Below are 90,723 nucleotides of genomic sequence, written 5' to 3'. Positions count from 1 at the left end.
TTTTTGTAAGAATATTTCACTACCCGTTGACGAAAGTGTGCTTCTGATGTTATACTGTTCATAGAAAAACGTCCTCTTCTTGTATGTGTTTTTGTTGTTATTAACATCATACTATATTTGAGTTCGTTTTTCTACTTCTTTGTCATATATCATGTCACCTATCTATTGTATCATAACAATTTGTCAATTTTTAAAAATATGCTATTTATCATCATTCAAATATTACTAACTTGGCAATTACAATAATTACCGCTTAAAGAGGATAATAGACACTGGTATATGGGCTTTCTCTTTATGGAACAATTCTTATATGATAGCAATTCACTAATTAATGTGTTTTGCATCTTCCTTTTATACAAAAGTCACATTAAAAATGACATTTTGATGTAAGACTCTTGCAAAATGGCTGCAAATCATTTATAATATATTTTATGCAATTTATAACCCCCGAGGAAAGGAATTTTTCATTTTTTGTTTTAACTTAAAATGAAATTCAGGTATTTTGTGATGTCGCAAAGTAGTGTAAACCCCCAGATAAAACAGATCGCCGCACGCATTAAGGAAATGCGTGAAATTTTAAATATGACTTCGGTTTATGTCGCCGATAATCTCGGTATCTCCGAAGAACTTTATTTGGAATATGAAAATGCAGAAACAGATATTCCGATAGGAATTATATATAAAACGGCTTCTCTTATGCAGATTGATTCAACGCTGTTTCTAATCGGAGACGGCGCGAGAATGACAGATTATACAATTGTCAGAAAAGGACACGGGGTTAAAATCGAACGATATCCCGGTTATTCATTCTCGTCGCTTGCGATTAATTATATCGGCAGGCAGATGGATCCGATGATTGTAACCATTAAATCCGACGATATGCCGGCAAAGCTTGTCCGCCACGGCGGACAGGAATTCAATTATATAATTTCCGGAAAGATAGCCGTCACAATTAAGGACAAAGAGTTTTTTCTCGATGAAGGAGACAGTATTTACTTTGATCCCTCCGTGCTTCACGGTCAACGCGCAATGTCTGCCGAAGCTTCTTTTTTAACCGTTATTAACGAATAACCGAAAGGACACAGTTTTTAAGTAATGGAAAGCAAGGACTATCTATTAAAAAAATATTTACCCCGCATAGATTTTAATTCTTATGAAGATTTCAAGATGAATTACAGACTCGAAATACCGGAAAAATTCAACTTTGCATATGACGTCGTTGACGAGTGGGCCAGGGTGTTTCCCGATAAGCTCGCCCTTATTTGGGTCGACGATCACGACCGTGAAGAAAGGTTGACTTTTTCGGACATATCCAGATTGTCAAACAAAGCAGCAAACGTTTTTCTTTCAATGGGAATAAAAAGCGGAGACAAGGTAATGCTCATTTTAAAACAGCGCATAGAAGTCTGGATTTCTTTTATTGCGCTTCATAAAATCGGCGCCGTCGTGATTCCCGCCACCTTTCAGCTTACGCCCAAAGACATCGTATACAGATGCGAAAGCGCAGATATAAAAATGATAGTCTGCGTCGACGATGACGAAATAATATCACATGTAAAAACCTCGATTCCGAATTGCCATACTCTTGAAAACATATGTGTGGTCGGCGACAATATTCCGGACGGATTCATGGATTTCAGAAAAGAAATATCCGGTGCCTCCGAAACTCTTGAAAGAATAGAAACAAAAAATTCTGATCCCATGTTGATATATTTTTCAAGCGGTACTACCGGAATGCCAAAAATGATTCTGCATGATTTTGAGTATCCTCTCGGACATATTGTCACCGCTCATTACTGGCAGCATGTTGAGGACAGCGGACTTCATCTTACCGTCTGTGACTCCGGATGGGCAAAATTCGCATGGGGCAAAATCTATGGACAATGGATTTGCGGAGCCGTCATCGTCGCATATGACAATGATAAATTTAATGCGGAGCATTTGCTTAAAACAATTGACAAGCTTCGGCTCACTACCTTCTGCGCTCCCCCGACAATTTATCGTTTTCTTATAAAAGAAGACCTTTCTTCATGTGATTTTTCATCAATAAAGCATTGCTCTATCGCCGGAGAACCGCTCTCTCCCGAGGTATATTACAAGTTTCACGATCTCACTGGCCTTTATGTGACAGAAGGCTTCGGTCAAAGTGAGACGAGCGTTATAATTGCGAATTACGAATGGTTTCCTGTAAAACCCGGCTCAATGGGAAAACCGAGCCCGCTTTATGATATCGATATTCTCGATGAAGAAGGAAATCCCTGTGAAGACGGCATCGTCGGCTCTATCGTTGTCAAAAATGTCGATAAATACCATCCGACAGGACTTTTCCACGAATATTACCGCTCTCCTGACGCAATGGCTCATTCATTTAAAAACGGCGGATATAATACCGGCGATATGGCATGGCGCGATTCCGACGGATATCTTTGGTTTGAAGGAAGAAACGACGATATAATAAAATGCTCCGGATACCGTATTGGTCCGTTCGAAGTAGAAAGCGCTCTGGCTACGCATCCTGGTGTTCTTGAATGCGCGGTCACCGCCGCCCCTGATCCGATCAGAGGTCAGGTGGTCAAAGCAACAGTGGTTCTTACAAAAAATTATCTCCCGAGCGAGGAGCTGAAAAAAGAACTTCAGGAGCATGTTAAAAAGGTCACGGCTCCATATAAATATCCCCGTATAATCGAATTTGTCAAAGAGCTCCCGAAAACCACGAGCGCAAAAATTATGCGTGGTGAAATCAGAAAAGCAAATTACAGTGAAAATAAATAACTCATGAAGAGGACATTATGTTTACACCGAGAACAAGAATAAAAAGTCTTTATGCCGCTCCGGAAGAATTTTCCGGTAAAAATATAACCGTAGCGGGATGGATAAGAACCATACGGGCCAGCAATCAGTTCGGCTTTATCGAGCTCAACGACGGAAGCTGTTTTAAAAATCTTCAAATAGTATTCGAAACCGGTAAAGTGCAAAATTATGTCGATATTGCCAAGCAGAACATCGGCGCTTCTCTCGTTATTACAGGCGCAGTCGTCATAACTCCCGAAGCTAAGCAGCCGTTTGAGCTGAATGCTTCCGAAATAAAGATTGAAGGTATATCATCTCCCGAATATCCGCTTCAAAAAAAGCGTCACACACTCGAATTCATGCGTGAAATAGCTCATCTTCGTCCGAGAAGCAATCTATTCAACGCCGTTTTCAGAGTTCGCTCCGCGGCGGCTTTTGCAATCCATAAATTTTTCCAGGAAAACGGATTTGTTTACGTCAACACTCCGATAATTACCGCAAGTGACTGCGAAGGCGCGGGCGAAATGTTCAGAGTGACGACTTTGGATCTTAAAAACATACCGCTTGACGAAAAAGGTGGAGTGGATTATTCCAAAGATTTTTTCAAACGTTCGGCCAACCTCACAGTTTCCGGTCAGCTTAACGGAGAAACATACGCAATGGCCTATTCAAATATATATACCTTCGGTCCGACTTTCCGCGCTGAAAACTCCAATACTCAGCGTCACGCAGCGGAATTCTGGATGATGGAACCGGAAATGGCATTCGCAGATCTCGACGACAATATGAAAAACGCAGAGGAAATGATCAAATATGTTGTCAATTATGTTTTCGAAACTTGTTCTCAGGATATTGAATTTTTCAATTCTTTTGTTGATACAAGTCTTATCGAACGACTCAACAAGCTTAAAGACAGCGATTTCGGTCACATCACTTATACCGAAGCAATAAAGCTTCTAATTGAAAGCGGCAATAAATTTGATTATCCGGTTTCATGGGGAATCGATCTTCAAACTGAGCATGAACGTTATCTCACTGAAAAGATTTTCGGCCGTCCTGTTTTTGTCACTGATTATCCAAAGGACATAAAAGCTTTTTATATGCGTCAGAATCCGGACGGCAAGACTGTCGCCGCAATGGATATGCTCGTTCCCGGAATAGGAGAGCTTATCGGAGGCAGCCAGCGTGAAGAAAGGTATGACCTACTTACAGAACGCATGGACGAGCTTGGCATGAAAAAAGAAGATTACTGGTGGTATCTTGATCTGCGCAAATATGGCTCAGTCACCCATTCCGGTTATGGGCTCGGATTCGAACGCCTTGTGATGTATCTAACTGGAATTTCAAATATCCGCGATGTATGCGCATATCCGCGCACAGTCGGGAACGCAGAGTTTTAATTTACCACATTAATGTCTGTATTTAATAATATATGAGGAAAACATATGAGTTTAATTTATTCTTCAATGTCCCGCCAGGCTCTTGAATCGGTTATGTCTGAATCAAAAGCTGTATATGACGGTTATGTTTCACAAAAGCTTAAGCTTAACATGTCGCGCGGACGTCCGTGCGCGGAACAGCTTGACCTGACCCGCGACATGCTTTCAGTCATCGGTCCCGATTCTGATTTTGCCGCTTCTTCTCTTGATGTAAGAAATTATGGCGGTCTCACAGGAATAGACGAAATAAAAGATATTTTCGCGCCGATAATCGGAGCTGAAAAGGATGAAATCATCGCCGCCGGCAATTCCTCGCTTAATTTGATGTACGATCTCGTAGCTGACGGGATGCTTTACGGATATTCTGAAAGCACACCCTGGACCGCGCAAAGCAAAAGGATTAAATTTATTTGTCCAGCTCCCGGATATGACAGGCATTTTGCAATATGCGAAATGTTGGGCATAGAAATGCTGACTGTAAAAATGAATAGCGACGGTCCCGATATGGACGAGGTTTGCTCATTATGTGAAAACGACGAGTCCATTAAAGGTATTTGGTGTGTTCCGAAATATTCCAATCCTACCGGAGTCACCTTTTCCGACAATGTAGTCAGAAGATTTGCCGAAATGTCTCCGAAAGCAAAGGACTTTAGAATATTCTGGGATAATTCTTATGTTATACATGACCTTAACGCCGAAAGCGACCATCTATTGAATCTTTTTGACGAGCTCAAAGTACGCGGCAAGGAAGACGAATTATTTATGTTCACTTCTACGTCAAAAATAACATTCGCCGGAGCAGGAATCGCATTTGCCGCAATGTCCAAAGCAAATATAAAGCTGGTTTCTTCCCGCCTTTCCATAAGAACGATAGGATATGATAAAATAAATCAGCTTAGACACGTCAGATATTTTAAAAACACAAAAAACATATATGATCATATGCGTCTGCATGCCAATATTTTACGTCCCAAATTCAAGCTTGTTGACGATATACTTTCCGCCCGTCTAAGCGGTACCGGAATCGCGTCATGGACCAAACCGAACGGCGGATATTTCATAAGCCTTGATCTTATGCCCGGAACGGCAAAACGCACATGGTCGCTTGCAAAAGACGCGGGTGTGATATTGACCAATGTCGGCGCGACCTTCCCATACGGAAAAGATCCCGCGGACAGCAATATACGCATAGCCCCGACAAATGTTACTTTAAATGAGCTTGAAACAGCTCTTGAGGTTCTTTGCGTATGTTCAAAAATAGCGGCCTGTGAAAAGCTGCTCTCAAATAAATAAATAAATGAAAACGGTGTCATATGACCAGAACTGATATTTACGAAAGTCCATTTTCGACTCGTTATTCAAGCCCTGAAATGCTTCATATTTTTTCTCAGGACTTCAAATTCCGTACGTTCAGAAGGCTTTGGCTTGCCTTGGCTAAATCCGAAAAGGAGCTCGGCGTAAATATTACGAATGAGCAGATCGACGAGCTTTCCGCGCATCTGGATGATATAAATTATGACGTCGCTGAAAGACGCGAAAAAGAAGTCCGTCATGACGTCATGGCTCATATTTACGCATATGGAAAGCTCTGCCCTAAAGCAGAAAAAATAATCCATTATGGCGCGACAAGCTGTTATGTTGACGACAATACCGATATAATCGTTATGAAATCCGCTCTGACGTTGATAAGAAATAAGCTCATATCGGTTATTTACAATCTTTCGTTATTTGCTGACGAATACAAATCGCTTCCCTGTCTTGCGTACACGCATCTCCAGCCCGCACAGCTCACCACTGTCGGGAAAAGAGCGACATTATGGCTTAATGAGCTTTTATATGACTTAAAGGATGTCGAATACCGTATTAACGGCCTTACGCTTCTCGGGAACAAGGGTGCGACCGGCACACAGGCAAGCTTCATGGAAATTTTCAACGGAGACACAGAAAAAGTCAAACGCCTTGAGGAGCTTATCGCAAAAGAAATGGGATTTGACAAGGTGATCTCTGTTTCAGGACAAACATATTCAAGAAAGATCGACTTCTCTGTCCTTTCTGTTTTGTCGTCAATCGCGCAGAGCGCGCATAAATTCGCCTGCGACATGCGAATCCTTCAATCCTTCAAGGAAATGGAGGAGCCATTTGAAAAGAATCAGATCGGTTCATCCGCGATGCCATATAAGCGCAATCCTATGAGAAGCGAAAGAATATGTTCTCTCGCGCGTTATATAATATGCGACGTTCAAAACGCGGCGATTACCTCTTCACAGCAATGGTTCGAACGCACTCTTGACGATTCCGCAAACAAACGCATATCGGTTCCGGAGGCATTCCTTGCGGCGGATGCGATCCTTGATATCTATGAAAACATCACATCCGGCATTGTCGTATATAAAAAAGTCATAGCCCAGCGCGTCGCAAACGAACTCCCGTTTATGGCTGTTGAAAATATATTGATGCGCGCGGTAAAACATGGCGGTGACCGTCAGCAACTTCATGAACGTCTGCGTGAGCATTCAATGGCAGCGGGATATAAAGTTAAAGAAGAAGGTATACAAAACGATCTTATTGACCGTATTGCCGCCGATACCGCATTTGGTCTTGACAGATCTGAGCTTGATTCACTGCTGGATCCCACGCTTTATATCGGTCGCTCTGTCGAACAAGTTGAGGAGTTTATATCCTCAGACGTAAACCCGGCAATATCAAAATATCCTGAAATTCTCTCGGATATAAAATCCGGCGAAATAAAAACCGAACTCAAGGTTTGATATGTTAAAGCGTTTTATCCAACTAATTTATTTAATGTTGTCGGTTTTGCTGTGTTGCTCCGCTTTATCATGCGGACATCAGAGCACTTCGCTTATGCTTTCAGTCAAAGATGATCAATACGATTTTGACTCACTCAGGGCTTCACTCGAATCGAGATTGAACCGTCTTTATATCGACGACAGTCAGATCGACATATCGGAAGCAAGCGGCAGCGCCGTGGAAATAAGCATAAAAGGAAGAACGCTTACTCAGGACGAAATTAATATTCTTGTTTACTCCGACACGCTTTGTATAAAAAACAGCGACGGAGATATCGTAATGACATCCGAAGATTTTAAAGATTGTTCAATCGATTTTGACACAGAAAATTCCGGTGGAAAAAGCGAAAACGGCTGTTATGTCAAGCTCGTTTTTACAGAAAACGGATCTGAAAAATTTAAAGATCTTACCAGAGAAATATCCTCGGAAAAGGATGAGGAAAAGAAAATTCTTTCCGTATGGTGCGGCAAGGATCTTGTTTTAAATCCCATGGTGACTTCCACTATAATAACAAGTGAAATAATGGTGACCGGCGATTTTTCAATAACCGAATGCCGGCTGAAGGCCGCTGAAATTTTCTCCGCCATAAATCCTCTTCCGTTTTTGGTTGAGGTTAAGAATGAATAGATCCGGCCCGCCTGCCGTGAATCTATTATAATAATGAAAGGAAATTTTATAATGCTGTTAAATAAGTCAAAACTAATATTTACTTTTGTCTTAGTGGCAACACTCATATCTGTTTTTGTCTGCGGAATTCCGTATTTTAATCTTCCGGGTTTATTTGATAAAAATGCGATTAATAAAGGCCTTGACCTTTCCGGAGGTTCTCTTATTGTATATGAAGCCCAGACAGAAGGTTTAACTCTCTCCGCGGATGAACTGAACAACAACATGGAAGGCGTTGTTGTCATGATGCGCAACCGCCTTACAAATCTCGGCTATACCGAAGCCACAGTCACCCGTGTAGGCGAAAATAAAGTACAGATAGAAATACCGGAAATAACCGATCCGGAAAAAGCGGTTCAAAAGCTCGGCTCCACCGCAAAGCTTGAATTCCGCGATTATAAAGGAAACGTTATACTCGTCGGTTCCGATATATCGCGCGCTCAGGCCGGTGTTGATAAGGAAACAAATCAATATGCAGTGTTTTTTGAGCTTGCCGGAGACGCCGCAATAAAGAAATTTTCTGATGCGACCGATATAGTGAAAGATTATGCCAGCGGCAGTAATTATATCGGCATTTATCTTGACGAAGATGAAATTTCAAAGCCGACTGTCAGCGAAAAGCTCACAACAGGCACACTTCGTATAGACAACGCCAACTTTACCGCAGACGAAGTAAAATGGCTTGCGGGTGTAATATCCGCCGGTGCACTTCCCTTCGCGCTAAAGGATATACAGCTCGAATCCATCGGCCCGCAGCTTGGCGAAAACGCACTTGAATCCAGCCTTCTCGCGGCGGGAATCGGCCTTGTTCTGGTCATAATATTCATGATACTCGTTTATAGACTGCTTGGCGTCGTATCATCTCTCTCGCTTGTCATTTATACATGCATTGTCGGCATACTTATTGTCATGTTCCGCATTAACCTTTCACTTCCCGGCATTGCGGGTATCGTTCTTTCGATAGGTATGGCGGTCGACGCCAACGTCGTCATTTATGAACGTATCAATGAAGAAGTCGGCTTCGGGAAGAGTATGTCTGCGGCAATCAAAACAGGCTTTTCACGCGCATTTACCGCTATCCTGGACAGTAATATCACAACAATCATAGCTGCCGTCGTATTGTGGATTTTCGGATCCGGATTTATTAAGGGATTTGCCATAACGCTGTTTATAGGCGTTCTTGTCTCCTTCCTCACGGCGGTATCTATTACCCGTTTCATACTCAACGCCTTTGTTCATTCCAAATTGTCCGATACAAAGTATTATGTCGCTTAATCCGAAGGAGGTATATAAATGAAATTTGTTAGAAATATGAACTTAGACTTCTTTGGAAAAAGAAAATTATTCTTGCTTATCAGCACAGTTTTTATCCTGATAGGTATCGTATCCATGATCATTTCCGGTTTCAATCTGGATGCGGATTTCATCGGAGGCACATCATTTACCATTAATTTGTCCAGAAAGATAACGGACGGCGTCAAAGCCGATATTAAAGCAATAATTAAAGATACTGCAGGATTTGAGCCGTCTTCAATTCAACTTGCCGGACGCGACGGTAAAAGCGTTCTCATTAAAACTCTTGAGGTTGACTCTGCCAAACGTGAAAGCATCGTTGCAAAGCTGATTGATAAATTCGAGCTTGGCGAAGACTTTACCGATTATCAGGTATCAAATGTCGGAGCTTCAATGACAAAGGATATCACACGAAGTCTTTTCTTGGCTACGATAATTGCCATAGCGCTCATGCTCTTATATATATGGATCAGATTTGATTTATACACAGGCGCGTCTGCAATTATCTGCCTATTTCATGATGTATTCATCATGCTTACGTTATACTCCATTTTCCAAATTCCAGTCAACTCCAATCTTGTTGCCGCGATTCTTACCATTCTCGGATATTCGATTAATAATACAATTATAGTTTTTGACCGTATCCGTGAGAATAAGAAACTTAGCTCAACATTGGCTCCTGCCGAAAATGTAAATTTAAGCTCTAACAGAACATTCGCCAGAATGGTAAACACAACCGTAACCACTCTTCTTACCATTACGATGATTTACATCCTCGGAGTGACCTCAATTAAGAATTTTGCTCTTCCCCTTATAATCGGTCTGATCGCGGGATTCTATTCAAGCTCCTTCCTTGCGTCGCCTATATGGGCAATGATATACAAAGAAAAAAAGCTTAAATCAAAAACCATAAAGGCATAATAATTACAGCCTGCCTCATTCTTATTAAAACGGTGATACGCTTAATGACAAAAAACCCTGTATATGGAATATTTTTCATTAACAGTTATTGCTGCTTGTAATTCAAATGAGGCAGGCAAACCAATTATTCAGCGTCAGCTTGAAAGGAAGCTTAATGTCGATGTCGACCGATAATTCACGTACGGTAAAAACAATATCGCGTATTGTTTATATACTCGCATTTTTAGCATTTTTAATATTGGCATTTATATTTTCTAAATATGATCTGCAAATTTCATTAGCTGTATATAATCCGAATTCTGTTATATGGAATACATTTGAAATATTCGGAGAAACACCCGCAATTTTTATAGCTGTATTCTCTCTTAATGTGCTTCTGATCGACAAAATCTATCTTGTTAAATCAAACAGGAATAAAAAGATAAATCAAGCAAACACGAATTTACTTTCGATTAAAAGAAAAGTGTTAATCTTTATTTTTTGTGCTTTTTATATAATAATATCGATAGGCGCTTTTGTATATGTATTTGATACAATGCATAAATACGCATATGGGTATGGTATGAATAAAACCGTTACATTTTTACTTTCAATTTTACTTGAATCTGTTTTTTATTATACAACCAGTCTTTTTATGCGGCATAAATTCGGTTTACAGATCGGCAATAAGCATATCGGCGAGTTTACAGTCACTCCGTCATATAGTAAATTCATTGATAACTGCCGGATTGTCGCTTTAACCTGTGTGCTGACTCTGTTGGTGGTTTTTATAATGAAAATTTTTTGGGGACGGATCAGATTCCGTAATCTAATGAAAGATAATTCTGATTTTACCCCGTTTTATCTTCCCAACGGATTAATATCGGCGTTCCCTACCCTTTGGGATACCAATACTTCTTTCCCTTCCGGCCATGTTGCAAATGCGGCCTGCGTATATTCATTATATATTTTCTGTGATAAACCCAGAAACAGATTGTTTGTACGTATTTTACTTATTATCTGGATCCTCATAATTGCCATTAGCAGAGTATATAACGGAGCGCACTATGCTTCCGATGTCCTGTTCGGTTTAGCGATTACCCTTATGCTTTTCCATTTATCATCACATGTCATTAAAAAAAGATCCGGGCGTGTGAATACCCAAATAAAAATGTGACATTTACGATTAATATTTAAATATATTGTCGAATTTTGTCATATATATTAAATTTTTGTTTTCTCATTGACTTTTAAATCGAATTATGATAAACTTAGCACAAATATTGGAGGTAATTTATGTCAAAACTTAAAAAAACAAGAGGCAGTGTCAGAGGAATTGATGACCTCGGAAGAATAGTCATTCCCTGCGATATCAGAAGACGCCTCGGTATCAACATTCAGGATAAAGTTGAAATTTTTTCTGATAACAATCAGATAATTCTTCGCAAATATGCCGACAGCTGCATTTTCTGCGATTCTACGAAGAATCTGATGAATTATATGGGAAAAACAGTATGCTCCGCCTGTTATGAAAACATTAAAAACGGCGTAGTTGATTCCGAGGACGAATCAGACAGTGATTCAGAGGATTGACACCGTTATGTCTGCAAAAAAGAAGCTTCTCGTGCTTCTGCCTTTTGAAGACACTACCAAAGCCCGTCTAACCGACGGGCTTAAAAATTCTGTAGTGGAGTTTTCATCCGATGAATCCGTTTCTGTAGAGCAGGTAATAAATGCTGACGGAATAATCGGAAACCCGCCGGCGGAGTTTTGCGCGGCGTCAAAAAGGCTGAAATGGGTACAGGTCAGCTGGGCAGGAGTAGACCGATATACAAAATCAATTATTTTCCCACGAAATATTATCCTTACCAATGTCACCGGCGCTTTCGGTCATGCTATTTCCGAGCATATGGTCGGATGCGTATTTTCTCTTTATAAAAAGCTGAATCTTTACCGTGACAATCAAAATAAATCATTATGGCTTGACAGAGGAGAGGTTAAATCAATTGAAGGCTCTGCGGTATGCATACTCGGTTTGGGCGATATCGGCAAAGCCTTTGCAAAGCGCATGAAAGCTCTCGGATGTTATATTATAGGTATAAAACGACGCGCTTCAGAAAAGCCTGATTATGTTGACGAGCTATACCTATCTGAAATGCTCGACGAAGTGATTCCGAAGTGCGATATCGTTGCAATGGCTTTGCCTAACACGCCTGAAACAGAGTTTATAATGAACAGAGCAAGAATATTTTCAATGAAACCCGGCGCAGTACTGATAAATGTCGGAAGAGGCAACGCAATAGATACCGATGCCTTGTGTGACGCTCTCGAATCCGGCTTGCTTTACGGCGCCGCGCTTGATGTAACGTCACCCGAACCGCTTCCTTCTGACCATCGTTTATGGAAGCTTGAAAACGCGATAATAACACCGCATGTTTCCGGTTTCTATCATCTGAGACAAACATATGATAATATCGTTTCAATATGTATTGACAATGCTTTCAGATTCGATTCGGATTTACCGCTTAAAAACATTATAGACATGGAAACAGGTTATTGCCGATAATCCTCTTCATCCAGCATTTTCTTCAACGCATTCAAAAGCACATCTTTTATCGGCGCGTTTCCGCTTTCTTCTGTAAAATTACTTATTTCATCGCCGGAGCGAACTCTTAGCTCCGGCATCTTATTTGTTATAGGTACTCTGACAATAACTGAAGCTAATCCGTCTTCCGCAGTAAATTCAATTTCATGTCCATATTTTGCGCATACAGCATTCGCGATCATAAGGGGCAAAAAAGAAAAGCACGCCATGTTTAGTTTGTTTTTGCTTTGATTGTTATAATAAAGCGTTTTGAACATTCTGAACACTCCGTTTTTGTCTGTAAAAGAAAATTTTATTTTTTCATAACCAAAATCGGGGATAAAGCCGAGCTCAATTTCGTTTTCAATACTGTAAATCAAGCAATAATTAAATATATTAATCATTATATATAATAAATCTTTAAAATTAACCATTAGAATAATGCCCGGATCATTTTTAATTTTAAGATTAATTTTATATTGTTTTACAGTGCTTTCAGTAATTGACAAAAAACAATTCTTTACTTCAGATAAAAGACATGGAAAAACGATATCTGGATGAACCGTAATTATATCTCGGTAAAAAGCTTTTATAATTCTTTTACAATCAATAACTCTGTCAAGATTATCGCTTGATTTATTTATATATGCTCGAAGTAATGAAAAATCACATGTCCCTTTAATATTGGTATAATTTGTTAAAAACGCTTCCGCTTCTTCTTCGGCATACTCAGCAAACATTTTAAAATCTCTGTCATCAACGAACATATCAGACATGAAGGAGACAATACGACAGCCTTCACCAAGATATTTAAAATTTCTTGCGCAGCAAAACAAACTTATACCGTCGATATTATATAAACCAAAAAGATCCTTAGTTGGATCTAACTCATCTTTTTCTCTGAATCTTGATCCGATTCTTTGATTCGGTACAAGCTTTCTCGCCATTTGATTTTTATATATAATAAATTGATTCGAATCGGTTATAAGTATTCCCACGGGTAAATTTTCAAATCTTCTCTTCAGTTGCTTTTCAACATTTTCACCTATCGCGTTATATTTTCCCATAGTTGATTGTATCATATCGACATATTCTTTTTCCTTGTTTTAATTGACATTCATATATTTTAAAGCTATAATATATTATAGCAATTTTTCAAAAGAAATGGAATAGAAATGAGTAATATTTTAGACGCATTAATAATAGGAAACGGTCCCGCCGGCATTTCAGCAGCCGTATACCTGAAGAGAGCCGGTAAAAATGTGACAGTCATCGGAAAACATTCCGGTTCGCTTTTAAAATCAAAGCTTATTGAAAATTATTACGGATTCTATGGCTCCGGCGTCGAGCTTTTTGAATCCGGCATTAAGCTTGCGACTTCGCTCGGAATTGAAATCAGAACCGAAGAAGCAACAGACATAACACCAGGAGACGGTGTTTTTACCACGACAACAGATAAAAACGAATATATTTCTACCAATATCGTGTTTGCTGTCGGTGTTGAAAAGAAAAGCGTAAAAATACCCGGGCTGGCAGATCTTGAAGGAAAAGGTGTCAGCAGATGCGCGGTCTGCGACGGATTCTTCTTCCGCGAGAAACGCGTATGTGTACTTGGAAACGGCGAATTTGCGCTTCATGAAGCGCGTTATCTTTCAAATATTTGCAAAGAAGTCGTCATTCTTACCAATGGACAGGAATATGATACTTTTGATCTTTCGAATATATCAAACATTAAGACGGAAATAAAAAAGATCGCCCGCGTTTTGGAAAAAGACGACATGTTCAACGGTGTCGAATTTGTTGATGGGGCCACAGATGAATTTTCAGGTATGTTTATCGCTCTCGGCACAGCCGGCAGCGACGCTTTCGCGCGAAAGCTCGGACTTTATGCAGAAAACGGTATAATAACAGTTGATAAAAACATGCAGACAGACATTCCGGGATTTTATGCGGCCGGAGACTGTACCGGCGCTCCTTTTCAAGTGGCAAAGGCCGTATACCAAGGTATGACGGCAGCATATCACATCATAAACAAGGAATGACGGTAATTATCCCTAAATGATAATTTTATATTTTTTTCTTACTATTCTTTCCTCTGTCCTCACCGGTTTATTTTATAAATTCGGCAGTATGCGTCAGGGAAAGAATCCGTCTTCTCCCGCTCTCCTATGTACAATATATATGTCATTTTCATCGCTATATTTTCTTGTTGCCATAATTATATCAAATAACGGCTTTTCATCTTCTCTTTCCACAGTGCTTTGCGCTTTGGGCGGCGGAGCTTGCCTGGCAATAGCCGCGTATCTGTATCTGGTTTCCCTTACCTGCGGTCCGTATACAATTTCCGTTGTTTTATTAAATTTAAGCTCATTTGCGGTAATCTTTTACGCAATATTATTTTTAAATGAAACAATGACGGCATTGCAGGGATTTGCTCTTGTTCTTATGATTGCATGTGTCTGCGTTTTAACGATTTCAAGATCAAAAACCGGAGTATCAAAAAAAGCAAACATTCGCTGGATAATATTTATTACGCTGACATTTATTACTAACAGCTTTATAAATCTTTTCGTCCGAATGCAGGTTATATATAATCAGAATACCCAAAAAAATGAAATGATGTTTTTGTATTTTATGTTCGCCGCAATTACTTCATTTTTAATATTCGTCTTTACGGGAGGCTTTGGCAAGTTAAAATTCAAAATGTCCCCGGAGGAAGACATTACAGCATCAATAAATGCAGATAGTTACATTGAGACAAAGCGAGCGCCCATTTATTTCATGAGCATTCTGCCCGCCTCAATATTGCTTTCAATTTCGCTCGGCGTTAACCTCATAGCTTCATCTCAGCTCGTCGCATATTCATCTTCGGCAATACAATATCCGGTATGCAGCGGTTCTTCTATGATTCTATCGGCTCTTATCGGAAGATTCTTCTTTAAAGAGAAATTGAATTTGATTTCATACATCGCGATCGGCGTCGGAATAGGCGTCATCGTAATGCTGAGTTTATAAATTATAATCAAAGGTTGGTATTAAAATGAAAATCGGTGTCTGTAAAAAATGTATTTCAACTACCCTGCCCATCCATCTCACCGGATTCGGCAATCCTGACCGTAAATTCACCGGAATTCACGACGATATTTTTACTTCCGCCATCGCTTTTGAAAGCAATGGGACATTTGCAATCATCGTAACCGCTGATGTGCTTGGTTTTGATGCTGCCAAAGCAAAAAATTGCGCAAAGCTCATATCCGAAAAAACAAAAGTCCCGGCTGATTCAATTCTTTTTAACGCAAGCCACACTCACAGCGCGCCTCAAACCTCCGAAAACGTAAATCCCGGAATAGGCGCATATTTAAAGGAATACGCGGATTTCTTTTATGACTCCGCAGTAAAAGCTGCCGTAGGAGCGTTTGAGGACCTTGAACAGGGCGAATTATCATACACAACCGGCGAATGTTATGGAATAGGAATCAATCGCCGAAATATTGAAACTGGAACATATTATTTTGCCCCTTATGAAAAAGGCATACGAAATGACGAGGTAACGCTTTTAAAGGCCGTCTGCAAAGGTAAGCTCAAAGCTCTTTTCTTCCAGTATACTTGTCATCCGAGCACAACCGGTTTTGATGAAATATCCGGTGATTATCCTGCCGCGGCAAAAAGACATCTCGAATCCGCGTTCCCGGGAACGACTGCTCTGTTTTTACAGGGCTGCTGCGGAAACATTCGTGTAAGAACGATTAATGATGCAGGCAATGGCTTCCGCGGAGGTACATATGAGGATGTTGAACATTTCGGAAAGCTTCTCGCGAATAAGGTCATTGAGCTTGAATCAATGCCCGGCAACTCTGTTTCCGGAAAACTTATTTCAAAGAAAACAAATTTCAAGATTCAATACCAGTCGCTGCTTCCTAAAGACGAATATAAAAAGAAAGCCGATGAACAAACTCTCGAACTTTATAAAAACCCTTTGATGAAATACTATACCGAATATGAAACAATTTCTCCGGATGTCGGCTATTCCGTACAGAGAATCGATATCGGCGACTCTTTCACACTTTTTGGGCTTGAAGGCGAAGTGTGTGTCGAATATGATTATGCAATAAAAGCTATGCTTCCCGGCCGCCATACGATTGTGGCGGGCTATTCAAACGGTACTCCGGGTTATATCTGCACTGCCGATATGTATGACTACGGAGGCTATGAGCCATCAGGAAGCTGTTGTTGTTATTATGCCCGTGAAGGCTTCAAGCCTGAAACCGAGCAGCTAATTCTTTCAGAAATCAAGGAGAATCTTTTATGATTAATGTAACCGTCTGGCATGAATATGTTCATGAAAAGAATGATTCAGATACCGCAAAAATGTATCCAAAGGGTATTCACGGATGCATAGCCGATTTCCTTTCAAAAGATCCGGAGCTGAATGTCCGTACCTCAACACTTGATATGCCCAATCAGGGACTGCCGGACGAAGTACTTAATAATACCGATGTCCTCACATGGTGGGGTCACGCAGCTCACCAAGCGGTTGACGATGCTCTCGTTGAAAAAATCAAAAACAGAGTCCTTTGCGGTATGGGGCTGATTGTTCTTCATTCCGGGCATTATTCAAAGATATTCAAAGCTCTTATGGGCACGTCATGTTCTCTCCGCTGGAGAGACGCCACCAGAGAGCATATTTGGTGTGTGAATCCGTCTCATCCGATAGCAAAGGGCGTACCCGAGGATTTCAAACTTGAATCTGAGGAAATGTATGGCGAATTTTTTGATATTCCAAAGCCCGACGACATTGTATACTTAGGATGGTTCAACGGCGGTGAGGTTTTCAGAACCGGATGCGTCTTTAACAGAGGCCGCGGCAAAGTTTTTTATTTACAACCCGGTCATGAAACAAATGGTGCGTATCATAACGAAAATATACAAAAAATTATATCAAATGCCGTAAAATTCCTGTACAACGACGATATAATCCCTGAAATTGTCTGCCCGTGTACAGAACCGGTGGAATAAGCAATATTATTAAAACGGCATTTAAATAAGCCTTGTTTTATAAGAGAGAAAAGCCTATATACCAGAGTATTTCTTTCTTTAGGCGGTAATTATTTAAATGCCGAGTTAATAAAACGAGCTGCCGTTAATTTGTTGTTTAACGGCAGCTTTCCTTGTATACAAATAAATGATATTATAATAACACACGACATATGAAATTTCTTGACAAGCTTCTTTTCAAAGAAGCCGTTTTTCTCGTACTCAACATTTATCGATTGTCTATATTGCTTTCGATAAAATCCTTGAGGCGGGCAAGTTGAATTTCCGTGCTGTGAGGACCGGGCCCTCCTACTATATCACGTCTTGCAACGCAATTTTCAAGATTTATTGCTTCGAAAACATCCTTGTCAAATAAGTCTGAGAACATATTATATTCAGTCATTTCGAGATTCTCAAAACCTTTTTTCTTTCCGTTACAATAAGCAACCATGCTTCCGACTGTTTTATATGCGGTGCGGAATGGCATACCCTTTTTAGTAAGATAATCGGCAAGATCAGTCGCGTTAATAAATCCGCCTGACGCGGCGGCACGCATATTCTCCCGTTTAACCTTTAATGTAGGCAGCATACGAGCAAAGATATTAATGCACAGGATCGAATTGTCAATGGCATCGAAAAGCGCCTCTTTGTCTTCCTGCATATCTTTGTTGTACGCAAGCGGAAGAGACTTCATCATTACAAGCAATGCCGTAAGATCTCCGTATACGCGCCCCGTCTTTCCTCTGACAAGCTCAGGAATGTCAGGGTTTTTCTTTTGCGGCATAATTGATGATCCGGTGGAAAAAGCGTCGTCAAGCTCGACAAATGAAAACTCGCTAGAAGACCAAAGTATGATTTCCTCGGAAAGCCGTGAAAGGTGCATCATTACAACTGATAAATCGAACGCGAATTCAATAACAGAATCCCTGTCGCTCACTCCGTCGAGTGAATTATATGTTATATCCGCAAAATTCAATGATGTTGCCACAAAATGACGGTCGAGCGGATATGTTGTCGATGCAAGCGCACCGCTTCCGAGTGGCATTACATTGGCACGGTGATATGTGCAGGTAAGTCTGTCAATGTCGCGCATTATCATTTCCGCGTATGCGAGCATGTAATGCGAAAATGTAACAGGCTGGGCTCTCTGTAAATGAGTATAACCGGGCATCACGGTGTCCGTATTTTTTTCAGCCATACCGTACAATGCGCGGAGCAGTTCGAGAAGCGACGCTTTCACTTCTTTTAACATATTCTTGATATACATTTTTATGTCGAGAGCGACTTGATCATTTCGGCTTCGGGCGGTATGGAGGCGTTTACCATTTTCGCCGATACGCAGAGAAAGCTCTTCTTCAATAAACATATGAATATCCTCTGCGTCCGGTGAAATTTCAAGCTTTCCGGTTTCTATATCGGTAAGTATACCTTCAAGGCCGCTGACAATTTCGTCAGCAGCCTCTTTTGATATTATCTCCTGCTTACCGAGCATCCTTGCGTGAGCAATACTTCCGGTTATATCTTCTCTGTACATCCTGCTGTCAAACGCAATCGAGCTATTGAAAGCGTCAAGGGCGCTGTCGCTTTTTTTTGAAAAGCGTCCTTCCCACATTTTCATAATTTATTTTCCTTATTTTTTCTTATTGCGCAAATCTGCGCGCGCTTTTACCTGTATTGGCAGCCCGAACAAGTTGATAAATCCTGCGGAATCCTTTTGATCATAAACGTCGTCCTTTGAGAAGGTCGCTATTTCTTCATCATATAACGAATACGGAGATATGATGGAAGCAGGAATAACATTTCCTTTATAAAGCTTTATCAGCACTTCGCCGGTTACATTTTCCTGTGTTTTATCAACAAACGCACTGAGCGCTTCGCGAAGAGGAGTAAACCATTGACCGAAATAGACGAGATCCGCAAATTTCCCGGCAAGCATCTGTTTTGTGTGCATTGTATCTCTGTCAAGCGTAACGCTTTCAAGAAGCTCATGCGCGTCATAAAGGATAGTTCCGCCGGGAGTCTCGTATACTCCGCGGCTTTTCATGCCGACAAGTCTGTTTTCGACCAGGTCGAGAATACCTATTCCGTTTCTGCCGCCCAATTCGTTGAGCTTTTTGACTATTTCAACAGCTCCGAGCTTTTCACCGTCAATACTCACCGGATTGCCCTTTTCAAAACCTATTTTTACATATTCCGGTTTATCAGGAGCTTTTTCCGGCGAAACACCGAGTTCGAGAATCTTATCATAATTCGGTTCGTTGGCCGGGCTTTCAAGATCCATTCCTTCATGTGAAAGATGCCAGATGTTCATGTCCTTCGAATAGTTTGTTTCCCGTGTAATATTGAGCGGTATGTTTTTTGATATTGCATAATCTATTTCTTCATCTCTGGACTTGATGCTCCATTCGCGCCATGGAGCAATTATCTTCATTTCAGGCGCAAATGCTTTTATCGTCAACTCGAATCTTACCTGGTCGTTTCCTTTACCGGTGCATCCGTGAGCGATCGCGTCCGCGCCTTCCTTAAGAGCGATTTCAACAATGCGTTTCGCGATTATGGGACGCGCAAAGCTCGTGCCGAGGAGATATTTGTTTTCATATTTGGCGCCGGCTTTTACCGTCGGAAATATATAATCCTCGACGAATTCCTTTGTGAGATCCTCAATATAAATTTTTGAGGCGCCTGTTTTAATGGCTTTTTCACGTAAACCGGAAAGCTCCTTACCCTGTCCTACGTCGGCGGCGACCGCAATTACTTCGCATCCTTCGTAGTTTTCCTTAAGCCATGGAATAATTATTGAGGTGTCAAGTCCGCCCGAATAAGCCAGAACTATCTTTTTAATGTTATTCTTCATTGTTTTTACATTTTCCTTTCGATATTCTCTATATGGTGTTATTATAAATCCCATGTTACTGATTTCAATACTTGATCAATACTCTGTTACGCCTTCATATATGAGAACGGCGTTTCCTGTTAAAAGCACACGTTCGTCAGTATAATTTACGATCAGATCTCCGCCTCTTACCTTTACGGTAATGTCTTCGCCTTTTTTACATAGCCCGTTTTCAACAGCGGCAACAACCGCCGCGCATGCGCCTGTGCCGCATGCCCAGGTCTCTCCGTTGCCTCTCTCCCATACGCGCATTTTGATCGTCGATTCGTTTACAACACGCACGAATTCAGTATTTACTCGTTCCGGAAAAATCGGGTTTATTTCAAACATTTTTCCGACTCCTTCAACATCAAAGGAATCAACATGATTAACAAATACCACACAATGCGGATTTCCCACGGAAACGCATGTTATTCTGTATTCGGTTCCGCCGATAATCATGGGTCTGTCGATAATTTTGTCGCCGTCAAGTAAAACCGGAATTTGGGAAGGCAGAAGCGATGCTTGTCCCATATCTACACACGCGGAGCTGACAAGGTTGTTTATGGTATACAGCTTCATTTTCTTTATTCCGCCGGCTGTTTCTATTGTGACTTCCTCTTTGTCGGTATATCCGAAGTCGTGAAGATACTTGCCGACACATCGCAAACAGTTGCCTGCAGTCTTGCCTTCGCTGCCGTCCTTGTTGAATATTCTCATTTTCGCATCAGCTTTTTCGGATTTTTCTATTAATACAAGTCCGTCGCCGCCAATTCCGAAATGACGGTCCGCAAAGCTGAGCGCAAGCGATTCCGGACAGCTTATTGAGTTGTCGAAGTTTTCTATAAAGATGTAATCGTTTCCCGAGCCCGCCATTTTAACGAATTTAATCTTTTTCTTTTCTTTTCTGAGATGTGCAATATCGACAAGCTCAGTGTTATTCTGATTGAACCTGCTTGCGAGTATGTCCGCGAGAGCGTTTGCGGTGTCAAGCGATGTAAGGCAGCAAACGAATAATTGAAGCGCTCTGCGGTGAAGCCTGATAAAATCGTTTACGGCGTTGATTTCATTTGAACCGGTATAAATAATATAATCAATCTTTCCTGCCTCAAGAAGCTTCAATACATCGTCGCTTTCAGACAAGCGGGGAACGACTGTCACATCCGTACCGAGCTGTGAAATTACTGACGCGGTACCCTTTGTAGCATAGATATCAAGCCCAAGATCGATAAACTTTTTGGCCAGTCTCACAATCTCAAATCTGTCCTGTTTGTTGACTGTAATATAAACTCCTACATGTTTCTGCGCATTAGGAGCGGTAATTTTAAAGCCGGCGGAAACAAGCCCTTTGAACAATGCTTCTTCAAGTGTTTTACCGATGCCGAGAACTTCTCCGGTGGATTTCATTTCCGGTCCGAGAGTGGAATTGGCATCCAACAGCTTTTGAAAAGAAAATACAGGAACCTTCACCGCAACATAGGGCGGGATTTTATACAAACCAGTACCGTATCCCATTCCGGAAAGCGGCTCATCAAACATAACTCTGGTCGCAAGCTCAACCATCGGCACTCCCGTGACTTTACTGATATATGGAATCGTCCGCGACGCGCGCGGATTTACTTCTATAACATATAATTCGTTGCGGTAAATCAAGTATTGTATATTTACAAGACCTTTTGTGCCAAGCGAAAGAGCAAGCTTTTCGGAATTATCTATAATATTTTTTAAAAGCTTGTCATTGAGGTTATACGGAGGATAAACGGCAATGGAGTCTCCGCTATGCACACCGGCGCGTTCGATATGCTCCATTATGCCAGGTATCAATACGTCTTTTCCGTCGGAAATGACATCAACTTCGAGTTCTGTTCCCATCATGTATTTATCTACAAGTACGGGATTCTCGATTTTGGATTCGAGTATTATTGCCATATAGCGTTTTACGTCTTCTTCTGTATAGGCAATTACCATATTCTGTCCGCCGATAACATATGATGGACGCAGCAGCACGGGATATTCAAGCTCTTCGGAAGCCTTCAAAGCTTCTTCAAGCGTCAGAATCCCGTGACCTTTCGGACGTTTAATCCCGAATTTTTCCAAAAGCTCATCAAATCTCTCACGGTCTTCGGCAATATCGATTGATTCTGCGCTTGTGCCGAGGATTTTGATTCCGTTTTGATCGAGGAATTTTGTCAGCTTGATCGCCGTCTGTCCGCCGAAAGCCACGACAACACCGATCGGATTCTCGACCCTTATGACATTCATCACGTCTTCCGGTGTGAGCGATTCGAAATAAAGCCGGTCGGATATATCAAAGTCGGTTGAAACGGTTTCCGGGTTGTTGTTGATTATAACAACATCAAAACCCATTTTTTTCAATGTGTTGACACAATGAACTGATGAATAATCAAATTCAATTCCCTGGCCTATTCTGATCGGACCGGAGCCGAGAACAATAACCGTCTGTTTATCTTTGCTCCTGTTCTTTAAAAGCACACGTGACTCGCAATAATCGTCGTGAGTTGAATAATAATACGGTGTTTCCGCATAAAATTCCGCCGCGCAGGTATCAACCTTTTTATAAACCGCGTAATGTGGGTGTGCAATAGGTTTTCCGGACATTCTCTTTATCGCATCGTCCGTATATCCCTGCTTCTTAGCTTTAAGATAAAGCTCATCGGTGAGATTTCCTTTGGAAAGCTCCATCTCGGTATCAAGAAGCTTTTTGATTTTATTGATAAAGAACCTGTCGATTTTTGTAATATTGAATATTTCGTCAATTTCAACGCCGCGGCGCAGCGCTTCGTATATCGTGAATAAACGAATATCGTCAATATCCTTGAGCTTTTCTCGTATATCGATCTCATCGTTTCTCAGCTTTTTAAGTGCGAGCGTATCTGCGGATATCTCCGCTCCGCGTATTGCCTTCATGAGCGCCTGTTCAAATCCGGAACCTATCGCCATCACTTCGCCCGTAGCCTTCATCTGAGTACCGAGCGAATGCTTTGCGTTTATGAATTTGTCAAAGGGCCATTTCGGAAATTTAACCACTACATAATCAAGCGCAGGTTCAAAGCACGCATATGTTTTACCGGTTACGTCGTTGATTATTTCGTCAAGCGTATAACCGAGCGCGATTTTCGTTGTGACCTTTGCAATCGGATATCCGGTCGCTTTGCTGGCAAGAGCAGATGAACGCGAAACACGCGGGTTTACTTCTATAACGGCATAATTAAAGCTGTTCGGATCAAGTGCAAACTGACAGTTGCAGCCGCCCTCTATGCCAAGCTCTGATATAATTGAAATCGAGGCCGTCCTGAGCATTTCGAATTCTTTATCGGCAAGAGTAAGAGCGGGAGCGACGACTATACTGTCGCCGGTATGAACTCCGACTGGATCCACATTCTCCATGCTGCATATTGCGATGCAGTTGTTGTTCGCGTCACGCATTACTTCAAATTCGATTTCTTTCCAGCCGTAAATATATCTTTCGATCAGTACCTGCGTAATCGGGGACTGGACAAGACCGTTGTCAGCAATGACCTTAAGCTCGTCCGCGTTATATGCGACTCCTCCGCCGGATCCACCAAGCGTAAATGCCGGACGTACTATTACCGGGTATCCGATTTTGTCGGCAATGGAAAGCGCGCCTTCGACTGCCGATGTTATGTCGGACGGTATAACGGGTTGACCTATTGAGATCATTGTCTCTTTAAAAAGCTCTCTGTCTTCAGCTTTATCTATCGCTTCCGCGCTTGTTCCCAGAAGTCTGACACCCATTTTTTTAAGGTATCCTTCATGTGAAAGCTGCATTGCAATCGTAAGCCCGGTTTGCCCTCCGAGCCCGGCAAGCATACTGTCCGGTTGTTCTTTTTCTATTATTCGTTTGACAGTTTGCACAGTCAGCGGTTCAAGATATATTTCATCCGCAAGCTGGGTGTCGGTCATTATTGTGGCAGGATTTGAATTTACCAGTACGACATTGACTCCGGCATCTTTTAATACCCGGCATGCCTGTGCGCCTGCGTAATCGAATTCGGCGGCCTGCCCGATAACTATAGGACCGGAACCGATCATAAGTACTTTTTTTATTTTTTTATTAAGCGGCATATCCTTCACCTCGTTTCATTTATTTTGTTTGTTCAGGCTTGCTTATGAGCTTTGACATGCTCATTAACTCCGTGAACTTGTCGAACAGCATCATCGTATCATGCGGACCGCAAGATGCCTCGGGATGAAACTGCACGGAAAACGCGTGGTATTCCGGATATTCCGCTCCTTCACAGCTTCCGTCGTTTGCGTTTAAATAGCTTATATATCCCATTTTTTTAGGTATGCTGTCCGCAACGACCGCGTAACCGTGGTTCTGGCTCGAAATAAAAACCCTTCCGGATGAAATATTTTTAACTGGTTGATTCAATCCTCTATGACCGTATTTAAGCTTTTCCGTCCTCGCTCCGGCTGCAAGAGCCATTATCTGATGTCCGAGACATATCCCGAACATGGGTATCTTTCCGAAAAGCTCTGAGACAACTTTTATACAATCTTTGTTTTCTGCCGGATCGCCAGGTCCGTTTGAAAGCATTAATCCGTCATAGCCACCTTTTATTATATCATTTGCCGGCGTATCGTGAGGAAGTACTGTTACATCGCATTCCCGCTTGTTAAGCTCGCGGATTATATTATGCTTGGCGCCGTAATCTATAAGAGCAACCTTATATTTCCCGTCTTGAGACGCGGAGGAGGGATATCGTGACGGCTTTTTCCTAGAAACACTCATAACGGCATTCGCAACTACATAATTGTTAATTTGTTTAATTGTTACTTTGTATGATTCTGACGTATCGTTATTCAGTCCGTTATCCTGACATGACGATATCATCGCGTTCATTACGCCGTTTTCTCTTATTGTTCTTGTAATCTGACGGGTATCAACGCCGCATACTCCTGTGATGCCTTGATTTTTCAGAAAAGCGTCTAAATTCTCTTCACATCTGAAATTCGACGGAGTATCGCACCATTCACGCACAACATAAGCTTTTATGTATGATTTTTTACTCTCCCTGTCTTCTTCTATCATTCCGTAATTACCTATCATAGGGAATGTCTGCATTACAATCTGGCCGAAATAACTCGGATCTGTGAGTGTCTCTATATAACCGGTCATCCCGGTGGCAAAAACCAGCTCTCCGATAACCGTTTGCCCGTTTAAAGGAGCGCCAAACGATTCTCCGTAAAAGCATTGACCGTCCGAGAGCGTTATCTTGACTTTGTCCATTTTTTAATCCATGCCTTTCTGATTATTAAACGCGTTTATTCATTTGTCAAGCTTTGCCGAGAAGCTTTACAAGCACTGCTTTCTGTGCGTGAAGACGGTTTTCCGCCTCGTCGAATATCTCTTTAGCATGAGCTTCAAATACATCGGCAGTAATTTCTTCGCCGCGATGAGCGGGAAGACAATGAAGCACGATAGCTCCCGGCTTGGCACATTTAAGCAGTTTATCGTTGATCTGATATCCTGTAAATGCTTTCCTGCGTACAGCCGCTTCATCCTCGAAGCCCATGGAAGCCCACACATCTGTATACAAAACATCCGCATCCGCAGCTGCTTCTTCAATATTATCCGTACATACGAAATTACCGCTTTCGTTTGCCCAGTTCATTATGCCGGTATCGGGCTTATATTCATTGGGACATGCGATTGAAACACTCATCCCGGTTTTAATTCCACCGACTATGAGTGAATTTGCCATATTATTTCCATCGCCGATAAAGGCAAGCTTTAATCCTTTAAGTTTACCGCAATATTCACGTATGGTCATAAGATCGGCCAGCACCTGACAAGGATGCGCATAATCCGTCAGCGCGTTAATGATCGGTATTGACGCATATTCCGCCAGCTTTTCAACGTCGGACTGTTTAAATGTCCGTATCATTATAACATCAAGATAACGTGAAAGCACGCGCGCGGTATCTTCAAGTGGCTCGCCGCGTCCTATCTGAAGGTCACGGTTTGATAAAAACAGGGCGTTCCCGCCAAGTTCAAACATGCCGACCTCGAAAGAAACTCTTGTACGTGTCGACGACTTTTCAAAAATCATGCCTAGCGTTTTACCGTTCAGCAATTTATGCGCGGTGCCGTGAGCTTTTTCATATTTAAGCTGATCGGCAAGATTCAATATATCGGTTATTTCCTGCTGAGTAAGATCACCCAGCTTAAGAAGATCCTTCATTGCAATACCTCTTTCATAATTCCAATTGCTTCCTTCAAAAGCCCGACTGGTATATTTAATGCCGGCACGAGGCGCAGCTTTGTTTTTGCCGTGAGAACGAGTACTCCCCTGTCAGCAAGAAGCTTCACGATTTCTTTTGCGTTTTTATCTGTTTCGATACCGATCATCAGGCCCATTCCGGTGACACTTTTAACTCCGCCGCATTGCCTGAGATTGGTAAATATATACTCGGATTTAGCTTTGACTTCGTCTAAAAGCTTATCATCAATACTTTCTACTATTGAAACGGCGCCGGCGCATACAATCGGATTTCCTCCGAAGGTCGATCCATGCGTTCCAGGCGTAAGGGTATTCGCGAGCCTGTCATTAAAGAGCGTCGCGCCTATCGGTAATCCTCCGCCAAGGCCCTTCGCAGTTGTCACAATATCCGGTTTTATATCGAAATTCTGATAAGCAAAATATTTGCCGGTCCTGCCGTTTCCCGTCTGAACTTCGTCGATAATAAGTACAAGATCGTTTTCTTCAGATATGGTCTGTAATGATTTGATGTAATTAGTGTTCAGCAGATTAACTCCGCCCTCGCCTTGAATAATTTCGGCAATAATCGCACAGACATCGCCTTTTTTCGCTTCCGCCACCATAGCTTCTATGTCGTTCGGCTCGACAAACACATATCCTGGAAGAAAGGGAGCGAAATATTTATGATATTCGCTTTGTCCTGTTGCTGAAATCGTTGCGATCGTTCTGCCGTGAAAGCTGTGATTCAAGCAGATAATTTTATTTCTGCCGGCTTCCTCTCCATATTTATCCCACGAATATTTACGCGCGGCCTTTATCGCACATTCGTTTGCTTCAGCTCCGGAATTAGAGAAAAAGACCTTCTTCATGCCGGATTTTTCACATATGAGCTTTGCGAGATGGGCCTGCGGCTCGGTATAATACAGATTTGAGGTATGCGACACTGTCCTCGCCTGTTTTGCTACAGCGTCGGCAAATTCATCGTCACAATAACCGAGAATGTTCACGGCGATCCCGGCGCCAAGATCGATATACCTCTTTCCGTTTTCGTCGAAGGCCTCGCTTCCCTTTGCCTTCATTATAACTAAATCGTTCCTGCTGTATGTTTCCGCAATATATTCACTGTAGGTGGATTTAATATCAATCATAATTATTCCTTTCTGTTATGGATTCTTCTCCATCACCTTACGAACATCGTTCCGATGCCCTCATCTGTCAGAGTTTCAATCAGAATTGAATGAGGGACTCTTCCATCTATTATAAATACTTTTTTTACTCCGCGCCTTATCGCTTCGATGCAGCAGTCTGTTTTCGGAATCATTCCGCCGCAAATTATTCCGTCCTTTATAAGCTGAAGCGATTCGCTTGCGCTTATTTTTGTTATAAGAGAAGAAGGATCAAGCTTATCTCTCATTATGCCCGAAATATCGGTCATAGAAATCAATGCCTCGGCATTAAGCTCGCCGGCAATTCTGGCGGCGGCAGTATCAGCGTTGATATTATATATGTTGTTTTCGCTGTCGCAGCCGACTGTTGATATGACGGGAATATAGCCTTTTTCTATAAGATCCAATATTGGCTTTGTATTAATTTCGGTTATTTCGCCGACATAACCAAGCCGCTCGTCGAGTATTCTTGCTCTGATCAAAGCTCCGTCGGCTCCGCAGAGACCCATTGCGTTGCCGCCGATGTTTTGTATAAGATTGACAAGCCCTTTGTTAATCTTACCCGAAAGAACCATCTGAACGATTTCGGCTGTTTCGCGATCCGTAACTCGCAGGCCGTCAACAAATTCGCTTTTTTTACCTATGCGGGTAAGCATATCCGATATTTCAGGTCCGCCGCCGTGGACAAGTACGACTTTAATGCCGATAAGCGAAAGCAGCACCATGTCATGCATTACTGCAATTTTAAGCTCTTCGTTTATCATGGCGTTTCCGCCGTATTTTACGACAATGATCTTATTATTATATTCCTGAATATACGGCAGAGCGTGAACAAGCACCTCCGCCCGCTGAGCGTTTGATAAAATATGTTCATTCATAACAATAATTGTGCCTTTCTTCGAATTTAAGCCGCGTTATCACGTCCTGTAATCTCCGTTAATCTTAACATAATCATATGTAAGATCGCATCCCCACGCAGTCGCTTCTGCTTCTCCGGTCTTAAGATCAATATTTATTATAATTTCTTTTTCGGAAAGCACTTTTTTTGCTTCTTCCTCTGAAAAGCTCACTCCGGCTCCGTCTTTACAGACCTTAACCGCGCCTGAAGCCGAAATAAATGTTACGTCTACCCGATTTACGTCAATTTCCGCTCCGCTGTATCCGAGAGCGCAGAGCACACGCCCCCAGTTCGCGTCAGAACCAAACATCGCGGCTTTCACGAGACTGGAGCATATTACTGCTTTGGCGCATATGCGTGCGATATTCTTTTCCTTCGAATTCAAAACCTTGCATTCAAGGAGCTTTGTCGCGCCCTCGCCGTCGGAAGCTATCATGCGGCATAAATAGGCACAAAGCTCATTCAGTGATGATTTGAATTCAGAATATGCTTCATTTTCAGCTGTTATTATTTCGTTTCCGGCTTCTCCGTTTGCGAGCACGGAAACCATGTCGTTGGTCGAGGTGTCGCCGTCTACGCTTATCATATTATAAGTGTCTGTAACGACCTCAGAAAGCGCTTTCTGAAGCATTTCGGGAGCTATCGCAGCGTCTGTTGTTATAAATACGAGCATAGTCGCCATATTGGGATGTATCATTCCGCTTCCCTTCGCAATGCCGCCCATTCTGCAGACAACGCCTCCAACTTCAAATTCTAAAGCTGCTTCCTTTTTGAACGTATCAGTCGTCATTATAGCTTCAACACAATCAGAGCTGTTATTTCCGAGCGAAGAAACGAGATCGGACATCGAATTTTCAATAGGTGTTATATCAAGCGGCTTTCCTATTACTCCTGTCGAAGCAACGATAACATCGCTTTTTTGTATCCCGGCATATTTTTCAACAAGCTCACACATTCCATATGCGACTTTTTCACCGTCAGCGTTGCAGGTATTCGCATTTCCGCTGTTGCATATGACAGCTTGCGCATATCCATCAGAGACATTTCTTTTTGTTACAGCAATAGGAGCGCCTTTTACAAGATTTTTAGTATAAACACAAGCACATGACGCGCGTTTATCGCTCACTATCAAAGCAAGATCCTTTTTATATTTTTTAATGCCGCAGTGAAGTCCGGCGGCTGTATATCCCTTAGCGGCACATATGCCGCCTTCTGTTTTTTTCATATATTTCTCCGTTTTAATTTATTAATTCAAATCAATTTCAATCCAGCTGCTTCATCTATTCCCATTGAGAGGTTCATACATTGAACCGCCGCGCCAGATGCGCCTTTTCCGAGATTGTCAAATATACTGCTGATCAATATTCTGCTGTCGTCATTATCGCTGCCGGTAACACATATCATCATGGAATCATATCCCGAAAAAGCATTCGCGGGAATAAAACCATCCGAATAATGTTCATTTTCATTTGACACGCTGATTATACGACTGTTTTTGTAATATTCAGAATAAAATACTCTCAGCTCATCTTTCGTAATACTTATTCCGTCAGGCAGCGGTACATTTACTATCATTCCGCTAAAATAATCGTCAACAATCGGTAAAAATAACGGATTTTTGCTTAAACCGCATATTGCTTTCATCTCTTTGAGATGTTTATGATTTTGTCCAAGTCCGTATATTCTCGGTGAGAACATTCCATTTGATTTATTCATATCAGATTCGTATTGAGAGATCATTTTTCTTCCGCCACCGCTGTATCCGGTGAGGGAAAAGCAATCAAATCTCTCATCGGTTGAAATAATTCCTTCTTTAACAAGCGGATATACTATAGAAACGAAACCGCTTGCATGACATCCGGGAACAGCAATTCTCTTTCCGTTTTTAATATTATCCTTATTATGTTCAGAAAGCTCCGGAAAACCGTATGCCCAGCTCGGATCTGTTCTGTATGCCGTAGAACTGTCAATAATAACCGTATCCGGATTTTCGCATAAAGCAACCGATTCACGCGATGCGTCATCCGGCAAGCATAAAAATACAATATCAGATGCATTTATAAGGCGTCTTCGGTTTTCCGGATCTTTTCTCACAGCTTCTTCAACTGTCAAAAGCTCAATATCGATTCCGTTTCTGGCTGCGAGCCGTTCATAAATTCTAAGCCCTGTTGTGCCTTCCTTGCCATCGATGAATATCGTTTTCTTCTTTAAGTTCATTCGATATATTTCCTCCGGTAAACCTATTAATTGCAATCTTTCCGAATATTATATAACATTTATACAATATTGTCAAGCATAATTGCATAATTATTCAGATATTTTTATATAAGCAATTTTTATGTCTCAACATTATAAGTCATGATTTTCTATTATGAAATTTTATTTTTTAAAATTGCGTTTTGATGTCTTGTTTTATCATTTTTTAATTAATGTATTTTTGATTTTGATTTTTCGGAGAATGAATCTTTCATTTGTGCAATTTTTAGGTTGTTTTGCTTCCTTCATCTTCATATTATAAGCGCAATTATTGTCCTATATATTATTCAATAATTTATTTTGTGTTTTTTGCTCCTTTATAATAATTCTTATTATTTTAATTTACTCGCATTATTGTAATATAGCATTATATACTTATATATATATTCTTGCGCAATATTTTTGTGCATTATTTTTAATTTTTGATATTGTATTTATTAATCCTAAGTGCTATAATATCAATTGTAAGAATAACCGCGATTGATTTTAAGGCATTCCAAACAACAATATTTGTCACTTATACAGCATTTAGAATTCTTTTGAAATTCTTAAAATACCATCGCTTAATACCATAACTCAGACGCGTTTTCGCAAACGGGATAAAGCGTAAACGTGAATATAACTCCCGAGAAACGGATTTATCATGTCTTTCGATGTTGAAAAATTCATGGATGATTTAAAAGCCAAAAACCCCTGTGAACCGTTATTCCATCAGGCAGTCGAAGAAGTTGCTCAATCATTAAAGGATTTTCTTGACAGCCATCCAAAATACCTTGAAAACAAGATAATGGAAAGAATGGTCGAACCTGAAAGAGTTGTCATGTTCCGTGTTCCGTGGCTCGACGACAAGGGAGAAATTCAGATAAACAGAGGCTTCCGCATTCAGATGAACAGCGCGATCGGTCCTTATAAGGGAGGCTTCAGATTTCACCCTTCAGTTTGCATAGGATCTCTCAAATTTCTTGCTTTTGAACAGACTTTTAAAAACAGTCTGACAACGCTTCCGATGGGCGGCGGCAAAGGCGGCAGCGATTTTGATCCGCAGGGCAAATCCGACGCGGAAATCATGCGTTTCTGCCAGTCCTTTATGACAGAAATGTTCCGTCACATCGGTCCAGAAACCGATGTTCCGGCAGGAGATATTGGTGTTGGAGCAAGAGAAATCGGTTATCTTTTCGGACAATATAAGCGCATAACCAATACATTTGTCGGAGTTCTCACCGGAAAAGGCCGCGAATACGGCGGAAGCCTTGTCCGCCCGGAAGCGACCGGTTACGGTACTGTTTATTTTGCTCAACATATGCTTGCGAGAACGGGCGATAAAATCTCCGGCAAGGAAGTCGCCATTTCCGGATTCGGAAACGTTGCATGGGGCGCCGCAAAGAAGCTTGTAGAGCTCGGCGCAAAATTGATCGCAATTTCCGGTCCTGACGGTTATGTATATATAAAGGACGGTATGACCGCCGAAGGTGTCGATTACATGCTCGACCTTCGTGCATCAAACAAAAATATAGTCGCTCCTTTCGCAGAAAAATTCAATGCGAAGTTTATACCCGGAAAGAGGCCGTGGGAAATTCCCTGTGACATTGCTTTCCCGTGCGCTATACAGAACGAGCTCAATCTTGATGACGCAAAAACCCTCATAGCAAACGGATGCAAATATGTTATTGAGACATCCAACATGGGATGCACGGCAGACGCAGTAGATTACCTCGTTAAGAATATTAATTTTGCTCCCGGAAAAGCAGCCAACGCAGGCGGAGTCGCTTGCTCCGGTCTTGAAATGAGCCAGAATGCAGAAAAACGCAGCTGGACCGCAGAGGAAGTCGGAAAAGAACTTGAGAAAATCATGCTCGGCATTCATGATACCTGCGTAAAATTCGGAACAGAGCCGGATGGAAGAGTAAACTACGTCAAGGGTGCAAACATAGGCGGATTCATAAAGGTTGCCGACGCCATGATTGCTCAGGGACTTGTCTGATATCAGGAACCTGCCAGGCATATAAAATAATCTATCAATTTTCAAATCGTGCCGCGAAGAATATTCTTCGCGGCACGAGCTTTTATTTGATGTAATTATATGAAATTTCAGCATCCGAGATAATTTCCATGCTTTTCTCTTCAATTGCTGATTCTAATAAGCGGAATAGCCCAATAATTGTGTCAACATATATAAAGTAATGGGTATTATTCGCTGATAAGCTGTTTACCGATGCATCATCGCAGGTAACAGTATTAATATTACCGCCTATAATGCTCCTGCTTAAATAATATGTTTTTATATTTATGAGGGGGATAATGCTTACAGATAACGCATTTACCGTTCTTTCGCTCATAAATAATCCATCCCTGCTCCATTTTACATATATTAAGTATATCATTGTAATCGTTATTTGTAAATAACAATATTCATATTATCTGAATTATTTTATATTTTTATTGTTTACCGATTGTAATTTTATTAAGCGCAGCAGCAACTGCAATAAGCATTAGAGAGATAAGCCCATATACCAAAGCTTTTCTCTTTTTTACGATAATTATTTAATTGTCGAGTTAGTAGTAATAATTATCTCAAACCATTGACATTTCATGAATAAATTGATAAAATTAACTCAGTATTTTAAATTATTAAAAACGGAGATTTGATAATATGTCAGATGCGATATTAAATCAATTCACTCAAAAAGTTGAAAAAAAAGCAAAACAAACGGCTTCAAAAAAGCTTAAAGTAGGATTTATAGGAACAGGATGGATAGCCGAAGCGCATGTCGAAGCATATAAACAGATGCAAGACGTAGAAATAGTCGCCGCGGCCGATCTCATTCCCGGCAAAGCTGAAGCATTTTTCAAAAGATACGGTGTTGGCGGAGTACGTTTTTACCCGTCTCATAAAGAAATGCTCGATAATGAGGAACTTGATGCGGTAAGTGTATGCACATATAACGCAACACACGCAGTTTGTACAATTTACGCTCTTGACAAGGGAGTAAATGTGCTCGTTGAGAAACCTCTTTGTGTAACTATAGAAGAGGCCGTGGAAATGGCAAGAGCGGAAAAACGAAGCGGAAAGATTCTTTCGGTCGGATTTCAGCCAAGATTTGACGAAAATATGAAAATGATAAAAAACATCGTCCAGTCAGGTGAGCTCGGTAAAATATATTACATACAGACCGGTGGCGGACGCCGGCGCGGAATTCCGAACAGCACTTTTATTGAAAAAAAGACCGCCGGGATCGGAGCTCTCGGAGATATCGGATGTTATTCGCTTGATATGGTACTTAATGCCATCGGATATCCGAAGCCATTGACTGTATCAGGTTATACAAGCGCATTTTTCGGTCCGAATCCGAAATATAACAATCCCGTAGACGCAAAACGCTTTAACGTCGACGACTTCGCAGCTGCATTTATCCGCCTTGAAGGAGATATTATTCTAGATTTTCGTATTTCATGGGCGATGCATCTCGACACTCCGGGTGATACTGTCATTTTAGGTACTGAAGGCGCTCTGAGAATACCTTCAACCGATTGCTGGAATGGATCTGTGGGCGGGCCTATGACGGTATATCATGATATCGCAGGTCTTCAGACGCAGACCGTGATTCCTATATTGGCAAACGATGGAGAAGGATTATTTTATAAAAAAGTACGTTCATTCTTGGATGCCGTAAAGAACAACGGATCCGCTCCTATTTCTGTTTCGGAAATTCTATATAACCAAGCTATTATTGACGGTATCGTAAAATCGGCTGAACAAAATAAGGAAATAACTATCAATATCCCTGAAATTTAATCATTATCACAAATTTTTGCGGCCTTCAACAATCGGAGGCCGCTTTTTTATCCGAATATTTTCGGACAGCCTTTTGCATTATATTGCCACTATAAAAATTTTTAAAAAGCTGAAAAAGGTATTGACTCTGACGCAGCGTCATAGTTTATAATAGGAATATACGAGGTGATAAGAGTGAAAACAGTAAACGAAGTCAGTAAAATATCCGGAGTGAGTATACGCACTCTGCATTATTATGATTCTATTGGGTTATTGCATCCTGATCAGGTGACCGGCGCGGGTTATCGTCTTTACGGCGACGCAGCACTGGAAAGACTCCAATACATCATGTTGTTTCGTGAACTTCAATTTTCGCTTGATGAAATCAGAAATATCATAGATAGTCCTTCTTTTGACAAAAACAAAGCTCTTGAACAACAGATTGAGATGCTTAAATTAAAGAAAGGACGCATTGAAAAACTGATTTCCTTCGCTCTCAATATTAAAACGTTAGGGGTGACCAATTTGGATTTTTCAGCTTTTAATTCAGATAAAATTAAAAAATACGCACAGCAAGCAAAAGAAAGATGGGGTGATACCGAAGCGTTCCGCGAATATGAAAAAAAGTCAGTAAATATTTCAGAGAACGACATGAAAAATATTTATATTGAATTTATGAGCATATTTGCCGAATTTGGCAAGCTGCTTGACCGCTGCCCGGAGGATAAGTCAGTTCAGGACATGGTCATAAAGCTTCGATCTTATATAACAAAACATTTTTATAACTGCACCACCGATATTCTGGCCGGTCTAGGAAAAATGTACTTTGCCGGAGGCGATATGACTGACAATATTGATAAAGCAGGCGGAATCGGGACGGCAGGTTTCGTATCAAAAGCAATTGAAATATACTGTAAAATGGAATAACTTCTTGAACTCGAGTAGGTGACAATGAGTCATTTACTCAGGTTTCATTGCACATATGTCGGAAAATTTTATAGAATGCAAAAAGCGAGCCATATTATTAGCTCGCTTTACTTATATCGTTTTACTGCCGCATAGTCTTTATAGCTACGTTCACAGAATTAATAAGTTATGTCAGATTTGTTCCGCAGCGTCTGATTTTCCGTGTAGTAGTTTTTTCGAGTTCTGTAGACAGAATTTCGATTATTCTGATATGCTTATATCCCGGTAAAGACTTATTAATTTTATCAATAACGGATTTTACAGCTGTCTGGATTTCTTCCTGAGTAGGCAGATGCCCGATAATTTGTATGATATGCTCCAAATTCGGCAATATTTTTACTTTAACGCAAATTTCACCGTTTTTATCAGTACCGGCAAGAACTAATGATTCGCTGATCAATTCATCCTCCTTCAGACGTGTTTCCAGCTCCTCGGGATAAATATTTTTGCCATTACTTGTCACAATGACATTTTTTAAACGTCCCTTGATATACAGAAAACCATCTTCATCCATACACCCAAGGTCTCCCGTATGAAAATACCCGCCCTTCATTGCCTTTGCTGTTGCCGCTTCATCACGATAATAACCAAGCATAATATTATCCCCGCGTGCAACAATTTCACCAACACCTGCACTATTTGGATTTTCAATTTTAATCTCCACACCGGGGATCGCTATACCGGTCGATTTCGGATTAAGATAAAAATCGTTGTTTCCCGCAAGAAGCGGAGAACATTCGGTCAGACCATAGCCCTGTAAAGTGCGAATGCCGAGAGCCAAAAAATCCTCAACAAGAATTGGTGGCAGATCAGCAGCTCCGACAATAAACAGTCTTAATTTTCCGCCAAGTGATTTTTTGACTTTTTGGCATATGATGAGGCGTAATATAAACGGAACTTTTGACAATGCCTCGGCGAAAGAATATTTTTCAAATAGATCACGGTATTTTTCCGGACACTGATTTGCAACAGTTTTTCGTATCCTTTTATTCATCATTTCAAGCAAAGCAGGCACAACCACAAGCACAGTTGGATGATATTCAGATATATTTTGAGGAATTTTTGTCATACCATCAATAAAGGAAATACATGCGCCTCTTGATAATAACAAAAGGCAGTTCAACGTACATTCGTAGGTATGATGCAGGGGAAGAATAGATAATGTCTTGTCATTGGGTTTTATTTTCACCATCCGCGTTGTCGAATAAATATTTGCACATATATTTTTCTGGGACAGACAAACGCCTTTTGAATTTCCAGTTGTACCAGATGTGAAAATCAAGACAGACATTTCATCATTATTTATTTTTATCGAATCAACACGTGTATCTAGCTCCACGGTATTCAGCATTGATGTTATACTTTGTAAAGAAATATAATGTACCGAATCTCCGCAGAGCGGTTTCAGTTTATTTATAATGTCTTCATCCGCAGCAACTGCCGCGCATTCGGCGGAGCAGATAAAGTCATACATATCTTTTGTATTTAATTCTTTATCAAGCGGTACAGCAACACCTATTGTCGCTGCGGTAAGGTAGCTTATTACCCAATTATAGCTATTTTTACCGATGATAGCTATACGCTTTCCCAAAAGACTCATATTTAAAAACGCGGCTGTAGATTTTCTAAATTGAGCTTTCACTTGTGTATAAGTTATATATTTATACGAGTTGTTTTTTAACTTTAATTTAAAAGCTGGACGGTTTGAATATTTTTCAGCGCTGTTATATATTAATTCTTTAAAATTGCACATTTTATTTATATGATATAACTTTTTTTGGAATTTTTCGTACAGTGTTTTTTGTTTCATATATCTTCCTCATTGCTATTACGCTTGGTAAATCTGATTTTTATTATTTGATCTCTACATATTATGTACAATTTAACAACACATATAACATAATTCTCAATGTGTGCATACCAACAACCGAAAGCTGTCTCTTAATGCTCTTATTTAAATTTTTCGAACGGAATGTCAACGTCGGCTCCGTTTTCGATGATATCATATATATGCATTAAAAGAGGAAAACACTCAATATCTGTTCCGGTATCTATCAGCGCGCGGCAACAATTTCTTGTAATGCTTACGGATTCAAGCGTTATACCGCTCAGCTCCTTCATGGCTTCCATAAAGGTCATGCCGCGTCCGAGAAGAGTACCGATTTTTCTTGTACGTCCCCCAAAAATAGTTACGTACAAATCGCCAACTCCGTAAACGAGGCTTTCTTCCCTGCCTCCGACCAATTTGACTATTCTCTTCAACTCGCGGGTACTCTGTAAAAACAACGCGGCCTGAAGGTTATAATGCTCAATGCAGCTTTTTCCTTCAGTTCTTTCGGGCAGTCCTATTCCGAGTGAAACAGCAAGCGCGTAGGCGTTTTTCATGGCAACCGCGCATTCCGTACCGGCGATATCATCAGACAATTCGATATGATAATATTCGGTCTGAAGCATTTTCCGAATATATTCAAGCGTTTTAATACCTTTTCCGCAATAACAGACAATCGTCTGATGTCTGTCGGCAAGCTCATAGCTTGTACAGGGCCCTCCGATTGCGTTGAAAGAACGTCTGTCACTGTAATTTATATTTTTTTCATAATACTCCGGGATAGATATCAGCTTCTTATTTTCATCTTCAATGAGTCCCTTAGTGACGGAAAGCACCGGGATATTTTCAGGCAATATGGGAATAATTGATTTAAGAAACCAATCTACACCGAAGCTTGAAACTCCGGAGATATAAAGATCGGAATTCGGAACAGCATTTTTGATTTCGCTGAAATGATAATATTCTATCCCTTCCGGAAGAAATCGTTTTAAATTTAAGTGATAAGAATCCTTTTTTAATCGTTCAATGATATCATCATCAAGCGGAGTTCCGACAATTTTAACAATATTATTATTATCGCAAGCCGGAATGCTTAACGCGCTTCCCATCATTCCTGCGCCAATTATTGTTATTATTGGCATTAGTATTTTACCTCAGCGGCGCAATTATAACAATATTTCATATTCGGCTTTAAAACTGCGCCACAGTTTTTACATATTATTTCTTCAGCAAGTACTTTTTCCAACGGTTTTTCTTTCAGTGCATCAATATTTACTCCGCATCCGTTGCAGAATTTTGCTCCGGGCTTTAATTCCTTGCCGCACTTCGGGCATTTTATCTCTTCTGATGTCGGTACAGGCGTTATTACTGGCGTCGGAACGGGTATTTTTATATCATTTTCAATTACATTTACAGGTACAGTTTGCATTCCGGGCACGGCCGCATTCAAATGTGCCCCGCATCCGTTGCAGAATTTTGCTCCGGGCTTTAATTCCTTGCCGCACTTCGGGCATTTTATCGTTTCTGATGTCGGTGCGGACGTCATTACCGGCGTCGGAACGGGTATTATGACATCGCTTTCAATTTTAGTTTCGGGTACAGTTTGTATTCCGGGTACAGCCGCATCCAAAAGTGCCCCGCATCCGTTGCAGAATTTTACTCCGGGCTTTAATTCCTTGCCGCACTTCGGGCATTTTATCGCTTCTGATGTCGGTACAGGCGTTATTACCGGCGTCGGAACGGGTATTCTTATATCACTTTCCATTACAGTTGATGAATCTTCCAAGACAATCTCAGGTGTCGTGGCAGACGAATTACTTGACTCTGTCTGTTCAATAATGTCCAGCTCGGGCTTTTTTTTAGAACTCTCAACATATGTAATTTCTCTTGGTTTAAATCCGGATCCATTATCGGCTGCGGCGTTATCCGAAGTTAAATCGTCTTTATTGATTAAGCCAGCTTTTGTTTGAGATGCATCGTTGACCGCCGCGCCGCATATTCCGCAAAATATCGCATCCTGCTTCAAATCGGCTCCGCACATTTTGCATTTTTTTGATTGAGAAACCGATATGCCGATATTGCCGGATACCGGCGACATAACCGTCGCCTTCGTTCCGCATATACTGCAAAACACAGCGCCATCCGGAAGCGGTTTTTTACAATTCATGCAGAAAAGTATTTGCTTTTCTGCTTCGGCAATCTGCACGGCACCGCATTTTGAGCAGAATTTTGAGGATTTCAATATTTTATTACCACATGAAGGGCAATATTTCATTGGAACAACAGGCTCGTTTTTCTGTCCGCATCCGCTGCAGTATATTGTATTGTCCGGAAGTGTTCTTCCGCATTTGCTGCATATTATCGACATATCGTTTCTCCTTACTGTTTATTTAATCTGATTTTTGCTGTATTTTACTTAAGCACGATTTCTTTTCCTGAATCTGACGAGTCATATATTGACTGCATGATTTTAGAGGTTAAGACCGCTTTGTCTATATGAGAAGGAAGCTTTTTGCCAGTTCTTACACAATCAATAAAAGCGTCAATTTCTTTTTGGAACATAGGTTCTGCGGTAAACTCAGGCGTTTCTTCACAGAGCTTTCCGTCTTTTGTACCATAAACGGTGAAATTTCCACCATAATTCAGTCTGATTCCTGCCTTGTCACCAAGAAAATCAATATAAGTTTCTGACTGTCCGATATTCTGTGCCCATGCGCCGTTCAAAGTTATAGTCGGACCCTCTGTTCTTATGAATGCAGTAACGGAATCATCGACATCATATGTCCCGTTTACATTTTTTGTATCCTCTGCCCACATTCCCTCATAAACATAATTTTTCATATCTTTTCCCAGAACGCAAAATGCTTTTCCGGAAACTGTTACAGGATTAGGATCGCCGCAGCAATACATAACTATATCAAGATAATGCACACCCCAGTCGATTAAGGCTCCGCCGCCGGCAATAGCTTTTGTCGTAAATGCTCCGCCGAGTCCCGGAATTGAACGATGAGCACGGAAGGAAACATATATATGATATACATTTCCGAGTTCACCCGCGTTAATTTTATTTTTTATCATATTGACGGCGGTATTAAAACGGTTTACTACGCCGATGTTGAGTATTTTGCCTGTTTCCGCCGTTGTTTTCTGCATTTCAAGAGCTTCTGAATATACCCTTGCGGCAGGCTTTTCACAAAGGACATTTTTTCCGGCTCTGAGACAGTCGCAGGATATTATTGAATGCATGCGGTTGGGTGTACAAACCGAAACAGCTTCTATTTCGTTGTCCTTGAGTATTTCCTTATAATCGGTAATTGCCTTGCCGCATCCATATTTTTCAACAGCGGCTTTGGCTTTTTCCGGAATAATATCGCAGAAATATTTGATTTCTACGTTCTCGTTATTCATATACGAGGGGATATGTGCGCTGTTTGCGATCGTACCGCATCCGATGACTGCAACTTTGACTTTTGACATGTTTTCTCCTTTTCATACGGCTTTCGGATATTATTCCGCTGCGCCGTTGAATATATTATTTTTATTGATAATTACCGACGGAGCTTCCCCGTTTTCAAAGGAAACAAGCTTCATATCGCTCCCCGCCAAGGCAATTATGTTTTCGGTTATGGTTGTCTGAGTTTTCTTGCTTCCTGTCATAGAAATTGCTTCTTGAGCATCTGATTTTTCCGCATATGCAATGTTTTTTGATATTGAAAGCTTTCGCGCCTGGCATAACGTAATCAGAGCCTTTTCAATTGAAAGCAAATGGATTTGATTTGATGATATGCCGATATCGGTTTCGTTGTTTTCGTATCCGTCTTTTTTGAGTGAATCCAGAAATATTGCGGAGGTGCATCTGTCAATTTCTATTTGATTATCCGTGATTTTCAAAGTTGAACAGTCGTTTACAGCTGAAAAAATCCCATATGAACTGCCTTTTTTTAAAGTGATATTTTTAACCGTATTATTCATAATGGAATAGCTGCGCCTGTCGGATGACGTTTCACATTCTGTTCCGCAGCATATTGCGGAAAGAAAATCATAATCTGAAAAGCTGTCGACAGAATCAATCTCCATATCGCTTATCATATTATTTGATATGATTATATTATCGGTATTCTCGCCTTTTGCATATACTCCGTAAAGTGAATTATTACTGATAATATTACCGTCTATTATAACTTGCTTTCCGTTTTTCAGAAAGACCCCCGCGATATAATTCTTGTTTATACGGTTAAAATTGATACGAACGTTTTTTGCATCCGCTGTTTCCGGCGCGTATACTCCGTAGCCGGTACATGATTTTCCGGATTTGTTTTCGTATATATCGCACGCGGTTATGTCAATGCCGTCTGCTTTTCCTATTTCGATTCCCGCTGTATTGTTGTTAAAAAATCTCGAATTTTTTATAGATATTCTCGTCGATTCTGTTTCGGTATCCGAGCCTATTCGGACAGCCGAGGCATTAAAGCCGCTGACAGTCAGATTGTCTAGATAAACATTATCACATTGTCCGAACAAGATACCATATTGTTTTACAGCTGCTACATTTTCGTCATAATCAGTGTGTTTTACAGTAAAATCCTTTAATATGACATTTTTTATTGCGTTTTCAAAACAAAATGCAGAGCACCCGGAAGCTTTGTCATCCTGTTTAGGGTCATATTTGAATTCTATGACCGTTTTTGCTCCGTCGCCTTTTATTATTATATTATCTGTAGATATTTCAATCGGGGATGTCATAATATATGTCCCCTGCTGAAGATAAAGTATTCCTCCGTCTTTCAGAGCCGCAACAGCCAATTTTATAGCTTCGGTATCGTCATTTACTCCGTCACCCTTAGCGCCGAAATTTTTAAGATAAATTATTCCCGTCGCTGCCGGTTCATAATAAGTGCCGGGATCGTAGGGCTTCATTATGTATTTATTACCTTCCGTGTCTTCTATCTGCATTGAACCATCCTCGTTTATTGCCGATATAACAGCAGCTGTTTTTGACCTATTGATACATCCGAACAGTGATATAGCAAACATAAGCGAAAGCAAAGCCGATATAATTCTGATAAATGTTTTCATATTCGCCTTCTCCAGTCCTTTCTTTCAGTTTGCAATGACGCCGTTATAAATATTGTTTTTCATCACGATGGCAGCCATGCCGGACTCTGAGTTCAGGGCATACTCGTTTACAGAGGATTTATCGGTTGATATTATATTATTGCAATAAATCATCTCTCCGTTTGCAGCTCCCGATAAAATGTTTACAGATACGGTATCAGACGTTTTGATTATTTTGATTTGATTCCCGTCAAAAATCAATTTTTTAAAAATGAGGAGCAACCCATTTGATTTTAAGGATTTAACAGTAATCTGATTATCGGAAAAGACAACATTCAACTCGTGGTCTTCAATCTTTGAATCACGATTTATCGAAAAAATGCTGTCAATAACATCACAGTCAATCGTATTTTCTGTAATTTTAATATTGCCCTTTTTATTTGACGCGAAGCAATATAACGGAATTGCTGTTTCGGCAGATCCGACCGAAATATTTCTGATGACATTATTGGAAACTGTAAAATTCTGATATAAGGATGTATCTTCTTCGTCTGCCGCTCCGAATGAAATACCTGTCACTGATCCATATCCCTGCGGAATTGTTTTTGTGTAATTCATATCTGAAATTATATTATTAGTAATAACGACATCAGTCGTATTTTTTCCTTCGGCATATATCCCGCAAAGACGGTTCGCTTTGCAGGTGTTTCCGTCGATCAGGATTTTCGCCCCGGCGTTTACGTCAATGCCTCTGCAATAATTATAATTAATGCTGTTTGATATAACAAGCACATTTTCGGTATTTGCCGCTCTGTCCGCCGCACAACCGCATCCGACTTTTCCGTCGGCTTCACATCCGTTGTATTCCATGGTGTTTGCGGTTATTAATACACCATAAACATTGCTCATCATAAGCCCAGCGTTACGGTTATGATGTAAATAACTGTTCTCGACCGTAATCCTCAAGGCTTTTTCGCCAGAATTGCCTCCCGATAAATCTATACCACAGCTGTTAAACCCGGATATCGCAACATTTGATATATAAAGGTCACTGACCGCGCCTGCATAGATACCGGATATTTTTCCGGAGTATGATTGTCCGGCCTCTCCGAAAAAGTTGCCTTCGTATTTGATCGCCAGATTTTTAATTGTTACAGAATCCGCTCCGTCTTTAATAAGAAAGCATGATATATCTGATTTCAAATCGGTTTGGCTCTGCTCACGCTTGTAAACTATTACGGCGTTTGCGCCTGTCCCGCATACAGTGGTGCTTCCCGGAATGATAATGGGAGCTGTGATGAGATATTTGCCCTCGGGTATATACAGTGTGCCACCGTTTTTAAGAACGGCTATGGCTGCGGAAAAAGCCACGGTGTCGTCTGTTTTTCCGTCTCCGGTTGCGCCGAAGGATTTCACGTTTATACGTTCATCCGGTTCATTATTTTCGCTTATCGCTTTATAAAGATATGTTTTATTGTTATTATCTTTTACGGTTATAATTCCGTTTTCATCAATAGAAATAATATCACCCGCTTTTTCCGGTAATTTGTCGTCCACCGAACATGAAGCCATGCATGCCGCAGTTAACACCGCGATAAGAATAGCCGCCGATTTTTTAATAACCGTGCCGTATTTCATCTGCAGACCTCGCCTTTCTGTGCCACTTGACATATTATGACTTTTCTTACTTCATCAGGTTTTAGTTTTTGATGCTTCCGTTGACAATATTATTTTCAATAATCAGTCCTTTTGTGCCCGAAGTCCTTGTTATACTGTATACAGATGAACTGCTGTTTCCGGTGTCAATGTTATTTCCTGTAAATATTGTGGATGAAAGCGCGTCATTATTTATATATACAACTCTTCCTGTGTTTGGCTTTTTAACGGAAATCTGATTATCGGAAAAAATAAGTGAGTTATATTTCGATATCAATATGGGATCTCCATCGGCTTTTTCAGCATAAAATTGGTTTCCCGATACGTTAAATGAGATATCGCATGAAGAATTAATTGATCCGTCACCGGAAAACCTCACGAAATTCGTGATCTCTGTGCAGTTAAATATGTTATCTTTTATTATTACGCTGCCTTTGTCAAATGAGAAATATCCGCATATCCCGTATGCGCTGCCCTGAACAAGACCATGATTTTCGATAATATTTCCAATAACCTGAAAATCATAGTATACGCCGTCGGTATTCGTCGCTGTCCCTACGTCGATGCCGGATAACCAGGTGTAGGGTTCGCCGATATCAAGCTTTTCACGGCTCATATCGCTTACTATATTGTTTTTTATAACCACATGGTTCGTTTTCGGGCCTTCACAATAAATTCCGTAAAGTCTGTTTCCGCGGCAGGTATTTCCTTCAATGACAATGTTTTCACCCGCATGCAAATCTATTCCCTTGCGGTAATTATAATTACATTGATTGTTTATTACACGCACATTCATCGGATAAGCTCCGCTCGATCCTGCGGAACCGTAACCGGTACCGCCGTCAGGACGGCTTCCGTGATATTCGAGAATGCAATCAGTTATTGTCAGCCCGTTGACATAACCGTACAGCACACCTCCAACACGATTATGGTGAAAATAACAGCCTCTGATAATTATATCATTCGCGGTCTCGTTTGTATCTGTACCGCTGACATATACCGCGCATGAGTTGAATCCGAAAGCTTCGACATTTTCAATAAGTATATCGGACGAGCGGCATATGTTTATGGCATTGATTTTTCCGTCGTATGAATGCCCGAATTCCGGGAAAAACTCGCCGTGATATTCAAGTACGATATCGCGGAAGATGATACTTGAAATGCCCGACACCACGCAGAAAAATGAAGCCGTGTCTGATGTATGAAATGATTTCTGCTCAAAATCGTAAATAAGATGAGTGCTCGGACCAGCTCCGCAAATAGTAATATTCGGACGATATATATAGATTTGCTTCTTAATCTTGTATGTGCCTGAAGGAATATAAACTGTCCCGCCGTTTTTCAATGAAGCGATCGCTTTTGCAATTGCCTTCATGTTATCGGCGTTTTCATCTTCCGACAGCCCGAAATCCGCGGCGTTCGCAAAGCTGTCTGACGAACTTTTTTCGTTTATTTCAGATTCTTTTATTATATTAACCCTCACTTCGCTCTTATTGATATTGTTTGTAATCACAGCTGTTTTTTTATCAGCGCTAATTTTTGAAAAATACAGGTTTTTGTTGGCAGAGCAAGAAAAAAGCGAAAATACCATGGAAGAACATATAAAAAGCGCTATCAATCTTTCCTTTAAACCAGCCATACCGTCATTGCCTTTCGTTATTAAAATTAAACCTTTTATAATCTAACCTTGAAAACAGCTTTTTGAATTTCACCGTCAAAACCGCAGTTTATTAGCGGAGCATGCGCGTCTTCCGGCATACAAACGAGATAATCGCCGGCCTTTAATTTTACTTTTTCTGATGCGGTTCCGGCAAATAATGCATAATCGCCCGCTATATCGTATTCAGTTTTTTTCACCAGTTTATCGGTCTTTGATAAATAAATAAATTCTTCCCCGCGGAGCATCACATGAATATCGGCGTATTCTTTATGAGCTTCGAATTCGACTTCATTTTCCTGGAGAGCCGAAGCGTATGCCGATATATAATTAAAAAATACCTCGTCATTTTCTGTGGTGTTCTTTCCGGGCAAAGCTTTTCCGAAGTCGGTTTTACGTATTATCAAAATGGCATTATTTATTTTTTCATTTGCGGATTTATTGAATACCTGTTCGTTTATATTACCAATTATCATTTTTATATCTCTCATAATCATATAAAATCTTTTTCTTTAATTGAATTTTTTATTGACATACGATTTTAATCAATTATAATATTATTAGGCGGCAATATGATAATTACCGCTTTTTGAGCGAAAAGGTATGCTGGCTTTTTCTCTTATTTGACAATGATTATTTATTAATTCGGAATTTAATAGTACTCGCTTAAAGAGAGAAAAGGCTCTGACATATGGCTTTTCTCACTTGTAAAACAAGACTTATCTAAATGCTGTTTAATGACACAAGGGAGTGATTGCTTGAACAATACAGATCAATATATGCCTGACACCGCAAAATATAATCATCTCGGCCAAATTTTCAATCTCATACGCTCACAGGCACCTATTACACGCGCCAGGTTATCAGAAATAACCGGTATAAATCTTATGAGCGTCGGAAAAAATGTAGATACTCTCCTGGAGAGAAAGCTGATCGTTCAAAAGCGACAATCTTCTGCGGGAATCGGTCGAAGAGCGGGAATCCTCGAAATCAATTCCGCAATGAGCTTTGCGGTTATTGATCTTACATCATATAATTTCGCGTTATATATTTATGACATAAATTTTAAACAGGCAGAAAAAATGCTTCATAAATATGACCCCGTCAAAGATTTCAACTCAAATCTCCGAAAATTTTTATCTGATTGCGCAAATTTTATTGAGCACACCGGCGAAAGCCGATTAATAATCAGCATTGGTGTTTCTGTCCCAGGTCCTTACGATTCATCAAGCGATACAATTATAAACAAACGCATGCCGGAGCTGAATGAGATAATGATCGTGAGAATAATCGAGTTTACGGTAGGCAGAAAAGTATCGTATATCGATGAAAACGTAAAACAATCCATATATGCGCACATGCACACAATTCCGGATTATGATAAAAAAAGCATGGTGTACCTTCACATCGGCGACGGAATCGGCGGAGCGCTTACTTATAACGGAGAGATACTCAGAGGTCACGAAAAATTTGCGGGCGATATGGGTCAGCTTATATTCACGAGCGATGGGAAAACACTTGAACAAATTCTTAAATATTCGACAGATACTTCGGAAATACAAGCGGCTCTGAACAAGTTTGTCTACAATGCCATGTGGTTTTTCGATCCCGATACAATAATCATCGAATACAACCGCGAATCCAATCCCCTTATAACCAAAGAAATGTTTTCACAGCTTAATACGGAAGCTATGTTTCTTCCTCTTAAACGGAAGATGCCTGAATTTATAATCACCGACAGTATAAAAAAGGCTCATCTCGGAATCGGAATACTTGTAAGGGATAATCTGTTGAACATATCCTGCGACGATTAAAATCATATAATCTGGATACGTAAACTTATAGAATGTACTTTATCAAGACAGGCAAAAGCCTGTCTTGATTATTTCATTATATTTTATCGAGAGCCTGTCTGATATCTTCTATAATATCGTCAGAATGCTCAATACCTACCGAGAACCTTATCATGCCGCTCGTAATTCCGCATGCGACAAGCTGTTCATCTGTTAACTGACGATGTGTCGTGCTCGCGGGATGAAGTACGCTGGTTCTGCTGTCGGCGACATGAACAACTATAGCGGCAAGCTTAAGCGAATCCATGAATTTAACCGCGGCCGGTCTGCCGCCTTTAACTTCAAACGAAATTACTCCGCATGATCCGATGAATTTTCCGTCCTCATTATGAAGATATTTGACGGCAAGCGCATGGTTGGGATCAGATTCAAGACCCGGATATATGACGCGTGATATTTTATCTGTTCTATTTGAAAGATATTGAGCAACCTTCATCGCGTTTGAACAATGGCGCTCCATACGGAGAGGAAGTGTTTCAAGCCCCATATTGACAAGGTATGAATTGAAAGGCGATGCGGTAGAGCCCAGATCACGCATAAGCAGCGTACGGGCTTTTGCGATAAAGGCGGCGTTGCCGAATTGTTCGGCGAATACAACGCCGTGATATGATTCGTTCGGACAGGTGAATTCCGGAAATTTTCCGTTTTTATAATCAAAGCGGCCGCTGTCAATAATTACTCCGCCTATTTGGGAAGCATGACCGTCCATATATTTTGTCGTAGAATGCACTATTATATCACATCCGTATTCAAACGGACGGCAAAGATACGGGGTCGCAAAAGTATTGTCTACGCAGAGCGGAATCCGGTTTTTATGCGCAAGAAGAACAAATCTCTCGATATCATATATTTCGAGAGCGGGATTCGCTATTGTTTCTCCGTATACCAAACGCGTATTTTCGTCAATTCTTGCTTGTATTTGTTCATCTGTTTCGTTTTGATTGAAATACCGGACTTCAATGCCCATGCGGTTCAATTCCGCTGACATGAGAGTAATTGTGCCGCCGTAAATTGCCGATGAAGCGAGAAAATTCTGTCCGTTTTTGCAGAGATTTAAAATCGTTATAAGAATGGCGGCCTGTCCGGAGCTAGTCAATAATGCACCTACACCGCCCTCCAGAGCATTTATTTTTCCTTCCACACATTCATTTGTCGGATTTGATATTCTGGAGTACATATGACCCGGTTCGGCAAGGTCGAAAAGCTTTCCGAGATGATCCGAAGAATCATATTTGTATGTAGTAGATTGAAATAACGGCATAACGCGCGGTTCGCCGTTTTTCGGCTTATAGCCTTCCTGAATGCATTTTGTACTGATATGGTATGAATTCATCTATATATATGCCTTTTGCCTTTCATTATTTCCGGGCTTTCAGCGGCTGACACGTTATATGACATCCAGCAGACGAAAATGTCCGAAAAATCAAATATTCGATTCATTATATCATATTGTAAAATCGAATACAAGACTTTTGTTTGCAATATCATATCGACCTGGAAGTCTGTATGTCCAGACAATATGACTCTTAATTTATGAGAAAAGCTCATATACCAAAGTTTTTCTTATATTAAGCGATTACTTATTTCTTCTTCAATAATTCAGCGCCGGGATACCGGCGCCGCAATTTATATTTTTTCTATTGTCTTATCAGCTTCAAGATGTGAGTATTCAAATTCATGCCATTTTATGATTTCCGTTTTATTGTTAAGATACCCATATTTAGGAGATATTCCTCCTACCTCGCTCTGAGAGATGCCGTTGAAAATATATATCCCGTCCGCTCCGCCCATATAACCTTCATAACCTCTTATGAGAAATTGCAGAGTGGTGACATATGTATTATCCGGCTTCCAAAGACCTTTTTTCAAAAGCGCTTCCTGCTCTTTTGTCATATCATCGCCCGAAAGATCAGCGGTTATTCCGAGATAATACTCTATTCCCGCCTCCTTGCATAAAGCAACATATTTTGAAAAATCATAAAAATTTTCATAGCTTTGAACGTTTGTTATAAGGCGATCGACAAGGCCGAGCTTTATCCACGTTTTATAATCAATGCCATAGCTTTCCGCTTTCTCTTCTGACGGAACAATAATCCTAATCGCAAGCTTTTTATCCTTCGGTAATTCACTGCGCAATTCACGCATGAATCCGAGGGCAATACGCTTTCTTTCCTCTATATCTTCGAGCTCTTTTCCGAATATATACGGATATCGGGTAAAATCAAGTATGATTCCCTTTGCCGCCGGCACTGATGCAATTTCAAGCAGAAGCTCTTTAATATACTGTCTGTATTCCGGATGTATAAAGCTCATTTCGTATGAATCAGGCTGTCTCCATTCCGGATGCAGATAATACAGCGTTCCGTTTAAAAACCCGTATGTATGTGAATAATATGCGGACATGCGAAGTGACACAAAAAGCTCCGCACCGATCCCGGATGCATATTCGGCAAGAATGGCATGAGGTGCGCCTTCGCATTTTGATATGGATCTTATATGTTCAAAGGCCAGCTTGTCCCCGTCTCTGGTCCCTTTCTCAAAATCAATCGGCTTTGCGTCCGGTCCGCAAACCTCAAACTGATCCTTCGGCCGATTTTCTTTCGGAACACCCAGTCTGTCATATTCTGTGTCTATATACTTCTGAGTGACGCCGCTCATAAAGTTTTGCTGAGCAGTGACAAGAGTGTTGAAATTAAACTGTTTTATCCCTGCGGCATCGTAATATTTTTTTACCACTTTATTGCAAAGACTTTCACCGTCCGGAAACGAGCCGGCAAAAAAATCGGAATAACCGTCATTGTCAATCATAAGATTTGCTTTATCTTCAGATGAATTCCAAATCGCGAGCTTTTCCGCGTCTATCGGTTCAAAACGCAGAAAAACGATATATGCCTTTTCTTCAGAGCAGACGGTGATTTTATTTTCGTCAAATTCTCCGGCGAAGCAAAACAGCTCCTTATATGCAGTTTGATCCTCATCAAGATAAGAAACAAATACTTTTTTGCCGCAAACCGAAAAACTCTTTGTTCCGGAAATAACACCCGCGTACAGCGCGAACGCGCCTTTTACGGGAATATCCAAAACGCATGAAACGCTGCCGCTTATAACCGTATATTCATGTATTTTATCTGAATCGGCTATTTTAAAACTTACTTTTTCTTTTTTACCTTCGCCGGCAAAATCATTTATTGTTATATTATCATTTGTATTGTTGATCATCTTAATCGCATACCTTTCTAAAGCGAACGGATTCATACGCATTTTGCTCCGCAATATTACTAACTCGATATGAATCCGTTTCATTATGAATCCGTTTCATTGTTACATAGATTTTTATGCTTATGCTTTCTTTTTCTTTGTTATGATTATTATTACAGCCGCGGCTATTATCACCGCCGCCGCACCCGCAATTATCCATATTACATTATTTGCCGGAGCATTATTATCTGTTTTGTTACCGTCGGCTTTTACTTCCTGGGCAACATAATCCTTATATTCATCCGGAGTTGTTTTTGAAATATTAAGAATTGAATGTTCAAAATACGCCGGATACTCGAATTCATGCCACTTTATTATTTCCGTCTTGTTGTTTATATATGAATATTTCGGGTCGATTCCGCCGACCTCATCGCAGGAAATGCCGTTGAAAATGAATATACCGTCGGCTCCGCCCATATAGCCATCATAAGCACGAAGCAGATATGACGTTGTAGTCATATACTGGTTCGTTGATTTCCATAAACCAAGCTTTGCAAGAGCCTCCTGCTCCTTGGTCATATCTGAACCGGACAGATCGGCTGTTATGCCAAGATAATATTCGCAGTCATAATTTTCACACAACTGAACAAATTCCTTGAATGAATAGAAGCTTTCATAGCTTTGCTCGGTTGTTATGAGCCTGTCAATATAACCCTGCTTTACCCATGTGACATAATCAAGGCCGTATGCAGTCGCTCTTTCCGATGTGGGAACGAGCACGCGTACATTAATCTTTTTGCCTTCAGGCATATCCTCGTTCAGCTTCTTCATGAAGTCGTTCATGATAGACGTTCTTTCCTTCACGTCGCTCAATTCATTTCCGAACACATAAGGATACCTTCCGAAATCAAGTGTGACACCGGCGACATCATTGTCAGAGGCCATTTCAATAAGGATATCGTGAATATATTCGCGGTATTTTTCATTCTTAAAGCTCAATGGAACGGCTCCTGATTGTTTCCATTCCGGATACAGATAATAAAGCGAACCGTCAAGATAACCGTTTGTTTCATCGTAAAAAGCTGCCATTCTCAAAGAGGCATACACTTCTCCGAAATTATTTTCTTTTGCGTATGCGGCGAGTATTTCATGCGGGAAACCAGTTTCATTAATTTTTCTTATCTGCTCAAAAGCAAGCTTATCTCCGTCGCGCATTGCAGATTCGAAATTACACTTTACTCCGCTCTTATTAACATTGTCAAGAAAATCAAAAGGCCATTTCGATTTGTCAATTCCAAGCTCGGTCAGTCTTTCCTCGACATATTTTTTATATACATCGCTGTTATAATTCAATCTTGACGTAACAAGTGTACACCAGTTGAACTGTCTTATTTTTGCCGTCGTCGCCAATTCTCCGATAACTCTTTGGTTCATAAGATCAACTGTAGGATATCTGCCGCTGAAAAACGCCGAGAATCCGTCGTCGTCTATCATCAGCTTTGCAGATTCGTCAACGGCGGTATATTCCGCAAATTTTTCATCTGATAAGGAAACGAATTTTATATATGCTATTTTAACATCGTTTCCTTTGGTATTTGACAACTTAATATAGCTGTCAAGATAATTATCCGTATTTGTAAAATCACCGGCTATGGCGAATTTTTCGTATATATCCGTTCCGATATCGGATGTATAGGTAATGAACACATCTTTACCGTTGACATTAAAGGATTTTGCCCCCTTGACATAGCCGATATATACCGCAAATTTTCCCTTTAGTTTTACTGGTATTATAACTGTATTTATTTCGGATGAACCGGAGCACTGGAGATATGATCCGTTTTTCCCTGTGGCGTCGTCGACTGTGTAACCGACTTTCCACTTTGAACCCTCAGGGATAAAGGTTTTATATAAATTATTAAAGTAATACGCTTTGTCAGGAACCGAGTCGTCTATTTCCTGATGAGCGTCCGCATCCATAATATCCGAATATATATATGTTATAAATGAATAATCCACCGCCATCGCTTCCGCATCTTTCATTGAGACGGTAACATCACAAAGACCGGTAAACGGAATGTTTTCAAATGTATAGCTTGATTTTACATCGGTCGGCTTGTATGAAGCGGTTACGACATTTTTCTTGTCAGACTTGCTTCTGATTGTAATACCTATTTCTGAAGTTTCCGCGACAGTATTCACGGAAGTCATTAAAGTATATGATTTTGCGGAGGAGTTATCGGCCTCTTTAACATCACTTATAAGCAGATTGTCAAATTCAATTCCTTCCGTGAGTTTTATATTGTCAATAACAATACGGTTGGCACCGCTTCCGATATTGTATGTGGAATTGCAGATGTTCATATAAGGTTTATCCGCGTTTATGTTCAGCGATATATCTGTAAAGTACGCCTGCAGCTGATTGTCTATGTATATTTTTATGCGGCTTTCTCCGTCAAACACGATTTTCCATGTATGAAAATTTCCGTCTGTAGGAACAGTTATTTCATTCTTCATAGCTCCTGAAGAATCACGTACCGATTTCATAACAGTAACCGATGCGTTTTTTCCGTTGGAATCAGCTTCAGTCATTTTATTGAAGGCAATGTATATATTTCTGCTGCCGGGTACCTGCGCGTCGATGCAAAAGCCTCTCCAGGCATCATTTGCGGCGGGAGTCATCAGCCCTTCCACATTCATTACCATTTCGAGGCAGAAGGATTTTTCGGTCATTGAAAGAGGATAGTAAAGAGCGGCCTGTCCTTCCGCTTTGCCATCGCATCCTAATAAAACCGTCCCCGCGGCAACATTTTCTTTTTCGCCGGTTTTTGAATCCAGAATATAATATCCCGGATATGTGTTCCCGTTTACAGTGAACGGCGAACCGGTTAAAGAATCGCAGTTGAAGTCAAACAGTACTTTTTCTTTGGATGCGGTGTCTTCAGCAAGTACATTATTCACAAAAGAAGACATGATTGACAATATCATGGCTACCGTTGTAAGAATGCATAAAATCTTTTTTTTCATAAAGAGTTGTCCTTTCCAAAAGCCATTTAAATTTACTTTATAATTTTAATACGTTTTAATATGACATTTGTTAATACATTGTTAATTTTAGAGCCTTGCATCGACTGTATTTTAATCCTAATAGGCCTTTTTTACTTAATCATCTTGAAAAAAACAGTAAAATTTGATATAATATACGCAATATAATACGGTGAGGAAAAAATGAAAATAAAGGACATTTTCTTTTTTTTGATTTATATGATAATTTCCGCAGGTATAGCGTTTGGAATATATTTTTTCCCTTTCGAGGTTCATTCCGACGCGTATGCTGAGATTATCCGTGACGGTGTTACCGTTTCAAAGCTCCTTCTTTCTGAAAACTCTGAATACATTTCGCCAGATAACGCATTCTGCGTCAGAGTCGACGACGGATATGCTTTTGTCGCATATTCTAATTGCCCCGATAAATGCTGTGTAGCTTTCGGAAAGACAAACACTCCTATGAAAACCATAGTATGCGTTCCGAATCGCCTCGTTGTCAAAGTAGTCTATCCAACCGGTGACGATTCAGACGCAATAGCCGGATGAACGCAGCTTTCAGGGCAATAAGATGAATAAAACACGCCGTATCGTGTCAGATGCCGCATTTCTGGCAATTAGTTTGATAATCTCCTATATAGAAGCCATTTTTTCATTATCTGCAATAATCCCAATACCGGGGATAAAGCTCGGATTTGCCAATATAATAACGCTTTATCTGATTTCGAGGAAACGGTTTGCCGATGCGCTCGCCGTGGCCGTTCTCAGATGTACGATCACTTTCATTATATTCGGAAATCCAGTATCTTTTTTTCTATCATTATCAGGTGCCGTTCTTGCGGTATTCTTCATGTCCGTTTCGCTTATCCTGATAAAACGCGGCTTTTCAGAGGCAACGATAAGCATATGCGGTTCGGCAGGCTTTACCGTCGGTCAGACAGTATCAGCCGCAATCTGTTTTTCCTCCGGTGTTTTTTATTATTTTCCTGTCATGTTCGCCGCTGCAGGCATTACCGGACTGGTCACCGGAATTATTTCAGTTCTTACATTCAAACGCATTGATATGATTACCGGAGTGACTATTGTTAAAAACAGCAATCATTATTAAAATTTCTATTAAATACCAGTTTTTTATGTGAGCCACAAGCAGTAAATATTGAAAGACCATAAACTGTATACATTTATGAAACATAAGCTTACGTTTATTATTACAACTATTATGCTGTTTTTGTCCGTTCTGCTTCAATCCTGTTCGCAGCAACCCTCAAAAAACATCTATAATTCATTTTTTATGGACACAATTTTCACATATACCCTTTATGGTGACAATACCGAAGCATTACGCGATAAGCTCGATGGTGAAGCCGGAAGGATCGAGCTTTTGTTTTCAAAAACAGATCAGAACAGCGAGCTGTACAAGCTTAATAAAGCAAAGGTTTCGACGAACCAAGAACTTTTGTCTCTTATACGCTTTTCAATGGATATGCGTGATTCCACAAACGGTTATTTCGATCCTTTGATCGGCGGAGTCACAGCTCTCTGGGATTTCAAAGCTGAAAACCCATCTTTACCGGATAATAATTCCATTCAAAGGGCTCTCTCCGAATCTTCTTTTAACAATATTACGCTCGAAACCAACCGCATTTATCTGGGAGAATCAACTCAAATCGATCTCGGCGGGATCGCCAAAGGATACACGGCAGATTCTATTACAGAGATATTAAAAGAATTTTCCGCAGAAAATGCCCTCGTTTCACTTGGAGGAAATATACTCGCGTTCGGTAATAATTCGGGCAAAGGCTATAAAATCGGCATCCGCGATCCGTCGGATACGAGTTCAGTTGCATGTACATTGAATTGCTCAGACACAATCATCTCTGTTTCAGGAGGATATGAGAGATTTTTTGTTCTGAACGGTACAACATATCATCATATAATTGATCCATTTACCGGGTATCCGGCAAAAACCGACTTAGGATCGGCTATAGTTATCGCGCCTCTGTCGATTGAAAACGCAGGAGCCTCTGCCGACGCACTTTCCACCGCGCTATTTGCGATGGGGCTTGATAAAGCGAAGGAAATTACCGCTTCGTTTGCCGATTTCAGTTTTATTCTAATCGGAGCCGGAGCTGACGGAGCAGTTTATGTGACAAAAAATCTGTCCGCTGATATTACAGTCTGCGGACAGCGTGAATTGATATTGTATTAAGGTAACCTCTAAGAACTCGTTTTTTCTATTGTTCCACTCTCAAAAAACGAAAAAAAGTAGAGATAATAAAAGAAAACAAGAGATGAAATTTTAAGTCATTGAATATTTAGAGGTTCCCTTAAGCAAATAATATGCGAAATATAAATAATTACCTATTTCTTATGAACAGTGATTATTTTTCATAAGGCGACGTCATCCTTGTGTTCACTGAACGCCGATGAGAAGAATTCATCAAGCTTTTTCTTATAATTTTCTTGGTTTTTTATAAAGCTTTGCGCATGCGCCGCATTCGGCGCGATATACAGCATTTTTGGTCCTTCATAAGCTTCATAAAGCTTGTTGACCATATAAAGCGGAACATATCTGTCATTTTCGCCATGAATAAAAAGAATCGGCAGCTTTGAATTTTTTATCTGCTTCAAAGCGTTGTTTTCACTTATAAAATACCCGTTGATTATTTTATTCCATATGCTGACAAGATAAAGTGCGGGAAACGGCTTTAATCCGTAGGTATTATAAAGCTGCAAAGACAGCTCCTCCCATGCGTTGGAATATCCGCAATCCTCCACTGCGCATTTTATCTGCGGTATAGTATTCTCCCCTAAAGCCGCCATGACTGCCGTGGCGCCCATGGATATTCCCATCAAGACAATTTCTATATCTTCTCCGTATCTTTTAACAAGATATTCGCACCATGACAGACAGTCTTTTCTGTCATTCCACCCAAAACCAATATATTTCCCTTCGCTTTCTCCGTGAGAGCGGTTATCCGGAATAAGCATTCCGAATCCGGCATCTGTAAAATACTCAGCCATCATTGCAAAATCATTCAATCCGTTGCTTCTGTATCCATGAATACAAACCGTAAATTTCAATTTGCCGTCAGTATGAACGGCGTTTGAAAGCACAATCGTCGCAGAAAGCTTTTTTCTGTCTTCAGAAATTATTTGCACTTTTTCGGTATATTTCGTTTTTAAGTATTCTTTACCTTTGTCGGCAAAATCCATGTATTCGTTACATTCATTTTGTGGCGGCACTTCCTTATTTTTACCGTTTTTTTTATGAGACGGTACCTGAGCTTTTCTTGACATTGTTAAATTAAACATATACAAACCATCACACATAAGTGATATTGCCGATAATGCCGCGGCAGTTGCGACAGCAGAAATAATGAACTTCTTCATTTTTTTATTCCTTTCAAATGCAATTAACGCGATTATTAATTAATAATTATTTTTATATAACTCTCATTTTGACTCTTTCTCATAAAACAACTTACCATTAATTCATACCAGAGGTCCTATATGATAATACTGATACCTTCTTACGAACCGGATAATAAACTGTTAAAGCTGATAGATGAAATTAAAGAAAACACTGATTATGATATTCTTGTTGTTAACGACGGAAGCAAGCCAGAATTCGATCCGGTCTTTGAAGGAGTAAGAGAGCGAGGCGTCACAATATTAACCCATGAAGTCAACAGGGGAAAAGGCGAAGCGCTTAAAACAGGATTCAAATACATATATGAGAATATACCAGGTTGTGTCGGAATAGTGACTGCAGATTGTGACGGACAGCATAAACTCAAGGATATTAACTCCGTCGCCATTCTTGTCAAGAATAACCTGAATCATCTTATCCTTGGATGCAGGAAATTTACAGGCAAAGTTCCGTTCAGAAATAAATTCGGAAACTCCTTTACTATCGCCTTTTTTCATCTTGCCACCGGAACACGCGTGAGCGATACTCAGACAGGTCTCAGAGGGGTTTCTTATTCTATGCTGCCCTGGCTGATGAGTATTAAGGGATCCCGTTTCGAATACGAACAGAACATGCTTCTTGACGCAAAACGCGCGGGCTTTGAATTTCTGGAAATTGAAATCGACACGGTGTATGATGAAAAGCATTATTCGTCTCATTACAGACCTATTGCAGATTCCGTAAGAGTCATGCTGCCGATTCTGAGATATCTCGCGGCTTCTATTATATCATTCTTTGTCGATTATATCCTGCTTTTGGTTTTTGATTCGTTAATAAACACTCTTTTTATCTCTGTAATACTTGCAAGGATCATCAGCGCGACAATTAATTACATGCTCAACAATAATCTTGTTTTTAACGATTCATCTAAAAAAGCAAGAACAACTTCATGGAAATATGCCCTTCTTGCAGTCGTTCTCGTATGCCTAAGCTACGTATTCCTCAGATTATTCCGTGATTTTATAGGTATCCCTCTTGCCGTCGCAAAGCCGATGACCGATATTATTCTCTTTTGTTCTTCATATTGGATTCAACGCAGATATGTATTCAATTGATAATAGACATATCAATATATATTAAATTGTCTTGTATTTATTTTATAAAATACTTATGACAGGTATTACAGCATTATTATTTTTCCTTTTAATGTAATTACATAACCTCGCCAAAAAGCGCGGTTATTCTTTATTGTTTTAATCAGTTTGACAAAAGCCGATATTTTTGTATAATATACTTCAATACGGCATTTTATTTTTATGTATATTCACATACTTAAGGCCGTATAATCATAAAAAAGCCCGAGGTGAGATATGCGAACTTATATATCAGGATTTGCTGTTATAATTATAACTATATATGCACTTTGGTTTAATCTGATATCAACGGTATTTGCGGCAGATATAGCAACTTTGGCAGAAAAGGCATATAAAACAGCGCCGAGTGTCAAAGTAACCTCATATGGTGATTCTAATGTATTTAAATCTGATCCAACACCCGACGACATTTCTCCCGATCTCGACTATCTGTCTGTGCCAGGTTATTCGTCTCCTGTGGACGCTTATGTTGAGGATTCGGTCATGTGCGGATCAATATGCATAAGTGAAGATGAATTGCGTATGTTGTATTGTGTTGTTCAGCGTGAGGTAGACAATCTTGGACTTGAACATAAACGGATAATCGCAGAGGTAATAATAAACCGTGTCAAATCCGATAAATTTCCAAATACGGTTTCAGATGTGCTTCATCAAAAAAAGCAATATCCGACAATAATCAATTTCTACAACACTACATTTGTGCCGGACGAGACGACCATACAAGCTGTCAACGATGTAATCAACGGAAGATGCGAAGACCGTTCATGCGGGGCGCTGTATTTCTACGATCCGGAATACACTTCAGACGAAGTGGCCGCATGGTTTGAATCCGATCTGTGTTATCTTTATACTATTGATTGTCACAGGTTTTTTAAAGATAAATAATAATTCATATGTAAAACGGACATTAATCACAGCCGGCATGCCTTGTGTCATGCCGGCTGTACAATTTTTTCAGAAATACGATAGATATGTTTAAGAGCTTTCAGGTATTATATATCGGACGGCTTCCCGGATAACATAAAAACTTTGACATCTTTTAAGGGTTTGACTGCTGTATACTCGCGGACAAAACACCGCTTCAGCGGATATCATTATACAAATATTCTTCTCTGATGATCGAATACACATGTATTGTTTTATATTCGCCCTTTATATACATGGAATCACGCAGGATCCCGTCAAGCTTCATACCGCATTTTTTCATTACGGAAGCCGACATGTCATTGCCTTCAATGTGCTTTGCCTCTATCCTTTTAAGGAGCATATGGTCAAAGCCAAAGGCAATGACTTTTTTTAACGCTTCTGTCGCGTAGCCTTTGTGCCAATAGCTTTCGTTGATCACATATCCGACTTCGGCGGAACGGTCACGTTCATTTATGGACGTAAAGCCGCAGGTGCCTATCATTTTCCCGTTTTCTTTGAGCTCAAGTCCCCAGTCGTAAAATTCGCCGGACATATATTGACCCTGCAGATATTTTATATAACGCCTTGTGTATTCTTCATCCTCATGCGGAGACCATGTAAGATAACGTGTTACATTTGGATTTTTTGAATATTCATACATATCGGCGGCATCTGTAACCGAGATTTTTCTTAAAATAAGCCTGTCGGTATCAAGAACCGGAATATCGGTAAAAATACGTTTCAGCTCGGAAACCCTCGGCCGAAATAGCGATTTCATAAGTAAAGAAGTCCTTCTGAAATTATTTGATATACCCCTTAAGCACCGTAGCAAGCTCGCTGTCGGCGTCAAATATAACCGTTTTGTTTTCGCCGTTCAACGTCGCTTTAAGCGCTTCTATAGAACGCAGGAATGTATAAAAGCTTTTTTTATCGTCCGTATCATATGCGGCAGCAAGGATTTTCATATATTCATTTTCGCCCTCGGCTTCAATGCGTGCAGCTTCAGCTTCTGCGTTTGATATTGTGATATTCACTTTTTTATCTACGTCGTTTTTGATCATCGTAGCCTGCTTCTCACCGTCGGCAGTATATTTTGCGGCCATCTGGTTTCTTTCGGATATCATTCTGGTGAATACCGCGGCCTCGTTTTCATTCGGAAGATCAAGCCGTTTTATTTTTACATCGACAATTTCGATTCCGTATTGCTTCGCGGATTCGGCCACCTGATCGTTGATCTTTTTATAAAGCTCGTTGCGCTCACCCGCATTTTCCTGGTTAATTACAGAGTTTTGCTCTATATTACCCATGGTTGTTTTAAGCGCGTTAAAGGTGGTATTGTCTATTCTGACTTCGGCTTCGTTGGTTGTCTGAAGAGTTTTATAAAAGAGTATGGGATCGGTTATTTTCCAGAGTATATAACTATCCACAATCATCGATTTTTTATCCGAAGTCAAGACCTCCGACGGCTTAATATCGTATAGTATAACTGTCTTCGGATATATGCTTACTTCGTCAAGAAAAGGTGCTTTGAAATAAATCCCGGATTCTGAGGCAACTTTTATTATTTTCGAAAACCTGACCACGCAGGCATATTCGTTTTCATTTACAGTATAAAAGCTCATTAAAGCGATTATTCCGGCGATTATGGCCACCGCAAGAATCGTAATGCCGACTTTATTCTTTGTTTTCATTTGTATATTATGCCTTTCTTCTTTTTATTGTTCACATGTGTGTGTTATTTTTTTATGATTCATTCTAGCGGCATGAACTTGAATATATCGCTGCCGTCGGAAGTGTTGATGATAATTTTAACTCCGGGCAGCGCGGTTTCGATTGCCTCGTAATACATTCTCGCACGTGTTATATCGGGATTGAGGTTATACTCGCTGTACATAGCTTCAAACATCGCAACCTGCTCGTGCGCTTCGTTTATTCTCTTTTCTTTGAGATACTGGGCATTCTGCAGAAGCTTGTCAGCTTGGGCCTCTGCCTCCGGAATCATTTTATTCTGATATGCGTTGGCTTCGTTTATTGCGGTCTCCATTCCCTGTCTTGCCGCCTCCACGTTTTTAAATGCCTGACTGACAGCATCGGTCGGAGCTTCAGCATCCTGAATAAGCACATTAAGAAGAATAAGTCCGATATCATATTTAGACAGCTCTTCTGTAATGAGGTCTTTGATTTCCAGCTGTATTTCAAGCTTTTTGTCCGTAAGAACGCTGTCTACGTTATATGAGCCAATGACATTTCTTATCTGACTTTGTGAAAGATTTTTGAGAATCAACTCAGGCTGTTTTGAAGCAAATAAAAACTTAACAGGATCGGATATTTTGTATTCGACTACAAAATCGACATTTACTATATTATAATCGCCTGTTATCATTTTACTTTCGGATTCGACAGCTTCACCGCTGCTTGAGTACCCGATTTCTATTTTTTTGATATTGTTGACATCGACAAGCTTTACCTTCTGGATGCCAAACGGCAACTTGAAATGTATTCCGGCCGAAGCGGTCCCAGTGGCTTTTCCGAATGTGGTAATGACTGCCCCCTGATAATCCTTTACTGTATACCAGCATGTTGAGAGCAATATCAGAGCAAGCACCACGATCACAACAGTGATTGCTATTTTTTTGAATTTTTCTTTATCGAAATTAATCGGCTTTTTCGCATATGAACCGCCGAAATTATAGTTTCCGTTCATTATTCTTACCTTTCTTGTTTTAATTATGGCGGCTTTGGGATTTTTCACAAAGCCGCCTTATGTTTACTCTATTATGAGTTCACCGAAGAAATCCGGTCTGTGAAAATCCGGCTTTTCTGTTTCAACCGGATTCCACATTAAATGATGAAGCACGGGAGTGTCATCGCCGCATTTGTACAAATTGCCTTTAAATTCATATCCGGGCGTAAAATCAATTTTACCGTATATTTTATAAATTGTCTCAAGCTCGAATCTCATCGTGACAGACCAACGGTCATCTTCGCGCACGGCTTCTACCTGTGGAAGAATGTCTGTAAACTCTGACAGCTTTTTTCTGTTATGTCTTTCTTCGCCTACGCCTATAAGCGAGGTGCCGAGCGAATTCATTTCACAGTTAATAAACAGCTTTGATTTTTCAGGAGCGAAATTCGCGAAAAACTCCATACAGCTGTCGGTGTAAACGGGATCATAAAACTTTGTATATCTGCTGAGCGGATTTGACTCATGGCAGGTCAGTTTTATATAAAAAGCATCATCGGGAACAAGGATTATCTGAGCGTATGTCAGAGGGCGGTAATCCCTGTCCCAGACTGAATTATCAATGTATGCTTTTTCAACACCGCAAAAGCACGGCTCTGCCTTTGATTTGATTTTATATACGTTCATATTTAAATTCACTTTCTGTATTTACGCTTTTGCGCCGCATTCCGGGCAGAATTTCGTCCCCGGTTCAAGCTCCGCACCGCATTTAGAACATTTGAGCTTTTCGGGCGGCATTTTGGCTCCGCATTCGCTGCAGAATTTACCGCTGTTTTCGGCTCCGCAGGCGCATTTCCAAGTTTTCCCGATTTTAGATTCAGGACGCTTTGCACCGCATTGAGTACAAAATTTACCTTTACTTTCGGCTCCGCAGATACATTTCCAGGTGTCGGCGGCGGATGATGAAGCCGTTTCATTTGACTTCAGCGCAGCCGCGATCTGCTCTCCGGTCTGCATCTGGTTCTGCGATCCCTGCTGCATTGTAGACATCGGATTGACGCCCATTGCTCCGAAACCGATTCCCATCCCCATCATTGTGCTCCCGCCGCCGGACGGATTTGAAGCGGCATTTTTGAGAGCTTCGCCCTGAGAATGAGCAAGATAAGCGCTCTGGGAAAGAGGATCCGAAAGCTCGTACTGATCGATTTTCTTCTTGGACTCATCATCGAAGGACACGCTTTGCACAGCGACTGACACTATCTCGATACCGCGCGCTTTAATCGCTTCGTCAAAGCTTTTTTCATGCATGCTGTTGACGATCTGCTCGCTCTTGCTGGGGAGATCGAGCGCCGGTATTTTATTCTCCGCCGTACCGAGCAAATTAAGCGTACTTTGCATCGAGGCGAGAAATTCGCTGGTCATCTGATCGACAAGCTCTGATTTGGAATATGTCTCTGCGTTTCCGGCGATTTTCCTCAACAACTCAAAGGGATTGTTTATTTTAAATGTGTATTTTCCGTACATGCGGATATTGACGGCCATTCCGTAAAGCGACTGAGTTCTCGGATTGAACGTAGGATGCCCCCAGTCTGAATATGGAATCGGCGTAGCAGTTCCGAATTTATTATCGAGAATTTCCTTCGCGTTAAAGAAATAAACGGCCTGTTGTTTTGAAATTGCTCCGCCGAACTTGAATCTTTCCCACATTTCTTTAAAGACAGGTCCGAAATCTCCTCCGAAAAAGCTCGGGGAGGTGGAATCGTCAAATGTGAATGCTCCCGGCTCAGCTGTTGCATCCTTTACAGCTCCGTTATCTACTATAAGAGCTATTTGTCCGGGATTTACTATTATTCTGCTGCCTTTGGAGATAATACTTCTTCCCTTTTGATCGATTTTGCGCTTCATTAGTATTTCGTTTCCGAGGTCTTCGCATTTCACTGCGTCAAGCCATTGATCTCCGAATACACTTCCGATGCTCGAAATCGCGGCTTTGATTAATCCCATTTTTTCTGCTCTGCCCTTTCATAATTATTATAATCAACCGATTTTGCTTTTCTGTTTTGTTTTGAATTATTTCATTTTATCTGACGCGTTCCATACGGTTCAATACCCATCCGTGATCGCCTGTTGTAATGACCGAATGGCAATATTCACATTGACCTGAGCTTGTTATTTCGGTCGGAGCGCCGCAATTCGGACAATTTGTCGTCGTCTGCTGCGATACAGATGTTTTTACTCCGCTGGAGCGAATAAATTCAAGCTTGTATCTCATTGTGTAACGAGTATCTTTGTTGCCCTTAACTACCTTGCCGGTCAGATCATCTGTAAGATAATCGTTCATTGCGGCCTCGAGGAATATGTCAAGCCGTTCCTTCGTACCGTCATTCTGATATCCGCACAGGTAACTGTTGTTTACGCATACGCGTTCGATAACGTTTGTCTGTTTGTTGCGCTTATATTCATCAAGCTGCGCGTTGTGTACGTTGAACAAAGCTTCAGATTCAAAAACCCTTACTATATGCCAGTCGCGCTTTGTCCATGCCTCCTGAAGCTTGACAAAAACTTCGTTGGCGTATCCGACGGCTTTTTCGCTTGTGAATTCAGGATCCTTTTGTTTAATCTCGGCCTCTATGGCGTCGTTTCTGTTTACCGGAAGGCTGGGCATCATCTGTACGGGAGTGCCCGGGGTAAATGTTCCCGTCCTCGTATTGCCTTTTGATCTTTTTATAATAACAAATACAACGACAACGAAGATAATAATACCTATTACCGAAATCCCATTTCCACCGGAGCCGGTGTTCCAAAACATATCGGTAATAAAGCTGTCTCCGCCGCCGCTCCAGTCACCGCCCCAATCGCTTCCTCCTCCGTCGCCCCAATCGTTGAAGTTTCCGACATCAGCAGACGCACAGATAACAAATAAAAAGCACAAGCATATGACGGCGGCAAGGATAATTGATATTTTAATCTTGCTTCTTTTCATTAGAATGGCATGTCCTTTCCATCATAGCTGAGTTTTGCCGTTTCCGGCATTGAGAAATTGCGGCAGTCCGGTAAAGACATTAAAGTTACAGGGTAAACAGGAAAAAGCGAAGCACATCAAGATAATCATGAGCGGAATATTCGACACTGTATTCTCCAGATTTTATTGCTCCGGGGAAATATGACGCATTTAAAGCGCGGTAATGCTCGCGATATGTCGTCTCCACCGTAAATTTATCCGGTATATTCGGGAAGCATCTGCCGTAATCAGCCTCAAGTGCGGAGGCAACTCCGTTTTTAATCATTTCAAGAGCGGTTTTCGGATTGACGGATATCGAAGCATTGCCAAGTCCTTTATTGAGAGGAACGGCGGTAATAGCAGGAACCAGCTTTTTAGCTAATGAACATATCGTTTCATCACCGCTTATGAAAAGCACCGGCACTCCGAAATATGCCGCTGTATATGTATTGAGCATGAATTCGCTCATGATATCGCCGTTGAGTTTAACAATGAAATTTCGGGTGTTCATCGTATGCGCCAACGGATTTCCACTTGTTCCCGCGGGAGCGTGATATCCCGTGTAAAATACTCCGTCCGGACGGAAAATATCCACGCCTGTCATCATTTTATAAGGATCACCTGACCATCCGCGGATTATTTTCGCGTTTTGCGGTAAGCTCATAGGGTCAAGATTGCGGGCGCTGTCATGAGAATCTCTGACAATAATTTCTGATTCGGCGCGCTTAGCGTTAATTGCCTCACAAACAGCCGAGACTTCGCGAATCATCTGTGACTGAAGATAATCATACGGTTTATCTCCGTATTCAGTTTCTGTCCACGCGGTAGCACCGCAGGTGCCTTCTATATCGGCGCTGATAAAGTATTTCATTTTGTTCATGTATAATTCCCATCCTCCGGAATTAACTCCTTCATATCAAAATAGCGAAATGACTTTACATTTTCATTAATCTATTATATAATAGCGAAAGAAAAATTGCAACCTCAATCGTCGAGAATTATATAACTTCATAGTTTTTATTAAGCTATATTTATAGTATAAAAATATGATGCCCGTAAAGGTATATTGAAAATCAATGTCTTTATTATCACAAACCGATTCCGCTATTTCTCCCGAAAAAAGAAAACAGGCCACGATACTCGGTGTGATGCTCTGCATCTCATACTGCGTCAGCTATATAGGGAGGCTTGATTTTTCAGCATGTATACCGGCCATGGCGGCTGAAGGTGTTTTCAATTCGGCGTTTGCCGGCCTTACCGGCACCGGATTCTTGATTTTCTACGGTATAGGTCAGTTTATAAACGGATTCCTCGGCGACAGAACAGATCCCGGCGCGATGATAGGAATAGGATTGTTTTTTTCAGGCATATGTAATATCTGTGTCGGATTGTCCTCTTCTTTCCCATCTTCAAAATACTTTATACTGGGTTTCTGGTGCCTCGCCGGATATTTCAGCTCGATGCTTTGGGCTCCTATTGTGAAATGCATTGCCGAATATCTGACAGGCAGCGTCAAATCCAAAGTAGCTATAAACATTTCCGCGACGATCCCCGCCGGTACGGTGCTCAGTTATCTTTTAAGCTCGCTTTTATTATCCGCATACGGATGGAACTCGGTATTCTATGCATGCGGCTCACTTCTTATCGCCTTTTCCATCGTATGGTTTTTAATTTTTTACCGTTCGGCATCCGTATTAAAACCGGAACGCATTTCTCACGACAACAGCAAAACCAGAAACGGCGATAATATATCCGGGGCTTCCGACCAAACGCCGGGGCTTTTCACACTGATCGCATCAACAGGGTTGGTTTTTACCATACTTTCAATATTATTCAACGGCGTTTTGAAGGACGGAGTAACTCTTTGGGTTCCTTCTCTTATTTCGGACAGCTTTTCGCTTTCTCCGTCCTCCGCTTCTCTTATTTCTGTCATTCTGCCGATAATAAATCTGCCGGGCGCGTATATTGCGATAAAACTGAACAACAGGTATTTCAATAACGAAATGACAACATCCGCTCTGCTTTTTGGGATCAGTGCCGCGTCATTTGCGCTGTTATGTCTTGTCGGTTCATTCGGCCCTGTTTTAACGGTCATTCTTATTGCGATTTCAACATCAGCCATGCTCGGAGCCAATACAATGTTTCTTACTTATATTCCGCTTGAATTTTCTTCCGTTGGACGATCTTCAAGCATTACCGGCTTTCTCGACGCATGCTCGTATGCCGCAAGCGCCGTTTCCGGCGTTACAATAGGAAAAATATCCTCCGCTTACGGATGGAACGCGGCAGTATACAGCTGGATCGCAGTCGCGGCCGCAGGCTTCGCCGTCACTCTTGCTGGCGCCCGTTTCTGGAAAGCCGGACGCCATAAATACGTTTCAGACAAGGATGATAATCAATGAAAAAGAAAATACTCTTCATAGGCATCACTATGAATTGCGCCGGAACGGAAAAAAGCTTTGTCTCGTTTATAAACACATTCGATTTTGATAAATACGACGCGACTCTCCTTCTGGCAAAAAAGAAAGGACCTTTTTTAAAGCTCCTTCCTAATAAGCTTAAGATCATAGAAATAAATAATTATGGTGATCATTTCTTACAATCCGGTAAAAACGCACGTGGTAATATTTATAATACCTTCATAAGGAAAAATCCGTTTACAGCTTTTACCGTACTTCCATATTATATAAAAATTATGCTTCATCCTGAAAATGTTTCATCCGACGCCACCCGTCTCTGGATACGACTTATGGATTATCTTCCGGCAATCGATGAAAAATTCGATGTTGCCGTGGCTTACTGGGGCGACAGGACTATGTTTTATATGCTCGATAAAGTAAAAGCCGATAAATATATAACATGGATGCATTTCGACTATGCTCATCCGAAAAGAGACGATTCGATATATCTGCCATACTTTAAAAGATGCGACTCAATTGTAAACGTTTCGTCCACGGTGGACGACGCATTAAAAAAGTCTCTTCCAGAGCTGTCCGGAAAATGCGTTGTTATCGAAAATATCAATTCTCCTTCCGCAATAAAAATAATGGCGGACGAACCGGCCATATTTCCCGACCCTGATTATCAGGGAAAACGCATCTTATCCGTAGGTAGAATAACTTTTCAAAAGGGATTTGATCTTGCCATCCGCGCATTGAAGCATCTGCGTACCGACGGTATAGATGCAAAATGGTATGTGATAGGCGAAGGTGATAACGAATATAAAAAGAATCTGTCTCTGCTCGCGGAGGAATACGGCGTCGCGGACAGCTTCGTCTTTATGGGAGCATATCCCAACCCATATCCGTTTATAAAAAAATGCGATGTGTACGCCCAACCTTCAAGATTTGAGGGAAAACCGATTTCTGTGGAAGAAGCAAAAATTCTGTCAAAGCCTATTGTAGTATGTGATTATCTTTCGGCAGCCGAACAGCTACGTAGCGGAAAACTCGGGCTGATATCCTCATTTGAGGAAACCGATCTTTCGGAAAAGCTTGAAATGCTCCTCACCGACGACGCTTTATCTGATTCTCTTGTGAAATCGCTGCAAAGCGAAATGCTCTCAAACGAAGCCGAAATATCTAAATTTTACAATCTTATATGACTCTGTTAACAAAAAAATATTGCATTAAAACCCGCAGGGTATTATAATGATGTGATAGAAAGGCATAAAGGCAAAAATGTTCGGGTATGTAAAACCAGCTGTCGGCGATCTGCTTGTAAAACATCACGAATTATATAAAGCGGTATATTGCGGACTATGTCATTCGGTTTCATCCGCTGTTTCGCCTCTTATGACCTCGTCATTAAGTTATGACTTCGTTTTTCTTGCGCTCGTCCGTGCTTCACTGCTTGGCGAACGATTTGAAATCGGCAAAGAGCGCTGTGCCGTGCATCCGATGAAAAAGCGTCCGTCAGCTGCTTCAAAATCAGGCGATTCACTCGACTTCTCCGCAAAAGCCGGATTTATACTCACGGCATATAAAATTTTCGACGATATCAATGACCGTGATCAGCCGTTTTTTAAAAAGCTGTTTCTTTTTCCGACAGCCGCGTTTTGCAGGGCAAAGCTCAGGCGCATTAAGAAAAAAGACCCGCTTATTTCATCTCTTTCCGATTTCGTCGATTCTCGTATAAGCTCTCTTTCTCTTATGGAAAGCTCTGATTGTGCATCTCTTGACAAATTATGCGCCGTTTCCGGCGATATTCTTTCCGAAATTTTTTCTTTCGGTCTTGAAGGGAACGAGAAACTCATCGCCTCCGAGATCGGCTCGTTCGTCGGAAGATTTATATATACAGCCGACGCGGCAGATGACCTTTCAAAGGATGAAAGGCATGGTTCGTTTAATCCCCTGCTCAATAAATATGGCTCCGTCACGGATGCTTTTTCTGCTTTTGAGGATATAGACACAGCGCAAAGCATATATATATCCCGCATCGACGCCGCCGTTTCACTGCTTCCCCGCGATTCAGAATATCTCCCGATTATTGAAAACATCACTTCTCTCGGACTTTCATCCGTATTCGGAAATATAATTAAAAAATACGAAAAGCAACTCTCAAAACCGAAAGGCTTGAATACATGACCGACCCGTACAAGGTCCTCGGCGTTTCATACAACGCCACCGACGACGAAATCAAAAAAGCATACCGTGATCTCGCTAAAAAATATCATCCTGATAATTACCACGACAATCCGCTTGGCGATCTCGCGGCAGAAAAAATGAAGGAAATAAATGCGGCTTATGATGAAATTCAAAAGCAGCGCTCATTTTCTTCGCATTATTCCACGTTTTCCGGTTCGTCTGCCGGCTCTTCTTCGAACAGCAATTCATCATATTCCGGCGGCGAATTCTCACGGATCAGAGAGCTGATTGCCGCCGGCAGATTCAGTGAAGCAGATGTGTTGTTGAATTCATTTTCCACAACGTCCCGCAATGCCGAATGGTATTATCTCAAAGGTATTATATACCGCCAAAGCGGACAGTATAACAACGCTGCAGAGAGCTTTCGGACTGCCTACAACGCAGAACCGACAAACGGTGAATACGCGGCGGCATATAACGAGCTGAAGAATGCGCAAAAACGTTATGGCAACTACAACACCAACCGCCCGAGCATGTCGACATGCTCCGCATGTGATATGTGCTCCGGGCTTTTATGTGCAGACTGTTTATGCGAATGCTGCGGCGGCGACCTTATAAGCTGTTGCTGATCAGACTAGAACAATAAATATGAAAAACAAGACAAGACGAATTGCTTACGGCGCGCTGCTCACCGCAATCGGAGTCGCTCTGCTGGCCATCGGCTCCGTCATTACCACTCTCGATATTTCTCTGGCGGCTTATACCAGTCTGTTGATTCTTTTTGTAACGATTGAAACAGATGATAAGATGGCTTTTTCGGTATTCTTCTGTATATCCGTGCTGTCATTTTTAATTCTTCCTCAAAAATCGCCTGCTTTTATGTTTGCGTTTTTTATGGGCTGGTATCCAATATATAAAAAGCATGTTGAAAAGCTTAATGTGGTATTATCGTGGATACTCAAGTTAAGCGCCTTTAATACCTCCATGCTTCTCTTGTATTTATTTACTACAAAGATCTTTTCCCTTCCGGAGGATCTTGTCGAGATGAAGGTTGCTTTCTTTCTATTTGCCAACATCGGTTTCGTTCTGATAGATATATTCTTTACTCTATTTATTCCGTTTTATATTTTTAAAATCAGAAAACGGTTGGGCTTTAAAAAGGATTTATTATAAAATAAGAATAATTTCGGCTCTGGAGCTTTTTAATCTCAATAATCATTATATATCCCGGTATTTTTATAAAGTAAATAAGATTTGTTCTACGAAGCATAACGATCATCATAGCAGTTATTTTATGTGAGAGATAAGCCCGAACATCAAAGCCTTTTCTCTCATATAGCGGTGAATATTCAATCACCGCGTTAATAACATAAATCATAATCATCAAGGAGGCATTAAAATGACTTTAATGCAAAAGGAAATCTTCGAACAGCCCAAGGCGCTGGCGACGATCAAAAAAACAAACGAATCCACAATTAAGGCATTATGCACAGAGATCGCAAAACGCGACATCAGATATTGCTATTTTGCCGCACGCGGCACTTCCGATCATGCTTCTATATACACACAGTACCTTCTCGGTACTTATGTCGGCGTCCCTTCCGCACTGGCCACTCCTTCTGTAATAACAGCTTATGATGGAAAGCTCTGTCTGAAAGATTCCATTGTGTTCGGCGTTTCTCAGTCAGGAAAAGCAGCCGACGCGCTCGCTGTTATGGAAAGAGGCAAGAAATGCGGCGCCATAACCGTTGCCGTTACCAACGATGAGGCGTCACCTATGGCAAAAGCCGCGGATTATCACCTATTCTGCAATGCCGGTCCTGAAAAGAGCGTCGCCGCGACAAAAACATTTACCGCTCAGATGTATGTTCTCGCGCTGCTTGTTGCAGAATGGTCGAAGAACGAGGAGCTTTCCGACGCACTTGAAGCTGTTCCTGGAACTCTTAATGAATTCATCGATACTCTTTCCGAGAAAATTGATTCCATAATAACGCGTTACCGCTTCATGACCGAAGGCTTTACACTCGGCAGAGGCTATAATTATCCGATCGCACTTGAAAACGCGCTTAAGCTCCAGGAAACCAATTATGTAAAAATGAAGGGTGCGGCTGTCAGCGACTTCCACCACGGTCCGTTTGCTCAGGTAGAGGCAAATACGATTGCTATTCTTTATGCCGATAAAGGACCGGTTTACAAGGATGCGGTAGAAATGCTTTATAAACTCGAGAATGCCGGAGCCGAAGTATTGCTTATATCAGACGATCCCGTGCTTTGTGAAGGCAGAGAGCTTTCTATTAAGATGCCAAATCTCGGAACCGACGCGGTAAGCGTTTTCTTCAACGCTGTCTTCGCACAGCTCTTCGCGTGCAAGCTCGCCGCATTGAAGGGCCGTAATCCCGATGAACCCCGCAATCTTAAAAAAGTCACAATAACAAAATAAATCACGATTCAATGCCCCGGCTTCTCATATCAGGAGCCGGGCTTTTTTTAAAATAATGGAATTAACTTGTGATCTTATTGTTATATAACCTGAATATGTCATTGATGTAATATTAAGCTTAAAATCCGGTCATTGCCACAATTATTGGCATTGCCATTTTGATTGTCAATATGGAAAGAATGCTTTACTTCTGATATAATTAATAAAAGGCGACATATCAAGAAATAATGGAAAAAATCAATCCAATAACCGAAAAAGCTTTTCGCCGAAAGAATATGCATCCGCGAGGATATCCGGACGATGCAGTAATTCCTTTTCGGAATCGATTCCCTCGACTGTAAAATATGAAGTAAGAGGAATATCAAGATGACCCAAAAAATGTTCTATGGTATGCACAAGATTCATGTTTTCCTGTTTGTTGACGCCTGCTCTTACCGCAACGGCAACGCCTTTAACTTCAGATGAAACCGGAAGTCTGGCAGCATCAGTGTTGCTGTACGGTGTGCACCTGTCAATAAAAACCTTCATCTGTCCGGTTACGTCTCCCCAGTAAGAAGGCGATGCAACAATCACAAGCTGGGCGTCATATATATCATGAATGACTTTTTGTACATCGTCCTTATAAATACATTCCCCGGTAATATCACAGGATTTACAACCACTGCAATATGAAATATTCAAATCGTTCAATCTGTATAAATGTATTTGTATATCGTGAGCTTCTAAAGCCCTCATAATTTCTTTTATAATTAGCGATGTGCTTCCATTGAATCTTGGGCTTCCTGATATGCAGACTGCTTTCATAATAAATCTTCCTTTAAATTCATCTGTCAAGTTTTTATACGGTGTTCTTGCCAAAAGCACTGTAAATTCATTATACGAGGATCATGGAAAAATGTATACACAATATCCGCATAAAAAGAAAAAACATGTTGGTCTCTGGATAGCATTAATTGCTGTTGTCGCAATCGTGGCTTCCGCCGTCATAATTTTAAGTTCCTTGCCTGACTTTTTAAATCCAAAAAATCTCGGAATTACGTATACTGAAGAAAACTATCAAAGCGCTGTAAATAAAATCGGATTGAATATTACTTTTAATGGAATGACAAGCGATGAGCTTCGCGAATATACTAAAAAGTTGAAAGAATCCGGTGAAAAATTAAATATTAATGATTATACATGGGAGCAATCTGATTATGAACGCAAAACATTCACTCTTACCTCTGAAGAAGCGACCGCGTTTTTAAATGAAGTGGCACCGGCTTTTTATTGGTTTTCAAATCAGCAGATCAAAGTAGGAAGCGACGGAAAAATTGAGGCCTCCGGCACCCTATATCTGAGAAAAGCGGTTAACGAGCTGTATCCTGAGCTTTCCACAAAAATACCGTTTCCGCTGTTTGAGAAAGTAAACCTTTATTCAAAGGGCAGCATACATATAGAAAACAACTCTCTTACCCTGGATACCGATGAACTGGAAGCCGGTTTGATCAATACGATTTCGCCTCAGATGCTCGAAGATAATGCCGGATATTTTAATAAGCTTTATTCCTGCGTTCCGGGTCTTGAGATATATTCACTCAATGTTAACGAAGCGGGTGAAATAGCCGTAGATGCGCTTATACCGCAAAAAACCATAATAACAAAAAAATAAATGAGAAAACTGCTTATTAACGGTAAATATGAAAAGATACCGGCTTTTCCGCATCCAAAAGACTATGCTTTGCGGTGCGCACAGTTTTTCGGCGCAAAAAGCGTTTTTGCTTTTGCAAAAGTAGGACATTTTCATACGTTTACCGAAATACTAAACAGCCGCCGTTTTGAATGCGGCATACCAAGAGATATACTTATCGATCCGACAAACGCTTGCAACATGCATTGCAAGGGATGCTGGGCGGGGGATTACGAACATACAGACGGTATTTCTTACGAAAGGCTTGATTTACTTTTAACGGAAGCGGAACAGCTCGGAGCGCTTGATATTCTGTATACGGGCGGCGAGCCTCTCATGCGTAAGGCCGAGCTGATTGAGCTTGCGCGAAAACATAAAAAGCTTTTCTTCGGCATATTTACAAATGGCACATTAGTCGATGATAAGCTGGCAAACGAGATTAAACACGCAGGCAACATTACTCTTTTTATCAGCATTGAGGGCTATGAGGAAGAGACCGATTTCCGACGCGGAAAAGGCGCGTATCAAAAAATCATACGCGCGATGCATATATTAAAAGAAAATAAAATTGCTTATGCGTTTTCTTTATGCTATCACAAAAATAACTACAAGCTGATCACAAGCGATGGATTTCTTGATTTCTTGCGTGATAACGGAGCGTGGTTCGGCTGGGCCTTCGGATACAGACCGATAGGAAAAAATGCCGATATGTCGCTTGTTCTCAACGCTGATGAACGTGAATTTGTCCGGGAACGATTTAATGAGTATTCAGACCGTCATTCATTTACTATAATCGATCTTTTTAATAACGGACATAAGGTATTCGGTTGCGTCGGCGGAGGAAGCGGATATCTGCATATAAATGCCGCGGGAGATGTCGAACCCTGCGCTTTTTGCCATTATTCCGACTCAAACATAAATAAAATGACGCTGCAGGAAGCGTTGCAGTCGCCATTTTTACGAGCGTTCCGCCGCGGACAGCCATTTTCCGATAATCCGCTTACGCCCTGCCCTCTTTTTGACAATCCCGAAAAAATGGTAGAGCTTTCCGAGAAATACAACGCCGTTTCCACTCATTTTGAACAAAAAGAGAGCGCCGCTGACTTTGCGGATAAAGTAAGCTTCATTTCCTGTGAGTGGCAAAAAGCATCATCGGTAAATATTAACAAGCTGACTGATAATGAAATCAATATGTTCAGAAAAATGAAAAAGGTACTTTCGTTAAGAAAAAAACTCGCTAAAGACGAATGAAATTATTATTGTTTATAGACGCGGCAATTTTACCGTTTATAATAATTCTTTACCGGAGATAAATGATGGCTCAATATAAAAAAAATCAATCCATGGCTTCAAAAATTTTCTGGCGGATATTTATATCTCTTATAGGAACTGCTCTTATTATCATTGCGGTGGCTGATGTATCTCTATATTACTTTGGAAATACATCACCGGCCACCGTACATACTGACAGGTTTGGCGGATCCCTGGACAGTGCGCCCTCCAATCAATATGAATGGTCGGTTGATTATACGTTTTATGCTGACGGAAAAGAATACAGCGGACATCAGACCGTAAGAGGATCGGCAATCAACGTTAAGCACGACAACGAGGTGCACTATTTTAAATTTGCACCTTGGATAAATTCTCTGTATGCCAAGCCTTTGAATATCGGAACCTTCGTCATGATCGGATTGGGAGTGTTGTTGATAGCAGTTATGAATAAAAGCTCTAAAAAACATAATGAAAGCCGTATGACGAGCGCTGCACACAATAAATTTAAAAAGAAACCGCCGTATGAAAACGACGCGGAAACAGACAAAAATCGGGTAACTTTAGCATGGTTAATGGAAAACACAACCGATTACGATGACAGGATTGAAGAATATTATCAAAAGAGCTGGAATATTGGGGATCCTTCGTGGCAGTGCGGATGCGGAAAATGGAACGAGGATAATTTCTGCAGCAAATGCGGTAATAAAAAACAATAATAAAATGCTTTTATATGATAGCTGAATAATCAATCGCTTTTTCAATATAATTTACAATAAGGAGTGCAATGTCATGAGCAAATTCTGCAGCAACTGCGGAGCGCAGCTGAATGAAAATGACAACTCAAATTTTTGCTCTAACTGCGGTGCAGGCTTAACACACAAATCCACCACAGGCGCGGAAAACACAAATCAAGAACAAACAAATAAACCCGCTCAAAGGACTCTTGTTGGCTGGTCGGACGCTTGTAACAAACCCGAAATTATACGCATAGCCGGTAAACATAAAAAGCATGCCGTTATATTTGCCGTTATTTTATCCGCGCTTTTTATCATCGGCTTTACTATTGCCGGTTTTGCGTCTGATGAACTCGAACCGGGAACAGCAATTCTGATAGGGTGTGGATTAGCCTTAATGATGATTGTTATTAGTCTGGTGCGCGTTAATAATATGAAAAAGCCGATATGGGATGGGCGTGTTGTCAATAAAACTGAAAAGAGAAAAACCAAAACCGAAAATTACGGAGACGACGAACATCTTGTCCACTATATGGAATACACTGTATATTTACAAGGTGCTGACGGAAGTAAAAAGAAAATTCGTATTCAAAATAACCGGGAATGGTATGATTATTTAAATATAGGTGATTATGTCCGTTATCATCCCTCGTTTTCAACATATGAAAAATATGATAAGTCGCATGACAGTTATATTTTCTGTAATATTTGCGGCAAAAAGAACGATATAAGAGAAAATTATTGCTGTTTTTGCAAATCACTGTTATTCAAATAATTTTTAAGGAGGATCCGAATGTCCAGATATTGTACGAAATGCGGCAATACGCTGACGGATGATGAAAAATTCTGTTCGTCCTGCGGAACCGCCGTACCAACAGATTTAGCTGCACCAAAAGCCGCTAAGCAATCAACTCCGCAACAAAAAAATCAAACTTCAACAACTTTAAAATTGACTACAGATATTACTTCTTCACTTGGAAACACTGTCATGGCATCCGATCTTGCAGGAGAACTAACGCTTTCGGGAGGCCTGTCACCAATATTTAAAGCAAACGAAATACTTGATCCCATAAAAGTTCTTTTTGGAGGCATCGGCAGAACCATTAAAGGCTTTGCGGCAATATTTAAAAATAAAAAAGCACTTATTCCCGCAGTTGTGCTTGCGGCTTTATGGCTTATTTTCCCGATACTGCTTTCGCTCGGAATCAATCCCGCTCCAATAAAGTTTCTATCGGCACTTATATTTGCGCAAGGCGGGCTGAGCGGCGGCATTTTAGGCGCGATTGGCGGCATAATAGGCAAAGGTATGTTCGCGGCTCTGTTCGTTTCGCTTTTTAACGGAAATATGAAAGGGATAGGCAGTAACCTAAAACTATTTTTTGCTTCATTTCAATTCAAAAAAGCCGCTCTGAACGGATATTTCCTTGTCGGCGCAGGCTTTGCGCTGATTGCGTATAACTTTATGGCAGGTTATGCTTCGCTGTGGCAAAGCGCAGTCGGAATTTCAGGGCTGCTGCTGTCGCTGCGTGCTCTGAAAAACACAAGCGGGAGTTTTATGCGAAATATGATTACTTCACTTCTGTCAAAAAAGCAAAATACACTCAGAACTGTTAATACCGATGCAGTAGAACGAGTCATATCCGGATTAACGGCCGGATTCGCAGCCTCGGTGGTATTATCCGTTATACCATGGGCATATACGCCATATTGCGTTGGCTTTGCAGTTCTTGCCGCAGGAATCGTACTTTATATTATTCGCAAAAGTAAAAAGGAGGTGCCTGCATCATGAAACAGCGGAGAATGTTAGCCCGTATAATGCTTGCGGTGCTTTCGTTATCATTTTGTTCTGTCTTTTTTGCGTTGAACGCCTCCGCCAATTCCTCTGACGACGAATGGGCAGGTTATTGGACATATCAGCAAAGTGTTGTAGTGGATTATAGCAATGAGCTTTCCGGTTATTATTCGTCAAGCAGCGACGACAACACTGTTATGAGCTACACCGCAAATAAAAATAGCGTCAATTATAAATATAATTACACCGGCGACGGATTTTCCTATGGTACGGATGAACAAAAAGGCCTGCTCAAGGGAGAGCATGCATATATGAGAGCAATTATCGGCAATCCCGCCAAGCAATACCGCGAACAGGGAGAAATTAATATTTCTTTCGATATGGAAATATACGATTATCTCGCTTCAATGCTTAAATATGTATCTTTTACAATGATCAGTAAAACAAATGTTTACAACGCGGGAAAAATCACCTTTGACGGAAAGGAAATTGCAAACGTTTCCCGCCTGTCAGATCGGCTCAGCCCGCTTAATGTTACATTAAACCCTGTTTCCGGATTGGATAAATATGAGGGTGCCATAACCGGTCTCGCGCCCTACGGAATCTATGATGGAGATATACTGTCGATAGAAGTAGATATTTACTGCGCACAGAATGCAAGCTTGAATCTATTTTCTCAGGAAACAATGAGCGAGATGGATTACAAGACAATTAAGATATATCACTTTTATTCATGGAAATATGGTGATAAGAATATGGTCATAGGCGGAATAGCAGGCACGGCTCCCGGCGAGACCAGTACGCCAGTTCCCGCGGCGATAGTTGTCGGCATACTCGGAGCTGCCGCCGCAATCGGAGCGGCGGGAGCGGCCGCAGAAGGCGGCAGTGGTGAAGCTTCAAATCGTAATGGCAAGAACTCATCATATAAAATGTACATAAGAAAGGACTTCGGAAACAGGATAGCCTACGGTAAGCCGCCTGTGATAGTATACGCACGGATGGCTGAGGTTAAAGAAACGGGCGAAGAAACAGACCGTCCTGATCTGTCAGCGCAGATAGCAATTACAAGCGGAGGGCCTCCGATCGAGATAGAAGGAACCTCACTTGCGGGCAATTATATGGGCGCGCTTGTCTTTGCCGAAGGATCATCAAGTAAGACCGATATCGGCACTGTCGTTTTCAGATTCACAGGCGAAGGCGGATCTTTTACAAACAACGTCCGTTTTGAGCTTGTGGGAGAACCTTATATAGATTTCCCCGACATGAAGTCATATTCAAGCATGATGATTGCCGATATGATAATGGGCGATGCTCTCACATATGAGGTATTCTTTGAGATCTGTGACTTATTAATGCCGCCTAAGACAGTGACGCTTGGCGATATTGACGGAGAAGTTACAGGAAATCTTGATAAGCTCGATGAAACACATTATAAAATAACACTTGTCAATAATTCACCCGCCGCGAAAGCAGTGAACGAACAGCCCGTATTTATTAAAGCTGAGGTAAAGGCGCAAAACGATAAAGAAATTGCCGAAAGCAGCTTTGGTATAAGGTTATATCCGGAAGGCTTGTCGGCAGACGGAGCCTTCGAGAACGACAGACTTTCGATATGTTCATATGAAAATGAATCAGCGGGAGATCTCGATTATAAAATCAAGCCGACGGGAATTCAACTCCGTCTTGCGGTAATCAAGACCGGAGATGACGGAAAGCGGAAAGCAGTGTTTGTTGATATGAAAAACACCGTTACAGAAATAATGGCGTTTGAAGCAGAAAGCGAAATGACAGCCGCTCTTTTAAATCAATACAAATATGAGCTTGATTCGAGCTGTGCGGATGACGGTAAATATTACATTGTTCCTCAGGTAAGCATTCCCGAGCTTTTCGAGCCGTATTATGTAAAGCTTCCGATTAAGAGCACATATGATTCCGAAACATATGTCCTGGATTTACCGTGCTCACTGATCGGTGAAAAAGAAAAGCCGATAGCCGCAAGAGACGTTGAATATAAAAATCTCATTGACAGAGTGAAGCGATATGTTCCTAAAGATAAGTGGGCGGAGGTATTGAATCATATAAAAAGTAATGCCGACACAATGTCCGTCAGAGAAATGCGTCTGATGAGCAAAAGCATAATCCGCACTGCGCAGGATCGCTTTATGAACGAAGCCGCCTCACAGCTTGCGTGGGCGGACGCTCTCGACTGGATGATCTACGGCCTTGAATGGGCAAAATGGTTCGGAGATCAGGCGTTTGCTTATCTTGCGACCGTATATACCGGACCTGTCGGCGAAGCGCTTCTTTCTCCTGCCAAGGAGATCCTTGTAAACCTCATAGGCGAAGTCGGCGTGCAGATAGTATATGGTGAAAGCTTTGATTTTAATAAGCTTCAAATAATGAACAATCTTTCATCCGCTCTCGACAACCTCGTAATGACCGCCGCCGATCCCTCACGTCTAAACATCCGGCAAATGGCAGGAGTCTTAGCTGGATTTCTTATATTCAACGCAGCGAAAAATTATGTTCTTAATGTTGATGAAAAAGGTAACCGGGATTTTTACAAGGCGATAACCGATGCGTTCGGCAATCTGACTTCAAACGCAATGAAAATACTTGCTTCGGAATTGTTCGGAAAAGCTATGAAGAGCGACGCCTTGAAAAGCGTAATGAAGACTCACTGCGGTAAATGGATAAGAAATAACCTGCAAAAATACTTACCCGATATTGATATTTACTATAACAGCGTCTTTGCCGAAGGAATGGTGCAGATCGAAAAGCTGGGTATTCTTGATAAGTATATTCAGGAATTCAGCGGTATGGGCGCGTCAAAGGTGTATACGAAGTTCAACGAGCATACACTCTCGACAACCGATTCCGGCGATACGATCTTCACGCTGAACCTTTGGGAAAACTCAAACGATAAGGATCAGTCGATATTCATAGATATAAATCTTAATAAGATCGCGAACAAATTATACGACTATATGTTTGAAATGATATTCGGCATTTTCCCGTTTGCTAAATCAGTTGTTGCGCCTGTTCAGGATCCTCCGTTTTTCGATTCAGTTGAAATCAGAAAAGGAAACTGAACGATAAATAAAACTAAAGCCCGCAAGGTTCGAATTCAGAACTTTGAGGGCTTTCTGTATATTTTGTTATATAATGTCTGCTGAACAATCATGAAACACATACGACAGTAAGTAAAACATAAAAAACATAATTTTTCAGATGCAAGGTTATTAAGCCATAAGGCGTAAAAACCTTGCTCCTTTAAATTGGTCGATTCCCGACCAATTTAGAAAGCAGACGGCAATCAATGAATGCTGAACTCCAAAATCAATGATTTTGGAGGGTTTTGGCTGGTTTTCAAACTGCCAAAACCCATGCCGTTCGAAAACGGCATTATTCTGTAGACATTATATATGACAGGTATTTATAAAACGTTACATATTTTTCATGACAGTCTGTTTTTAAAATCGTCATAGCCAAAGCTTTTAATCACTTTGATTGTTCCCTTTTTACGTATCGCAATAGATGGCAGACATATTCCGTTAAAGGTATTGTTTTTTACCATTGTGTATATTGCCATATCACAGAAAATAATTTTATCTCCGACATTAAGAATCTCGTCAAACGAATAATCGCCTATTATATCTCCTGCAAGGCATGTCGCGCCGGCAAGCCTATAGGTATATTTTTTCTCACCAGCCTCTGCGGCACCATAGAGCGGCGGGCGGTAAGGCATTTCTATCACATCCGGCATATGACATGCCGCGGAAGCGTCAAGCAAAGCTGTTTTTATTCCGTTATCTACGATGTCAAGTACGCTCGCGACTAAAAAGCCGGAATTTAATGCGACGGCTTCTCCCGGCTCAAGATATACTTCAACGTTATATTTCCGCCTGAACTTATTTATACAGTCGATAAGCGATTCGATATCGTAATCCGCGCGTGTTATATGGTGACCGCCGCCGAAATTTACCCATTTCATTCGAGGAAGAAATTCGCCAAATTTTTTCTCGACAGCCGCAACGGTTTTTATAAGCGCGTCGCTGTTTTGCTCGCAAAGAGTATGAAAGTGAAGCCCGTCTATACCGTCCAAAAGATCGGAACGGAAGTTTGATGCCGTCACGCCAAGCCTTGATCCCTCCGCGCACGGATCATAAATGCTATGCTCCTGAGTGGAGCATTCGGGGTTTATACGAATGCCATAGCTTTTTCCTGCCCTTAAAGCTTTTTCTCTGAATTTCATCCATTGTGAAAAAGAGTTGAATATGATATGATCGCAAATTTTAAGAATCTCATCAAAGTCGTTTTCATTATATGCAGATGAAAAAATATGAGTCTCTCCTCCCATTTCTTCAGAGCCAAGCTTCGCTTCAAATAATCCGCTTGCGGTTGTACCGGCAAGAAAGCTGCCTATCAATGGATAAAGAGCAAACATGGAGAACGCCTTCTGAGCGAGCAGGATTCTGCATCCCGTTCGCTCAGAAACATTTTTAAGTATTTTAAGGTTTTTTATTATCAGATTTTCATCCACAACATAACACGGAGTGGAAACAGAAAGCAAATCATCATACATATCAGTCTACCAAAACAGGGTTGAAATCTTCTTTCCAGGGAAGTCCCCATTTATTGAGCGCATTCATAAACGGATCCGGATCAAACTCCTCGATATTCCATACTCCCGGCTTGTTCCATGTTCCGTTAATCACAAGCATGGCGCCTATCATTGCGGGAACGCCCGTAGTGTAGGAAATTGCCTGGCTTCCGACTTCTCTGTAGCACTCCTGATGGTCACAGATATTATACAAGTAATAATTTTTTTCCGCTCCGTCCTTGACACCCCGGAATATACAGCCGATATTGGTCTTTCCCACGGTACGCGGCCCGAGGGATGCGGGATCCGGCAACACAGCCTTCAGAAATTGAAGCGGAACGATCTTATGGCCCTCAAATTCGATTGGCTCAATGGATGTCATTCCGACATTTTGCAGGCATTTGAGATGAGTAAGATAACTCTTTCCGAACGTCATAAAAAAACGTATTCGTTTAATTCCCTTCAGATTTAGAGCAAGACTTTCAATTTCTTCATGATGAAGAAGATACATATCCTTTTTACCTACTTCAGCAAAATCATACTCACGCTTGATCTCCATCGGCTCTGTCTCAATCCATTTGCCGTTTTCCCAAAAGCTGCCTTTTGCCGTCACCTCGCGGATATTTATTTCCGGATTGAAGTTTGTCGCAAAAGGATATCCGTGATCGCCTCCATTGCAATCAAGAATATCAAGGCTGTGTATTTCATCGAACTGGTGTTTCTGTGCATATGCGGAGAAAACGCCCGTTACACCCGGATCGAAACCGCTTCCGAGTAAAGCGCAAATTCCGGCGTTTTTAAACTTTTCGCGATATGCCCATTGCCATTTATATTCAAATTTCGCTGTGTCCAGCGGCTCGTAATTAGCGGTATCGATATAATTCGTTTTTGTGGCAAGGCACGCGTCCATGATTGTCAGATCCTGATAAGGAAGAGCGAGGTTAAGCACCGCGTCGGGTTTAAATCCTTTTATGAGTGAGATAAGCTCGTCTGTATTGTCCGCATTGACTTTTGCGGTGTGGATTATTGTTTTCGTAGTATCTTTCAGTTTTTCTTTAAGCGCGTCACATTTTGATTTTGTCCGGCTGGCTATCATGATTTCTGTAAAAACTTCGCTGTTCTGACAGCATTTATGAATCGCTACGCTCGCGACGCCTCCGCAGCCGATAATTAAACATTTTCCCATTTCTGTTGATCCTTATCCTTTCTGTTTAAGTTGCAATAATATTTCTCTTGTAATCTTGCATGCGGCAGCGGTTGATGCTCCGCTCTGGTCATAAACCGGGCACAGCTCGTTTACGTCACAGCCGATTATGTTGAGCTCATGAAGCTTTAATACCGCATCAAGCAAATCATTGAAGCTGACTCCGCCCGCCTCCGGCGTACCTGTTCCGCAGAAAATTGAAGGATCAAGCACGTCAAGGTCGAGAGAAAAATAAACCAGCTTGTCTGTAATTAACGGTATGAGTTTTATAAAATCTCCTAAATTAAATTTATGCATATCGGTATGTTCTTTTGCAAATTCAAATTCATACCGCTCGCCGCTCCTGATTCCGAATTGATGGATTCGCCCGTCGCCAACGAGATTCCATATTTGCTTCATCACGGTCGCATGTGATAATTCTTCGCCTAGATAATCGGTACGGAGATCTGTATGCGCGTCAAAATGGATTATATGCAGATCGGGATATCTCCGAAAAACGGCTCTTACAGCGGCAAGTGTAACAAGGTGTTCGCCTCCCAGCATAAAAGGAATTTTTCCGTCAGAAAGCAAATTTTCGGTATATTCTTCGATTATTGATAAGATTCTTTTTACATTGCCGAAGGGTAAATCCAGATCTCCGCCGTCAAAGATCTTTTGGTCAGTAAGATCCTTATCACAGTACGGCGAATAGGTTTCAATTCCGAAGCTTTCATTTCTGATTGCCGACGGCCCGAACCGTGTGCCGGGTCTGTATGAAGTTGTGCCGTCAAACGGAGCGCCGAAAAGCGCTATATCCGCTTCTTCATAATCTGCGTCACAGGCAATAAAAGTTTGAATGTTCTTATTCATTTTCCTTCAATGCCTCCTCGACATAACCAGGAAGGTAAAACGAGCCTTTATGCAGATTCGTATTATAGTATTTCGTATAGATTCCGAGAGCGTTCCATTTTTCCGCATCAAGATCTTTTATCGGGTGCAGCTTCTTTGCCGCGAATCCGAAAAGCCAGTGACCTGACGGATATGTCGGAATGTGCGCCTGATATACGCGGCATATCGGAAAAACGGAAACGATCCTCCTATGCGCTGATTGCATCGCTTTCCGGTCCTCAGTATAAAACGGGCTTTCATGTTGGTTTACCATGATTCCGTTTTCCGCTAGAGCTTTATGGCAGCTGCCGTAGAATTCCTTTGTAAACAGAACTTCTCCCGGTCCTGATGGATCAGTAGAATCAACAATAATCAGATCATATTGGTTTTCAATATGCCGTATGAATTTAAGCCCGTCTGTAAAATATAGCTTAATCCTTTTATCGTCAAATCCACAAGCAGTTTGCGGCAGATATTCTTTACATACCTCGACGACTCTTTTATCTATTTCGACTATGTCAATTTTCTCAATACTTTTATATTTTGTAAGCTCACGGGCGACGCCTCCATCGCCTGCGCCTATGACCAACACCGACTTAATGTCCGGATTTACGGCCATAGATACATGTGTTATCATTTCATGATAAATAAACTCGTCACGTTCGGTAAGCATCATAACTCCGTCGAGAGTCAGAAAACGTCCGAATTCGGCAGAATCAAATATTGATATTCTTTGATAATCACTTTGCTCCGTATATAGCTGACTATTTACCTTTATTGAAAACCGTACATTCGGAGTATGATATTCGCTGTACCATAAATCGTCCATTATTTATATCTATACCTTTCAATCAAAGTGTGAATTTACGCCGTCCCCACTTGGATAAATTGCTGTAAACTTACCGCGGGTATATATATTATCTCCATTTGAGAACATTAAGGCTGCTGATATCCATTTGTTCCGGGCCCGTCATCAGACAACCCTTTTCTTTTGCATATTTGATATACTCGATTATTTCCGGAGTGATCCGTTCGCCCGGCGCGAGAATCGGTATCCCGGGAGGATAGCACATGACAAATTCCGTGCATACCTCGCCGAGGCACATGTCAAGCGGTCTGCTGACTTTTTCGGAATAAAACGCGATCTGCGGTGAAATTACGACTTCCGGGCTGATGTATTCGCTTTCAAACATTCCGGCAGTGTCCTTTTTATATAAGCGTTTTATCTCTCCCAGCGCGCTGATGAGCCGCTCAATGTTTTTCTGCTTGTCTCCTATCGAGATATATGCAAGGATATTGCCCAGATCGCCGAATTCAATTTGAATATCGTATTCGTCACGGAGAAGGTCATAGACCTCAATACCCGCAAGACCGAGCTTAAGCGTATTCACGGAAAGTTTTGTCGTATCAAAATCAAAAACGCTGTCGCCGTTTATAATTTCCCTTGAATAAGCGTAATAATCGCCGATTTCATTGATCTCGTCTCTCGCATACTGAGAAAACCTTTTAACTTTTTCAAAAATTTCTTCACCGTACAAAGCGAGGTTTCTTCTCGATATGTCAAGGCTTGACATCAAAAGATATGAAGCGCTTGTTGTCTGAATAAGATTGATGATTTGTCTTATATATCTGTCATTGACATCATTTCCTGTCAATAAAATTGAGCTTTGTGTAAGCGAACCGCCTGATTTATGCATGCTCACGGCCGCCATATCGGCTCCTGCGGCCATCGCGCTTACCGGCATATCCTTGCCAAAATAAAAATGTGTTCCGTGTGCTTCGTCAACAAGTACTTTGAGACCTTTACCATGCGCCAGCTTCGTTATTTGCTTTAAATCCGAGCAGATACCATAGTATGTCGGATTGTTTATCAATACCGCTTTGGCATCGGGATTATTATCAATCGCATTCTTTATATCAGAAACGGACATTCCCAAAGCAATACCAAGCCTTTTATTGCTTTGAGGATTGATATAGACCGGAACGGCGCCGCAAAGCACAAGAGCATTTATCGCGCTTTGGTGTACATTCCTGGGCAAAATTATTTTTTCACCCTTTTTCACACAGGATAAAATCATGGACTGAACGGCGGAGGTGGTCCCGCCTACCATAAAGAATGCATGGGCCGAGCCGAAGGCCTCTGCGGCAAGCTCTTCTGCTTCTCTGATAACGCTGACCGGATGGCACAGGTTATCAAGCGGTTTCATGGAATTGGTATCGACCGAAAGGCATCTGTCTCCTAAAAACTCGGTCAGTTCCTTATTTCCTTTGCCGCGTTTGTGACCGGGTACGTCAAAAGGCACAAGTCGGTTTTCCCTTATGCTTTCGAGCGCGTCCATAAGAGGTGCCTTGGATTGATCCCTCAATTCTGTTCCTCCTCATATATATTCTGCCCGGTAAATATTTCAATCATTTCACGGCGGAGCAAATTTGTTATATCAAGTCTGATTTTCGGCGGTATCTCATATACGTCAGAATTGAACAGGTAATTCTGCAGAATGATATCCTTGATCAGCATCTTGGTATGAAAAATATTTGATTGATAAACGTTCATATCAATTGCGTCGTATTTATTCAGCGTTTCCGTGGCTATATAGTCCTGGATTGATGATATCTTGTGATCCATAAACAGCTTTCTTCCGCTCATGTCGCGCGTAAAGCCGCGCACACGGTAATCCATCGTTATGATGTCGGAATCAAAGCTCCCGATCAGAAGATCCAGAGTGGAAAGAGGGGTGATTTCACCGCAGGTCGCGACATCAATATCCACCCGGAACGTCGCAATACAGTTATCAGGATGATATTCCGGATAAGTGTGGACGGTGACATGGCTTTTGTCAAGATGCGCGACAACTGTCTCGCCGCTGCGATTTTTTACCATGCTTTCCTCCGCGATAAGGAAGGCGACGCTTGCTCCCTGCGGCTCGTAATCCTGTTTTGATATATTTAAAACTGTCGCGCTGATCATTTCTGTCAGCTTCGTGAGAATTGATGTCAGACGTTCGGAATTATACTGCTCATTGATATATTTAATATAATCCTGTTGTTCACGCGCTGTTTTTGCATAACAGATATCATAAATATTAAAGCTGAGTGATTTTGTTAAATTATTGAATCCATAAAGTTTAAGTTTGTCTGACATTTTTATCCTCCAAATAAAATAGGCGCATCACAGTATACTGTGATACACCCATTAAACAATCATTATCATTACAGCGCAAAAATAAATATAAATACAAAATATGCGGCTGATTGTCAGAGTCTATATAGCATGAACTCACTTTTACTACTCTTATTGACTGTTTCACAAGCGTGTACCCAAGTACACTTGGTTATATAGTAACCAACTGGCAATTCAGTTGCCAACTCATATAAGTTGCAATAATGCGGATTTCTCCGCGATCGGCAGTCGACCCGGCTGTCCGTATAGCCTTGAACTTTAATCAATACGGTAATTAAATAATTACCGCATGTGAGAAAAAAGCTATGGAATAGGACTTTTTTCTCATATAAAACAACTGTAATTTTCTGATGTTTTAATAATAAAGCTGGTCAGTAAGTTCAAATCGATATACTCGACTTCAACAGCACGATTATAACATATCAATATTCAAATGTAAATAGGAATTTTAATATTTCCTGTGACAATAGATAAATATCTTCTTTATCGCCATAATCAGCATTTTTTGTCAGAATTCATACAAGCTTAATCTTATTATTAACTCGGCAATTAAATAAATACTGCTTAAAGAGAGAAAAGGCTTTGGTATATGGGATTTTCTCTCTTATGAGACAAAACTTATTTAATTGCCGTTCTAATATTATACCGATTTTATAAATTATGCCATTGTCGCAAGCATTTTTTCCGTTACTTCACAATCCATCGGCCGGTCTTCAAGATATTTTTTAATTTCTTCACAAACATGTATGCCGATTTTGCGTTTTCCGTAATTTACAAGTCCGGCAAGATGCGGTGTTAATATGACATTCGGCAGGCTTCTCAATGGGTTATTGACCGCCGGCGGCTCCGGATCGGTTACATCAAGGCATGCATATTTTAAATTTCCGGCCTTCATATGATTGTATAAAGCATTTTCGTCTATTAATGAACCTCTTGCGGTATTGATTAAAACGGCGTCCTTTTTCATTAAAGAAAGCGTATGTTCATTTATCATTTTATATGTTTCTTTAATAGATGGCGCATGGATCGAAACAATATCGCTTGTTTTCAGAAGCTCGTCAAGCTCCACTTTGCGAGCGCCGAGCGATTGGATTTTTTCCTGAGACAAGTATGGGTCGTATACAATTACATCGACATCGAAGTTTTTTATAAGGCTTATGTAGTGCTTTCCGGCCCAGCCGGCGCCTATTACTCCTATCGTGATATCAAAAAGGTCGATGATTTTTTCTCTGCCTTCATACCAGCCGCCGGAGGCAGTGTTTTTTGAAAGGTTATAAAAATTCTTTGACGCTGAGATAGTAAATCCAAGGGCCGTTTCGGCAACACCCATGCCAAGTGCCTTCGGCGAGCTTGTTATTCTTATATTTCTTTTCCAGATTTCATCCGAAACAATAGGCTTTATTGTGCCTGCCGCATGGACGACAAGCTTCAGCTCAGGAGCTTCATCGAGTATTTCTTTAACAAGATTTGTATTTCCTCCGGCGGTTATCGCAATATCGGCGTTTTTTATCGTTTTTTTTACTGTCTCAATATCCGTCGATTCTGTCTGATTGAAAGTAAGTTCTCCCAATGAACTCAATACTGATATAGCTTTTTCGGAAAACGTAATTTCTCTTACTGATTTCGCCATTAATAACGATATTTTCATTTTTTCCTCTTTCATTTATAAATCAGCAATATAATTATTGCCGAGTTAATAGTTATTTACTGATGTGCGGTAAGATCATATTATTGTAATGTCGTCCTTTCAAAAAGGAAGCAATATAATATATCAAAAACCCTTTTATGTTACGTTCTGTTTTCTTTTTCCGGCGATCCGATCCACAGAGCAACAAGCTTGATAAACTCTGAAATAACAGCCGGAATTAATCCGAGCGCGGCTGAAACAAGAGCAAGACTTATTCCCGGATTCACCATTCCGGTTGCTTTTGAACCAATGGACGTCGTTATAAAAAACAACAATGCCGACGCGCCGATCGCAGCAGGTATTAAAAACAACGGATTGAAGCGAGTTGAATATTTGAATATGCTGCGATCCGCCCTCAATGATATCGCACTGAATATCGCGGAAGCGTAAAGCGTAATCACGGCACATGTCAGAGCGAGCGGCTTCTGCGATGATATCAGTATTATCGCGCGATATACGCATTCTGATATTATCGCCGTAGAAACCGCCGTGATAAGCGGCATAGAGAGGACGGAAACAAGCTTCAGCTGTCTTGTTTCCTCACCAACGGGACGCGAGATAAGCCGCGGACTTATTTCATCAAAGCCCATAATCAACGCACACGGTATTGCTATAAGAAAGCCAAGCGTAATTACCGCGGAAAGCGAATATACCGTATTTTTTTCAACAAGGAGAGAAATGAAAGTTATAAGCGCAAGCGTTAATTGAATATAGATCATGTATTGCAGCATATGCTTTGTATTCTTATATATGTTACGCGCCGCTTTGATGCTTTCCGGAATGGCCTCCATATTTGGCTTTAATAAAATTATATCAGCGCCGCGTCTCACAGCGGGACAAATATCTGTCTGAAGCGCAAAAGAAACATCTGATTCCTTCTGCGGCAATACTCCGTCTATTCCTGAGGATACACAGCCGACTATATCTCCGGATTCTTTATGATATTCGACTATTTGTCTCTGCTGTGAAGGATTTAATCCGCAAAATACCTTATATTTCGCAAGATCAGCTATAAACAGCCCGCGGTCCGTACCAACATATTCGTTAGCTGTCATTGCTCCCTGATAATCATTTTCACCAATAATTGAAACGCTTTTCGCCAATCCGAACGAGCTTTCTGGTTGTTCATCCGTCATAAGTATTACGTTCATATCGCTTTTTGCGCATAGATTGCATGCTTTTGCGGATTCGGCGCGTATCGGGGTATAAAGTCCGATAAAGCCTATAAAGCTCATATCGCGCAATATCTCGCTCGGATGCTCCGCAGGAGCGCTTTTAAATATGCGTTTAGCTATGGCGATAACAAGCTCGCTTCCGTCAGAAAGCTCCTTGGCGGCACTTCGCATACGGTATTTCGCGGTCTCATTCATTGACACGGTCTTACCGTCTTTTTCCATGTATTCGCATAACTTCAAAACACTTTCCGGCGTGCCTCTCACATATAGCACACAGCTGTCCTGATTTAGATATAATCCGAATGCGATACCGGTAATTTCATCATAATCATATGAATATACCTTGAGATAATCACGGAAAACTGATTTTTTT

Annotated in this window: 75 protein-coding genes (1 of these 75 cut by a window edge); 36 read left to right on the top strand and 39 right to left on the bottom strand. The window is 41.0% G+C overall.

The annotated features are described in order from the left end of the window. Positions 1-507: 507 nt before the first annotated feature. The 11 genes from VB118_00670 to VB118_00620 all read left to right on the top strand — a co-directional run bounded on the left by VB118_00670 (position 508) and on the right by VB118_00620 (position 12,462). A complete protein-coding gene (locus VB118_00670) occupies positions 508-1,071 on the top strand; it encodes an XRE family transcriptional regulator (GenBank protein MEA4831112.1) in 564 nt (187 codons plus the stop codon). Positions 1,072-1,167: 96 nt separating this feature from the next. Further along, positions 1,168-2,772, top strand: a complete 1,605-nt coding sequence (locus VB118_00665; GenBank protein ID MEA4831111.1) for an AMP-binding protein — start codon at positions 1,168-1,170, stop codon at positions 2,770-2,772. 17 nt (positions 2,773-2,789) lie between these two features. Then, positions 2,790-4,190 carry an asparagine--tRNA ligase gene (asnS, locus tag VB118_00660; GenBank protein ID MEA4831110.1) on the top strand — a complete coding sequence of 467 codons (1,401 nt, stop codon included), beginning with the start codon at positions 2,790-2,792 and terminating at the stop codon, positions 4,188-4,190. A 45-nt stretch (positions 4,191-4,235) separates the two neighbouring features. Beyond that, entirely contained in the window at positions 4,236-5,522 is a 1,287-nt protein-coding gene (locus tag VB118_00655; GenBank protein ID MEA4831109.1) for an aminotransferase class I/II-fold pyridoxal phosphate-dependent enzyme, read from the top strand. Between the two features lie 20 nt (positions 5,523-5,542). After that, complete coding sequence (gene purB / locus VB118_00650) at positions 5,543-6,997, top strand: adenylosuccinate lyase (GenBank protein ID MEA4831108.1); 1,455 nt, start codon at positions 5,543-5,545, stop codon at positions 6,995-6,997. 94 nt (positions 6,998-7,091) lie between these two features. Beyond that, positions 7,092-7,664, top strand: a complete 573-nt coding sequence (locus tag VB118_00645) for a hypothetical protein (GenBank protein ID MEA4831107.1) — start codon at positions 7,092-7,094, stop codon at positions 7,662-7,664. Positions 7,665-7,715: 51 nt separating this feature from the next. Further along, on the top strand, positions 7,716-8,978 hold the full coding sequence (gene secD / locus VB118_00640; GenBank protein MEA4831106.1) for a protein translocase subunit SecD: 1,263 nt from the start codon (positions 7,716-7,718) through the stop codon (positions 8,976-8,978). 18 nt (positions 8,979-8,996) lie between these two features. Continuing rightward, complete coding sequence (secF, locus tag VB118_00635) at positions 8,997-9,917, top strand: protein translocase subunit SecF (protein MEA4831105.1); 921 nt, start codon at positions 8,997-8,999, stop codon at positions 9,915-9,917. A 154-nt stretch (positions 9,918-10,071) separates the two neighbouring features. Then, a complete protein-coding gene (locus VB118_00630) occupies positions 10,072-11,073 on the top strand; it encodes a phosphatase PAP2 family protein (protein MEA4831104.1) in 1,002 nt (333 codons plus the stop codon). Between the two features lie 119 nt (positions 11,074-11,192). After that, on the top strand, positions 11,193-11,489 hold the full coding sequence (locus VB118_00625) for an AbrB/MazE/SpoVT family DNA-binding domain-containing protein (protein MEA4831103.1): 297 nt from the start codon (positions 11,193-11,195) through the stop codon (positions 11,487-11,489). 7 nt (positions 11,490-11,496) lie between these two features. After that, complete coding sequence (locus tag VB118_00620; protein MEA4831102.1) at positions 11,497-12,462, top strand: D-2-hydroxyacid dehydrogenase; 966 nt, start codon at positions 11,497-11,499, stop codon at positions 12,460-12,462. Here the strand turns inward: VB118_00620 and VB118_00615 are convergent. Continuing rightward, positions 12,450-13,562 (bottom strand): hypothetical protein, encoded by a 1,113-nt coding sequence (locus VB118_00615; protein MEA4831101.1) that lies wholly within the window; start codon positions 13,560-13,562, stop codon positions 12,450-12,452. The two genes, VB118_00620 and VB118_00615, sit on opposite strands and share 13 nt — an antisense overlap. 93 nt (positions 13,563-13,655) lie before the next feature. On the opposite strand from VB118_00615, the gene VB118_00610 reads away from it, so the two are divergent. From VB118_00610 to VB118_00595, 4 genes are read left to right on the top strand one after another with little or no spacing between them, the layout of a single operon-like run. After that, positions 13,656-14,522: an NAD(P)/FAD-dependent oxidoreductase gene (locus VB118_00610; protein ID MEA4831100.1), complete on the top strand. Its 867-nt coding sequence runs from the start codon at positions 13,656-13,658 to the stop codon at positions 14,520-14,522. A gap of 16 nt (positions 14,523-14,538) precedes the next feature. After that, on the top strand, positions 14,539-15,495 hold the full coding sequence (locus VB118_00605; protein ID MEA4831099.1) for a hypothetical protein: 957 nt from the start codon (positions 14,539-14,541) through the stop codon (positions 15,493-15,495). A 25-nt stretch (positions 15,496-15,520) separates the two neighbouring features. Continuing rightward, positions 15,521-16,789: a neutral/alkaline non-lysosomal ceramidase N-terminal domain-containing protein gene (locus VB118_00600; GenBank protein MEA4831098.1), complete on the top strand. Its 1,269-nt coding sequence runs from the start codon at positions 15,521-15,523 to the stop codon at positions 16,787-16,789. Then, positions 16,786-17,496 carry a ThuA domain-containing protein gene (locus VB118_00595; GenBank protein MEA4831097.1) on the top strand — a complete coding sequence of 237 codons (711 nt, stop codon included), beginning with the start codon at positions 16,786-16,788 and terminating at the stop codon, positions 17,494-17,496. Before VB118_00600 ends, VB118_00595 begins: the two co-directional genes overlap by 4 nt. A 247-nt stretch (positions 17,497-17,743) precedes the next feature. Here the strand turns inward: VB118_00595 and argH are convergent, their stop codons facing one another. From argH to argC, 9 genes are all read right to left on the bottom strand, one after another. Continuing rightward, positions 17,744-19,132, bottom strand: coding sequence for an argininosuccinate lyase (gene argH / locus VB118_00590; GenBank protein ID MEA4831096.1), 1,389 nt, complete (start codon positions 19,130-19,132; stop codon positions 17,744-17,746). Between the two features lie 12 nt (positions 19,133-19,144). Beyond that, entirely contained in the window at positions 19,145-20,368 is a 1,224-nt protein-coding gene (locus VB118_00585; protein ID MEA4831095.1) for an argininosuccinate synthase, read from the bottom strand. Between the two features lie 75 nt (positions 20,369-20,443). After that, positions 20,444-24,493, bottom strand: a complete 4,050-nt coding sequence (carB, locus tag VB118_00580; protein ID MEA4831094.1) for a carbamoyl-phosphate synthase large subunit — start codon at positions 24,491-24,493, stop codon at positions 20,444-20,446. A 19-nt stretch (positions 24,494-24,512) separates the two neighbouring features. Continuing rightward, positions 24,513-25,661 carry a glutamine-hydrolyzing carbamoyl-phosphate synthase small subunit gene (carA, locus tag VB118_00575; protein MEA4831093.1) on the bottom strand — a complete coding sequence of 383 codons (1,149 nt, stop codon included), beginning with the start codon at positions 25,659-25,661 and terminating at the stop codon, positions 24,513-24,515. Positions 25,662-25,707: 46 nt separating this feature from the next. Continuing rightward, entirely contained in the window at positions 25,708-26,616 is a 909-nt protein-coding gene (gene argF, locus VB118_00570) for an ornithine carbamoyltransferase (GenBank protein MEA4831092.1), read from the bottom strand. Then, positions 26,613-27,782: an aspartate aminotransferase family protein gene (locus VB118_00565; GenBank protein ID MEA4831091.1), complete on the bottom strand. Its 1,170-nt coding sequence runs from the start codon at positions 27,780-27,782 to the stop codon at positions 26,613-26,615. Before VB118_00565 ends, argF begins: the two co-directional genes overlap by 4 nt. A gap of 32 nt (positions 27,783-27,814) precedes the next feature. Further along, positions 27,815-28,678: an acetylglutamate kinase gene (gene argB, locus VB118_00560; GenBank protein MEA4831090.1), complete on the bottom strand. Its 864-nt coding sequence runs from the start codon at positions 28,676-28,678 to the stop codon at positions 27,815-27,817. A 39-nt stretch (positions 28,679-28,717) separates the two neighbouring features. Next, complete coding sequence (gene argJ, locus VB118_00555) at positions 28,718-29,923, bottom strand: bifunctional glutamate N-acetyltransferase/amino-acid acetyltransferase ArgJ (protein ID MEA4831089.1); 1,206 nt, start codon at positions 29,921-29,923, stop codon at positions 28,718-28,720. A gap of 26 nt (positions 29,924-29,949) precedes the next feature. Beyond that, positions 29,950-30,915 carry an N-acetyl-gamma-glutamyl-phosphate reductase gene (argC, locus tag VB118_00550; protein ID MEA4831088.1) on the bottom strand — a complete coding sequence of 322 codons (966 nt, stop codon included), beginning with the start codon at positions 30,913-30,915 and terminating at the stop codon, positions 29,950-29,952. Between the two features lie 682 nt (positions 30,916-31,597). On the opposite strand from argC, the gene gdhA reads away from it, so the two are divergent. Then, on the top strand, positions 31,598-32,935 hold the full coding sequence (gene gdhA, locus VB118_00545; protein MEA4831087.1) for an NADP-specific glutamate dehydrogenase: 1,338 nt from the start codon (positions 31,598-31,600) through the stop codon (positions 32,933-32,935). A gap of 82 nt (positions 32,936-33,017) precedes the next feature. Here gdhA and VB118_00540 read toward each other — a convergent pair whose 3' ends face one another. Beyond that, a complete protein-coding gene (locus VB118_00540; protein ID MEA4831086.1) occupies positions 33,018-33,290 on the bottom strand; it encodes a hypothetical protein in 273 nt (90 codons plus the stop codon). 314 nt (positions 33,291-33,604) lie between these two features. Between VB118_00540 and VB118_00535 the strand changes: the two genes are divergently transcribed. Both VB118_00535 and VB118_00530 read left to right on the top strand, forming a co-directional pair. Beyond that, positions 33,605-34,747 (top strand): Gfo/Idh/MocA family oxidoreductase, encoded by a 1,143-nt coding sequence (locus VB118_00535; GenBank protein ID MEA4831085.1) that lies wholly within the window; start codon positions 33,605-33,607, stop codon positions 34,745-34,747. 174 nt (positions 34,748-34,921) lie between these two features. Next, positions 34,922-35,653: a MerR family transcriptional regulator gene (locus tag VB118_00530; protein MEA4831084.1), complete on the top strand. Its 732-nt coding sequence runs from the start codon at positions 34,922-34,924 to the stop codon at positions 35,651-35,653. 166 nt (positions 35,654-35,819) lie between these two features. Here VB118_00530 and VB118_00525 read toward each other — a convergent pair whose 3' ends face one another. The 8 genes from VB118_00525 to VB118_00490 form a co-directional block, all read right to left on the bottom strand. Next, the gene (locus tag VB118_00525; GenBank protein MEA4831083.1) at positions 35,820-37,445 is read right to left on the bottom strand and encodes an AMP-binding protein; all 1,626 of its coding nucleotides are present in this window, start codon (positions 37,443-37,445) and stop codon (positions 35,820-35,822) included. Positions 37,446-37,642: 197 nt separating this feature from the next. Next, on the bottom strand, positions 37,643-38,662 hold the full coding sequence (locus VB118_00520) for a glycerol-3-phosphate dehydrogenase (protein MEA4831082.1): 1,020 nt from the start codon (positions 38,660-38,662) through the stop codon (positions 37,643-37,645). Next, positions 38,662-39,888, bottom strand: a complete 1,227-nt coding sequence (locus tag VB118_00515) for a zinc ribbon domain-containing protein (GenBank protein MEA4831081.1) — start codon at positions 39,886-39,888, stop codon at positions 38,662-38,664. The genes VB118_00520 and VB118_00515 overlap by 1 nt, the downstream gene beginning before the upstream one ends. Positions 39,889-39,932: 44 nt before the next feature. Then, entirely contained in the window at positions 39,933-40,997 is a 1,065-nt protein-coding gene (locus VB118_00510; protein ID MEA4831080.1) for a Gfo/Idh/MocA family oxidoreductase, read from the bottom strand. 30 nt (positions 40,998-41,027) lie between these two features. After that, positions 41,028-42,596, bottom strand: a complete 1,569-nt coding sequence (locus VB118_00505; GenBank protein ID MEA4831079.1) for a right-handed parallel beta-helix repeat-containing protein — start codon at positions 42,594-42,596, stop codon at positions 41,028-41,030. A 24-nt stretch (positions 42,597-42,620) separates the two neighbouring features. Next, positions 42,621-44,246 carry a glycosyl hydrolase family 28-related protein gene (locus tag VB118_00500; protein MEA4831078.1) on the bottom strand — a complete coding sequence of 542 codons (1,626 nt, stop codon included), beginning with the start codon at positions 44,244-44,246 and terminating at the stop codon, positions 42,621-42,623. A 28-nt stretch (positions 44,247-44,274) separates the two neighbouring features. Then, positions 44,275-45,870: a glycosyl hydrolase family 28-related protein gene (locus tag VB118_00495; GenBank protein ID MEA4831077.1), complete on the bottom strand. Its 1,596-nt coding sequence runs from the start codon at positions 45,868-45,870 to the stop codon at positions 44,275-44,277. Between the two features lie 35 nt (positions 45,871-45,905). Next, a complete protein-coding gene (locus VB118_00490) occupies positions 45,906-46,364 on the bottom strand; it encodes a YhcH/YjgK/YiaL family protein (GenBank protein MEA4831076.1) in 459 nt (152 codons plus the stop codon). A 282-nt stretch (positions 46,365-46,646) separates the two neighbouring features. On the opposite strand from VB118_00490, the gene VB118_00485 reads away from it, so the two are divergent. Next, positions 46,647-47,702, top strand: a complete 1,056-nt coding sequence (locus tag VB118_00485; protein MEA4831075.1) for an ROK family protein — start codon at positions 46,647-46,649, stop codon at positions 47,700-47,702. Between the two features lie 76 nt (positions 47,703-47,778). Here the strand turns inward: VB118_00485 and VB118_00480 are convergent, their stop codons facing one another. From VB118_00480 to VB118_00470, 3 genes are all read right to left on the bottom strand, one after another. Continuing rightward, positions 47,779-49,074 (bottom strand): O-acetylhomoserine aminocarboxypropyltransferase/cysteine synthase family protein, encoded by a 1,296-nt coding sequence (locus VB118_00480; protein ID MEA4831074.1) that lies wholly within the window; start codon positions 49,072-49,074, stop codon positions 47,779-47,781. Positions 49,075-49,367: 293 nt separating this feature from the next. Continuing rightward, a complete protein-coding gene (locus VB118_00475) occupies positions 49,368-50,960 on the bottom strand; it encodes a hypothetical protein (GenBank protein ID MEA4831073.1) in 1,593 nt (530 codons plus the stop codon). Between the two features lie 120 nt (positions 50,961-51,080). Further along, the gene (locus VB118_00470) at positions 51,081-53,966 is read right to left on the bottom strand and encodes a hypothetical protein (protein ID MEA4831072.1); all 2,886 of its coding nucleotides are present in this window, start codon (positions 53,964-53,966) and stop codon (positions 51,081-51,083) included. A 201-nt stretch (positions 53,967-54,167) separates the two neighbouring features. Between VB118_00470 and VB118_00465 the strand changes: the two genes are divergently transcribed. The 3 genes from VB118_00465 to VB118_00455 all read left to right on the top strand — a co-directional run bounded on the left by VB118_00465 (position 54,168) and on the right by VB118_00455 (position 56,193). Continuing rightward, positions 54,168-54,533 (top strand): NusG domain II-containing protein, encoded by a 366-nt coding sequence (locus VB118_00465; protein MEA4831071.1) that lies wholly within the window; start codon positions 54,168-54,170, stop codon positions 54,531-54,533. A gap of 22 nt (positions 54,534-54,555) precedes the next feature. Continuing rightward, positions 54,556-55,092, top strand: a complete 537-nt coding sequence (locus tag VB118_00460; protein ID MEA4831070.1) for a Gx transporter family protein — start codon at positions 54,556-54,558, stop codon at positions 55,090-55,092. A 75-nt stretch (positions 55,093-55,167) separates the two neighbouring features. Next, positions 55,168-56,193 carry an FAD:protein FMN transferase gene (locus tag VB118_00455; protein ID MEA4831069.1) on the top strand — a complete coding sequence of 342 codons (1,026 nt, stop codon included), beginning with the start codon at positions 55,168-55,170 and terminating at the stop codon, positions 56,191-56,193. Between the two features lie 179 nt (positions 56,194-56,372). Here the strand turns inward: VB118_00455 and VB118_00450 are convergent, their stop codons facing one another. Beyond that, a complete protein-coding gene (locus tag VB118_00450; protein ID MEA4831068.1) occupies positions 56,373-57,377 on the bottom strand; it encodes an alpha/beta hydrolase in 1,005 nt (334 codons plus the stop codon). A 120-nt stretch (positions 57,378-57,497) separates the two neighbouring features. Here VB118_00450 and VB118_00445 point away from each other — a divergent pair, with 120 nt between their 5' ends. Beyond that, entirely contained in the window at positions 57,498-58,511 is a 1,014-nt protein-coding gene (locus VB118_00445; GenBank protein MEA4831067.1) for a bifunctional glycosyltransferase family 2/GtrA family protein, read from the top strand. A 255-nt stretch (positions 58,512-58,766) separates the two neighbouring features. After that, entirely contained in the window at positions 58,767-59,435 is a 669-nt protein-coding gene (locus VB118_00440; GenBank protein MEA4831066.1) for a cell wall hydrolase, read from the top strand. Between the two features lie 196 nt (positions 59,436-59,631). Here VB118_00440 and VB118_00435 read toward each other — a convergent pair whose 3' ends face one another. The 7 genes from VB118_00435 to VB118_00405 form a co-directional block, all read right to left on the bottom strand. After that, positions 59,632-60,234: a GNAT family N-acetyltransferase gene (locus VB118_00435; GenBank protein MEA4831065.1), complete on the bottom strand. Its 603-nt coding sequence runs from the start codon at positions 60,232-60,234 to the stop codon at positions 59,632-59,634. A gap of 22 nt (positions 60,235-60,256) precedes the next feature. Further along, positions 60,257-61,147, bottom strand: coding sequence for a protease modulator HflC (locus VB118_00430; protein MEA4831064.1), 891 nt, complete (start codon positions 61,145-61,147; stop codon positions 60,257-60,259). Positions 61,148-61,206: 59 nt separating this feature from the next. Continuing rightward, positions 61,207-62,160, bottom strand: coding sequence for an FtsH protease activity modulator HflK (gene hflK / locus VB118_00425; GenBank protein MEA4831063.1), 954 nt, complete (start codon positions 62,158-62,160; stop codon positions 61,207-61,209). 63 nt (positions 62,161-62,223) lie between these two features. Next, positions 62,224-62,826 carry a carbohydrate-binding family 9-like protein gene (locus VB118_00420; GenBank protein ID MEA4831062.1) on the bottom strand — a complete coding sequence of 201 codons (603 nt, stop codon included), beginning with the start codon at positions 62,824-62,826 and terminating at the stop codon, positions 62,224-62,226. A gap of 21 nt (positions 62,827-62,847) precedes the next feature. After that, positions 62,848-64,143, bottom strand: a complete 1,296-nt coding sequence (locus tag VB118_00415) for an SPFH domain-containing protein (protein MEA4831061.1) — start codon at positions 64,141-64,143, stop codon at positions 62,848-62,850. Between the two features lie 76 nt (positions 64,144-64,219). Continuing rightward, positions 64,220-65,122: a TIM44-like domain-containing protein gene (locus VB118_00410; protein ID MEA4831060.1), complete on the bottom strand. Its 903-nt coding sequence runs from the start codon at positions 65,120-65,122 to the stop codon at positions 64,220-64,222. An 85-nt stretch (positions 65,123-65,207) separates the two neighbouring features. Further along, a complete protein-coding gene (locus VB118_00405; protein ID MEA4831059.1) occupies positions 65,208-66,020 on the bottom strand; it encodes a M55 family metallopeptidase in 813 nt (270 codons plus the stop codon). Between the two features lie 196 nt (positions 66,021-66,216). Here VB118_00405 and VB118_00400 point away from each other — a divergent pair, with 196 nt between their 5' ends. The 6 genes from VB118_00400 to VB118_00375 all read left to right on the top strand — a co-directional run bounded on the left by VB118_00400 (position 66,217) and on the right by VB118_00375 (position 72,166). Further along, positions 66,217-67,542, top strand: coding sequence for an MFS transporter (locus VB118_00400; protein MEA4831058.1), 1,326 nt, complete (start codon positions 66,217-66,219; stop codon positions 67,540-67,542). Continuing rightward, positions 67,539-68,744, top strand: coding sequence for a glycosyltransferase (locus VB118_00395; protein MEA4831057.1), 1,206 nt, complete (start codon positions 67,539-67,541; stop codon positions 68,742-68,744). Before VB118_00400 ends, VB118_00395 begins: the two co-directional genes overlap by 4 nt. A gap of 76 nt (positions 68,745-68,820) precedes the next feature. After that, positions 68,821-69,726: a DUF5685 family protein gene (locus VB118_00390; GenBank protein ID MEA4831056.1), complete on the top strand. Its 906-nt coding sequence runs from the start codon at positions 68,821-68,823 to the stop codon at positions 69,724-69,726. Beyond that, positions 69,723-70,355 carry a J domain-containing protein gene (locus VB118_00385; protein ID MEA4831055.1) on the top strand — a complete coding sequence of 211 codons (633 nt, stop codon included), beginning with the start codon at positions 69,723-69,725 and terminating at the stop codon, positions 70,353-70,355. The genes VB118_00390 and VB118_00385 overlap by 4 nt, the downstream gene beginning before the upstream one ends. A gap of 19 nt (positions 70,356-70,374) precedes the next feature. After that, positions 70,375-70,899, top strand: coding sequence for a hypothetical protein (locus VB118_00380; GenBank protein MEA4831054.1), 525 nt, complete (start codon positions 70,375-70,377; stop codon positions 70,897-70,899). A 226-nt stretch (positions 70,900-71,125) separates the two neighbouring features. Then, complete coding sequence (locus VB118_00375; GenBank protein ID MEA4831053.1) at positions 71,126-72,166, top strand: SIS domain-containing protein; 1,041 nt, start codon at positions 71,126-71,128, stop codon at positions 72,164-72,166. Positions 72,167-72,403: 237 nt separating this feature from the next. Here VB118_00375 and VB118_00370 read toward each other — a convergent pair whose 3' ends face one another. After that, positions 72,404-72,970: a flavodoxin family protein gene (locus VB118_00370; protein MEA4831052.1), complete on the bottom strand. Its 567-nt coding sequence runs from the start codon at positions 72,968-72,970 to the stop codon at positions 72,404-72,406. Positions 72,971-73,061: 91 nt separating this feature from the next. On the opposite strand from VB118_00370, the gene VB118_00365 reads away from it, so the two are divergent. The 6 genes from VB118_00365 to VB118_00340 all read left to right on the top strand — a co-directional run bounded on the left by VB118_00365 (position 73,062) and on the right by VB118_00340 (position 80,725). Next, a complete protein-coding gene (locus VB118_00365; protein ID MEA4831051.1) occupies positions 73,062-73,817 on the top strand; it encodes a hypothetical protein in 756 nt (251 codons plus the stop codon). Further along, positions 73,818-75,086 carry a radical SAM protein gene (locus tag VB118_00360; protein ID MEA4831050.1) on the top strand — a complete coding sequence of 423 codons (1,269 nt, stop codon included), beginning with the start codon at positions 73,818-73,820 and terminating at the stop codon, positions 75,084-75,086. Between the two features lie 65 nt (positions 75,087-75,151). Then, positions 75,152-75,823 (top strand): hypothetical protein, encoded by a 672-nt coding sequence (locus tag VB118_00355; GenBank protein MEA4831049.1) that lies wholly within the window; start codon positions 75,152-75,154, stop codon positions 75,821-75,823. A 73-nt stretch (positions 75,824-75,896) separates the two neighbouring features. Beyond that, positions 75,897-76,616, top strand: coding sequence for a zinc-ribbon domain-containing protein (locus VB118_00350; GenBank protein ID MEA4831048.1), 720 nt, complete (start codon positions 75,897-75,899; stop codon positions 76,614-76,616). Positions 76,617-76,634: 18 nt separating this feature from the next. After that, positions 76,635-77,630, top strand: a complete 996-nt coding sequence (locus VB118_00345; GenBank protein ID MEA4831047.1) for a zinc ribbon domain-containing protein — start codon at positions 76,635-76,637, stop codon at positions 77,628-77,630. Further along, positions 77,627-80,725, top strand: coding sequence for a hypothetical protein (locus VB118_00340; protein ID MEA4831046.1), 3,099 nt, complete (start codon positions 77,627-77,629; stop codon positions 80,723-80,725). The genes VB118_00345 and VB118_00340 overlap by 4 nt, the downstream gene beginning before the upstream one ends. Before the next feature lie 365 nt (positions 80,726-81,090). On the opposite strand, the gene nspC is transcribed toward VB118_00340, so the two are convergent. The 8 genes from nspC to VB118_00300 all read right to left on the bottom strand — a co-directional run. Then, positions 81,091-82,218: a carboxynorspermidine decarboxylase gene (nspC, locus tag VB118_00335; protein ID MEA4831045.1), complete on the bottom strand. Its 1,128-nt coding sequence runs from the start codon at positions 82,216-82,218 to the stop codon at positions 81,091-81,093. Between the two features lies 1 nt (position 82,219). Beyond that, entirely contained in the window at positions 82,220-83,422 is a 1,203-nt protein-coding gene (locus VB118_00330) for a saccharopine dehydrogenase family protein (GenBank protein MEA4831044.1), read from the bottom strand. A 12-nt stretch (positions 83,423-83,434) separates the two neighbouring features. Then, entirely contained in the window at positions 83,435-84,289 is an 855-nt protein-coding gene (gene speB / locus VB118_00325) for an agmatinase (protein MEA4831043.1), read from the bottom strand. Beyond that, on the bottom strand, positions 84,282-85,136 hold the full coding sequence (gene speE / locus VB118_00320) for a polyamine aminopropyltransferase (GenBank protein MEA4831042.1): 855 nt from the start codon (positions 85,134-85,136) through the stop codon (positions 84,282-84,284). The genes speB and speE overlap by 8 nt, the downstream gene beginning before the upstream one ends. 88 nt (positions 85,137-85,224) lie before the next feature. Beyond that, positions 85,225-86,646 carry an aminotransferase class I/II-fold pyridoxal phosphate-dependent enzyme gene (locus VB118_00315; protein MEA4831041.1) on the bottom strand — a complete coding sequence of 474 codons (1,422 nt, stop codon included), beginning with the start codon at positions 86,644-86,646 and terminating at the stop codon, positions 85,225-85,227. Positions 86,647-86,669: 23 nt separating this feature from the next. Then, on the bottom strand, positions 86,670-87,449 hold the full coding sequence (speD, locus tag VB118_00310) for an adenosylmethionine decarboxylase (protein ID MEA4831040.1): 780 nt from the start codon (positions 87,447-87,449) through the stop codon (positions 86,670-86,672). Between the two features lie 697 nt (positions 87,450-88,146). Continuing rightward, positions 88,147-89,136 (bottom strand): hydroxyacid dehydrogenase, encoded by a 990-nt coding sequence (locus tag VB118_00305; GenBank protein MEA4831039.1) that lies wholly within the window; start codon positions 89,134-89,136, stop codon positions 88,147-88,149. A gap of 140 nt (positions 89,137-89,276) precedes the next feature. Then, positions 89,277-90,723, bottom strand: the 3' portion of a protein-coding gene (locus tag VB118_00300; GenBank protein MEA4831038.1) for a cation transporting ATPase C-terminal domain-containing protein. Its footprint extends 1,241 nt past the window's final position; only the last 1,447 of its 2,688 coding nucleotides appear in the window; the start codon falls outside the window, past its right edge — the gene reads right to left on this strand; it ends in the stop codon at positions 89,277-89,279.

The organism is Oscillospiraceae bacterium (genome assembly GCA_034925865.1).
Taxonomy (GTDB): Bacteria; Bacillota; Clostridia; order Oscillospirales; family SIG627; genus SIG704.
The sequence above is the reverse complement of the archived record's forward strand: the minus strand, read 5'-3'. Positions and strand labels throughout refer to the sequence as shown.

Bases quoted from the DNA above. Each gene is read 5' to 3' on its own strand.
- VB118_00670 (MEA4831112.1), top strand. From the start codon at position 508: ATGTCGCAAAGTAGTGTAAACCCCCAGATAAAACAGATCGCCGCACGC.
- VB118_00665 (MEA4831111.1), top strand. From the start codon at position 1,168: ATGAATTACAGACTCGAAATACCGGAAAAATTCAACTTTGCATATGAC.
- asnS (MEA4831110.1), top strand. From the start codon at position 2,790: ATGTTTACACCGAGAACAAGAATAAAAAGTCTTTATGCCGCTCCGGAA.
- VB118_00655 (MEA4831109.1), top strand. From the start codon at position 4,236: ATGAGTTTAATTTATTCTTCAATGTCCCGCCAGGCTCTTGAATCGGTT.
- purB (MEA4831108.1), top strand. From the start codon at position 5,543: ATGACCAGAACTGATATTTACGAAAGTCCATTTTCGACTCGTTATTCA.
- VB118_00645 (MEA4831107.1), top strand. From the start codon at position 7,092: ATGCTTTCAGTCAAAGATGATCAATACGATTTTGACTCACTCAGGGCT.
- secD (MEA4831106.1), top strand. From the start codon at position 7,716: ATGCTGTTAAATAAGTCAAAACTAATATTTACTTTTGTCTTAGTGGCA.
- secF (MEA4831105.1), top strand. From the start codon at position 8,997: ATGAAATTTGTTAGAAATATGAACTTAGACTTCTTTGGAAAAAGAAAA.
- VB118_00630 (MEA4831104.1), top strand. From the start codon at position 10,072: ATGTCGATGTCGACCGATAATTCACGTACGGTAAAAACAATATCGCGT.
- VB118_00625 (MEA4831103.1), top strand. From the start codon at position 11,193: ATGTCAAAACTTAAAAAAACAAGAGGCAGTGTCAGAGGAATTGATGAC.
- VB118_00620 (MEA4831102.1), top strand. From the start codon at position 11,497: ATGTCTGCAAAAAAGAAGCTTCTCGTGCTTCTGCCTTTTGAAGACACT.
- VB118_00615 (MEA4831101.1), bottom strand. From the start codon at position 13,562: ATGATACAATCAACTATGGGAAAATATAACGCGATAGGTGAAAATGTT.
- VB118_00610 (MEA4831100.1), top strand. From the start codon at position 13,656: ATGAGTAATATTTTAGACGCATTAATAATAGGAAACGGTCCCGCCGGC.
- VB118_00605 (MEA4831099.1), top strand. From the start codon at position 14,539: ATGATAATTTTATATTTTTTTCTTACTATTCTTTCCTCTGTCCTCACC.
- VB118_00600 (MEA4831098.1), top strand. From the start codon at position 15,521: ATGAAAATCGGTGTCTGTAAAAAATGTATTTCAACTACCCTGCCCATC.
- VB118_00595 (MEA4831097.1), top strand. From the start codon at position 16,786: ATGATTAATGTAACCGTCTGGCATGAATATGTTCATGAAAAGAATGAT.
- argH (MEA4831096.1), bottom strand. From the start codon at position 19,132: ATGAAAATGTGGGAAGGACGCTTTTCAAAAAAAAGCGACAGCGCCCTT.
- VB118_00585 (MEA4831095.1), bottom strand. From the start codon at position 20,368: ATGAAGAATAACATTAAAAAGATAGTTCTGGCTTATTCGGGCGGACTT.
- carB (MEA4831094.1), bottom strand. From the start codon at position 24,493: ATGCCGCTTAATAAAAAAATAAAAAAAGTACTTATGATCGGTTCCGGT.
- carA (MEA4831093.1), bottom strand. From the start codon at position 25,661: ATGGACAAAGTCAAGATAACGCTCTCGGACGGTCAATGCTTTTACGGA.
- argF (MEA4831092.1), bottom strand. From the start codon at position 26,616: ATGAAGGATCTTCTTAAGCTGGGTGATCTTACTCAGCAGGAAATAACC.
- VB118_00565 (MEA4831091.1), bottom strand. From the start codon at position 27,782: ATGATTGATATTAAATCCACCTACAGTGAATATATTGCGGAAACATAC.
- argB (MEA4831090.1), bottom strand. From the start codon at position 28,678: ATGAATGAACATATTTTATCAAACGCTCAGCGGGCGGAGGTGCTTGTT.
- argJ (MEA4831089.1), bottom strand. From the start codon at position 29,923: ATGAAAAAAACAGAAGGCGGCATATGTGCCGCTAAGGGATATACAGCC.
- argC (MEA4831088.1), bottom strand. From the start codon at position 30,915: ATGAACTTAAAGAAGAAAACGATATTCATCGATGGCAAGGAAGGCACA.
- gdhA (MEA4831087.1), top strand. From the start codon at position 31,598: ATGTCTTTCGATGTTGAAAAATTCATGGATGATTTAAAAGCCAAAAAC.
- VB118_00540 (MEA4831086.1), bottom strand. From the start codon at position 33,290: ATGAGCGAAAGAACGGTAAATGCGTTATCTGTAAGCATTATCCCCCTC.
- VB118_00535 (MEA4831085.1), top strand. From the start codon at position 33,605: ATGTCAGATGCGATATTAAATCAATTCACTCAAAAAGTTGAAAAAAAA.
- VB118_00525 (MEA4831083.1), bottom strand. From the start codon at position 37,445: ATGTGCAATTTTAAAGAATTAATATATAACAGCGCTGAAAAATATTCA.
- VB118_00520 (MEA4831082.1), bottom strand. From the start codon at position 38,662: ATGCCAATAATAACAATAATTGGCGCAGGAATGATGGGAAGCGCGTTA.
- VB118_00515 (MEA4831081.1), bottom strand. From the start codon at position 39,888: ATGTCGATAATATGCAGCAAATGCGGAAGAACACTTCCGGACAATACA.
- VB118_00510 (MEA4831080.1), bottom strand. From the start codon at position 40,997: ATGTCAAAAGTCAAAGTTGCAGTCATCGGATGCGGTACGATCGCAAAC.
- VB118_00505 (MEA4831079.1), bottom strand. From the start codon at position 42,596: ATGAAAACATTTATCAGAATTATATCGGCTTTGCTTTCGCTTATGTTT.
- VB118_00500 (MEA4831078.1), bottom strand. From the start codon at position 44,246: ATGTCAAGTGGCACAGAAAGGCGAGGTCTGCAGATGAAATACGGCACG.
- VB118_00495 (MEA4831077.1), bottom strand. From the start codon at position 45,870: ATGGCTGGTTTAAAGGAAAGATTGATAGCGCTTTTTATATGTTCTTCC.
- VB118_00490 (MEA4831076.1), bottom strand. From the start codon at position 46,364: ATGATAATTGGTAATATAAACGAACAGGTATTCAATAAATCCGCAAAT.
- VB118_00480 (MEA4831074.1), bottom strand. From the start codon at position 49,074: ATGAATTCATACCATATCAGTACAAAATGCATTCAGGAAGGCTATAAG.
- VB118_00475 (MEA4831073.1), bottom strand. From the start codon at position 50,960: ATGATCAACAATACAAATGATAATATAACAATAAATGATTTTGCCGGC.
- VB118_00470 (MEA4831072.1), bottom strand. From the start codon at position 53,966: ATGAAAAAAAAGATTTTATGCATTCTTACAACGGTAGCCATGATATTG.
- VB118_00465 (MEA4831071.1), top strand. From the start codon at position 54,168: ATGAAAATAAAGGACATTTTCTTTTTTTTGATTTATATGATAATTTCC.
- VB118_00460 (MEA4831070.1), top strand. From the start codon at position 54,556: ATGAATAAAACACGCCGTATCGTGTCAGATGCCGCATTTCTGGCAATT.
- VB118_00455 (MEA4831069.1), top strand. From the start codon at position 55,168: ATGAAACATAAGCTTACGTTTATTATTACAACTATTATGCTGTTTTTG.
- VB118_00450 (MEA4831068.1), bottom strand. From the start codon at position 57,377: ATGAAGAAGTTCATTATTTCTGCTGTCGCAACTGCCGCGGCATTATCG.
- VB118_00445 (MEA4831067.1), top strand. From the start codon at position 57,498: ATGATAATACTGATACCTTCTTACGAACCGGATAATAAACTGTTAAAG.
- VB118_00440 (MEA4831066.1), top strand. From the start codon at position 58,767: ATGCGAACTTATATATCAGGATTTGCTGTTATAATTATAACTATATAT.
- VB118_00435 (MEA4831065.1), bottom strand. From the start codon at position 60,234: ATGAAATCGCTATTTCGGCCGAGGGTTTCCGAGCTGAAACGTATTTTT.
- VB118_00430 (MEA4831064.1), bottom strand. From the start codon at position 61,147: ATGAAAACAAAGAATAAAGTCGGCATTACGATTCTTGCGGTGGCCATA.
- hflK (MEA4831063.1), bottom strand. From the start codon at position 62,160: ATGAACGGAAACTATAATTTCGGCGGTTCATATGCGAAAAAGCCGATT.
- VB118_00420 (MEA4831062.1), bottom strand. From the start codon at position 62,826: ATGAACGTATATAAAATCAAATCAAAGGCAGAGCCGTGCTTTTGCGGT.
- VB118_00415 (MEA4831061.1), bottom strand. From the start codon at position 64,143: ATGGGATTAATCAAAGCCGCGATTTCGAGCATCGGAAGTGTATTCGGA.
- VB118_00410 (MEA4831060.1), bottom strand. From the start codon at position 65,122: ATGAAAAGAAGCAAGATTAAAATATCAATTATCCTTGCCGCCGTCATA.
- VB118_00405 (MEA4831059.1), bottom strand. From the start codon at position 66,020: ATGAACAAAATGAAATACTTTATCAGCGCCGATATAGAAGGCACCTGC.
- VB118_00400 (MEA4831058.1), top strand. From the start codon at position 66,217: ATGTCTTTATTATCACAAACCGATTCCGCTATTTCTCCCGAAAAAAGA.
- VB118_00395 (MEA4831057.1), top strand. From the start codon at position 67,539: ATGAAAAAGAAAATACTCTTCATAGGCATCACTATGAATTGCGCCGGA.
- VB118_00390 (MEA4831056.1), top strand. From the start codon at position 68,821: ATGTTCGGGTATGTAAAACCAGCTGTCGGCGATCTGCTTGTAAAACAT.
- VB118_00385 (MEA4831055.1), top strand. From the start codon at position 69,723: ATGACCGACCCGTACAAGGTCCTCGGCGTTTCATACAACGCCACCGAC.
- VB118_00380 (MEA4831054.1), top strand. From the start codon at position 70,375: ATGAAAAACAAGACAAGACGAATTGCTTACGGCGCGCTGCTCACCGCA.
- VB118_00375 (MEA4831053.1), top strand. From the start codon at position 71,126: ATGACTTTAATGCAAAAGGAAATCTTCGAACAGCCCAAGGCGCTGGCG.
- VB118_00370 (MEA4831052.1), bottom strand. From the start codon at position 72,970: ATGAAAGCAGTCTGCATATCAGGAAGCCCAAGATTCAATGGAAGCACA.
- VB118_00365 (MEA4831051.1), top strand. From the start codon at position 73,062: ATGTATACACAATATCCGCATAAAAAGAAAAAACATGTTGGTCTCTGG.
- VB118_00360 (MEA4831050.1), top strand. From the start codon at position 73,818: ATGAGAAAACTGCTTATTAACGGTAAATATGAAAAGATACCGGCTTTT.
- VB118_00355 (MEA4831049.1), top strand. From the start codon at position 75,152: ATGGCTCAATATAAAAAAAATCAATCCATGGCTTCAAAAATTTTCTGG.
- VB118_00350 (MEA4831048.1), top strand. From the start codon at position 75,897: ATGAGCAAATTCTGCAGCAACTGCGGAGCGCAGCTGAATGAAAATGAC.
- VB118_00345 (MEA4831047.1), top strand. From the start codon at position 76,635: ATGTCCAGATATTGTACGAAATGCGGCAATACGCTGACGGATGATGAA.
- VB118_00340 (MEA4831046.1), top strand. From the start codon at position 77,627: ATGAAACAGCGGAGAATGTTAGCCCGTATAATGCTTGCGGTGCTTTCG.
- nspC (MEA4831045.1), bottom strand. From the start codon at position 82,218: ATGTATGATGATTTGCTTTCTGTTTCCACTCCGTGTTATGTTGTGGAT.
- VB118_00330 (MEA4831044.1), bottom strand. From the start codon at position 83,422: ATGGGAAAATGTTTAATTATCGGCTGCGGAGGCGTCGCGAGCGTAGCG.
- speB (MEA4831043.1), bottom strand. From the start codon at position 84,289: ATGAATAAGAACATTCAAACTTTTATTGCCTGTGACGCAGATTATGAA.
- speE (MEA4831042.1), bottom strand. From the start codon at position 85,136: ATGGACGATTTATGGTACAGCGAATATCATACTCCGAATGTACGGTTT.
- VB118_00315 (MEA4831041.1), bottom strand. From the start codon at position 86,646: ATGGACGCGCTCGAAAGCATAAGGGAAAACCGACTTGTGCCTTTTGAC.
- speD (MEA4831040.1), bottom strand. From the start codon at position 87,449: ATGTCAGACAAACTTAAACTTTATGGATTCAATAATTTAACAAAATCA.
- VB118_00305 (MEA4831039.1), bottom strand. From the start codon at position 89,136: ATGAAAATATCGTTATTAATGGCGAAATCAGTAAGAGAAATTACGTTT.